This is a genomic window from Sulfolobus islandicus Y.N.15.51 (assembly GCF_000022485.1).
Lineage (GTDB): Archaea > Thermoproteota > Thermoprotei_A > Sulfolobales > Sulfolobaceae > Saccharolobus > Saccharolobus islandicus.
Map to the genome: position 1 here is coordinate 2,484,407 of NC_012623.1, position 115,343 is coordinate 2,599,749.

125 protein-coding genes and 6 pseudogenes (2 of these 131 running past the window's edge) are annotated in these 115,343 nt (G+C 35.7%); 63 read left to right on the top strand and 68 right to left on the bottom strand.

All coding sequences use genetic code 11. The features are described from left to right. A protein-coding gene (locus tag YN1551_RS13470) for a hypothetical protein (protein WP_012710380.1) crosses the window boundary here: on the bottom strand, positions 1-89 show its 5' portion. It extends 289 nt beyond the left edge of the window; 89 of the gene's 378 nt are visible here — the first part of the coding sequence; it begins with the start codon at positions 87-89; its stop codon lies off the left edge, out of view. A gap of 32 nt (positions 90-121) precedes the next feature. On the opposite strand from YN1551_RS13470, the gene YN1551_RS13475 reads away from it, so the two are divergent. Both YN1551_RS13475 and YN1551_RS13480 read left to right on the top strand, forming a co-directional pair. Continuing rightward, positions 122-625, top strand: a complete 504-nt coding sequence (locus tag YN1551_RS13475) for a hypothetical protein (RefSeq protein WP_012718104.1) — start codon at positions 122-124, stop codon at positions 623-625. Next, positions 615-1,031: a 6-pyruvoyl trahydropterin synthase family protein gene (locus tag YN1551_RS13480; RefSeq protein WP_012715468.1), complete on the top strand. Its 417-nt coding sequence runs from the start codon at positions 615-617 to the stop codon at positions 1,029-1,031. The genes YN1551_RS13475 and YN1551_RS13480 overlap by 11 nt, the downstream gene beginning before the upstream one ends. Before the next feature lie 19 nt (positions 1,032-1,050). Here the strand turns inward: YN1551_RS13480 and YN1551_RS13485 are convergent, their stop codons facing one another. Next, positions 1,051-1,494 carry a hypothetical protein gene (locus YN1551_RS13485; RefSeq protein ID WP_012712868.1) on the bottom strand — a complete coding sequence of 148 codons (444 nt, stop codon included), beginning with the start codon at positions 1,492-1,494 and terminating at the stop codon, positions 1,051-1,053. After that, a complete protein-coding gene (locus YN1551_RS13490; protein ID WP_012718105.1) occupies positions 1,451-2,950 on the bottom strand; it encodes a dihydropteroate synthase-like protein in 1,500 nt (499 codons plus the stop codon). Before YN1551_RS13490 ends, YN1551_RS13485 begins: the two co-directional genes overlap by 44 nt. 92 nt (positions 2,951-3,042) lie before the next feature. Here YN1551_RS13490 and trxB point away from each other — a divergent pair, with 92 nt between their 5' ends. Both trxB and YN1551_RS13500 read left to right on the top strand, forming a co-directional pair. Next, complete coding sequence (gene trxB, locus YN1551_RS13495) at positions 3,043-4,014, top strand: thioredoxin-disulfide reductase (protein WP_012712870.1); 972 nt, start codon at positions 3,043-3,045, stop codon at positions 4,012-4,014. After that, on the top strand, positions 4,011-4,805 hold the full coding sequence (locus YN1551_RS13500) for an inositol monophosphatase family protein (protein WP_012715470.1): 795 nt from the start codon (positions 4,011-4,013) through the stop codon (positions 4,803-4,805). Before trxB ends, YN1551_RS13500 begins: the two co-directional genes overlap by 4 nt. Here YN1551_RS13500 and YN1551_RS13505 read toward each other — a convergent pair. From YN1551_RS13505 to YN1551_RS17200, 3 genes are all read right to left on the bottom strand, one after another. After that, positions 4,753-6,573, bottom strand: coding sequence for an AAA family ATPase (locus tag YN1551_RS13505; RefSeq protein ID WP_012718106.1), 1,821 nt, complete (start codon positions 6,571-6,573; stop codon positions 4,753-4,755). The genes YN1551_RS13500 and YN1551_RS13505 overlap by 53 nt on opposite strands. A gap of 81 nt (positions 6,574-6,654) precedes the next feature. Continuing rightward, positions 6,655-8,211, bottom strand: coding sequence for a phytoene desaturase family protein (locus YN1551_RS13510; RefSeq protein WP_012718107.1), 1,557 nt, complete (start codon positions 8,209-8,211; stop codon positions 6,655-6,657). Next, on the bottom strand, positions 8,208-8,363 hold the full coding sequence (locus YN1551_RS17200; protein WP_012952247.1) for a hypothetical protein: 156 nt from the start codon (positions 8,361-8,363) through the stop codon (positions 8,208-8,210). The genes YN1551_RS13510 and YN1551_RS17200 overlap by 4 nt, the downstream gene beginning before the upstream one ends. On the opposite strand from YN1551_RS17200, the gene YN1551_RS13515 reads away from it, so the two are divergent. Next, the gene (locus YN1551_RS13515) at positions 8,353-9,507 is read left to right on the top strand and encodes an alkaline phosphatase family protein (protein ID WP_015580657.1); all 1,155 of its coding nucleotides are present in this window, start codon (positions 8,353-8,355) and stop codon (positions 9,505-9,507) included. The genes YN1551_RS17200 and YN1551_RS13515 overlap by 11 nt on opposite strands. Beyond that, positions 9,500-10,039, top strand: a complete 540-nt coding sequence (locus YN1551_RS13520; protein WP_012710390.1) for a phosphoribosyltransferase — start codon at positions 9,500-9,502, stop codon at positions 10,037-10,039. Before YN1551_RS13515 ends, YN1551_RS13520 begins: the two co-directional genes overlap by 8 nt. Here the strand turns inward: YN1551_RS13520 and YN1551_RS13525 are convergent. Continuing rightward, positions 10,029-11,690: a methylmalonyl-CoA mutase family protein gene (locus tag YN1551_RS13525; RefSeq protein ID WP_012715472.1), complete on the bottom strand. Its 1,662-nt coding sequence runs from the start codon at positions 11,688-11,690 to the stop codon at positions 10,029-10,031. The genes YN1551_RS13520 and YN1551_RS13525 overlap by 11 nt on opposite strands. Positions 11,691-11,769: 79 nt before the next feature. Here YN1551_RS13525 and mce point away from each other — a divergent pair, with 79 nt between their 5' ends. Together mce and hsp20 are read left to right on the top strand one after the other, a co-directional pair. Beyond that, positions 11,770-12,198, top strand: a complete 429-nt coding sequence (gene mce / locus YN1551_RS13530; protein WP_012715473.1) for a methylmalonyl-CoA epimerase — start codon at positions 11,770-11,772, stop codon at positions 12,196-12,198. A gap of 72 nt (positions 12,199-12,270) precedes the next feature. After that, a complete protein-coding gene (gene hsp20, locus YN1551_RS13535) occupies positions 12,271-12,801 on the top strand; it encodes an archaeal heat shock protein Hsp20 (protein ID WP_012715474.1) in 531 nt (176 codons plus the stop codon). A 15-nt stretch (positions 12,802-12,816) separates the two neighbouring features. Here hsp20 and YN1551_RS13540 read toward each other — a convergent pair whose 3' ends face one another. Then, positions 12,817-13,335 (bottom strand): ZPR1 zinc finger domain-containing protein, encoded by a 519-nt coding sequence (locus tag YN1551_RS13540; protein WP_012715475.1) that lies wholly within the window; start codon positions 13,333-13,335, stop codon positions 12,817-12,819. A 68-nt stretch (positions 13,336-13,403) separates the two neighbouring features. Between YN1551_RS13540 and YN1551_RS13545 the strand changes: the two genes are divergently transcribed. After that, positions 13,404-14,975, top strand: coding sequence for a GTPBP1 family GTP-binding protein (locus tag YN1551_RS13545; RefSeq protein ID WP_012718108.1), 1,572 nt, complete (start codon positions 13,404-13,406; stop codon positions 14,973-14,975). On the opposite strand, the gene YN1551_RS13550 is transcribed toward YN1551_RS13545, so the two are convergent. Both YN1551_RS13550 and YN1551_RS13555 read right to left on the bottom strand, forming a co-directional pair. Further along, a complete protein-coding gene (locus YN1551_RS13550; RefSeq protein ID WP_012718109.1) occupies positions 14,965-15,372 on the bottom strand; it encodes an SRPBCC domain-containing protein in 408 nt (135 codons plus the stop codon). The genes YN1551_RS13545 and YN1551_RS13550 overlap by 11 nt on opposite strands. Beyond that, positions 15,369-15,788 (bottom strand): CoxG family protein, encoded by a 420-nt coding sequence (locus YN1551_RS13555; protein WP_012710397.1) that lies wholly within the window; start codon positions 15,786-15,788, stop codon positions 15,369-15,371. Before YN1551_RS13555 ends, YN1551_RS13550 begins: the two co-directional genes overlap by 4 nt. 26 nt (positions 15,789-15,814) lie before the next feature. On the opposite strand from YN1551_RS13555, the gene YN1551_RS13560 reads away from it, so the two are divergent. Continuing rightward, the gene (locus tag YN1551_RS13560; protein ID WP_012718110.1) at positions 15,815-16,384 is read left to right on the top strand and encodes a nucleotidyltransferase family protein; all 570 of its coding nucleotides are present in this window, start codon (positions 15,815-15,817) and stop codon (positions 16,382-16,384) included. Here YN1551_RS13560 and cutC read toward each other — a convergent pair. The 7 genes from cutC to YN1551_RS13590 all read right to left on the bottom strand — a co-directional run bounded on the left by cutC (position 16,355) and on the right by YN1551_RS13590 (position 20,316). Beyond that, positions 16,355-16,861 (bottom strand): glyceraldehyde dehydrogenase subunit gamma, encoded by a 507-nt coding sequence (cutC, locus tag YN1551_RS13565; RefSeq protein ID WP_012710399.1) that lies wholly within the window; start codon positions 16,859-16,861, stop codon positions 16,355-16,357. The two genes, YN1551_RS13560 and cutC, sit on opposite strands and share 30 nt — an antisense overlap. A 5-nt stretch (positions 16,862-16,866) precedes the next feature. Further along, a complete protein-coding gene (gene cutB, locus YN1551_RS13570) occupies positions 16,867-17,703 on the bottom strand; it encodes a glyceraldehyde dehydrogenase subunit beta (RefSeq protein WP_012710400.1) in 837 nt (278 codons plus the stop codon). A gap of 89 nt (positions 17,704-17,792) precedes the next feature. After that, positions 17,793-17,936: a TRASH domain-containing protein gene (locus YN1551_RS16305; RefSeq protein WP_012718111.1), complete on the bottom strand. Its 144-nt coding sequence runs from the start codon at positions 17,934-17,936 to the stop codon at positions 17,793-17,795. Beyond that, positions 17,933-18,661: a uroporphyrinogen-III C-methyltransferase gene (gene cobA, locus YN1551_RS13575; protein WP_012715478.1), complete on the bottom strand. Its 729-nt coding sequence runs from the start codon at positions 18,659-18,661 to the stop codon at positions 17,933-17,935. Before cobA ends, YN1551_RS16305 begins: the two co-directional genes overlap by 4 nt. Next, positions 18,661-19,248 carry a DUF1404 family protein gene (locus tag YN1551_RS13580; RefSeq protein WP_012718112.1) on the bottom strand — a complete coding sequence of 196 codons (588 nt, stop codon included), beginning with the start codon at positions 19,246-19,248 and terminating at the stop codon, positions 18,661-18,663. Before YN1551_RS13580 ends, cobA begins: the two co-directional genes overlap by 1 nt. Beyond that, on the bottom strand, positions 19,248-19,487 hold the full coding sequence (locus tag YN1551_RS13585) for a hypothetical protein (RefSeq protein WP_012712884.1): 240 nt from the start codon (positions 19,485-19,487) through the stop codon (positions 19,248-19,250). Before YN1551_RS13585 ends, YN1551_RS13580 begins: the two co-directional genes overlap by 1 nt. Position 19,488: 1 nt before the next feature. Next, positions 19,489-20,316, bottom strand: coding sequence for an SIS domain-containing protein (locus YN1551_RS13590; RefSeq protein WP_012718113.1), 828 nt, complete (start codon positions 20,314-20,316; stop codon positions 19,489-19,491). 45 nt (positions 20,317-20,361) lie between these two features. Here YN1551_RS13590 and YN1551_RS13595 point away from each other — a divergent pair, with 45 nt between their 5' ends. The 4 genes from YN1551_RS13595 to YN1551_RS13610 all read left to right on the top strand — a co-directional run bounded on the left by YN1551_RS13595 (position 20,362) and on the right by YN1551_RS13610 (position 24,839). After that, positions 20,362-21,513, top strand: coding sequence for an amidohydrolase family protein (locus tag YN1551_RS13595; RefSeq protein ID WP_012718114.1), 1,152 nt, complete (start codon positions 20,362-20,364; stop codon positions 21,511-21,513). Then, a complete protein-coding gene (gene taw21, locus YN1551_RS13600; protein WP_012712886.1) occupies positions 21,467-22,246 on the top strand; it encodes a tRNA 4-demethylwyosine(37)-methyltransferase Taw21 in 780 nt (259 codons plus the stop codon). Before YN1551_RS13595 ends, taw21 begins: the two co-directional genes overlap by 47 nt. 328 nt (positions 22,247-22,574) lie before the next feature. Then, positions 22,575-23,852: a glutamine synthetase family protein gene (locus YN1551_RS13605; RefSeq protein ID WP_012710408.1), complete on the top strand. Its 1,278-nt coding sequence runs from the start codon at positions 22,575-22,577 to the stop codon at positions 23,850-23,852. Beyond that, positions 23,853-24,839, top strand: coding sequence for an alcohol dehydrogenase catalytic domain-containing protein (locus YN1551_RS13610; RefSeq protein WP_012718115.1), 987 nt, complete (start codon positions 23,853-23,855; stop codon positions 24,837-24,839). It begins immediately after the preceding gene. Here YN1551_RS13610 and YN1551_RS13615 read toward each other — a convergent pair. Together YN1551_RS13615 and rtcA are read right to left on the bottom strand one after the other, a co-directional pair. Beyond that, the gene (locus tag YN1551_RS13615; protein WP_012718116.1) at positions 24,836-25,075 is read right to left on the bottom strand and encodes a 50S ribosomal protein L13e; all 240 of its coding nucleotides are present in this window, start codon (positions 25,073-25,075) and stop codon (positions 24,836-24,838) included. The genes YN1551_RS13610 and YN1551_RS13615 overlap by 4 nt on opposite strands. A 32-nt stretch (positions 25,076-25,107) precedes the next feature. Further along, on the bottom strand, positions 25,108-26,121 hold the full coding sequence (gene rtcA / locus YN1551_RS13620) for an RNA 3'-terminal phosphate cyclase (protein WP_012718117.1): 1,014 nt from the start codon (positions 26,119-26,121) through the stop codon (positions 25,108-25,110). Between the two features lie 13 nt (positions 26,122-26,134). On the opposite strand from rtcA, the gene YN1551_RS13625 reads away from it, so the two are divergent. Further along, the gene (locus YN1551_RS13625; RefSeq protein ID WP_012710412.1) at positions 26,135-26,578 is read left to right on the top strand and encodes a hypothetical protein; all 444 of its coding nucleotides are present in this window, start codon (positions 26,135-26,137) and stop codon (positions 26,576-26,578) included. On the opposite strand, the gene YN1551_RS13630 is transcribed toward YN1551_RS13625, so the two are convergent. After that, a complete protein-coding gene (locus YN1551_RS13630) occupies positions 26,555-27,613 on the bottom strand; it encodes a DNA polymerase IV (RefSeq protein WP_012718118.1) in 1,059 nt (352 codons plus the stop codon). The two genes, YN1551_RS13625 and YN1551_RS13630, sit on opposite strands and share 24 nt — an antisense overlap. After that, entirely contained in the window at positions 27,610-28,461 is an 852-nt protein-coding gene (locus tag YN1551_RS13635; protein WP_012712891.1) for a carbohydrate kinase family protein, read from the bottom strand. The genes YN1551_RS13630 and YN1551_RS13635 overlap by 4 nt, the downstream gene beginning before the upstream one ends. Before the next feature lie 275 nt (positions 28,462-28,736). Here YN1551_RS13635 and YN1551_RS13640 point away from each other — a divergent pair. Beyond that, positions 28,737-30,093 (top strand): annotated as a pseudogene (locus tag YN1551_RS13640) (RuvB-like helicase). Positions 30,094-30,176: 83 nt separating this feature from the next. Next, on the top strand, positions 30,177-30,743 hold the full coding sequence (locus YN1551_RS13645; RefSeq protein WP_012718119.1) for a GMP synthase subunit A: 567 nt from the start codon (positions 30,177-30,179) through the stop codon (positions 30,741-30,743). Positions 30,744-30,745: 2 nt separating this feature from the next. On the opposite strand, the gene YN1551_RS13650 is transcribed toward YN1551_RS13645, so the two are convergent. Further along, positions 30,746-31,567: a KaiC domain-containing protein gene (locus YN1551_RS13650; RefSeq protein ID WP_225968793.1), complete on the bottom strand. Its 822-nt coding sequence runs from the start codon at positions 31,565-31,567 to the stop codon at positions 30,746-30,748. Between the two features lie 45 nt (positions 31,568-31,612). Between YN1551_RS13650 and YN1551_RS13655 the strand changes: the two genes are divergently transcribed. The 4 genes from YN1551_RS13655 to YN1551_RS13670 are packed head-to-tail and all read left to right on the top strand — an operon-like array spanning position 31,613 to position 34,284. Beyond that, the gene (locus YN1551_RS13655) at positions 31,613-32,098 is read left to right on the top strand and encodes a cyclin-dependent kinase inhibitor 3 family protein (protein WP_012718120.1); all 486 of its coding nucleotides are present in this window, start codon (positions 31,613-31,615) and stop codon (positions 32,096-32,098) included. Then, the gene (locus YN1551_RS13660) at positions 32,068-32,664 is read left to right on the top strand and encodes an endonuclease V (protein ID WP_012718121.1); all 597 of its coding nucleotides are present in this window, start codon (positions 32,068-32,070) and stop codon (positions 32,662-32,664) included. The genes YN1551_RS13655 and YN1551_RS13660 overlap by 31 nt, the downstream gene beginning before the upstream one ends. A gap of 4 nt (positions 32,665-32,668) precedes the next feature. Further along, complete coding sequence (locus YN1551_RS13665; RefSeq protein WP_012718122.1) at positions 32,669-33,286, top strand: cysteine hydrolase family protein; 618 nt, start codon at positions 32,669-32,671, stop codon at positions 33,284-33,286. A gap of 8 nt (positions 33,287-33,294) precedes the next feature. Next, entirely contained in the window at positions 33,295-34,284 is a 990-nt protein-coding gene (locus YN1551_RS13670; RefSeq protein WP_010923864.1) for a DHH family phosphoesterase, read from the top strand. Here the strand turns inward: YN1551_RS13670 and YN1551_RS13675 are convergent. After that, a complete protein-coding gene (locus tag YN1551_RS13675) occupies positions 34,281-34,967 on the bottom strand; it encodes a metallophosphoesterase family protein (RefSeq protein ID WP_012718123.1) in 687 nt (228 codons plus the stop codon). The two genes, YN1551_RS13670 and YN1551_RS13675, sit on opposite strands and share 4 nt — an antisense overlap. 31 nt (positions 34,968-34,998) lie before the next feature. Here YN1551_RS13675 and YN1551_RS13680 point away from each other — a divergent pair, with 31 nt between their 5' ends. Next, positions 34,999-36,138 (top strand): DUF763 domain-containing protein, encoded by a 1,140-nt coding sequence (locus YN1551_RS13680; protein WP_012718124.1) that lies wholly within the window; start codon positions 34,999-35,001, stop codon positions 36,136-36,138. Between the two features lie 109 nt (positions 36,139-36,247). Further along, on the top strand, positions 36,248-36,910 hold the full coding sequence (locus YN1551_RS13685) for a DUF47 domain-containing protein (RefSeq protein WP_010923867.1): 663 nt from the start codon (positions 36,248-36,250) through the stop codon (positions 36,908-36,910). Here the strand turns inward: YN1551_RS13685 and YN1551_RS13690 are convergent. Together YN1551_RS13690 and YN1551_RS13695 are read right to left on the bottom strand one after the other, a co-directional pair. Continuing rightward, complete coding sequence (locus YN1551_RS13690; protein ID WP_012718125.1) at positions 36,899-37,885, bottom strand: inorganic phosphate transporter; 987 nt, start codon at positions 37,883-37,885, stop codon at positions 36,899-36,901. The two genes, YN1551_RS13685 and YN1551_RS13690, sit on opposite strands and share 12 nt — an antisense overlap. Then, positions 37,845-38,114, bottom strand: coding sequence for a ribbon-helix-helix domain-containing protein (locus YN1551_RS13695; RefSeq protein ID WP_012718126.1), 270 nt, complete (start codon positions 38,112-38,114; stop codon positions 37,845-37,847). Before YN1551_RS13695 ends, YN1551_RS13690 begins: the two co-directional genes overlap by 41 nt. 128 nt (positions 38,115-38,242) lie before the next feature. On the opposite strand from YN1551_RS13695, the gene hel308 reads away from it, so the two are divergent. Further along, positions 38,243-40,390, top strand: coding sequence for an ATP-dependent DNA helicase Hel308 (hel308, locus tag YN1551_RS13700; protein WP_012718127.1), 2,148 nt, complete (start codon positions 38,243-38,245; stop codon positions 40,388-40,390). Then, positions 40,341-40,526, top strand: coding sequence for a hypothetical protein (locus YN1551_RS13705; RefSeq protein ID WP_012718128.1), 186 nt, complete (start codon positions 40,341-40,343; stop codon positions 40,524-40,526). Before hel308 ends, YN1551_RS13705 begins: the two co-directional genes overlap by 50 nt. On the opposite strand, the gene YN1551_RS13710 is transcribed toward YN1551_RS13705, so the two are convergent. From YN1551_RS13710 to YN1551_RS13750, 9 genes are all read right to left on the bottom strand, one after another. After that, positions 40,527-42,098: an acyl-CoA carboxylase subunit beta gene (locus YN1551_RS13710; protein ID WP_012718129.1), complete on the bottom strand. Its 1,572-nt coding sequence runs from the start codon at positions 42,096-42,098 to the stop codon at positions 40,527-40,529. Between the two features lie 24 nt (positions 42,099-42,122). Then, the gene (locus tag YN1551_RS13715; RefSeq protein WP_012718130.1) at positions 42,123-42,632 is read right to left on the bottom strand and encodes an acetyl-CoA carboxylase biotin carboxyl carrier protein subunit; all 510 of its coding nucleotides are present in this window, start codon (positions 42,630-42,632) and stop codon (positions 42,123-42,125) included. Continuing rightward, positions 42,632-44,164: an acetyl-CoA carboxylase biotin carboxylase subunit gene (locus YN1551_RS13720; RefSeq protein WP_012718131.1), complete on the bottom strand. Its 1,533-nt coding sequence runs from the start codon at positions 44,162-44,164 to the stop codon at positions 42,632-42,634. Before YN1551_RS13720 ends, YN1551_RS13715 begins: the two co-directional genes overlap by 1 nt. Positions 44,165-44,588: 424 nt before the next feature. After that, positions 44,589-46,196 (bottom strand): ABC transporter permease subunit, encoded by a 1,608-nt coding sequence (locus tag YN1551_RS13725; RefSeq protein WP_012718132.1) that lies wholly within the window; start codon positions 46,194-46,196, stop codon positions 44,589-44,591. Beyond that, a complete protein-coding gene (locus tag YN1551_RS13730) occupies positions 46,189-46,887 on the bottom strand; it encodes an ABC transporter ATP-binding protein (protein ID WP_048052390.1) in 699 nt (232 codons plus the stop codon). The genes YN1551_RS13725 and YN1551_RS13730 overlap by 8 nt, the downstream gene beginning before the upstream one ends. A 141-nt stretch (positions 46,888-47,028) precedes the next feature. Further along, positions 47,029-47,268 carry a hypothetical protein gene (locus tag YN1551_RS13735; RefSeq protein WP_012715490.1) on the bottom strand — a complete coding sequence of 80 codons (240 nt, stop codon included), beginning with the start codon at positions 47,266-47,268 and terminating at the stop codon, positions 47,029-47,031. Between the two features lie 33 nt (positions 47,269-47,301). Then, positions 47,302-47,799 carry a 3-isopropylmalate dehydratase small subunit gene (locus YN1551_RS13740; RefSeq protein WP_012718134.1) on the bottom strand — a complete coding sequence of 166 codons (498 nt, stop codon included), beginning with the start codon at positions 47,797-47,799 and terminating at the stop codon, positions 47,302-47,304. Continuing rightward, a complete protein-coding gene (locus YN1551_RS13745; RefSeq protein ID WP_012715491.1) occupies positions 47,800-49,047 on the bottom strand; it encodes a 3-isopropylmalate dehydratase large subunit in 1,248 nt (415 codons plus the stop codon). An 83-nt stretch (positions 49,048-49,130) separates the two neighbouring features. Beyond that, positions 49,131-50,432, bottom strand: coding sequence for a cryptochrome/photolyase family protein (locus YN1551_RS13750; RefSeq protein WP_012718135.1), 1,302 nt, complete (start codon positions 50,430-50,432; stop codon positions 49,131-49,133). Positions 50,433-50,512: 80 nt separating this feature from the next. Between YN1551_RS13750 and YN1551_RS13755 the strand changes: the two genes are divergently transcribed. Together YN1551_RS13755 and YN1551_RS13760 are read left to right on the top strand one after the other, a co-directional pair. Continuing rightward, positions 50,513-52,351 (top strand): glycoside hydrolase family 15 protein, encoded by a 1,839-nt coding sequence (locus YN1551_RS13755; RefSeq protein WP_012718136.1) that lies wholly within the window; start codon positions 50,513-50,515, stop codon positions 52,349-52,351. Between the two features lie 90 nt (positions 52,352-52,441). Continuing rightward, positions 52,442-52,837, top strand: a complete 396-nt coding sequence (locus YN1551_RS13760; RefSeq protein WP_010923879.1) for a helix-turn-helix domain-containing protein — start codon at positions 52,442-52,444, stop codon at positions 52,835-52,837. Positions 52,838-52,854: 17 nt separating this feature from the next. Here YN1551_RS13760 and YN1551_RS13765 read toward each other — a convergent pair whose 3' ends face one another. Beyond that, positions 52,855-53,142, bottom strand: a complete 288-nt coding sequence (locus tag YN1551_RS13765; protein ID WP_010923880.1) for a winged helix-turn-helix domain-containing protein — start codon at positions 53,140-53,142, stop codon at positions 52,855-52,857. A 147-nt stretch (positions 53,143-53,289) separates the two neighbouring features. Here YN1551_RS13765 and YN1551_RS13770 point away from each other — a divergent pair, with 147 nt between their 5' ends. From YN1551_RS13770 to YN1551_RS13790, 5 genes are all read left to right on the top strand, one after another. After that, positions 53,290-54,024 (top strand): ParA family protein, encoded by a 735-nt coding sequence (locus YN1551_RS13770; protein WP_012718137.1) that lies wholly within the window; start codon positions 53,290-53,292, stop codon positions 54,022-54,024. Between the two features lie 126 nt (positions 54,025-54,150). Further along, positions 54,151-54,345, top strand: coding sequence for a DUF3311 domain-containing protein (locus YN1551_RS13775; RefSeq protein ID WP_012715494.1), 195 nt, complete (start codon positions 54,151-54,153; stop codon positions 54,343-54,345). Positions 54,346-54,350: 5 nt separating this feature from the next. After that, positions 54,351-55,868: a sodium:solute symporter family protein gene (locus tag YN1551_RS13780; RefSeq protein WP_012712904.1), complete on the top strand. Its 1,518-nt coding sequence runs from the start codon at positions 54,351-54,353 to the stop codon at positions 55,866-55,868. A gap of 63 nt (positions 55,869-55,931) precedes the next feature. Next, entirely contained in the window at positions 55,932-56,675 is a 744-nt protein-coding gene (cobB, locus tag YN1551_RS13785) for an NAD-dependent protein deacetylase (RefSeq protein ID WP_012718138.1), read from the top strand. Between the two features lie 34 nt (positions 56,676-56,709). Then, positions 56,710-56,910, top strand: a complete 201-nt coding sequence (locus YN1551_RS13790) for a hypothetical protein (RefSeq protein WP_012710437.1) — start codon at positions 56,710-56,712, stop codon at positions 56,908-56,910. Between the two features lie 20 nt (positions 56,911-56,930). On the opposite strand, the gene YN1551_RS13795 is transcribed toward YN1551_RS13790, so the two are convergent. Continuing rightward, positions 56,931-57,644 (bottom strand): nucleotidyltransferase family protein, encoded by a 714-nt coding sequence (locus YN1551_RS13795; RefSeq protein ID WP_010923884.1) that lies wholly within the window; start codon positions 57,642-57,644, stop codon positions 56,931-56,933. A gap of 379 nt (positions 57,645-58,023) precedes the next feature. Continuing rightward, positions 58,024-59,085, bottom strand: coding sequence for an IS110 family RNA-guided transposase (locus YN1551_RS13805; protein WP_012718139.1), 1,062 nt, complete (start codon positions 59,083-59,085; stop codon positions 58,024-58,026). Between the two features lie 470 nt (positions 59,086-59,555). Here YN1551_RS13805 and YN1551_RS13810 point away from each other — a divergent pair, with 470 nt between their 5' ends. After that, positions 59,556-59,756 (top strand): hypothetical protein, encoded by a 201-nt coding sequence (locus YN1551_RS13810; RefSeq protein WP_012710445.1) that lies wholly within the window; start codon positions 59,556-59,558, stop codon positions 59,754-59,756. Here the strand turns inward: YN1551_RS13810 and YN1551_RS13815 are convergent. Further along, on the bottom strand, positions 59,740-60,102 hold the full coding sequence (locus YN1551_RS13815; RefSeq protein ID WP_012718140.1) for a hypothetical protein: 363 nt from the start codon (positions 60,100-60,102) through the stop codon (positions 59,740-59,742). The genes YN1551_RS13810 and YN1551_RS13815 overlap by 17 nt on opposite strands. A 231-nt stretch (positions 60,103-60,333) precedes the next feature. Between YN1551_RS13815 and YN1551_RS13820 the strand changes: the two genes are divergently transcribed. Continuing rightward, on the top strand, positions 60,334-61,383 hold the full coding sequence (locus tag YN1551_RS13820) for a hypothetical protein (protein WP_012718141.1): 1,050 nt from the start codon (positions 60,334-60,336) through the stop codon (positions 61,381-61,383). On the opposite strand, the gene sucD is transcribed toward YN1551_RS13820, so the two are convergent. The 4 genes from sucD to YN1551_RS13840 form a co-directional block, all read right to left on the bottom strand. Continuing rightward, positions 61,369-62,220 (bottom strand): succinate--CoA ligase subunit alpha, encoded by an 852-nt coding sequence (sucD, locus tag YN1551_RS13825; protein ID WP_080513463.1) that lies wholly within the window; start codon positions 62,218-62,220, stop codon positions 61,369-61,371. The genes YN1551_RS13820 and sucD overlap by 15 nt on opposite strands. Further along, complete coding sequence (locus YN1551_RS13830) at positions 62,217-63,230, bottom strand: succinate--CoA ligase subunit beta (RefSeq protein ID WP_010923887.1); 1,014 nt, start codon at positions 63,228-63,230, stop codon at positions 62,217-62,219. The genes sucD and YN1551_RS13830 overlap by 4 nt, the downstream gene beginning before the upstream one ends. A gap of 84 nt (positions 63,231-63,314) precedes the next feature. Then, a complete protein-coding gene (locus YN1551_RS13835; protein WP_012718142.1) occupies positions 63,315-63,998 on the bottom strand; it encodes an endonuclease III domain-containing protein in 684 nt (227 codons plus the stop codon). Next, positions 63,998-64,954 carry a UDP-N-acetylglucosamine--N-acetylmuramyl-(pentapeptide) pyrophosphoryl-undecaprenol N-acetylglucosamine transferase gene (locus YN1551_RS13840; RefSeq protein ID WP_010923889.1) on the bottom strand — a complete coding sequence of 319 codons (957 nt, stop codon included), beginning with the start codon at positions 64,952-64,954 and terminating at the stop codon, positions 63,998-64,000. The genes YN1551_RS13835 and YN1551_RS13840 overlap by 1 nt, the downstream gene beginning before the upstream one ends. A gap of 51 nt (positions 64,955-65,005) precedes the next feature. On the opposite strand from YN1551_RS13840, the gene thrS reads away from it, so the two are divergent. The 9 genes from thrS (at position 65,006) to YN1551_RS13885 (ending at position 73,400) form a co-directional block, all read left to right on the top strand. Then, a complete protein-coding gene (gene thrS, locus YN1551_RS13845; protein ID WP_010923890.1) occupies positions 65,006-66,643 on the top strand; it encodes a threonine--tRNA ligase in 1,638 nt (545 codons plus the stop codon). Between the two features lie 37 nt (positions 66,644-66,680). Beyond that, positions 66,681-67,136, top strand: a complete 456-nt coding sequence (locus YN1551_RS13850) for a methylated-DNA--[protein]-cysteine S-methyltransferase (protein WP_012718143.1) — start codon at positions 66,681-66,683, stop codon at positions 67,134-67,136. Between the two features lie 318 nt (positions 67,137-67,454). Further along, positions 67,455-68,246: a sulfocyanin gene (locus YN1551_RS13855; protein WP_012718144.1), complete on the top strand. Its 792-nt coding sequence runs from the start codon at positions 67,455-67,457 to the stop codon at positions 68,244-68,246. Positions 68,247-68,285: 39 nt separating this feature from the next. Further along, a complete protein-coding gene (locus tag YN1551_RS13860; RefSeq protein ID WP_012715500.1) occupies positions 68,286-69,050 on the top strand; it encodes a hypothetical protein in 765 nt (254 codons plus the stop codon). A gap of 43 nt (positions 69,051-69,093) precedes the next feature. Continuing rightward, the gene (locus YN1551_RS13865) at positions 69,094-70,077 is read left to right on the top strand and encodes an iron-containing alcohol dehydrogenase (protein WP_012712909.1); all 984 of its coding nucleotides are present in this window, start codon (positions 69,094-69,096) and stop codon (positions 70,075-70,077) included. 1 nt (position 70,078) lies between these two features. Further along, positions 70,079-70,525 (top strand): hypothetical protein, encoded by a 447-nt coding sequence (locus YN1551_RS13870; RefSeq protein WP_012718145.1) that lies wholly within the window; start codon positions 70,079-70,081, stop codon positions 70,523-70,525. Positions 70,526-70,658: 133 nt separating this feature from the next. After that, a complete protein-coding gene (locus YN1551_RS13875) occupies positions 70,659-71,264 on the top strand; it encodes a ParA family protein (protein ID WP_010923896.1) in 606 nt (201 codons plus the stop codon). Positions 71,265-71,394: 130 nt separating this feature from the next. Next, complete coding sequence (locus YN1551_RS13880) at positions 71,395-72,312, top strand: alpha/beta hydrolase (protein ID WP_010923897.1); 918 nt, start codon at positions 71,395-71,397, stop codon at positions 72,310-72,312. 77 nt (positions 72,313-72,389) lie between these two features. After that, the gene (locus YN1551_RS13885) at positions 72,390-73,400 is read left to right on the top strand and encodes an acryloyl-coenzyme A reductase (protein ID WP_010923898.1); all 1,011 of its coding nucleotides are present in this window, start codon (positions 72,390-72,392) and stop codon (positions 73,398-73,400) included. On the opposite strand, the gene YN1551_RS13890 is transcribed toward YN1551_RS13885, so the two are convergent. The 9 genes from YN1551_RS13890 to YN1551_RS13925 form a co-directional block, all read right to left on the bottom strand. Beyond that, entirely contained in the window at positions 73,386-74,573 is a 1,188-nt protein-coding gene (locus YN1551_RS13890) for an acetyl-CoA C-acetyltransferase (RefSeq protein ID WP_010923899.1), read from the bottom strand. The genes YN1551_RS13885 and YN1551_RS13890 overlap by 15 nt on opposite strands. Positions 74,574-74,611: 38 nt before the next feature. Further along, on the bottom strand, positions 74,612-75,511 hold the full coding sequence (locus YN1551_RS13895; protein ID WP_012712911.1) for an acyl-CoA dehydrogenase family protein: 900 nt from the start codon (positions 75,509-75,511) through the stop codon (positions 74,612-74,614). A gap of 4 nt (positions 75,512-75,515) precedes the next feature. Then, positions 75,516-76,442 carry a R2-like ligand-binding oxidase gene (locus YN1551_RS13900; RefSeq protein ID WP_010923901.1) on the bottom strand — a complete coding sequence of 309 codons (927 nt, stop codon included), beginning with the start codon at positions 76,440-76,442 and terminating at the stop codon, positions 75,516-75,518. Between the two features lie 89 nt (positions 76,443-76,531). Next, a complete protein-coding gene (locus tag YN1551_RS13905) occupies positions 76,532-77,290 on the bottom strand; it encodes an SDR family oxidoreductase (RefSeq protein WP_010923902.1) in 759 nt (252 codons plus the stop codon). Between the two features lie 34 nt (positions 77,291-77,324). Further along, positions 77,325-78,371 (bottom strand): alcohol dehydrogenase catalytic domain-containing protein, encoded by a 1,047-nt coding sequence (locus tag YN1551_RS13910; protein ID WP_012718146.1) that lies wholly within the window; start codon positions 78,369-78,371, stop codon positions 77,325-77,327. A gap of 281 nt (positions 78,372-78,652) precedes the next feature. Next, on the bottom strand, positions 78,653-79,057 hold the full coding sequence (locus YN1551_RS13915; RefSeq protein ID WP_012715504.1) for a DUF3211 domain-containing protein: 405 nt from the start codon (positions 79,055-79,057) through the stop codon (positions 78,653-78,655). A 62-nt stretch (positions 79,058-79,119) separates the two neighbouring features. Further along, positions 79,120-80,511: a 4-hydroxyphenylacetate 3-hydroxylase family protein gene (locus YN1551_RS13920; protein WP_010923905.1), complete on the bottom strand. Its 1,392-nt coding sequence runs from the start codon at positions 80,509-80,511 to the stop codon at positions 79,120-79,122. 409 nt (positions 80,512-80,920) lie between these two features. Beyond that, positions 80,921-81,058 carry a hypothetical protein gene (locus YN1551_RS17205; RefSeq protein WP_012718147.1) on the bottom strand — a complete coding sequence of 46 codons (138 nt, stop codon included), beginning with the start codon at positions 81,056-81,058 and terminating at the stop codon, positions 80,921-80,923. 248 nt (positions 81,059-81,306) lie between these two features. Continuing rightward, complete coding sequence (locus tag YN1551_RS13925; RefSeq protein WP_012710461.1) at positions 81,307-82,794, bottom strand: MFS transporter; 1,488 nt, start codon at positions 82,792-82,794, stop codon at positions 81,307-81,309. 239 nt (positions 82,795-83,033) lie between these two features. On the opposite strand from YN1551_RS13925, the gene YN1551_RS13930 reads away from it, so the two are divergent. Beyond that, positions 83,034-83,633 carry a TetR/AcrR family transcriptional regulator gene (locus YN1551_RS13930; protein ID WP_012712915.1) on the top strand — a complete coding sequence of 200 codons (600 nt, stop codon included), beginning with the start codon at positions 83,034-83,036 and terminating at the stop codon, positions 83,631-83,633. Between the two features lies 1 nt (position 83,634). Here YN1551_RS13930 and YN1551_RS13935 read toward each other — a convergent pair whose 3' ends face one another. Beyond that, positions 83,635-84,078, bottom strand: coding sequence for an SCP2 sterol-binding domain-containing protein (locus YN1551_RS13935; protein ID WP_012710463.1), 444 nt, complete (start codon positions 84,076-84,078; stop codon positions 83,635-83,637). 90 nt (positions 84,079-84,168) lie between these two features. Between YN1551_RS13935 and YN1551_RS13940 the strand changes: the two genes are divergently transcribed. From YN1551_RS13940 to YN1551_RS13955, 4 genes are all read left to right on the top strand, one after another. Further along, the gene (locus YN1551_RS13940; RefSeq protein WP_012718148.1) at positions 84,169-85,311 is read left to right on the top strand and encodes a thiolase family protein; all 1,143 of its coding nucleotides are present in this window, start codon (positions 84,169-84,171) and stop codon (positions 85,309-85,311) included. Beyond that, positions 85,308-85,664: a Zn-ribbon domain-containing OB-fold protein gene (locus YN1551_RS13945; RefSeq protein ID WP_012718149.1), complete on the top strand. Its 357-nt coding sequence runs from the start codon at positions 85,308-85,310 to the stop codon at positions 85,662-85,664. Before YN1551_RS13940 ends, YN1551_RS13945 begins: the two co-directional genes overlap by 4 nt. A 67-nt stretch (positions 85,665-85,731) precedes the next feature. Continuing rightward, the gene (locus YN1551_RS13950; RefSeq protein ID WP_012718150.1) at positions 85,732-87,402 is read left to right on the top strand and encodes a long-chain-fatty-acid--CoA ligase; all 1,671 of its coding nucleotides are present in this window, start codon (positions 85,732-85,734) and stop codon (positions 87,400-87,402) included. Positions 87,403-87,425: 23 nt separating this feature from the next. Then, positions 87,426-88,538 (top strand): acyl-CoA dehydrogenase family protein, encoded by a 1,113-nt coding sequence (locus YN1551_RS13955; RefSeq protein WP_012712920.1) that lies wholly within the window; start codon positions 87,426-87,428, stop codon positions 88,536-88,538. 26 nt (positions 88,539-88,564) lie between these two features. Here YN1551_RS13955 and YN1551_RS13960 read toward each other — a convergent pair whose 3' ends face one another. Together YN1551_RS13960 and YN1551_RS13965 are read right to left on the bottom strand one after the other, a co-directional pair. Next, positions 88,565-90,556: a 3-hydroxyacyl-CoA dehydrogenase/enoyl-CoA hydratase family protein gene (locus YN1551_RS13960; protein ID WP_012718151.1), complete on the bottom strand. Its 1,992-nt coding sequence runs from the start codon at positions 90,554-90,556 to the stop codon at positions 88,565-88,567. 81 nt (positions 90,557-90,637) lie between these two features. After that, the gene (locus tag YN1551_RS13965; protein ID WP_012715510.1) at positions 90,638-91,570 is read right to left on the bottom strand and encodes an MBL fold metallo-hydrolase; all 933 of its coding nucleotides are present in this window, start codon (positions 91,568-91,570) and stop codon (positions 90,638-90,640) included. A gap of 208 nt (positions 91,571-91,778) precedes the next feature. Between YN1551_RS13965 and YN1551_RS13970 the strand changes: the two genes are divergently transcribed. The 3 genes from YN1551_RS13970 to YN1551_RS13980 all read left to right on the top strand — a co-directional run bounded on the left by YN1551_RS13970 (position 91,779) and on the right by YN1551_RS13980 (position 94,053). After that, positions 91,779-93,245, top strand: a complete 1,467-nt coding sequence (locus YN1551_RS13970) for an MFS transporter (RefSeq protein WP_012712923.1) — start codon at positions 91,779-91,781, stop codon at positions 93,243-93,245. A gap of 150 nt (positions 93,246-93,395) precedes the next feature. Beyond that, entirely contained in the window at positions 93,396-93,635 is a 240-nt protein-coding gene (locus YN1551_RS13975) for an esterase (protein WP_238527856.1), read from the top strand. A 232-nt stretch (positions 93,636-93,867) separates the two neighbouring features. After that, positions 93,868-94,053: a hypothetical protein gene (locus tag YN1551_RS13980; protein WP_048052514.1), complete on the top strand. Its 186-nt coding sequence runs from the start codon at positions 93,868-93,870 to the stop codon at positions 94,051-94,053. A gap of 70 nt (positions 94,054-94,123) precedes the next feature. Here the strand turns inward: YN1551_RS13980 and YN1551_RS13985 are convergent, their stop codons facing one another. Then, on the bottom strand, positions 94,124-95,044 hold the full coding sequence (locus YN1551_RS13985; RefSeq protein ID WP_012718152.1) for an MBL fold metallo-hydrolase: 921 nt from the start codon (positions 95,042-95,044) through the stop codon (positions 94,124-94,126). 41 nt (positions 95,045-95,085) lie between these two features. On the opposite strand from YN1551_RS13985, the gene YN1551_RS13990 reads away from it, so the two are divergent. Continuing rightward, positions 95,086-96,039 (top strand): fumarylacetoacetate hydrolase family protein, encoded by a 954-nt coding sequence (locus YN1551_RS13990; protein WP_012718153.1) that lies wholly within the window; start codon positions 95,086-95,088, stop codon positions 96,037-96,039. Here the strand turns inward: YN1551_RS13990 and YN1551_RS13995 are convergent. Together YN1551_RS13995 and YN1551_RS14000 are read right to left on the bottom strand one after the other, a co-directional pair. Continuing rightward, on the bottom strand, positions 96,033-96,962 hold the full coding sequence (locus YN1551_RS13995; protein WP_012718154.1) for an alpha/beta hydrolase: 930 nt from the start codon (positions 96,960-96,962) through the stop codon (positions 96,033-96,035). The genes YN1551_RS13990 and YN1551_RS13995 overlap by 7 nt on opposite strands. Before the next feature lie 33 nt (positions 96,963-96,995). Beyond that, positions 96,996-97,940: a phosphotriesterase family protein gene (locus tag YN1551_RS14000; protein ID WP_012718155.1), complete on the bottom strand. Its 945-nt coding sequence runs from the start codon at positions 97,938-97,940 to the stop codon at positions 96,996-96,998. A 79-nt stretch (positions 97,941-98,019) separates the two neighbouring features. On the opposite strand from YN1551_RS14000, the gene YN1551_RS14005 reads away from it, so the two are divergent. After that, complete coding sequence (locus YN1551_RS14005) at positions 98,020-99,702, top strand: long-chain fatty acid--CoA ligase (protein ID WP_012718156.1); 1,683 nt, start codon at positions 98,020-98,022, stop codon at positions 99,700-99,702. Between the two features lie 56 nt (positions 99,703-99,758). Here the strand turns inward: YN1551_RS14005 and YN1551_RS14010 are convergent, their stop codons facing one another. Continuing rightward, complete coding sequence (locus tag YN1551_RS14010) at positions 99,759-100,202, bottom strand: CoxG family protein (protein WP_012712929.1); 444 nt, start codon at positions 100,200-100,202, stop codon at positions 99,759-99,761. Positions 100,203-100,205: 3 nt separating this feature from the next. After that, positions 100,206-101,504: an FAD-dependent oxidoreductase gene (locus tag YN1551_RS14015; protein WP_012718157.1), complete on the bottom strand. Its 1,299-nt coding sequence runs from the start codon at positions 101,502-101,504 to the stop codon at positions 100,206-100,208. A 182-nt stretch (positions 101,505-101,686) separates the two neighbouring features. On the opposite strand from YN1551_RS14015, the pseudogene YN1551_RS14020 reads away from it, so the two are divergent. Further along, positions 101,687-102,262 (top strand): annotated as a pseudogene (locus YN1551_RS14020) (FGGY family carbohydrate kinase); the annotation flags it as partial. Here the strand turns inward: YN1551_RS14020 and YN1551_RS14025 are convergent. The 5 genes from YN1551_RS14025 to YN1551_RS14040 all read right to left on the bottom strand — a co-directional run bounded on the left by YN1551_RS14025 (position 102,254) and on the right by YN1551_RS14040 (position 105,608). Further along, the gene (locus YN1551_RS14025) at positions 102,254-102,529 is read right to left on the bottom strand and encodes an MFS transporter (RefSeq protein ID WP_148206574.1); all 276 of its coding nucleotides are present in this window, start codon (positions 102,527-102,529) and stop codon (positions 102,254-102,256) included. The pseudogene YN1551_RS14020 and the gene YN1551_RS14025 overlap by 9 nt on opposite strands. 434 nt (positions 102,530-102,963) lie before the next feature. Next, on the bottom strand, positions 102,964-103,194 hold the full coding sequence (locus YN1551_RS16870) for a hypothetical protein (protein WP_338107042.1): 231 nt from the start codon (positions 103,192-103,194) through the stop codon (positions 102,964-102,966). Positions 103,195-103,340: 146 nt separating this feature from the next. Beyond that, a complete protein-coding gene (locus YN1551_RS14030; RefSeq protein WP_012718159.1) occupies positions 103,341-104,213 on the bottom strand; it encodes an ABC transporter permease in 873 nt (290 codons plus the stop codon). After that, positions 104,210-105,208 (bottom strand): ATP-binding cassette domain-containing protein, encoded by a 999-nt coding sequence (locus tag YN1551_RS14035; protein WP_012718160.1) that lies wholly within the window; start codon positions 105,206-105,208, stop codon positions 104,210-104,212. The genes YN1551_RS14030 and YN1551_RS14035 overlap by 4 nt, the downstream gene beginning before the upstream one ends. After that, positions 105,201-105,608 carry a PadR family transcriptional regulator gene (locus YN1551_RS14040; protein ID WP_012718161.1) on the bottom strand — a complete coding sequence of 136 codons (408 nt, stop codon included), beginning with the start codon at positions 105,606-105,608 and terminating at the stop codon, positions 105,201-105,203. Before YN1551_RS14040 ends, YN1551_RS14035 begins: the two co-directional genes overlap by 8 nt. Before the next feature lie 404 nt (positions 105,609-106,012). Here YN1551_RS14040 and YN1551_RS16315 point away from each other — a divergent pair, with 404 nt between their 5' ends. After that, positions 106,013-106,231, top strand: a complete 219-nt coding sequence (locus YN1551_RS16315) for an ATP-binding protein (RefSeq protein WP_080513594.1) — start codon at positions 106,013-106,015, stop codon at positions 106,229-106,231. A 63-nt stretch (positions 106,232-106,294) separates the two neighbouring features. Here the strand turns inward: YN1551_RS16315 and YN1551_RS16875 are convergent. Both YN1551_RS16875 and YN1551_RS14050 read right to left on the bottom strand, forming a co-directional pair. Next, positions 106,295-106,402: pseudogene (locus YN1551_RS16875) on the bottom strand (IS5/IS1182 family transposase); the annotation flags it as partial. 343 nt (positions 106,403-106,745) lie between these two features. Then, positions 106,746-107,696, bottom strand: a complete 951-nt coding sequence (locus tag YN1551_RS14050; RefSeq protein WP_012718163.1) for an IS1 family transposase — start codon at positions 107,694-107,696, stop codon at positions 106,746-106,748. Positions 107,697-107,830: 134 nt separating this feature from the next. Here YN1551_RS14050 and YN1551_RS14055 point away from each other — a divergent pair. After that, a pseudogene (locus YN1551_RS14055) lies at positions 107,831-108,990 on the top strand (IS110 family RNA-guided transposase). Here YN1551_RS14055 and YN1551_RS14060 read toward each other — a convergent pair. Next, a pseudogene (locus YN1551_RS14060) lies at positions 108,979-109,805 on the bottom strand (IS5 family transposase). The pseudogenes YN1551_RS14055 and YN1551_RS14060 sit on opposite strands and share 12 nt — an antisense overlap. A gap of 63 nt (positions 109,806-109,868) precedes the next feature. Then, positions 109,869-110,219, bottom strand: a pseudogene (locus YN1551_RS17800) (hypothetical protein); the annotation flags it as partial. 137 nt (positions 110,220-110,356) lie between these two features. Here YN1551_RS17800 and YN1551_RS14070 point away from each other — a divergent pair. From YN1551_RS14070 to YN1551_RS14100, 7 genes are all read left to right on the top strand, one after another. Continuing rightward, positions 110,357-111,262, top strand: a complete 906-nt coding sequence (locus YN1551_RS14070; RefSeq protein WP_274379014.1) for an archaellin/type IV pilin N-terminal domain-containing protein — start codon at positions 110,357-110,359, stop codon at positions 111,260-111,262. Positions 111,263-111,338: 76 nt separating this feature from the next. After that, the gene (locus YN1551_RS14075) at positions 111,339-112,100 is read left to right on the top strand and encodes a hypothetical protein (RefSeq protein ID WP_012718166.1); all 762 of its coding nucleotides are present in this window, start codon (positions 111,339-111,341) and stop codon (positions 112,098-112,100) included. Continuing rightward, positions 112,093-112,560, top strand: a complete 468-nt coding sequence (locus YN1551_RS14080; protein WP_012710299.1) for a flagellar protein FlaG — start codon at positions 112,093-112,095, stop codon at positions 112,558-112,560. Before YN1551_RS14075 ends, YN1551_RS14080 begins: the two co-directional genes overlap by 8 nt. A gap of 2 nt (positions 112,561-112,562) precedes the next feature. After that, on the top strand, positions 112,563-113,051 hold the full coding sequence (locus YN1551_RS14085) for a hypothetical protein (protein ID WP_012715436.1): 489 nt from the start codon (positions 112,563-112,565) through the stop codon (positions 113,049-113,051). Then, positions 113,033-113,737, top strand: coding sequence for an ATPase domain-containing protein (locus YN1551_RS14090; protein ID WP_012712780.1), 705 nt, complete (start codon positions 113,033-113,035; stop codon positions 113,735-113,737). The genes YN1551_RS14085 and YN1551_RS14090 overlap by 19 nt, the downstream gene beginning before the upstream one ends. Positions 113,738-113,739: 2 nt before the next feature. Next, positions 113,740-115,281, top strand: coding sequence for a type II/IV secretion system ATPase subunit (locus tag YN1551_RS14095; protein WP_012718167.1), 1,542 nt, complete (start codon positions 113,740-113,742; stop codon positions 115,279-115,281). Beyond that, positions 115,265-115,343, top strand: partial view of a type II secretion system F family protein gene (locus YN1551_RS14100; protein ID WP_012718168.1) — the start only. 1,343 nt of this gene lie beyond the right edge of the window; the window shows 79 of its 1,422 coding nt (coding positions 1-79); it begins with the start codon at positions 115,265-115,267; its stop codon lies beyond the right edge, outside the window. Before YN1551_RS14095 ends, YN1551_RS14100 begins: the two co-directional genes overlap by 17 nt.

The window sequence follows — 115,343 nt, forward strand, 5'->3', positions numbered from 1 at the left end:
CCACCAACTATAATCTTTTTCACGTAATCCCCGTACCATTCTATAAAAAGAGAGGATAAGTCCTCAATTACACTTAGAAGTAACTTCATGTTTAATAGTTAGTTACTCAATATAAAAAATTATGAATGAGAATGCCGAAAGTTACTTGAAGGAGCGAATTAGTATCACTTTACCAATTCTAAACATATCTGTACCTTGTAATACTACTTGTATTATGACGAGTAAGTATAAACATCTTCTCTCAATAGAGAATTTCAAGGCACAATTAGAAATATTAGATAGTCTTATTAATTTAATTGAAGATAAAATATACACGCTAAGATATGAGATCGAGGATAAGTTCTCTCACTATAAGGCTAACATTAATATAGATAATTTAGTATATGCGATTTACAAGATGATTGAGGAGGGTGGAAATATGGTCCTAGGCGAAAAGATATATTTCGGAAATAAGGAAGTAGCTTACGGTGATTATACTGTTTTAATAGGCTTCCACAGTCTTGTTGAAAAGATTGTAAAGACTGATTCTAACATTAGATCATTATGTGATGAGATAAGATATTTAAGCGAGTCCACATGGGAACATTTTGACAAGAATATAAGGGGGTCTTTAAATGAAAGTTAGAGTTGGTATTGAAGGAATCACAATGGATTCGGCTCATTATACCTTATCGTCATATGCTGATAGCCAAATTCATGGTCATACGTACATTATTAATGTGGAAGTTGAGGGTGAAGTCAATGAGAAATCTGGATTTGTAGTAGACTTTAACTTACTTAAAAAGATGGTTAGAGAGGTAATACAAGAGTGGGATCATAAACTTATCATACCTAAGGTTGACTTAGATAAGTCGAGGTTTGAAGGTCCGTTCAGGGTGGATTACAAGGTAATAGATGCTCCATTTCCTACTGCTGAGTATATAGGTATTGAAATAGCAAAGGACATATATCTAAAACTGAATAAAAAGTACAGAATACTTTTAAAGATATATGAGGGAAAGGACTCTTATGCAATTATAGAGTATCCATAGTCAATAGATCTTTTGTCAATTAGGAGGAGAAAATTAGAAAGCGTAAGCCTATGTTGTCAATCCACCTACATTCTTTAGATTCCTTTCTTTTCTTGAAACAGAGAATGGAATTATCGTCAAATCTAAAACACCATTCTTTACCCTGCTCAAGTTGCTTAAATAGCTGATTTATATTTTTCACACTCTCTTCTTCTCCATTGCACAAATATCCGTAGATCTCATATCTTTTTATGATCAGGTCATTATCAAATACAAATACCCCACCAAATATTGCGGGATAGCATAACTTCTTGTCCCTATTCCCGCATGCAATATCTATCCTAAAAGATTTAGATAGTTTTAAGAGAAAGTCCTTTACATCTTCATCTGCATTCTTGAGCGTAATTATTGGGGGAATTACACTGAAGACAAACGTAATATTATCGATCTCTTTTCTTATCATGCTCGGTATGGAAATTATCATTAATTATCTTTTTGAATAATGGTTTGTCCTGGATATAATTTTTATCGAGTTGGTACGCAATTTCAGCCTTTGCTAGTTCATATCCTATATATACTGCATGCTCTTTGCTAATATCCTTAACTCTTCTAATTAATTCTCTACCGATACTAAGTCCATTTTTCCCTTTTATTGTTACCTTGTTTTTACCTATCCATTTTACTCCAAATCCGTCTTCGCTCACGAAAATTTTAGCGAATCCACTTTTGTCCATTTCTGGCTCTATATACTCATTAACAATTACGTCAGCGCCAAAATTCTCCCTAAATATTCTCTTATCCTTAAGTACGAGCAAATCTATGCCTATATCTTTAGGAAGCCTATTTTCCTTCAAAGCTATACTTATCATTTTCGTAGCTTGTGATAATTCCCAACTGCTCCACTTCGTTTTACCCTTTTCCATAATTAGCAAGTTAGAAACTCCCAACTCTCCAGCAATAGCAGAGAGAAGTGCGTTAACTCCCAAACTATCCGCATCAATGAGTTCAGTTACGTTAAGAATTCCCATTAAAATCGGTATATCTTGTAACTTTTCCCTCACGTACTTATACTCAATTATACTATTTACTAACCCTCTTAGAGGTGGTGACAACACTGGATCTGCTATTAACTTATCGAATCCCTTCTGTTTAGCTTTTCTAACTAGATCAACAGTTATCTCTCCTCTATTTTCAGTATTGAATGGGGCTACAACAAATGCTGCTTCTCTCCTAATTTCCTCAAGTTCCTCCAAGTTAGTTTCATTTAAGTTAAATACGAATGAAGCTCCAGCTCTTACACCCTCTTTTAATTCCCTAGGCGATTCAGCATCTATTCCAACAACATGTCCGTAATCCACCAATTGTTTAACCTTGTTTTTGACTTCATCCAAATCGTAGTGGCCTACCGGAAGACCTAATACTACTACATTAATGTTTCTCCTTAGTCTCTCTAATTTCTCGAATTCTTGCTTATTATCTATTTCCAAAAATATTCTGAAAGGAGGCGGATAATTTGTAATCTTCACCCCATTTATTTCGAAAGAAATCTTAGCCTCTTCTTCTATTTTTCTTAGCTTCTCCTCTATGTTGTCCATTTTACCTATAATCTTATCAGCGGGTTCTGTTGTAGAGAGTTGTACTCCATTTTTTAAGGCCTCAATTACCCTAGGTAGATCCCAAGCTTCCTCTGTTCCTTTGAACGTTTTCACTCCCGTAACTTCTTCAACAATTTTAGCGTCGCCATATACCATACCAGGTAAAAGTATGTAATCTACATCATATTTCGTCTGCTTCAAGTTCTCTGCTATAAACTTTGTACTCATTAGTGAGGCAACGGGATAGTTAAGTACTTTAATCTCGACCTTGGTATCTTTAATGTTCTTAGCAACTTCAGAAAGTATTGGTGCAGCTAGAGTTCCAGTTACTACTAATACTTTCACACATTTATTCTAGTTTTTACGGTATTTAATTTCACGTTTTTAGAATCGTTGAACAAAACTCTTAAAATTCGCTTACCAAATATAGTATAGCTATGAGTCTTCTACCAAGAACTGCAAGTGTAAAACCGGGAGAGAGGTTCGATGTTATAATTGTTGGACTAGGTCCTGCCGCTTATGGCGCTGCATTATATACTGCTAGATATATGCTAAAGACTCTAGTTATAGGAGAAACTCCAGGTGGGCAGTTAACTGAAGCGAGTATAGTTGATGATTATCTTGGCTTAATAGAAATTCAAGCGAGCGATATGATAAAGGTATTTAATAAACACATAGAGAAGTATGAGGTACCCGTCTTGTTGGATATTGTGGAGAAAATTGAAAATAGTGGGGACGGATTTGTAGTGAAAACCAAGAGAAAAGGTGAGTTTAAGGCTGATAGCGTTATCTTAGGGATAGGAGTAAAGAGAAGAAAGTTAGGTGTACTTGGAGAACAAGAGTTTGTAGGAAAGGGTATATCGTACTGCTCAGTCTGCGATGCCCCATTATTTAAGAACAGAGTCGTTGCAGTTGTTGGAGGAGGAGATTCCGCGTTAGAAGGAGCTGAGATATTATCTAGTTATTCTACTAAAGTCTATTTAATACATAGAAGAGATAGTTTTAAGGCACAACCAATTTATGTTGAAACAGTTAAGAAAAAACCAAATGTTGAATTTGTACTTAATTCAGTAGTGAAGGAAATTAAGGGAGATAAGGTTGTTAGACAATTAGTTGTGGAGAATTTGAAAACTGGTGAGATTAAGGAGTTGAATGTAAACGGTGTGTTTGTAGAAATAGGATTTGACCCTCCAACAGATTTCGCCAAGAGCAATGGGATAGAGACTGATACAAACGGGTATATTAAAGTGGATGAATGGATGAGGACTAGTGTACCAGGAATATTTGCAGCAGGAGACTGTACGTCAATGTGGTTGGGGTTTAGACAAGTTATTACTTCAGTAGCTCAAGGTGCTGTGGCTGCGACTTCAGCTTATAGATATGTGACAGAAAAGAAGGGTAAGAAATGATCGATTTATTAAATAAAATCGCTATCAGCGCAACAAAATATTTAAATGAAATAAAGGATGAAAAAGATCTAGATAAGGTAGTTGGATTTCACTCGGGAGACACTACACGAGTAATTGATAAGAAGTCTGAGGAGTATATTTTTCAGTTATTAAATGATACTGGACTAAAATTTAAGTTCGTTTCTGAGGAATCCGGTGTTATAATACCATCAAATGGTTATGATTATGTTGCGTTAATTGACCCATTGGATGGCAGTAACAATTTTGTACTTGGTGTACCGTGGTATTCTATATCAGTATCTATTTATGGCAAAAGTGCAAAAGGTTTGTTAGATTCGCTAGGGGGATTTGTTTCACATATTTCAATTGATAAGATATATTCGTACGATATTTCTACTGCATATGTAAATGGATCTCCCTTAAAGATTGAAATGATTGGTAATTCTCCCTCAAATGTGGTAATTACATATTTTGATGAGAGAGGCATAGATAAGACATTAAAGATTCTCTCAGTTCTAAAGGGATATAAGGTTAGAAGCTTTGGTAGCGCATCATTAGATATGATTCTAACTTGCATGGGTAAAGCGGGATTATATTTTGACATTAGAGGAAAGTTAAGAAACGTAGATATCGCTGCATCAGCCAACTTTTGTAAAAGATTGAACTCTATTCCATCCACATTAAATGGTAAAGAAATAAGTAGTGGAATAGATGATATATATAAAATAGATGAAATTATCATGTCTCGCGATCAGAGTTTGATAAAGAATGTTTACTCAATCTTTTCTTAACTGAGGGATGTATTTTATTAAGTGCATCTATTAAGTCTTCTTTAGTTAGCGTTCTATTGCTTTCTCCTCTCAAGATACTCTTTAACACTTTCATCTTAGCCTCTCTCGCTAATGCAGATAAGTCAGCCCCTGAATAACCTTCCGTCTGCTCTGCTAAAATTCCGCAATCTACTTTTTCGCATTCCTCTTTTCCAATATATTTCATTAGTATATCTAGCCTCTCTTCCCTATTTGGAAGTGGCATATGAATAATTTTATCAAATCTGCCTGGTCTCAATAGAGCTGGATCTATGGCTTTTAATCTATTTGTAGTCCCTATTACAACTACTTCCTTCAAACTTCTTATTCCATCCATCTCTGTTAACAGTTGATTAACAATTCTCGAAGAATCTGTATAACTCTTATAGTTTCTTTTAGATGCAATTGCATCTAGCTCGTCTAATAAAACTATTGCGGGCTTGTTTTCCCTCGCTCTGTTAAATACTTCCTTAATTGCTGCTATTGCACCCTCGTACCCTTTATACATAATCTCAGCTCCACTTAACGCAATTAACTTGACGTTAAGTGTTTTAGCCAATGCCTTAGCCATCATGGTCTTACCTACACCCGGGGGTCCGTAAAGCAATATTCCCCTAATTGGAGGAACTTTCAATTGTTCCAATAATTTATAGTGATATAATTGTAACTCTAACAATTCTTTTAATTCAGTCTTTATCTCGTTATAGCCTCCTATATCATTTAAAGTTAATTTCTCTCCTAGCTCATTTTCCTCTTCTCCTTTACGTACCCTTCTTTCAAAATCAAGTCTGAATTTCTCATAATCTTCTATCATTTGTAGCGTTATACTAGGCTTATATTTTTTGATCAACTCAATGAAATCTGCCATAGTTATTTTCCTATATGCACCTTTTTCTATTGCTTCAGATGCAACTTTCCTCGCTGCCTCTTGACATAAATTAGCCAAGTCCGCTCCACTATACCTCTCAGTAATTTCAGCTAATTTATCAAAGTCTACATCTTCAGCCAACGGTTTCCCTTTACAATGTATTTGTAAAATTTGTTTCCTAGCCTCTTTGTTTGGTGGGCCAATGTAAATTAATTTATCAAATCTACCAGCTCTGAGTAATGCCTTATCTAACATTTGGGGAACATTCGTAGACCCTACTACTATTACACCGTCCTCACTATGTAATCCATCAATTTCCGATAACATTAGGGATAATAATCTAGGTGTTACAGAGTCACCAGTGTGAGACTCTCTTTTAACACCTATTGTGTCTATCTCATCAAAGAATAGAATACATGGGGAGTTTTTTCTAGCATTATTAAATAACTCTCTCAGTCTAGCTTCACTCTCTCCATACCACTTGCTCATAATATCACTTATGTTAACGTAGAGAAAGTTTAATTTAGATTCGTTAGCTAATGCTCTCATCATCATAGTTTTTCCGCAACCTGGAGGGCCAAACAATAACATCCCCTTAGGCGGTTTTAAGCCATATTTCATTGCGATATCCCTATTTTTTAAGGGCAATTCTATGTACTCTTTTATCTCTTTTTTTGCATCCTCATATCCCCCTATATCATTCCAAGTTATCTTTTTATCCTCTACCTCGATTTTTTTCTTCTGTGATTTATTCTGTAATTGCAAAGCTTTATCGGAATAGGCAAATTTGGCAGTGGATTTTCCAAAAATCTTCATGAGTATGATTATTAGTACTGCTAAGCTAATAAATATAATTGCTAAGTTAAGTACGGGCTCTATCAATTTAAATCAAGAGTAATATCTGCCTTTATGATTATAAGCTTATTTCAAAACTTTTTATCTAGAAAAGGACTTAATTAGTATCTACTTATAAATATCTTTTCTCAAATCTTCTAGAATTTTGATGTGGGCATTATATCCAGGAGCGCCGGTAACACCACCACCTGGATGAGTTCCAGATCCACAAAGGTAAAGTCCCTTTATTGGTGTGGTATAATCACTATAACCTATTAATGGCCGGAAGAAGTATAATTGATCTGGAGTCATATCTAGATGAAAAATATTCCCTCCACTAATTCCGAACCTCCTCTCAATGTCCAATGGTGTTAAAACTTCATACCTAATAGGTCTGAAATTTGGTGCGAATTCCCTAATTTTCTCAAACGTTATTTCGGCAATTCTATCTTTCATTTCATCATTTTTCTTACTGTCGTAAACCAAGTATTGCCCAAATATGGAGAAGGAGAACTTCCCTTGTGGAGCTACTGTAGGGTCTACGGAGGATTGAATGTTAATGGAAAGCCAAGGTTCCTTAGAGTATCCTAATGTTCTAGCGTCGTCATAAGCTTTCTCTATATATTTCATGTTTGGCATTATCAATTCAGAAGCCACATGTTCGGGTGATAGGCTCTTACCATTGCCAAAATCTGGTAATTCCTCCAAGTATCCAACGATCTTAAATGACACACCAACGTTTTTCAAAGCTTTTACTCTTCTAATGAAATCTTCCTCTAGATTTGCATTTCTTAAAAGTTTAAAGAACGTTGTTTTAGGATCAGCATTTGAAACGACAATTTTAGCGTTTATTATTTTTCCATTTTTAAGTTTGATACCTTCTACCTTTCCATTCTTTACTAATATCTCATCAACTTCCGCATTAGTGTAAATCTCAGCCCCAAGGTATTCAGCTGATCTTTTAAGAGCTTGAGTAACCCCTCCCATTCCTCCTTCTACGTAACCCCAAGCTCCTTTCACACCATTTACTTCACCTATAACATGATGAGCAAGTACATATGCCGTTCCCGGAGTCGAAGGTGAGGCAAAGGTTCCTACGACAGAGTCTTCTGCCAATGCTGATTTAACTTCATCTGTTTCAAAATACTCATCAAGTAATGATTTTGCATCTTGCATGAAGGTTCTTAAGAAACTTAGCGCTAATTCTTCATTCACGTTTCCCTTAAACATCTCAAGTAAGTTCTTAGCCTCATCTATATGTGGAGGAGGGTTTAACATCAAGAAATCTGCTATCTCAGCGAATACGTCCCAGAATTTAACCCATTTTTCATAATTCTTTGCATCTTTTTTTGAGAATTTTTCTATTTCTTTCTTAGTTTTTTCTAGACTTAACCAGACGTATAATTTTTTACCATTTTCAAATGGCAAAAATAATCCCGGATCTTTTAAATAAACCTTTAATCCAAACTCTCTTAGTTTTAATTCCTCTATTATCTTAGGTCTCAATAGGCTAAGCACATAAGCACCAGTGGAAACTTTAATACCTGGCCATAACTCCTCAGTAATCGACGCACCACCCACTATTTCCCTTCTCTCAAATACAGCAACTTTTAGTCCAGCCTTGGCTAGATATGCTGCTGTAACTAGTCCATTATGCCCTCCACCAATAATTGCTACATCTATCATTTAGCTCGCCTTATAGTTAGCCATACTAGAAATCCTATTCCAACTCCTAAAGCCCCAAATCCTATGGAGATATATGTAAATGTTTCAATCGTTTGAACAATTGGTGGTGTTATAGTTTGTGTGGCCGTAGCCAATACTGTTATGGGTAACATTGACATAAACTTAAAAATAAATACTTATAACCTTATTGCAAATATGGATCTGATATTACCAGACTATTATGGAGAGAATATTTACACATTATCTTGTTTTATAGCTGAATACCTTGGAGTTCAGAGGCAATGTTTGAATAAGATGAATTTAAACGTTAATAGTAAATTGGTTTTAGCATTATTTGATGGTCTAGGGTGGAACATATTTAATCGAACTGGGATAAATTTACAAGCAACAAAGATAACAAGTGTTTTCCCATCCACAACATCCACTGTATTGACAACATTATTCACCGCATCAACGCCTGGTGAGCATGGTGTTTTAGGTTATAATACCTTCTCAAAGAGGTTAGGAGGAATCGTAAATACTCTACGTTACACTTATCCTACGGTAAGTGATAGAGATTCCATAAGAGATTCCGTACCTTTTTCTTCATCGTTTCCTTATGTTAAAGGCTATTTGAAAGAAGTTCAAGGTAAGAAGGCTATATCTTTAGTGCCTAAGGGAATTGAAAATACCGAGTTTAGCAATGCTACGCATGGAGCTTCTGGTGAGTCGAAAACTTATGTTAACTTTTGGGATGCATTTTATCAACTCTCACAGATTTTACAACAAGACGCATATGACTTTATCTACTTTTACGTTCCAGATGTAGATACTTTGTCTCATAAATATGGACCGTATACAGATCCTACCATTAAATCTGCAAGAGATATTTTGATCAGCATCTTAGAGATTTCAGAAAAACATAAGAAATATAGTTTTATAATAACAGCAGATCATGGCCACGTTCCCGTTTCTGAAACTATACTCTTCAACAATGACCAAGACTTACTTAATATGCTTGATGTTCCTCCATATGGAGACTCTAGGGCAATATTTTTAAGAACTAGATATGACGTTTCAATTTATCTCAGCAGAAAGTATGGAAGTCTTAAAATATTCGGAAAAAGCGATCTTGAAAGGTTACTAGGAAAGATTAAGGACATTTCTGCCTTTCCGGACTATATTGCAGTTCCTACTGATTATCGAGCATTCATATTTAATTTTAAGGAAAAAGACGACTATGATAAACTTAAAGGGCATCATGGAGGACTATTGCAAGAGGAATTTGAGATACCTTTGGTGATCTTGAATGGTTGAATATCATATTCCATCATGGGATGAAATAGAAGACGCAGTTTTTTCAATAGGCGAGGCGTTAGTTAAGAATAATTATATTCCAGATGTTTTGGTCGCGGTATTAACGGGTGGCATTGTACCGGCTAAACTTCTTTCTGACTTACTAGATTTGAAAGTAATTAGGTATATAGATATAAAATTCTATCGTAGCGTTGGAAAAACTGAAAGTAGGCCAGTAATCAGATCCGTATATACTGATTCTTTAGAGGGGAAGAAAGTTCTAGTAATTGATGATGTTGCTGATACTGGCGAAACTCTGGAGGCGGTTAGTAATGTTATAACCATGTTTAATCCAGCTAAAGTAATGACTGCAACTTTATACTTAAAACCTTGGTCCAAGAGGGTTCCAGATTTCTATTACAAACAAATTGATAAGTGGATAATTTTCCCATGGGATAAATGGGATGTTGTTAGGGAAAATAATGATGTTCCCGTTAACAAAAAGGAGAGATTCTTCGACTTATATAATCAATTATTAAAAATCAGAAAATAGAAGGTTCTTTATATTCTCCCCAAATATCTCGTAAAACACTGCTGGTCTCCCCTACTGTTGCCCCTACTCTTAGGGCATCAATCATGTATGGGAACAAATTCTCATTCTCTTTTTCAGCAGCTTTTCGTAGATTATTGAGACTATCCCTAACTTTCATTCCATCTCTCTCTTGTTTATACTTCTTTAACCTTGAAATAACCCTCTCCCTAACCTCTGGATTTACTCTAAATATTTCAGTTGTTCCAATCCACTCTGGTTCATAATACATATTAACACCAACTTTTCCGAGGTCACTCTCTTCTATTCTCTTCTGTATTCTATACGCGCTTTCAGCTATCTGTGCTTGCGGATACCCATTTTCTATGGCTTTTATCATACCACCCATTTTTTCTACTTGATCTATAATCTTCCACGCTCTCTCCTCTATTTCATCGGTCAGCCACTCTATGTAATATGAGCCTCCCAATGGATCCACTATATCGGCAGCTCCACTCTCATTCGCTATTATCTGCTGAACTCTTATTGCAATCTTAGCGGCTTTCTCAGTGGGTAACGCCAATGCTTCGTCATATGAATTAACGTGCAAACTTTGGGTTCCACCCAATACAGCGGCTAATGCTTGCAATGTAGTCCTTATTATGTTTATTTCCGGCTGTTGTGCAGTTAATTCAGCTCCTCCTGTTTGCGTATGGAACCTTAACATCATTGACTCAAGTTTCTTAGCGTTAAACATTTCTTTCATTATTTTCGCCCACATTCTTCGGGCAGCTCTAAATTTAGCAACTTCCTCGAATATATCTGAGTAAGCTGCGAAGAAGAAGGATAAATGTGGTGCAAATTCGTCCACACTAATCCCCCTCTCCATTGTTTTTCTGACATACTCCATACCATCCGCCAATGTAAACGCCACTTCCAATACCGCATCCGCCCCAGCTTCTCTTATGTGATATCCACTTATGCTTATTGGATGCCATTTTGGTAAGTATTTAGCGGAGTATTCGATAATGTCGATGGCGTATCTCATTGAGGGCGAAGGTGGGTATATGAAGTTCTTTCTAGCTATATACTCTTTTAAAATATCATTTTGAACTGTTCCATCTAAAACGTTCTTGTTAATATTTCTACTTTCGGTAGTAGCAATCAGCATTGAGAGTAATTCCATGGCGGTGGCGTTTATAGTCATTGAAGTAGAAACCTTGTCGAGGGGTATTCCGGACATTACCATATCCATTTCCTTCCAATGGAACATGGAGACTCCAACAACTCCAACCTCTGTGTAAGCTAATTCATGATCCGGGTCTAATCCCAATTGGGTAGGTAAATCAAAGGCCATACTTAAACCAGTTTGTCCTGCTTCCAATAATTTCCTAAACCTCGAATTCGTTTCCTCTGCAGATCCAAAGCCCGCATATTGTCTAATTGTCCAAATCCTTCCTCTATACATGTTAGGATAAATTCCTCTTGTGAATGGATACTCACCTGGTAATCCCAACTTTTCCATGTAATTGCCTTTGACATCCAATGGAGTATAAACTGGTTTAATATGTATTCCGGAAAACGTTTTGAATTCCTTTTTCCTCTCTCCCCTCTTCTTCACCCAACTTAAATAGACCGTTTCTTCCCATTCCTTAATTCTATCTTCAATATCCATATTATGTTTAAATCCTATAAACAGTATATAACTTTTTCTTTAGGACAAAACTTTTAAGATTAAACAATATGAATACGTTATGCTGGTTGAAAATCTAGACCATATTGGAATAGTAGTTGAGGATATAGACCAAGCAATTAAATTCTATCAAAATACTTTTGGAATGAAATTGATACATCAAGAACTCATTCCAGAGAGAGGGATAAAAGTGGCGTTTTTAGTTGGGGAAGAAGAAAACGAAACTTCAATAGAGTTATTGGAACCAATCGATCATAACGACATGAATAACACTGTGGCTAAGTTTCTGAAAAATAGGGGTCAAGGTTTACATCATTTGGCTGTAAAAGTTAGTGATATTAATAAGGCATTAGAGGAATTGACAGCTAAAGGACTTCAATTAGTAGATTCCGCCCCGAGAAAGGGGGCAAGAGGGCACCTAGTAGCTTTTGTACATCCAAAGAGCGTTATGGGAGTACTACTTGAATTGGTACAACCAAAGGAATTATAAATATCGAGATACACTTGTTGAGGAACATAAGAAACTTTAAAACTATATTTTCATAATATATAACGATAATCTATGCCCAAGAGGGAAGAAAAGGATATTTTTGACTTAATGGATGAATGGATAAGGGAGATGGAAGAAGAGTTCGAGAAAATTGAGAGGGAATTTATGAGAGGTTTCAGAGGCAAAGGAGAGGAAGTTAAGCAATTTGGGCCATACGTTTACGGATTTAGAATAACCGTAGGACCAGACGGCGTGCCGAAAATAGAGGAATTCGGTAACGTTAGGAAAATCAGAGGTAAGCCAATGATATCTGAAGAACGTGAGCCATTAGCTGACGTTATTGAGAAAGGTGATGAAATTAAGGTAGTAGCTGAAGTGCCTGGCGTTAACAAGGAGGATATTAAAGTTAAGGTGACAAATGGTGGAAAGAAATTAGTGATTACAGCCAAATCAGAGGAGAGGCAATACTATAAGGAGATTGATTTACCAGCAGAAGTAGACGAGAAGTCGGCTAAGGCTAATTTTAAGAATGGAGTTTTAGAGATAACTTTAAAGAAGAAAAGCACTTCGTCAGATTCTGGTGTTGAAATAAAAGTTGAGTAATTATTTTTCCCTAACTTAATCAGAATTAGTTAAAATAAGTGGTTTTACTGTTGCCTTTTCTGATTTTATGAAACTTAATCCTAATTCGTCCTCAAGTACTAATGTAAATTTAATTTTACCTTCCATTGCTAATCTTATTTTATTTTCACATTCCTTATCACAGAAGTCTCCTACTTTATCTAATATTATCTCTAGAACTCCCTCAATTGTAGAGATATAACCTTGAGACATACCAGCTGGTTCTATTTCTATTCCTAATTCCGGTATTGTTATTTTAGCAAAAGCAGATCTATATATGATTGTTCTCAGATCGTTCTCGTTTTCTATCCTCATCTCAATTACCTTGGGTTCTCTACTTTCATACGGTTTAACATCTCTAAATCTATATCCACAATTTTCACAGTACCAATTTGATAAAATTAGCTTTCCAGCATGCGGAGTATCATATAGATAGTCTATTGCCTTAAAGGTCTTTGATTTACAAACTGGGCATAAAAGTGTCTCTTCAAATATTACCTTAGGTCCCTCAGACATTAACAATCCCCTATTAAAATTTATTTAGTTGTTCACAAATTTAATACTTGTTAAAGTGATGTGATGTAATGAAATTACCCCGAGAAAATGAAATAGGAAAAGTAGAATATAAGCTTATTCTTTCTGGTGTGACGCCAGAGCGTCTTCAAGAATTAGCTTCTCAAATGAAGTACAGATTAGAGGAAGGTGATGGGGAAGCATTTTACGTTATAGGTGTAAGTAATGAGGGGGAAATAATAGGGTTATCCAAGAGTGAATTAGAGGAAAGTATATCTACTCTAGATATGATTGCTAAGCTAGTAAACGCTAAAATTGTGTATAGAAGAGACGTTGAAGTAAGAAAGGATAAATACGTGGCTGAACTTCTAGTTAGGAGATATAAGGAGAATTTACCAGTAGAGGTCAACGTTGCAGTAATGGGTCATGTAAATGCAGGGAAAAGTACTGTAACTGGTGCGTTGGTTCTAGGAAGATTGGATGATGGAAATGGAGGTTTAAGAACAGCAATTGCAAGGCATCTCCATGAAGTTCTATCTGGTAGAACATCTTCCATTACATTGAGATTGATCGGATTTGATGATAGCGGTAAGATAGTGAATTGGCAATTAAAGGATCCACTTGACGAGGCGGAAACAACGATTAAGAGTACTAAGATAGTTAGACTTATTGATCTTGGAGGGCATGAGAGATACCTTAGAACCACTCTAAAAGGATTATTAGGTTATGAGGTAAATTACGTTATGCTAGTAGTTGGAGCTGATGATGGTTTAAGTATAATGGGCAAAGAACATTTAGCCTTAGCTTCAATATTAAAATTTCCTATATTTGTAGTTATTACTAAGGTAGATAAATATCCAGAAGATAGGATAAAAGGCATAGTTAATGATATTAAAAACGTTTTAAAAATTCCCGGAATTAATAGATTGGCTCTAGAAGTTGAGGATGAGGATGATGTTGTAAATTCAATTTTGGCTATAAAGACTAAGCGTGTAGTTCCTATTTTTAGAATATCGAATGTAAGTGGAAAAGGTTTAGATTTGCTTATAAAATTCCTAAACCTATTACCTCCGGAGGCTAAGAACTTAGATGAGAAAGAGACACCACTAGTTTATATCGATGAAGCATATAACGTAACTGGAGTGGGTACTGTTGTACTTGGTTCCGTTGTGAGAGGTAAACTTAGGAGTAATGAGTCTGTGTTAATTGGGCCTAATAAGTTAGGAGAGTTTAAGGAGGTTAAGATAAAGAGTATACAAGTAAATAAGGTATTTGTGGATTCCGTTTTGGCTGGGAATATAGCCACATTTGCTATTCAAGGTATTGAAAAGGAGAGTCTTAGAAAAGGAATGGTAATGGTGAAGGGAATACCTAAGGTAGTTAGAAGATTTAAGGCGAGAGTGTTTATACTTCACCATCCAACTACCATTAGAGAAGGTTATGTTGCTACCCTTCACTCTTATACAATAAGGCAAGCGATAAAGTTTGAGAGAATTCAGAGTGGGTTTCTAAGAACTGGCGATACGAGTGAAATAGTATTGCATTTTCTGTATAGGCCAGAATACTTAGAGAGGGGACAAATTTTCGTATTCAGAGAAGGTAGAACTAGAGGTGTAGGTATTGTATTGGAACCTATTGGTTAATTTTCCCTACACTACACTCTATAATCTGCTTTGATATTTCCTCTGCTTGTGAACCTATATGCTTCTTTAAACTATTTGCTAATGGTCCGCCCACTTCATAATCACTACTCCATTTGATTTTATTTCCAAGAATTGTAAGTAATGTGTTTATGTTTGCTATTATACCAGGTCCCTCAATGGTAATTAACGTATCTATGTTATCTCCATTAATTTCGTGCTTTTTTACTGTCCCATTAATTTCAATAGTTAAAAATGAGAATTTAACATAAGCCTTAAAGCTATTCCCATTTATTTCTTTTACCCCGGGAATACAAGTTAATAGATTCTTATAATCTGAAAAAAACTGTTTGGCCTTATTTGAGTCCTTTATAACAATTTCTCCTTCAGTTTTTGTCATTTTATCACCCTTTCCTTTATACAATTGAACAAGTCATTGATGATCTTCTCTAATGCACTACCCATTAATCTTGCGCCTACAGACGCTAAAACTCCTGCTACTTTCACATCTGCTGAATAGTTTATCTTACCATCTAGAGCCTCGGCTATTGCATCTATATCCACGTTACTATTCATTCCAGTACCTTTAGCAATAATTTTTCTCTTATTTTCATCTATCTTCTCAAATCTCACATTAGCCTTATATTCTCCTTTTATGAACCCGATCCCGGTTACTCCCACTACCTTGTACTCTTCACCCTCCTTGGTAAAACTCTTTATCCCTGGAAAACACTGTGCCACTTGATCTGGATTATCCAGTAGTTTGAGTATTTGATCCTTAGTAGCGTTTAAGCTGATTGAACCCTCATATTTCATAAGTAACTTTTGGAATAGCAGTATATATGAATATAGGAGTCATTATTTTGGCAGCAGGGGAGGGAAAGAGGTTCGGAGGAGATAAGTTATTTGCAAAAATAGATAATATCCCTATAATTATGCGAACTATTGGAATTTATGAAGATTTAGAGAAAGTCATTATTGTAGGTAAATATGTTAATGAATTACTTCCCTTACTCATGGATCAAATAGTAATATATAATCCGTTCTGGAAGGAAGGGATAAGTACGTCAATAAAGCTTGGATTGAGATTCTTCAAGGATTACGACGCTGTATTGGTAGCATTAGGGGATATGCCATTTGTGACTAAAGATGATGTTGACAAGATAATTAACGCATTTAAGCCAAGTTGTAAAGCTGTAATTCCAACTCATAAAGGAGAAAAGGGAAACCCGGTATTAATTTCCAAAAGTTTATTCGGTGAGATTGAAAAATTAAGAGGAGATTTAGGGGCAAAAGTTATACTAAATAAAATGGGAATGGAAGAATTGTGTTTTGTAGAATGTAGTGAAGGTGTTTTAATAGATATAGACAAAAAAGAAGACTTAATGCGCCTTAGGAATTTCCATCCTTAATTTTTGAGATGCCAATTTCACTGCTTCCACAATATTTTGATATCCAGTACATCTACACAAATTACCAGAGATTCCCTCCCTAATCTCTTCCTCTGTTGGATTTGGATTTTCCTTAAGTAGCCAATAGGCTTCCATTATCATGCCAGGAGTGCAATATCCACATTGTAAGCCATGTTTCTCCCAAAACGCTTCTTGGATTGGGTGTAGTTTACCATCTTTTGCTAACCCCTCAATTGTTAAAATCTCTGACCCATCTGCCTCTACAGCTAATATTGTACATGATTTAACGCTCTTTCCATCCATAATTACAGTACATGCTCCACAATTGCTTGTATCACAACCAACATGAACACCAGTAAATCCTAGTTCTCTAAGTACGTGAACTAATAGTCTTCTAGGCTCTGTTTCAACTTCATAATTTTGTCCATTTACCTTTAGGTGAACTTTTACTTTTTGATCCTTCTCAAAAACTTTCATGCTTATCACCTATTAAGTGCGGCTAAAATTGCTCTCTTAGTCATAACTTTTACCATTTTCTTTTTATATTCTGCTGATCCCCTTATATCGGAAGTCGGATTAGCGTAATCCATGGCTTTTGTTGCAGCTTCCTCTATTAATTTTTCCGATATCTTTCCAGATAATAATATTTTCTCGGCCTCACTAGCTCTTACTGCAGTTTTGTTTACAGCAGTTAATCCTATCCTCGCATCTTGAATTACGTCGCCATTTACCTTTAGTGCAACAGCAACTCCTACAATTGCAAAATCCCCTGCTCTTCTCTCTAGTTTCTGATAAGAGAACTTATAATCCTTAAGTAGGGGAACTTCTATTTCTGCAACTAATTCACCTGGATTCAAATCTGGTGTAAACATATCCTTGGCAAATGAAGAAAAGCTTTCTACTCTTTCTCCTTTTGTGCTCTTAATCCTTACCTTTGCATCCATGGCAATCAACGCGGCTGGATAATCTGCAGAAGGATCTAAATGTGATATGCTACCGCCTATAGTTCCCATGTTTCTAACTTGCGGATCAGCTATCTTTGACGCAGTTTCACTTAATAACGGAATATTAGCCTTCATAATATCGTAATGAGTAACTACAGGTCCTATTTTCACTACGTTTCCTTCCGTCTTAATGTATTTTAGTTCTGGTAATCTTCTTATTTCTACTAAATACGATGGTCTAAATATCCTTAACTTTAGCATTGGTATTAAACTATGGCCTCCGGCTAGTGGTTTGGCATCATCATGTGACTCTAGGAACTCTAAAGCCTCTTTCACATTATCTGGAATTACGTAACTAAACTTTGGTGGATACACATCCTTAATATTTGGTAGACCTTTATATACTTAGCTCTTATACTTTTAACATCTAAACAAAAACTTATATTAAATCTTATAGATTTGTATTATTTAACATATTTTTCTGATCTCTTCTTGAATTCTGCCATACACATCGGACTACAGAAATAGTACATATTCCCTTTATAATTGAATGAGTAAGGTTTACCTCTTATCTCATCCCCACATAAATTGCATTTCATCTTTGTCACTTAAATTTCCATAAGTATTCCCTAAATTTAACAACTTCGCCAATTACAATAACCACTGGAGACGTCACATTATTATTCTTGATAATGCCAACTAAGTCTTTTAACTCCCCAGTAAAAACCCTCTGGTTTTCCGTTGTTCCGTTTTCAATAACGGCAACAGGTTCTCTTTCATTTCTTAATTTTATTATAATATTGACTATATTCTCTATTTTCCTAAGACCCATGAGAATTACCAGTGTGCCTTTTCTTGGGATATAATCTTCGTCAATTACTTTATCTTCTGCTTTCGTTCCAGATATTACAGTAAATCCACTGGCTGAGTAGATCCTACTAGTAACTGGAATCCCCGCATAGGCAGGTACGGCAGTTGCACTGGTTATCCCAGGTATTACCTCACACTCTATACCTTTGGATATAACGAATAGGCATTCCTCTTCTCCCCTACCCAAAACGTATGGATCTCCTCCTTTTAATCGAACAACAATTTTACTTTCCATCGCCTTTTTTACTAATAACTCATTTATCTCATCTTGTATTACATAATCCCCTATATTTTTCCCGACGTATATTTTTTCAGCCTCGACTTTACAAAAATTTAGAAGCTCTTTAGGGATTAGCCTATCGTAAACCACAACATCAGCCTTTTGCAAGATCTTTAAGCCTTTAACAGTTATTAATTCGGGGTCACCCGGGCCTGCCCCTACTAAATAAACCTTCCCACTCATTAAATTCCCCCTATCTTTTTCATAATGTAGACTGCAAATACTACGCCCTCAGGAAACTTTATACCATAAACTAGTACTATTACTGAATTTAACAGTAACTGCGATGGGACGTGGAATATGCCAGATGCTAAGTATAGTAATAACAAGTATATCGTATCTCCCGCAAATCCTAGACTAAATAAGAGAAGCTTTTCCGTAAATTTTAGTGATGGTACTATATAACCTATCATAAAACCCCCTAGAAATTCGCTGAGGAAAGACAGTACGAATAGCCACTGTATCTCCAATACCATTGGGTATATCTGAGGCATTAACCAAGGTATTATTAACAGTGAACCTATGGCCATGAATAAGGGCGCTCTTTTCCTTATCAATATTGAAACAATAGGTATTTTTTCTCCTTCAGTTTCAATAAATTTGTCTCTTGGTGTGTTAGAAATTAATACGTACCACCCCAGTAGTGCACTGGAGAGTATTGGCCCTTGATACGAGAGTAACCTATCCACTGGATCTACAAAAACGTAAAGTATAATTGAAACTATAAGTAAAGAAAAACCTATATACTTGGCAATTTGAACTAAGTCCATTATGGTAAAAATATTGTATATACTATTTTATCTTTTTCATCCTTTTTGTCCACTAGTTTAACTCCTTTCTCACTCATAAGGCCTATCCACATATTTACTTGCTCTTCTTGTGATCCCTTTTGTGCAATAACTTTTATCTCTCTATTTCCTCCCACTTCTAGCCAGAACTTCAATAACCTTACACTTGCAGAATTTGCACCACATCCACTTTCAGCTTTTGTTAAATCTAATTCCTCCATCTCAATATATCATCTTGGAGCTAACGTTTAATATTTTTTTGTTCTCTAGAAAGTAAATCTTATCCCACTTTTCCTTCCTCATTTTATTTACTATTGATTTTATTAGTATAATCGCATTGCAGAAAGCTCCATTACAATTAGTAAATTGAATGTCAGTATAATCAACGCTATTAATTAATTCAATCTCCCTCTCATTACCGATTCTAAATAGTATTATCTGTCTGTTTTCCGTCATGAAAATTGGAGAATGACAAAATTGCTCAAATCTTTCACTATTTGTGGTATAACCAAAAATTTCAGCGAACTTAAGCATTGCGTAATATGCAATACCATAACCTTCCTTATATCCTATGAAAAATGGGTTATTTGTCAAATTAAGTGACCTATCAGATTCCTTAATATCGTCTCCCTTTTCCCAGGCAAGTGAGTATATCGCGCTTAAACTCATTAAGAACGATAATGTGCCCGGTAGGGGTTGACTTGATTTGTAGGGAATAAGAATAAGATAATCAGCAAATTTTGCCAATTGCGATTCCTCATTTGCTGTTATTACGTAGAGTTTTGTTTTTCCTTTGAATTTCCTAGCAAGTAGTATATTTGATTTTGGTCTTCCGGAAACTGATACTATGACTAAAGGGCGATCTAGATTTTCATAAAACAATCCCTCGAATGGATCTAACGCCTTAAACCTACCATTGGTTTTACTCTCTATCGTGAGAGCTACTGCATAAGAGTCTCCGGCTCCTACAATGTAGGCATTATCTAACTTTAAGTCTACATTTACTTTGTAATCTTGTGTTATCTCACGTTCAATTAAATCTGCGTACATTAAATAACTTTAATTAACATTCTGCCTAATAGTGTTTTAAGAAAAATGAAGGTTTTAATAAAAAGCGATTTAGTATTAGGTGCACCTAAGCCTCTCAGAGATGTATATATAGGAATTGATGAAGGGCAAATAAAGGTTATATCGAAAGAACAGCCAGAAGACTATGATTATGCAGAATACGTGATCGGTGGGAAAAACAGGGTGGTGGCACCAGGGTTTGTAACTACGCATTCCTTTCTTTACCTATATCCATTTAGGTATAGGATATTTTCGGGTAAGGCAAACGCCTTTCAACTAATGTCAACACTTACACCTAATGACATTTACTACTTCTCTTTAATGGGTGCGTATCACTTATTGAAAACTGGAGTTACCACAGTAGTCACTTCAGGTCCTAATTTAGATATAACAGCTAGAGCGATTTCGGAAGTTGGACTAAGACCAGTACTAGCTGTGGGCGTGGATTGTCCAGATTCTAAAGAGGATTGGGAGAGACAGTTCACAACGTTATATAATAGATGGTCTAATAAGAACGAGAATAGGGTAATTTTACGTCTTTGTAGCAATGAGTATTCTAAAGAGGTGTTTGAACTCTCACAACAATATAACTTCCCCGTTCTCTTAGAGAGATTCGTAAGCTTGGAAAATATTAATGGTAAACCAGTTAACGTAATAGGCTTAGGTGGAGGGGCTAGGAAGGATCTAGATATTATAAATCAGAAGGGATTTCACTTAGCGTCAACTCCATCCTATGAGGTTTCACAATTTCCATTAAGCCAATATAAACCATCAATATCCTTAGATCTATCTCCTACTTTTGATATTAGACATGAAATCTCTACAACTATTACCAAGTTAATCTTAACGCCAGAAGAAGCGCTTAACGCCATGACAGTTTGGGGGCAATTACAACTAAAATATAATGATAGGGGTGCTTTAGAGAACGGAAAAGTGGCCGATTTAGTTGTGTTTGAAGTTAAGGAGCCCCCAACTTTCCCCTTGGATTATGAAAGCCCCTACGAGTCCATAGTCTTTAATCTTTCTACCCCAGAGACAGTACTAGTGGGTGGAGAGGCAGTATTAGATGGTGGTGTTCCTTTAAATATTGGAATAAAACATATTGAGAAAGCCATAGAGAGGCTTGAAGGCATTGATAAAAAGGTTGCAAAACCAGCAAGATATATGGAAAAGGATTGAAATAGTAGGAGATATAGTAATTATTGGAATCCCTTTTAACAAAAGATCAGAAGATCTTATAGAGATAGCAAATGAGATACTTTTAACTTTTCCCTATATTAAATCAGTGTGGGGAAGATACAGGGACATCTCTGGCACATATAGGTTATCAACGTATGTATATTTAGCCGGAGAGAAAAGAAGTGAAACTATTTATAAAGAGCATAAATGCAAATATTTTCTTGATTTTACTAAGGTATTCTTTTCTGAGAAGCTATCCTATGAACATCTGAGAGTAGCAAGACAAGTTAAGAGAGGTGAGATTATCATAAACATGTTCTCTGGTTTTGGCCCATTTTCAATCCTCTCCGCAGTTCTTGGCAAACCAAAAGTAATTTACTCAATAGATGCAAATCCCTATGCGTATTATTATATGATGGTAAACGTAGAATTAAATAGGGCTTACGAAGTGCTTCCAATGTATGGAGATGCTTTCAAAAGAGTATACGATCTAGAAGACGCAGATAGAATAATTGCACCTCTGCCAGAACTAGCGGATAAGGCATATGAGGTAGCGTTGCAAAAGGTAAAAAAAGGTGGTACAATTCACCTTTATACTGAGGTGGAGACGAATAGGGGTGAGGACCCCGTAGGAATTGCTATGAATAAGTATAAGGGATCTTATTTTGGTAGGATAGTGAGGAGTGTTAATCCACATAAGTATCATGTGGTAGTTGATATTAAGGTTACTTAGTGGGAATAATTTACTAACGAGTCCCTAAATCTGTTAACCAGTGCTATTTGGGTTATCCGGCTAATGGGTGGAGGAAAATGGACAATCCAATTCTACGTGACTTTGATGAATTCCAAGGACTGAGAGTTCGATATAAATTCATGAAAATTCAATTAAGCCCAACCCTATTCAATTTTCTCCTAACATTCAAAACCAATCGTAATTCCTCTAGGATAGTAAGGAGGAGGCAGTAATTTGACTATATTAAAATTATGACTCATAAAATAAATGCTGAAGCATTCGTGTTAACATTTATTAAATAATTCTACAAATAGTTGATGAGATAAAAGTGTCTAAAGAGAATATATTTGATGCTTTAAAATCTGGAAAAATAGATTATGTGAGAGTAGAATTTGTAGATATATTAGGGAATACCAAAGGTAGGTCTCTAAGGAGAGCGGAATTTGAAAACGTGATAAATAACAACAAAGGAGTTGACTATCCAGAATCATTAGCATTGATGGACTACAAGGATAGGCCGATAAAGTCGAAGTATGAGGATATTATTGCTATCCCCGATCTTAACACCTTCGTTGCAATACCGTATTTAGAAAGAACTGCTAGAGTACTCTCATTTCTAGTCCAACCAGAGGGTTTATCATATCCATATTGTAGTAGATCTATACTCAATAAGGCAATAGAGAAGTTAAAGGAAGCAGGGTATACCCTACAAGTTTCGTTTGAACCAACATTTTATCTCTTAAATTCTTCCCTAAATCCAGCAGATTATTCCAAAGCTTTCTCGTTGGAGGGACTATTAGAACAACAAAACTTTCTAAAATTACTTATAAAATATTTGGAAGAGATCGACATCCAAGTTGAAACTATTAATAAACACTATGGTCCAGGTCAATACGAGGTTAAGCTTTCTCAAAAATCTGTTTTAGAAGCTGCAGACTCCTTGATTTCCAGTAGGGAAGTGATAAGGGATACTGCAAAAATGAATAATGTAATTGCTACTTTTATGCCGAAACCATTTAAAGACTACCCTAGTAGTAGTATGGACATTACATTAAGCTTGCAAACAACGGATGGAAAAGACATTATGTACGATCCCAATGACGCCAAGGGAATTGGTCTTAGCAAGATTGCATACAATTTCATTTCTGGAATATTGGAGCATCTCCCTTCAATACTATCTATCGCTGCACCGACTGTCAATTCATATAAGAGATTTAAGGAAGTAGTGACTCCAAATATGCCGGGGATAGGCACTGAAAGACATTACATAGTCAGAATTCCAAGTTATTATAAGGATACTCGTCAAGTAGAATTCAGATTAGCAGATCCATTAGCGAACCCGTATATTCTATTAGCCAGCATAATATATGCAGGCTTAGATGGTATTGAAAGAAATCTTATGGTTAATATAAATGAATATTACGGTAACTTACCACAAACCCTAAAGGAATCGTTAAGTAGATTAGAGAATGATATATACATGAAGTATAATTTGGGCCAAGATTTAATCACTACTTATATTAATATCAAAAATATAGAGATAGAAGAATACGAATCAGAAATAACTGAATGGGAAAAAGAGTACTATTTAAAGGCAGGATGGTAAATGCTAGCTGCGATTCTAAGAAGTTTCGGTGAGGAATTAAGTCTCGAAGATGTAAGAGAGCCTTCCAATGGAATTATTCTAAAAGTTCTAGCTACTGGGCTTTGTCATGGGGACTTGCATGTAATGAATGGCGATTGGAAATACGAAATCAAGATTGAATTACCGAAAATATTAGGACATGAAATTGTCGGAGAAGTTGTTAAAGGCAATCACAATTTTAAGGAAGGGGATAAGGTACTAGTTTATAATAATGTTGGTTGTGGAAAATGTAAGTATTGTGTCTCCAGAAAGTATCAATACTGCGAAAAAGTGAAAATTGTTGGGCTTAATATTGATGGTGGTTTCGCGGAATATGTGAGTGTTCCTACTGATAATATTCTCTTAAGAGTAGATGGTAATCCCGTTGAGTTAGCACCACTAGCAGATGCCGGAATAACAGCTTATAGCTCAACCAAGGGCATAGGTGAGGTGGATAATGTATTAATTATTGGAACTGGGGCTGTCGCACTATTGGCATTACAAATTTTAAAACTAAAAGGAGCTAGAATTACCGTTATTGGGCATAATAAAAATAAGCTAGGTAAGGCTAAGGAAATAGGAGCTGATGAGGTAATTGATATACAAGATGGCAGTACGATAGCTAGTGAGATTAAGGAGTCTAAGTTTGATTACATTATAGATTACGTGGGCAGTGATTACACACTTTCTGATTCCATGTGGTTGCTAAATAGGGAAGGAGAGCTAAGAATTGTCGGAGAATTTGGTGGTACTCTAACTGTTCCGGAGCAGTTACTAGTATTAAAGGGGTTAAAAGTAAGGGGTATATTATACGGCAGCTTTGATGATTTGATAAGTGTTTATAAGCTATATAATGAGGGAAAAATTAGACCTATAGTAAATACGTACAGATTAAGGGATATCAACAAGTCGATTAAGGGTTTAAGAGAGGGCAAAGTGATAGGCCGTGCAGTCATAGTGCCTCCTTAAGATTTTTGATTTGAAAGTTGCTCTAAAAACTTCTTTAGTACTTCTACATTTTCTTCATGAACCGATTTTCTTCTTATATCTACTATTATCCCCAGTTTTCTAGCGTTATTTATATTTAAGCCGGCTTTTTCAAGTTCTCCTATACTAAATCCTCTACCTATTCTTTTATCCTTTCTTTTATGTGGGTGTTCGAAATGATAATTTGGTCTTTTTATTAAAGCTTTAGGGAACTCCATAAGAGTCCCCAAAATTAAATAACGTAGTTCCTTTAAAAGATTTTAGCTTTAAACCTAAATGGTCTCTTACCGCTAACGTCGATTTTAATATCTAGAAACTTCTTTATAATCTCCATATTCGTATAGGCGTGAGATGTCAATTCCGCACCAATGTATTCCCCACCGTAAAGTGATGCAAATATCATGAGCATATCGCTCATGTGTATATCCACAGAGGCCTTAGTGTTAAGATTATTAATAAGTATCCTCGCAGCCTCTTCTCCAACTATTTCAGCTCTTTTACCTCTCTCTCCCAGCGAATCAGCTCCAATAATACTCTTCTCCCCTATGGCAGCCAATGCAATACCACTGCCTTTACTTACTTCACCTTGTCTTACGTCAGTTTCTATTTCAATTGGAACTCCAAGTTTAGATAGGATTTCCCTAGCTGAATTCATCTGTCTCTCTGCGATATGGGCTGGTAAAGATGAAACATGTGAAATTCCCTTTATTATTGTTAATTTACCTAGCTCTAGTAAACTAAAGGCGGATGGGTTTCCATTGACATTTTCAATTATCACTTCTCCTCCACCTTCTGGATAGTGGCCTCTTTTTATCAGGTTCAGCTTTGCTTCAATTCCTATTTTTCTTAAAATTTCCAAATATACAAGTCTAATATAGTCAATGGTAGGAGATTTCGGTACATCAGTACCACCTTTAATTCTAATTCTCACGTTCTTGTTAATTATGGCCGGTAGGACAGTTTGTATTATTAGGGTTACGCTTCCAGCTGTACCAACGTCCATATCTATATTGGTATTTCCCTTGATTTCATGAGGCACAAATATCAGTTCTTTGGATCCTACTTCATCCCCCTTTGTTTCAGCATTTGATATCATCTTCATAGCTTTTACTGCCCATAGATGTTGTCTTTGTAATCCGGGATTAGGTCTATTAGCTCTTATATTAAATATTCTAAATGGTTTACCAGTTATGATAGATAGCGTTAAAGACGTTCTCAGAATTTGTCCTCCTCCTTCACCAAAGGATCCATCTATTTCAATCATTAGGTGAATTATCTTGAAGATCAAATTAAAGTCTCTTGCAAAGGTTGTTGGAGAAGAGGAATTAGCAGTAATACCTTTAGCTGAAAATGAATATTTTATAGAATGTCTAAATTTTTATGAAGATGTAGAAGGAGGAAGACAAGCTAGATTGGTTGTTATAGTAGATAAATATGGAATAATAAGACAAGATCAAGTTAATTTTATAAAAGGTAAAAAGACATTTGTTGACGCTATAGGAATAGAGGATGATTTCAGAAAAATACAAAGTGTGTTGAAGCTGGATAGAATAGCTAGAATGTTTAAAGTTCCATTATATTTTGATGTCGAAATAATTGAGAAACCAGATGTTTCTAAGAGGGGAATAAAGGGATTTTATAACTATTTGTCAGTTCATAAGGAAATAGATATGAGTAAGTTGAAGGGTTTAGTAAGTTTAAGTATCGAAGAACTTGTCTAACCCTATCGCCTCGATGAATTTGCTAAACCTTACTCCAATTCTCCTTATTTTTCTCTCATCCTCTTCCAATATTTTTTGCAGTAACCTTACTGCCTCTCTATACGCTGTTTCCTTACTTATTCCATGAGTGAAAGTTCTTCCTCTACTTACAATATCTAAATCTTCAGTTACTGCAACTACGTGAATAGCTTTAGGAATCTTCTTATCTAACTTATAATATGCCTCTTCTATTGCTCTAAATAAATACGGCTTTATTTCCTCTAAATCCCTGCTATTTCTCTTCATTGTTACGATCCTCCCAATACTCTTCCGTACTCTAGCTCTTATAGGTTCGTTATACTCATCTCTGGCTAAAGAGAACAGATATTTGGCTTTAGCCTCACCAATTATTCCTTTTAGTTCGTCAAATTCAATTCTTAATGTGTCAACTAGTTTGTTGACACCTAACTTTTTTAGTTTCTCCGCAGTAATATCGCCAATTCCGGGTATATCAGCTATATCTAGCTCTACTATTAACCTTTTAACTTCTTCATCATCAATAACCTTTATCCCATTTGGCTTTGCCATATCAGCCGCAATTTTTGCGAATACTTTATTCTTAGAAATTCCCACAGTAACTGTAATTTTCTCTTTTTCAAGTATTTTGTTCTTAATCTCCAACCCTAGGTTATATGCATCTTGATAGTTCTTAACCTTGTCTGAGATATCGAGATAAGCTTCATCTATACTTGCAATCTCGATTTTCTCAGAGTATTCCCTTAGCAGTTTCATTATTCTATTGGAAACTTGCTGATATACTTCCTTTCTCATGGGTAAGTAAACTGCACTAGGTAAAATTTTCTTTGCTTCAACTATTGATATTCCAGCCTTTATTCCAAATTTTCTAGCTTCATAGTTTGCAGTAGCAACAGCTCCACTATCCTCAAATCTTCCCGAAAATACACAAACAACAACGGGCTTTCCTTTCAATGATGGGTTTAAAACTTCCTCAACTTGAGCGTAAAAGTAGTCAAAATCAACGAAAAGAATAATCATTTACATATAACATTTGGTTTCTTCTTCCTTAAATACTCTCTTACCTCTTCTAATGTTGGTGAAGAAATTCCTCCTATCTTCGTAACCTTAAGACCAGATGCAACGCTGGCAACCTGTAGACTCTTTATAATATCCTTTTCCTCAGAATATGTTACATTAAATGCTGCATCAAAAGTATCTCCAGCTCCGGTAGTATCAACTACCTTTTCTACTTGTACTGGTTCAACTGAACACTCTTCAGTCTCAGTAATTATCTTTGCCCCTTTCTTGCCCATCTTAATGACGATAAATCTGGCCTTTATGTTCTTACCTTCTATCATTTCATACTCTTTTTCATTAATATATAAGATGTCTACGTCAATCGACTCTATATTTTTAGCTTGTGGGCCAGGATCATAGCTTACTAATTTTGCATAAGGATCTCTCACAACAACGTTTGGTGATACTGAGGCGAAGTGAATAACGTCAAACAGTCCAAAACGCCTTTTTACATCTTCTCTTGTTAGCAATATTGATGCGCCAAGTCTTCTTACCATAGATAGTGTTCCATCACTTCTCAAGAAGATTAGTGTTGCACTAGGTTTCTCGTTTAATTCCTCTACGTATTCTAATCCTACCCCTAATTCTACTACTTTTTCCATTAGACTTCTAACTACTTCGCTTTTCCCAACCTTTGCTAATAGTTTAGCAGAGTGACCCAGTTTAGTCACTGCCACTGCATAGTTTGTTGCAGCTCCTCCGGGCATGATTTCAAGAACATCCGTCATATGACTGGAATCTATAGGTGGAATAGAATCCAATTTTACTATAATATCAATGTTAAATCTCCCCACTGCTAGGTGTATCAACTAAAATCACCTATGTCAGACAGCCGCCACTCAATCACTTTGTCAGTCCCAAAGGTCTTCATCACATGTTATCTTTACATAATGTTATATTAATAAAGCTTTCATAATTCACGTGATTCGGCTTCCAACCCCTTTCACCTTAAAAGGCTAAGCTTTTAACTATTGCAACGGAAACCCTTTGACCGTAATATTTTATATGCAAGCTTTCTCGCTATACAAGGCCTCATAGATTTAGAGTTAATCTCAAAAACTTTATTATATATTATTATTGTGAGATGTCAGAGATACGCGAGTTAAAGAAACCCATACGTGAAAAAGCAAGTATTCATAGTCATATTAAAGGTTTAGGTTTAGATGATAATGGTAAAGCTAAGTTTATTGCAGATGGGCTAGTTGGCCAAGCTGAGGCCCGAGAGGCTGCAGGAGTAGTTGTACAATTGATAAATCAAGGAAAAATGTCGGGAAAAGGGACTATTTGTTGGTCCTCCGGGTACTGGAAAAACTGTATTAGCAGTAGCGATTGCCAGAGAGTTGGGTGAAGATACTCCATTTACTGCAATTAACGCTTCTGAAATATATTCTACAGAACTTAAGAAGACTTAGATACTAACCCAATTGATAAGAAAATCAATAGGTGTCAGAATTAGGGAAAAGAGACTGGTGTATGAAGGCGTTGTAAAGGATAGGAAGATTAAGGTTGCTAGAAGTAGATTAAATCCCTATTCCCAAGCTCCAGTTGAGGCTCAAATAACTTTAACCACTAAAGACGATGAAAGGACGTTGTCAGTAGGTGAGGAAATAGCACAACAACTCGTATCCTTAGGCGTTAAGAAAGGCGACGTTATCATGATTGATGCTCAAACTGGACAAGTTATAGTTGAGGGTAAGGCTAAGGGTTTTGAAGGTGCTAAAACTTATGATATAGAGACTACGAAAGTACTAGAGATACCTACTGGTCCGGTGAGAAAAGAAAAGGAAATAACAACTACACTCACCTTAAACGATTTAGACCTGAATTTAGCTGCTAGAAATCTAGCCGTTACAGCTATCTTCTCGTTCTTTACGGAAAGAGAAATAAATGAGGACGTTAGAAAAGAGGTAGATAGACTAGTTAAGGATTGGATTAACCAAGGTAGGGCGGAATTGGTAGTTGGAGTGCTATTCATTGATGATGCTCATACGCTTGATTTAGAAGCATTTTCTTTCCTAACTAGAGCCTTAGAGTCCGAATTAGCACCAATACTGATCTTAGCAACCAACAGGGGGCTAACTAAAATTAGAGGAACTGATATAGAATCTCCTCACGGGATTCCTCTTGACCTATTGGATAGACTGCTGATAATACCAACTAGACCTTACAATGCTGATGAAATTAAAGAAATAATCAAGATTAGAGCTGATGAATTAGAAATTGAATTAGATCCTCAAGCTTTAGAGGAATTAACTAAAATAGGTGTTGAAAATAGTTTGAGATACTCTGTTCAACTGTTAGAACCATCTCTTATAATTGCTCAAAGAAATAATAGGAGTATTATAAAGGTTGAAGATGTAGTGATAGCTTCAAAGCTATTCTCAGATGTTAAGAGAAGTGTAAAGTTTGTAAAGGAGTATGAGAATCTATTATTGAAATGATGTCTGGTGACGGCTCTGAGTCAGTGATGTCGCCAAAAAGTCTGATCAATATTTTTTAAATATCCAAAAACTTAGATTCTAGTGTGAAAGTAGGTTTAGTATATTATGGCGGACAATATAATCACCTAATACTTAAGAACGTAAAGTATTTGGGAGCGGACATTGAGGTAATTCCCCCACATAAGCCAGTGGAGGAACTTAAGAAATTCGATTGCGTTATATTTAGTGGTGGCCCCTACTCAGTGTCAGAGGAAATTCAAAAAATGGGAAATTCTCCCCTTTATATAAAAGAACTGAAAGTCCCAATGTTAGGCATATGCCTAGGTCATCAGCTAATTGCCTATGTATTGGGTGGGGTTGTAAGAAGAGCCCTAAATCCAGAATACGGACTCACTAGGATAAATATATTTGACGAAGATACTATTCTGAAAGGTTTCTCACAGCAACTTAACGTTTGGGAAAGTCACAATGATGAGGTAGTTGAACCGCCTAGCGGATTCAGAGTGTTAGCTAGTAGCGCAAATGCAAGAGCCCAAGCAATGGCGAACTCAAGTAATTCAATATTTAGTGTGCAGTTTCATCCTGAAGTTAAACATACAGAAAGAGGAATAGAGATATTTAAGAACTTCTTAGGAGTATGTAGAAAATAGATTCACTTCAATTCCTCCTCAGTCTTTTTGCCACTCTCAATGATCTTTCTCTTTACCTTTTCTGGCAATGTATAATCTTCCCTTCTTTCCTCTAATCTTCCCTTCAAGACTATTCCTTTACCATTAACTATATCTATTTCCCATACATGCTTATCGTGATCGGTTTGTCTCATTTTCTCAATTAATATGTACCTATGTAGTTCTCCATTCCTTATCATCCTTCTGAATCTGATTATCCCATCTGCCACATGCTCTACTCCAAATCCAAATGCTTGTGATGTGGTTATTGCGTATTGTGAAGTAGCATATATTGTGAAATTCCATTTATTTAGGACTCTCTTAAGATAGTAGCTTATTTTTCTTGCCATTGCGGGTTTATCCAAAAATAATGCACTTACTGAATCAATTACCAATCTAGCTTTACCATAACCTAATTTTTGTTTAGCCTCAATTACCTTATTCACTAATTCCTCAGGGGTTAAGTTCACTAAAGACCATTGGTCCTCTTTTTCCTTCATTAGTGCATCTATTATTATCAACTTCTTCTCTATATATTCCTCAAAATCCCAATTAAACTGCTTAGCTTGTCTTATTATTGAATCCCTACTTTCCTCAGTTGTAACGTATATACAAGGATCTCCGTCCCTTAATCCCTTAGCAATGAAGTGAAGTGAAAATATCGTCTTTCCAGTTCCAGGCTCTCCAGTCAACGCTATGAAAAATCCTTGAGGAATCCCACCTTGTATTAGTTTATCAAAATCCAATATTCCAGTAGATAATCTACTTACCATAATCTTAAATATCGATTTTGAGAATTTTAAAATGATCTGTGACGCTCAGCGGATCTTCTGATATGGAAGTGATGAATAATGTATTGGGTTAGAAGGAAAACCATAGGAGGTTCTGGATTACCATATACCGAAAACGAGATTTTAGAATGGAGGAAAGAAGGAGTGAAAAGAGTATTAGTTTTACCAGAGGATTGGGAAATCGAAGAGAGTTGGGGAGATAAGGATTATTATCTGTCTATTCTCAAGAAAAATGGACTTCAGCCCTTACATATTCCAATTCCAGATGGGGGAGTTCCATCGGATTCTCAATTTCTTACAATTATGAAATGGCTATTAAGTGAAAAAGAAGGTAATCTAGTTCATTGTGTAGGTGGAATAGGAAGGACTGGTACAATTTTAGCTAGTTATCTAATTTTAACTGAAGAATTGGAAGTAGAATCTGCTATTGACGAAGTTAGATTGGTAAGACCTGGTGCAGTACAAACATATGAGCAAGAGATGTTCTTATTACGCGTGGAAGGGATGAGAAAGAGTTGGTTGAAAAACATCTACTCGAATTCTTAGAGAAATTACAATTCCTTATCTCAAAAAACGTTAAAATAAGTCATTACGGAATTGAGAACGTTAAGAAAATCTGTGGGGTTGATATTGCATATAAGGGTAATCTAGGATTCTCAGTAGGTGTAAGTATGGATATTAATAGTGGAGATTATAATTACAAATCTTATGTTGGTGAAGTGAATTTCCCATATATTCCAGGTTTCCTTTTCATGAGGGAAGCTCCATTAATGATAAAAGCAATAGAGGGTTTGGATTGTCACCTTCTTTTGGTTGATGGTCATGGGATAGCTCATCCTAGGAAAAGCGGAATTGCTACAGTTATAGGCGTTCTCCTAGACTTCCCAACAATTGGGGTAGCGAAATCTAGGCTTACGGGTGATTTGGTTAATGAAAGTGAAATTACCTATGTATATCTAAATGGAGAGAAAGTAGGGGTTAAATTCGGTAGATATTTTTATAGTCCAGGAAATAAAGTCGACTTACAAGATTGCATTGAACTAGGTAAGAGGGGTTATCCTAAAGTTCTAAAAATAGCTGATATGCTCACTAAGAAGATAAAAAAGGAATAAAACTGTGCGTGCAGTAAATTTAATTATGAAAATTGAAGTACCATCTATTCCCGAGCATAAAGAGGTAATATTAGATCCTACTAATACAGCATTAATAATTGTAGACATGCAAAACGACTTTGTGAGGAAAAACGGTAAATTATCAGTTTCTACTGCAGAGGCTACTATACCATTTATAAAGAGATTAGTCGATAAGGCAAGAAGTTCCAATGCGTTGGTAATATATACACAAGATTGGCACATGAAAGATGACCCAGAATTTAAAATATGGGGAGAGCACGCATTGGCTGGAACTTGGGGTGCAGAAATAATTGACGAATTAACTCCAGAAAAGAGCGATTTCATAGTTAAGAAGTATAGATATGATGCCTTCTTTGAATCCTCATTAGACTATATTCTTAGAGTTAAGAATATCAAAAATACCATAATTACTGGGACTGTTGCAAATATTTGCGTATTACACACTGCTGGTAGTGCTGCTTTAAGATGGTATAATATAATTATGCCAAAGGATTCAATATCTGCAATAACGGAGTTTGATTATTATGCTACTTTAAGGCAAGTAGACTTTTTATACAAGGGTATAATAACTACTGCAGATGGCATTAAATTTGAGAGGTAGGTAAAAAGTTGGAATATTATGCAATAGTACATAACGATTTTGATGGAACAGCATCTGCAGCCGTTTACGCTAGGGCAATTAAATCATTACCTAAAAATGTATTTTTTACAGAGCCAAACAAATTGCATTCACTTCTAGCTTCATTAGAGTTAAGAGGAGTATATAACGTTATGATAGCAGATTTGGGAATAAATGCCAGTACTTTTAATGAAATTATAAGGAATTTGAAAAAACTCATTGACCAAGGTGCTAACGTGGAGTGGTTTGATCATCACGTTTGGAAGGATGAATGGAAAGAGGAATTGAAAAAAATCGGCGTTTCAGTATATCACGATACTTCGACATGTGGTGCAGGAGTTATATATAAATATAAGAATCCTAATGATGAGTTTTCTAGGAGATTGTCTTCAGCAGACTGTTCAGTTGATATATGGCTTCATGATGATCCAATGGGAGAAAAATTAAGAAGAATAGTTGAGAATAACAAGGATTACTCATGGAAAAATGAGCTAATAAAAATGTTTTATAACGGAATATTGTGGGATGATACATTTGATAAGATGTTAGAGGAAGTAGTTTCCAGAGAGTTAGAGGGTTATAAAAAAGTAATGAAGAGTTATAAGTTAATACAAATTAACGGTCATAAAGTTGTTGTAGCAGTAAGGTGGAAAGGTCCTCCAGATATAAGCTATGCTTCACAGTTTTTGATGACTAGAACTGATGCTTCAGTTTTTGTATCAGCAAATGGAAAAAGTATTTCTTTTAGAAGTAAGGAGATTGATGTTAGACAGTTTGCTGTTAAGTTAGGAGGAGGAGGGCATCCCTTAGCAGCTGGTGCACAACTAAAAGTTCCCATAATATATAGGTTTTTAAATAGGATTGGAATTAAGGGTCCCATGCTAAATTGGGTTACTAAAATCGTTCAGAATACCATAGCAGACGTTGGTTTCATAACATATCAAGAGAGTAAAAAGAGTAGCGCTTCTTCGCCGTATTAAAGAGTGTGGATAGTTATAATTCTCTTATTAGCAGGTAACGCTACATTGTATACTCTAACGCTTTTCACTACTGAGAGTATTCTTTTTGCGTAATGTGCGTGGCCATGGATTGCTATATTTGGTAAACAATCTTTTCCCTTAGTTGATAACTCCTCTAAAACTCTATATCCCAAGTGTGGATATACACTTTTTCTTTCACCGAATACTGTTTCAAAGGTACTGGCGTAATGAGTTAAAAGAATTTTGATATCTGCCTTAGAGTTACAACTCATTTCAGTGATTTTTTCTAACCTTTTCATATAAAGGTCTTCAGTTATCCCGTTGCTTGTTTGCCATAATGTTGGCTTTTCCAGAACTCCTTCACTACCAATTATTATAAGTTTTCTATTCTCTATCTTGATTTCTACTTTTTCATCCTCTAGCCAAATTATATCGCTATAATTTTCTCTATAAAATTTTCTATTTTCTATAAAATCTTCATTACCAAAAATTGAAACTATTTGCTTTACTCTATTTTTTAGAGCGTTATATACGGGAGTAAAATGTAGATACTCACCTCTCTCAACTAGATCTCCAGCTAATAATGCTAAATCAGCCTTGATATTCCCGAGTTCTCGTAAGGCTAAGAAGAATTCGGTTAAATACCTAGGTGAGTGTATGTCAGAGGTTGATATGATAAGCATATATATACCTTATCTTCAGAACTTATAAAGTATGGAAGTAGAGGGAATAGCTGACTTACCGCTTCATACTGGTCATGTTCCCCCGTGGTTAGTTCCCATTATGAAAAGGTTAGCTAAGGCCATAGTTGAAATAATGATTCTTGAATTAGGTCCTCAAAAGGTTGTAGAGAGGTTTTCGAATCCCTTGTGGTTTCAAGGTTTCAATAACATTATTGGAATGGATTGGGATTCCTCTGGCTCTACAACCGTAACATTAGGTATTTTGAAGGACATTACAAACCCTAAAGTTCATGGTTTTGCTGTGCTGGGAGGTAAAGGCAAAAATGCTCTAAAGGTTCCAGATGAGGTAGATATGTTAATTTTTGATGTAGATAAGAATAAAATTAAAAATATAAGTAAAATAGTAGCAAAAGTTGATTCAACCTTGGTTCAAGATGGACATCAACTCTATCATCACACCATGCTTGTAACCGAGGACGGAAAATGGAGCGTAATCCAGCAAGGCATGAATTTAGAAATAAAGTTCGCTAGGAGATATCATTGGAAAGAGACTGATAATTTTGTGGTAGAACCTCATTCTGCAATATCTGGTATTAAGACTAATGTTGTAGTTAACGCAATAGATAGAGATAAGGATAGGACAAGGAAGTTAATATTAGATTTGCTGAGGGAGAATCCCAATAAGATAGTCTCCTTATATACTCAAGCGATGGCTATGCTTAAAGGTCAATCAACTTTAGACATGTGGATAAAAGGAGGATCAATAGCGTTCGTATCCAAAGAGGCTAGATTAATTTACATGAAGCCCGTGGATGTTAATAGAATCAAACAAGTACTAAGAGAAATGTATGAATCTAACCCACTTACATTTGAGGAAGCACTAATTAATGGTTTAGGTCCCTCCACAGCTAGGGCGTTGTACTTAATAGCAGATCTAATATATAACGAGCCGCCATCTTACAAAGACCCGATGAATTATCCTTATGACCCATTTAAGTACGCATTTGCTATTGGAGGTAAAGATGGTATTCCATATCCAGTTAATAGGAAAGCTGCTTGGGAGGTGATATATACCTTAGAAGATTTTATAACTAGAGCTAAGCTTGAAGAAGGCGATAAACGATTAGCCTTAAGGAAGTTAAAAGAACTTTCTAAAGGTATTGAGAAATAACCAACGAAAGGAAATATAAATCCAGAACGAGAATAGTCGTTAAGTCAAGTGATCTGAGCTACAAGTAGAGAAGTACTTAAATATAATTGCCTACAATAATGTTTTTAGAATGTTCAAATTAAGGCTAAATAATAAGGAAGAAGAGGTATTTGAGAGAATTAGCTTTACTGCAGAACTAATAGGTGAAGCAGTTAAGATTTTGCAAAACGAAGTAAATCACGTAAGAAAGGGTGAAAATGATCAAATTCCGGCAGATTTAATTAAAATTAAATCTATTCACGAAAGGGCTGGAATGCTACGTGAGGAAATACTTTCAACTCTTTATGGAGAAGCATTTTTACCAGACTTTAAGGAATCAATGGTAATGTTGACTCAGGCTCTTTTTAATACTTTGAGTTCTGTAAAAGATGCGGCTAGAGCTTTGGGGTCTAGGAAAGTTGATCTGAAATGCGTGACAATTCTATCAGACATGTTAATTACGTATCTAGCATTGGTCAATGAGGCATCACTTAAGATTCACGAACTAACGAGGCACCTGGGATCAGATGTTGAAGTTTCATTAAAACTAAGTAGGGAAATACAAGCAATGGAAAGAGAAGGGGATGATATCAAGGACACTCTTTTGCAGAGGCTTTATGAGATAGAGAAGGAAATTGATATTATAAGTATACTACAAATGAAAGATGTGATTATATTTATAGACGATATATTGGACTCGTTAGAAGATGCGACACTAAGTGTGGAAGTATTTTATGCTACACTAAAGTCCTAATATACTCTTTATTACTCCAAAGATTGCCAATGAGAGTATTATAGCGAAAATTGGGGATGTAGCCCAACTCCTAAATATTTGTATTACTTGTTTTCTAACATCTGATGTAAAGCTTCTAAAACTAAGCCCTACTATGCCACCAATTATTGTTTGGGTTATCGATAGCGGTATTCCTAGAATTGTGAAAATTTCATTTATAACATTACTTCCTATTAATGCTGATGATGCACCTAAATATCCTAATTTAGTTATACGAAATCCCACCCTTATTGCTATTCTTTGACTAGTCAAAACTCCTAATGCAGCAGATATACCGTAAAGAGGTATCACAAGGTATGCTGGAGCAGAGAGTAATGCAGAAGATACTATTATGCCTATCGCATTAGCCCCAACTATAAATGAGGTAAAGGCTGACGAGAATAGTATAAGGTTTTTATATATTGTAATCTGTTTAATAATACGAGTCTCTGCACTTACAACCTTATTCAACGTTAAATATAATAGAAGGGAAAATCCAATTGCGACTATTGGCGAGATAACCCACGAGCTTACTATTACCCAGAATTTTACCCAGTCTAACTCTATAAATCCATGCGACATTAAGGTTAATATCGCAATTGACGGATAAAACGTTTGACTTAAAGAGGAAGGGATACCTGATTTGTTTAAATAATAAAAGGTGATTATTGATGAGGATAATGAGGTAAAAATACCTATAGCCACGTATAAACTATTTCCATACACTACCCCATAAACACTGTGTAACATAGTCAAACTACCTAATACTACACCAACTAAAATAGAGACCATATTTAATATGTAAGCATATCTTCTTTTTATGGCATTAGTTGCGAACAATATACCTAATGATGTTGCATTATTATTAGCTCCTATCACGTAACTGGATATTAGCCCTACAATAAATAATAGGTATTCAATAATGTTCTGCATTGAGATTATTATTGTGATTGCCATTTCTTTTCAGATACCCTAAATAGTAGATTATAGCATCTCTTATAAAATCGCTTCTGTTAGTATATCCTAAATTCCTTGCAACATTATCAACTTCTTTTATAAATTCGTTCTCCAATTTAAAAGATATCGTCACAGTCCCAGTAATTTCTAACTCAAATGTTTGATCATCCACCTTTTTCAAAGTCGTCATGTGAATCATAAATAGTATATGATATAAGTACATAAACATTTTGTCTTGTTTTCCAACACTATACTTATATAACTCTATCTACTACAATGAAAAATTTTCAACGTATTTCTTTACGGAAAATAGGGTGATAGTGCTTAAAAACCTTCTGCGAGAATTAAAATAAGTTTATGAGTTTAGAATTAGAGTGGATGTCAATAGACGACCTAAAATTACCTAGTAACGTTATTGATATAATAAAAAATAGGGGTATAAAAAAACTTAACCCACCTCAAACTGAAGCGGTAAAAAAAGGTCTATTAGATGGAAATAGACTACTATTGACTTCGCCTACTGGTTCTGGGAAGACATTAATAGCAGAGATGGGAATAATTTCATTTCTTCTAAAAAACGGAGGAAAAGCAATATATGTGACCCCACTTAGGGCTCTTACGAATGAAAAGTATTTAACTTTTAAGGATTGGGAATCGATAGGTTTTAAAGTGGCTATGACTTCAGGTGATTATGATACAGATGATGCTTGGTTGAAGAATTATGATATTATAATCACCACTTATGAAAAGTTAGATTCCCTATGGCGTCATAGACCAGATTGGCTTAATGAGGCTAATTATTTCGTACTGGATGAACTACATTACCTTAACGATCCTGAAAGAGGGCCAGTAGTTGAGAGCGTCACAATAAGGGCTAAAAGGAGAAATCTATTAGCATTGAGTGCTACAATAAGTAACTATAAGCAAATAGCTAAATGGTTAGGAGCAGAATCAGTGGCAACGAATTGGAGACCAGTTCCCCTCATGGAGGGTGTTATGTATCCAGAGAGGAAAAAGAAGGAATATACTATACTTTTCAGAGATAATACTGCCAGGAAGGTTCATGGAGATGACGCCATAATAGCTTATACTCTAGATAGTCTAAGCAAAAATGGACAAGTTTTAGTTTTTAGGAATTCCAGGAAAATGGCAGAAAGCACAGCATTAAAGATTGCAAATTACATGAATTTTGTAAGTTTAGATGAGAAAGCCATATCTGAGATTTTAAAACAATTGGATGATATCGAGGAAGGTGGAAGTGATGAAAAAGAGTTACTAAAATCTCTTATAAGTAAGGGAGTCGCATATCATCACGCTGGACTATCAAAGGCGTTAAGGGATATAATAGAGGAGAGTTTCCGTAAAAGAAAAATAAAGGTGATCGTAGCAACTCCAACCTTGGCAGCTGGCATAAATTTACCTGCTAGAACAGTAATAATAGGAGATATTTATCGATTCAATAGGAAGATAGTTGGATATTACGATGAAATTCCAGTTATGGAATATAAGCAAATGAGCGGAAGAGCTGGTAGACCTGGTTTTGATCAGATTGGCGAGTCAATAATTGTGGTAAGGGATAAGGAAGACGTAGATCGAGTATTTAAGAAATATATACTATCTGATGTTGAACCCATTGAATCTAAACTGGGTAGTGAAAGGGCATTTTACACGTTCTTACTTGGCATACTTTCTGCTGAAGGTAGTCTGAGTGAAAAACAGCTGGAAGCCTTTGCATATGAATCTCTGCTTGCAAAGTCAGTAGTTGACGTTTATTTTGATAGGGCCATAAGGTGGCTATCAGAGCATTCTTTTATCAGAGAGGAAAATAATACGTTTACTTTAACTAATTTTGGAAAGAGGGTTGCTGATCTATATATAAATCCATTTACTGCTGACATCATAAGAAAGGGGCTTGAGGGATATAAGGCTTCGTGTGAAATAGCTTACCTCCATTTACTAGCGTTTACTCCAGATGGACCATTAGTATCAGTTGGAAGGAATGAGGAAGAAGAGCTAATTGAATTGCTGGAAGACCTAGAGTGTGAGCTGTTAGTAGAGGAACCTTATGAGGAAGACGAATATTCCCTTTACTTAAATGCGTTAAAAGTGGCGTTGATAATGAAGGATTGGATAGATGAAGTTGATGAAGATACCATATTGGGTAAATATAACATAGGTTCTGGAGATTTGAGAAATATCGTTGAAACTATGGACTGGTTAACCTATAGTGCTTACCATTTATCTAAAGAGTTAAGGTTAGATGATCACAGCGATAAACTTAGGATCTTGAACTTAAGAGTGACTGATGGTGTAAAGGAAGAGCTATTAGAATTAGTTCAAATAGGTGGTGTAGGTAGGAAGAGAGCTAGATTATTGTACAATAACGGAATTAAAGGACTAGGTGATGTTGTAATGAATCCAGATAGAGTTAGGAACTTGTTAGGCCAAAAGCTAGGTGAGAGAGTTGTCCAAGAGGCTGCAAGATTACTTAATAGATTTCATTAATTTGCCAAACGGAGAAATATTCATTGTAAGGGATGAGTGTAATACATTAAAAAGGCTTAGGCTAATCCTTTTAGCCTTGGGTCAAGAGGTACAACTTAACAATTGTGAAGAGTTGATTTGTAGAAAAAAGATTTGATCAGAGAGGTATGTTGCCATGTTTCTTGGGGTATCTGAATTCCCTCTTATTTCTTAACATTTCTAATCCTCTAGCTATTACCTTTCTGGTGTCCTTAGGCTCAATGACGTCATCTATTAAACCTTTCTCAGCTGCCCAATAAGGATTAGCGAACAATTTCTTGTATTCTGTAATTTTTTGTTTCAAGAGTTCCTCTGGATTTTGAGCACTTTGTATTTCCCTTCTATATAATATTCTAACTGCACCTTCTGGACCAGTTACAGCTATCTCCGCAGAAGGCCAAGCATAAACTAAATCAGCACCTAAACTTTTAATGCTCATTGCAATATGAGCACCACCATAAGACCTTCTTACAATAACCGTAATTTTTGGTACTGTGGCCTCAGCGAATGCGTATAACATTTTAGCACCATGCCTTATTATCCCTTTATACTCTTGGTCCGTCCCTGGAACATATCCTGGAGTGTCAACTAAGCTTATTACCGGTATATTGAACGCATCGCAGAATCTGATAAATCTAGCAGCCTTATCCGCAGCGTCAATATCTATTGCTCCTCCATAATATGCTGAATTATTTGCGACAATTCCCACAACGTTCCCATTTATCCTTCCAAATCCCACAGTAATATTTTGTGCCCACAATTTGTGAACTTCCAGGAATTCGCTATTGTCAACTATATTGTATATTAAGTCCCTTATATCAAATGGTTTTACTGAGTCTGTAGGTACAATCGATTCAGCACTCTGCACTGCCCTATCAGCAGGATCACCGGTATCAACATATGGAGGTTCTTCCATATTGTTTGAAGGCAAGTAAGACAATAACCTCTTAGTTATGTTTATTGCATCTTGTTCATTTACAGCCACAAAGTGAACTACTCCAGATTTTGTTGCGTGTATTATTGCACCACCTAGGTCTTGATAACTCACTTCTTCGCCTATTGACACTTTAGTAATCTCTGGTCCGGTTACAAACATGTAATATGCGTCTCCTTTTATCATTATTAAGAAGTCAGTAAGAGCAGGAGAGTAGACTGCACCTCCAGCTGCCGGTCCTGCCATAATGGTAATTTGTGGAATTACTCCAGAAGCCATTACGTTCATCTTAAACACTGCACCATATCCTTCTAGCGATAGTGCACCCTCTTGTATTCTTGCTCCACCAGAATCGTTTATTCCTATTACTGGAGCACCAACTTTTAGGGCTAGCTCATAAGCTCTAACTATCTTATTTGCGTGTGTTTCTCCTAGGCTTCCTCCGAGTATCGTAAAGTCTTGAGCATAGGCGAAAACTTGTCTACCATCAATTTTTCCCCATCCAGCTATTACTCCATCTCCGTAAAACCTATTCTTATCCAACCCAAATTCAGTTGCTCTAGTAGTGGCAAAAGTCAATATTTCATTGAACTTTCCTTCATCGAACAGCTGATTTAATCTCTCCCTTGCCGTTAGTTTACCTTTACCATGCTGGAAGTTTATCTTCTCTTCTCCTCCACCCTTATATACCTTTTCCTTTAATATTTTCAAATCTTCAATTAATTTATCCATTGAAGGTTTTTCATATAGAGCCATTTATCTCACCTCATAACTGTAAAACTATTTTATAACAACTAAAATATCTCCCTTCTTTACACCTTGTCCTTCCTTGATCAGAATTTTTTGCACGATCCCACCTATTGGCGATGAGATTACCGTTTCTGCCTTCATTGCCTCAATGGATAACAAAGGTTTACCCTTATTTACTGCATCCCCTTCCTTTACTCTAATCTTAACTACCCTTCCAAATAATGGAGATACAATTTCTCCTTCCTTTCCTCTAATTATTTCCTCAACTCTTTCTTCTCCTTTTATGGGAATTTCAGTTACCTTATCTAACCTTAAGAAATCCTGATGGTTAAATATCAAAGTACCATCAGACTCTATGAAAACATAATATTTTTTCCCATTAATCTCAAATAAATACTCATTTTCCCTATTGCCTGATCCTAGATATTTTACCTCATAATTTTTATCTCCTATTTTTATTTTATCAAGACTGTTGTTGCTCTGTTCATAAGATACTAAATACATATCTCCCAATTCGCTATAAAGTCTAAATAATCTCATTACCACAACACCCTTGGAGAGGATTGGAATATGATACCATAAGTTTTCCAATTACTTTTACCATTACTAGTTGAGATGGGTACTTTCTGTTCAGTTTTTTTCTTCTTCATCAATCCCCTATTATAAATCGAAATGGCTATTGCAATTTGTATCTCTTGTTCTTCTTTTAATTTGGTCGTAAAGTACTCTGCTTTCTCAGATATATATGCAGTAGTGAAATTACCTTCCCAGAAGTCTGGATCTTGCAAGATCAACTTATATAATGGAATTGTAGTTTTAACTCCTCCTATTTTATAATCGTTTAGAGCCCTTAGTCCGACTTGAATCGCGTAGTCTCTACTTTGTCCATAAACAATTAACTTGGAAACAAGGGGATCATAATATGGTGGAACCCATGAACCAAGTTCTATACCGCTATCCACTCTCACACCGGGACCAGTTGGTTCCTTATAATAGGTTATGTATCCGGATTGAGGCGTGAAGTTATTTAATGGGTCCTCAGCGTTAATTCTAAACTGTATTGCATGTCCTCTTATTTTCAAGTCTTCTTGAGAAAAAGGTAAATATTCACCAGCAGCTAGTCTTATCTGTAATTTGACTAAGTCTATTCCAGTTATGAACTCAGTGACTGTGTGCTCTACTTGAACTCTTTTATTAATTTCTAAGAAGTAAAATTCACGAGTAACTGGTGAGAACACGAACTCCATGGTACCTAAGGTAAAGTAGTTAATTTCTTTCCCAAATCTTATTGACGCCTCAATAATCTCCTTTCTTTCCTCTTCTTTAATGGATGGAGAGGGGGCTTCTTCGATTAACTTTTGGTTCCTTCTTTGAATTGTGCATTCTCTTTCAAAGGAGACTACGTAATTTCCATACTTATCTCCTATCAATTGCGTTTCAATGTGTTTTGGTTTTATAGCAGCCTTTTCTATGTAAATTTCTGCCCTGCCAAAGGCAGAGTACGCTAATCTTTTGCTTCTTTCAAAAGCCTCAGCTAGTTCACTAGGATTATCAACCTTTATAATACCCACTCCTGCTCCACCTCCCGCAGCCTTCAACATTATGGGATATCCTATTTCTCCAGCTATCTTTAACGCCTCATCTACATTTTCAATTGGTGTTAAAGGTCCAGGGGACGTGGGGACACCAGCCTTTCTAGCTATCATCTTTCCTTCCAATTTGTCCTTGATTCTATTCATTACAGAAGCAGAAGGTCCTATGAAAACCATTCCAGCTTTTTCAACAGCTTCTACAAAAGACGCGTTTTCGGAAAGGAACCCATAACCGGGATGTACAGCATCTGCATGAGCCTTTTCTGCCGCATCGATAATTCTTTCAATATTCAAGTAACTTTCTAAAGCTGGAGGTGGCCCTATCCAATAAGCTTCATCTGCATATTTAACGTGGGGGGAATATTTATCAGCATCAGAATATACAGCAACTGCCTTCATTCCCATTTCTTTTACGGCTTTCATAACCCTTATGGCAATTTCTCCTCTGTTGGCTACGAGAACTTTATTAAAGGGTGGCATACTATATTAATATAGTTAGACTGGTTTAAAAGTTTTTAACATTAGGAATTTGGGCTTAGTCGATTTTTTAAAAAATTTTCATTATAAAATCCTTTATACATGCAAGATTTTGTTTTTTAAACCATTTGTATATGGTGTTGGCGATTCACGGATCCATTGCGAATTGTAATTTGTGAATAATATAAATATAAAAGTGTTAACACGATTAAGCATGTATTTCCTTTATAAAACGTTTTCACCCGATTAAATTCATCATTGTTTTTGAAATATAGTGAATTCACAATGGAAATCTGAATAGCCCATGGTGTGCAAAGTATGATCTTGTGAGATATAGTTCAGCAAAATTTTTAATGTAATCCTTTTTATAGTAAGTGAGGATGACGAATCCGGGAACTGATCAGTGAGGACATGCGCGAACGCTGATTCATGGTAAATAAATTCCTTCCTCTGCCACATATTTCTCTCTTGCCAAATCCATCATCTTCCTCGTGAAAAATATTGAGTAAATCATTACTACTATTCCAAATATTAACGAGTCCCATGCTGCAAGAGGGATATTTCCATTTGCAGTAGCTACTGCAATACTCTTCATAATACCATGGCTGACTTGCAATGTGTAACTGTTTGAAATTTCCCAATATTCTCCTATTGCCAAACCTCCCCATGCACTATTTATCGTGCTGGAAAGTCCTGAAATTATATATGGAAATGTTGAAGGTATAATTACATATCTTAACTTATGCCAGAAGGAGAAGTTATAGTTTTTCATTATCTCCCAGTATTGATTAGGCACGTTCTTTATCCCAAGCCAATAACTATAGAAAACGTAATAGAAAGTTGATATGAAACCTAAAAGTATTACGTAAAATTCATCAGTCCAACTTCCAAATACAGTATGAATAAAACTAATGGTAGCTGTAAAAAGTAATGGAAAGTAGGCCGGAGCTGGAAAAGACGCATATGTTTGTATTGCCGGGATTAATACTTTTTCTACTCTTTCACGAGTTGCGATGAAATATCCTAGAAATATTGAGAATACTAGACTAACAATTGCAATGAAAAGAACTCTTATGTAGTCTATCAAAAGGTTGAAAAGAACGTTGGGAGTGGTTGAGATTAAGTAAAGCCATACCGATTTAGGTACTGAGGAAATTGTAGAGAAAGCCCCATAAACTAATAATCCCAATAAAAGTACCGAGATTCCAATGCCCAAATATCTCCAAGGTAAGTTCCTTCTAGTCTCCTCTTCGCTACTTGCGCTTCTGCTTCCAATTCTCGTTACATATTTAGATAACTTGACAAAAGGAGCTATTGTGTTTGACATTCTCGTGGCATATCTTATTCTCATTCTACCTCTTTTGGTTACTTTTATTTCAGTGTCTAACCCATATTTGGACACTGTATAGTTGGCAAATCTTCTTAATAAATATGTAAATATAATTATAGGAATTGCAAGAATTCCTAATCCATCTAAGGCTAGAGTATACTCTTGCGATGCAGTAAACTCCCCAATTAATGTACCTATACCAAATACGTGGTAACTAGAACTGCCTATGGAGAAAACCTCACTAACGGTAATATAGAAGATCGCGTCAGCGAAACTGGGTATAAGGTTAGCTGCTATTCTAGGCCATGAATAAGGGATATATAGTTTTGCCATTTTACCTAGAAAGCCTAATCTATAGTTTTCACTAACTTCTAAAAGGTCGCTCGGAACAGTCTTGAAAGCCTGATATATCCCTATCCATATATTCCATACTACAGCAGTGAAAACTAGAAAATCCACGGCTAATTCTATACCGATATATCCACCTATCCTATATACAAAGAATATTAGAACAACTGGAAAGAATGAAATAACTGGAACTGATTCGAAAATTTCTACAACTGAAATATAGATATTTTCAAACGCCTTACTTTTTATTGCTATATACCCTAGAAACCACCCGGTAATTATTGACAATCCTATTGTAAGAAAAACCCTACCTAATGATGCTAGAGAGGCCAAAAATATCAGCAAAATCTCATTCATTATTATTCCCTCCCTTCTTTACTGGGGTTAAGAGCGCATAAAGTATATCTAAATACTCTTGAAAACTTTCATCCTTTGGATTTCTTGGTCTTTCCAGTTTTATTTCTACTTCTCCAATTACTGTAGCTGGTCTTCCGTTCAAAACATAAACTCTATCAGCTAATTCCACTACTTCGCTCAAACTATGAGATACTAAAACTACGCTATGGAGTGTAGTAGATTCATAAAATAGCATTGAATGTACTTCTTGCCTTAAACCCTCTGCAGTTAATTCGTCTAAGTGTGAAAACGGTTCATCCATTAAAAGCACTAATGGATTAGCAGCTAAAGCCCTAGCTATTGCTATTCTTTGTCTCATTCCTCCACTCATTTGTTTTGGATAAAAGTCCTCAAAACCTTGAAGCCCTACTACTTCTAGCATATGCTTAGCTAATCTGTCTTCTTCTTCTTTGGGTAATTTCCTATATTTTAAGCCTAGTTTAACATTTTCCAACGCAGTTAACCAAGGAAAAGTGGCTATTGACTGGTGTATTAGTGCAATTTTTGGCGTTGGGCTAGTTACCTTTTTTCCTAATAATCTAATTTCCCCCTTAAGTGGTTTTACGAATCCCCCTAATACTCTTAGGAGTGTTGATTTACCAATCCCAGACGGACCTACTATAGCTATAAGCTCCCTATCCTTAGTATACATGTTGATATTTTCGAACACTAAATATCCGTTTGGGTAAGCGTAAGCTATATCTACGGTCTCTAGGATTCTTCCAACAGCTTCACCGTTTTCTCTCTTCTTATAAATTCTTAAAAGCTTTTCGACTGTTTTTCCTATTGTAAACTACATTGGGGATTTATCTTTATGACGAAAAATATTGAGAATTCTTCTTAATTTCAAAAACGAATTTATTATTAATAATTCTATTAGGAAAATCAAACAAAGATATACAACATTAAATGGCATTGTAGTTAAAAGCTGGTATACTGCATACCCATAAATGACTTTAACACTCTCTATTCCAATCCCATAATCAACGATTGTAAGCATTAGGGAGACCAAACCGATAATAATCCACTTCACAATATTAGTATTAAAAACTAAAAAATAAACTTTTTAGTTTCGGTTTACTGTCTGCATCTTCTTTAGATATTCCATTATTCCTCCAGCTTGTAGAATCTCTAGTGCCATCTCTGTTATGCCCTTTCCCTTAAGCACCTTATTACCAACCAAGATTTCACCAGTCTCCACGTCAATTTTGACGTAACTGTTTTCATCTATCTCCTTCGTGGAATTAGGTAACGTTATGACTGGTAAACCATTATTTATCGCATTCCTATAGAATATTCTAGCGAATGACTCAGCAACTACTGCCTTAACTCCAGCAGCCTTTAGGGCTATGGCAGCTTGTTCTCTTGAGGATCCCATTCCAAATACTTTACCCGCAACTATTATAACACCCTTTGATGCCTTCTTGTAAAACTCTGGGTCTAATGGTTCCATAACGTGCTGTGCTAAATACTGTGGGTCAGTATATTTTAAGTACCTAGCTGGAATTATTATATCAGTATCTATTTTATCACCAAACTTAATTACTGGACCTTCTATTATCATTCAGATCACCCTGGGATCTGTAATCTTACCTTCTAATGCGCTAATTGCAGCAACAGCGGGACCAGATAAGTAAACTTTAGCCTCATTACTTCCCATTCTCCCTTTAAAGTTTCTGGAACTTGTTGATACAATATTCTCACCTGGACCAGCTATACCGAAATGACCACCTAGGCATGGTCCACAAGTTCCATACGTTACAATACAACCAGCATCAACTAATGTTTGTATATAACCTCTTTCTAAAGCCTCCTTAAACATTCTGTAAGACGCAGGGATGGCGATGCACCTACTCTTGACCTTCTTTCCTTTCATTATTTTAGCAGCTATTTCGAAATCGCTCAACCTACCATTTGTACAAGAGCCTATGTAAACTTGATCTACTGGAGTACCTTCTAACTCATTTACGACCTTAACATTATCTACACTATGCGGAGCAGCAACTAGTGGTTCCATTTCGTCTAGTTGAATAGTGTATTCATCAACGTATTTAGCGCCGTTATCTGGTGTAACAAGTTCTGGTTCGTATCCTCTCATCTCTTTGATGTATCTCTTAGTCTCTTGATCTGGTATGAACATTAATGCATCAGCATTCATTTCAATTCCCATATTTGATACTGTTGCCCTATAATCCATTGGAAAACTTAACGGATCCTTGACGAAGATTTCTAACGTCATTCCATTAAAGTAATCTGCCTTAAAGTCTCCTAGCAATTTTAGTGCAACGTCCTTTCCAGTTATCCATTTAGCAGGTTTTCCTTCTAAAACTACTTTAAATGGTTGTGGCACTACTAGCCAAGTTTTACCAGTTATTAAAGCGGCTGCAATATCACTAGCTCCCATACCTTGAGCAAATGCTCCTACAGCACCGGATGTGGTTGTGTGACTATCAGCTGCTAAAATAACTTGTCCAGGGTTGGCGTATTGCTCTATCATGACTTCATGTAAAATTCCGTAATTTATATCATAAAAATTAGGAATACCTTCCGATTTCACGAACTTTCTTATATAGCCTTGAATTTCTGCACTCCTTACATCTGGAGGTGGAGCTAAATGATCAAAAGCTATTACTAATTTACTTTTATCGAAAACTTTAATCATGTTAGCCTTTTCCATTACCTCAATCACGTGATAACCAGTTAAGTCATGAAATGCTACTAAGTCTACTTTAGCCTCTATAACGTCTCCAGGCGAGACATCCTTTCCCGATGCTCTGCTTAAAATTTTCTCAGTTAACGTTTTTGCCGACATCAATAAGGAGTTAAAATTATTAATAAATAAGCATTTCTTACGAAGAAATTACATTTACATCGTACTAAATCCGAAAAAGAAACCTATTTTATTTTAGATTTCCTACATACCTCGTAAAGTCTCTTTGAGAGATTTACCCTTATTCTCCAATCTACTATAGGTTTAGGGTAGCTCTTCAGAGTATATTTGTATGCATTATGTATGATCTCTGCGTCATAGCTTTCCAATTCATCTACCCACCTTTTTATATACTTTGCCTCCGGATCATATGTAACCTGTTGTTTCCAAGGGTCAAATACTCTAAATATATAATCAGTACCTACAGAGGCTATCCATTGCCAGTTTCCATTGTTAACCGAAGGATCATAATCAATTAATTTACTTGCAAAGTATTTCTCACCTATCCTCCAATCAATTATAAGAACCTTAACTAGGAAAAATGCGGTTAACATTCTAACTCTGTTCGGCATATCACCAGTCCGGTTCAATTGTCTCATTCCAGCATCTATTATTGGATATCCAGTTTTTCCCTCAAGCCAAGCTTGAAATAACCTTTCATTGTTCTCCCACTCAATGCAATTATATTCCCTTTTTAACGGTTCATGAAATACTCTCTCATTATAGTAAGCCAATAAAGTATAGAAATCCCTCCAGTATAACTGCCTAATTATAGCTTGACTGTCTAATAGAGAATAATAAACCTCTCTAATTGACAAGGTTCCAAATTTCAGATGGGGTGAAAGAAAAGTTCTATTATCCTCTGCTACGAAATCTTTCCTATCGTAATTAATTTGCCTTGCTCTCTCTATTAATTTAATGCCCTCTTTTCTTCCTCCTCGTTCTCCTTGTCTAGGTGGTAATTCATGCTCGTCACCTAAAGAATTTTTATAGTAATTTGTATAATTATTTTGAACTGGTTTCCTTATTTGTTTATTTTTTACTACATTATAAAATGTTGTGAAGTTCCTATAGTTTTTAAAATCGTTCTTTGATGTGAGTAAGTAATCCTCAAAAGATTTCATAATTTTTCCGGTATCTTCACAGTACTTGCGAATTCTTTCGTCCCTCATTTTACTAAATGGAGTATAATCCTCATTTAGATAAACTGCATCAACATCTTTAAGTAAGTTCTTTATTACCTCCTCAGCTAGTCCGAAGTAGACATAAAGTCTGGATCCTCTTTTTCTTAACTCGTCATTTAGCTCATTCAATGAATTAATCATGAAGTTTATGGCAAACTCTGATTTGTATTCGTTTTCATTACCGACTTGTCTAGGATCTAATATAAACGCTGGAATAACTTTCTCGCAATCCTCTAAAGCTTTAATTAATCCAGTATTGTCGTCTAGTCTCAGATCTCTTCTAAATATAAATAGGCAGAGCACATTTCTTTTCAGTTCTCGAGTTATTAGATTTATATTAAAAAGAGTTAGAATAAAAGGAAGCTTTTAACATTATATGTTATATGACTAGATATTTGATCTTGGGAAACGGTTCATTGACAGTTCTATACGATAGTAATTTTACAATAAGGGAAATATACTGGCCATTAACTACTACAAATAATTTACATAGGGGCAGGTTTGGTGTTTTTGTTAATGGTAAGTTCTCATGGTTAGATAATTTAAATCCAAAGATTGGATATTTAGATGATACTTTAGCGGCATATTCATCTTTTTCCTTTGAGGGAGTGAATTTTTATTTAGAAGATGTAATAGATATGGCTTATGATATTTGGATAAGGAAAGTTTCAGTAAAAGACGTAAAGGATAGGGACGTTAGAGTTTTTACCGCTTTTGATTTTCATGTTGGGGGAACACCAGATGGTAATACTGCACTTTTTGACCCTTATTCTGAGTCTATGATACAATATAAAGGTTCTAGATGGTTTTTACTTTCATCTCCGATTCCCTTCTATCAGTACGCTACGGGAATTAAGGAATATAAGGGACTTTTAGGGACATGGAAAGATTGCGAAGATGGTGAACTTTCCGGTAATCCAATTGCTCAAGGTTCAGTTGATTTTGCTAGTAGTTTCAAATTGTATGGAGAAGATTTATATATATGGTTAGTAGCCGGTAAAAATTATAATGAAGCTAAGGGTTTAAGCGATTACGTGAGGAAGAGAACACCCGCGATTTTATTCAAGAGGGTTAAGGACTATTGGAGAGCGTGGTTAAGTAAAGTAAACGATTACGGTGAATACGATTCGATTTTAAGGAGAAGTTTACTGATTTTGCAATCCCATGTACAGAACAACGGTGCCATAGTAGCGTCACTAGATACTGATATTATGAAGTTTAATAGGGACACATATAACTACGTGTGGCATAGAGATGCTGTATTCTGTATTTTAGCTCTTGAACTAATGGGGTATTTTGATAGATCTAGACAGTTCTTTGAATTCACTAGGAGGCTCTTCACAATAAACGGTGCGCTATTTCATAAATATACTGTTGATGGACATTTCGGTTCCACATGGCATCCCTGGACTTTGGACTATTTGCCTATTCAAGAAGATGAGACTGCATTAGTACTTTACGCCTTATGGTTTCATTTTTCAAAGTGGAAAGATGTTGATTTTATAAAGACTTACTATAGGTCCATGGTTAAGGGTATAGCTGATTTTCTAGTAAATTATAGAGAAAAGGCTACCGATCTTCCACTTCCCTCATTCGATCTATGGGAAGAGAGGATTGGTACTCACTTTTATACTACAATAACTGTAATCGCAGGATTAAGGGCTGCAGCGGATTTTGCAAGATATTTTGGAGAAGACGAGCTAGCACAAAAATATGAAACTGTCGCAGATCAAATGCGTAATTCATTAGATTTATTCTGGGTTGGTGATCATTACGCTAGAACGATATATATGAAGGAAGGTCAAGTTCATAAGATCGATGAAACTGTTGACTCAAGTATATTGTTGGCACCAATATTTAATGTAATTCCGATGAGCGACTCCCGTTTTGTAAAGAATTTAGAGACTGTTATAGAGAAGTTAAGTGTTAAAAGGGGATTAGTTAGGTATGAGGGTGATCAATATTTAAGAGGAGGTAATAATTCCAATATCTGGTTTATATCTACATTATGGTTATCTCAAGTTTATTCGTTAATGGGTGAGAAAGATAAGGCTAAGGAAAAGATAGATTGGGTCTTGTCGAAATCTTTACCAACTGGAGTTATACCAGAACAAATTGACGATAATGACAAATATCCATCAGTTTCTCCCTTAGCGTGGAGCCACGCAGAGTTAATAAGGGCAATATATGCATTAAGAAATGGCACATTAGATCCTAAATAAATCGTAATTTTAACTATTATCTTTTATCATTATAAATTAAGTTTACAAGTTACCAAAAGATTTTTAAGAGTTTTATGAAATCCTCTAACTATGCAAGGTAAAACTGAAATAAACATGCCAGATGGTAGAGTAGCTGATATATTTAATGTAATAAAGTTCCTTTATGGACTCAGTGATAGGGATATAGAAATTTTAAAATTGTTACTTAAATCTCAAAACCCTCTCACCATGGAAGAAATTTCAAGTAAATTGAATATTACAAAATCTGTTGTGAATAAATCTATACTGAATCTTGAGAAGAAGAATATAATAATTAAAGAAAAAATAGAAACTTCTAAAAAAGGGAGAAGGGCATATACGTATAAGGTGGATTCAAATTATTTAAACAAGAAATTACTTGTTGATCTAGACCAATTAATGAAAGATTTAAAGGTAAAGATAGCAAATGTTATAGGCGTAGAGATAGAAAAAACTGCTAATATTTAAAGAAAAAAATCCTTTTATTATTTAATGGATAGCACGCTATTAATTTTCTCCTTTAATTGATCCATATTCTTTCTCATATCATTAAATCTCCTTATATCTTCAAGTAGTTCCTCTCCCTTCTTAGTTAACATGTACTGTTTTCCTTCTTGTTTTATGATTTCTAAATCCATTAACATCTTTATATATCTCCCAGTTAGAGCATAGCTTAGATTGGCACCATACATTATTCTGGTCTTAGGAGATCCAGATTTACATGCCTCAAGTATTGCTTGTATAATTTCTAGCTTGCTTCTTTTCTTAGCCATGATAGACTTTCTATATATTGCAGTTTATAAACTTTTGCTTTACATCCAATGTATTACTAGTCTTTTTAGCTTTGAGTTGTCTCTACTTTGTCATATTGTTGAAAAGTATTAATTTATTTAAGCTCTAATGATTAAGTTACTCTTATAATGGAAAGAATTGACATAGTAAGCGTTAAAGGTGGTGTAGGGAAATCATTTATAGCTTATTTTCTGAGTAAAACACTTGCTGCAAGTCATAAAATATTACTGATAGATAAAGATTTAACATCTACACTTAGTAGGGTCTACAATATAAAAGGCAACTTACTATCTTATTTGACAGTGGGTCAATCCTCTTTAGCTTATTTCAAAGAAGTTGACAGTGGACTTACAGTAGTTAATGTAGGCTGCAGTAGAAAGATAAAAAATGTAGAACCTAAAAAAATTGCAGATATCTATAGTGGCTTTTCGGATCACGATTTGATGATAGTTGATAACCCATCAATACCCTCAGATGTTTGTTTAGATACTGAGCTTCAAGCTTATTATACTTATTTGAATGAAAAGAGATTAGATTACAATTTGATCTTAATATTACCCCCAAATCAGCTTTTGTTAGATGAAAGTCTGGCATTCATGCAACTATTTAAGGATTATATTAAGAATGAATTAAGTATATCTCTGGGAAATGATTTAGTAAATTTTGATGTAATATCCTCAGTAATAAACATGTATAATCCTAGGGAAAGAATAGATATTAGTAAGATTAAAGATTTAACTAGTAAAATAGTTAAAATTCCATTCAAGAAAGAAGCAATTTATACACCCTTTAATCAACTAAACACGCCAATGGAAATTAGTGAATTGGCAAAATATGTGCTAGAGTATCTAGAAAGTAGGTGAGATATAACTATTCTTACTATTAGTTTATAAAGTTAATACCATTCTATAAATACTTTAATGTTTCAAACGATATAATGAAAGAAAGAATTATATACAAGAATTTCTGATCATAAAAATTGTGGTTAAATGGTAAGTGCGAAAAGTATTTTAGCGGGAATCCTACTTCTAATACCATTTATCGTATATTTTGCAATACCAACATATAATAAAGTAGAGCCAGACTTAGGGAGTTTGCCGTTCTTCTATTGGTATCAAACAGTGTGGTTGGCAATATCAACAATACTTTTCTCAATAGCTGCGCTCCTTCTTGCCAGAAGGTGATATAAATGTTAGGGCTAGCTGGAATAATCGTCTTTATAGCACTTTTCATAGTATTCATATTCCTTGGATTTTATGGGGCTTTTTGGAGAAAAGGAAATTTGGATTTGCTTCATGAATGGGGATTAGCAGGGAGAAGGTTAGGTACTGTTCTAGTATGGTTCTTAATGGGTGCAGATTTATACACAGCATATACATTTATTGCAGTACCATCAAGCCTTTACGCAAAAGGTGCAATATATTTCTTCGCAGTACCATATGTTTCTTTAACCTTTGCCATAGCGATGTTAACAATGCCTAAACTATGGATTGTTTCGAGAAATAGAGGTTATGTGACGGCAGCTGATTTCGTGAAAGATAGATTCAACAGTAGCATTTTAGCTGCTTTAATAGCGTTAACTGGTGTAGTCGCTGAATTACCTTATATAGCATTACAAATAGTAGGTATGAAGTCGGTCCTACAGATGATGTTATTAGGAATAGGTAACGCGGCCTTAGTGTCTGAAATTTCCCTAATAGTTTCCTTCATAATTTTAGCGGCATTTACGTACACTTCCGGCCTTAGGGGTGCTGCGTTAACTGGAGTTTTTAAAGATATTTTGATCTGGATCACGGTTATATCGGTAATCGTAATCGTACCACTACAATATGGGGGTTTCACTCACGCCTTTAGTGTTATAAACTCAGCAAACCTTTCAGCAAGATATACTACACTACCAAGTAACTTACAAATAGCATATTGGAGTTTATTCTTAGGTAGTGCACTAGCCCTATACCTTTATCCACATTCAATAAACGGTTCATTAAGCGCTGATGATAAGAATAGATTAATGTATAGTACAGCATTGTTGCCAATTTATGGTATTGGTCTAGCAATAATAGCATTATTTGGTATTTTAGTTTATGCGGTACCAAACGCATTGAGTGTTGTATCTAAATATGGGGGTGCCCTTGTAGTTCCTGCATTAATAACATCAACCATGCCAGATTGGGCTGCTGGTATAATGCTACTAGGTATATTTGTTGGTGGCCTAGTCCCAGCTGCAATTATGGCAATAGCGGCATCCAATTTACTAGTTAGAAATGTAATAAAAGAGGTAAATCCAAGCATTACACCCAAAGGGGAGACAACACTAGCTAAGTGGATATCAGCTGTTATAAAGTTCTTAGCTTTAGCCTTCGTCTTCCTAGTCCCATCTACATATGCCATCAACCTCCAATTGCTAGGAGGAATACTTATAACACAGACATTACCGGCAGTGTTCTTAGGTTTATACACTAAATGGTTTAATCCATGGGCATTAACTGCGGGATGGGCTACTGGAATTATAAGCGGGACCTATATGTTCTTCACATTTGGACTACCTCGTGCCACGTCTCTATATCCTACGCTTTTCGGTTTAATGTATGCTGCAGTAATAGCGTTAGTACTGAACCTGGTAGTTTCAGTCATAGGTACGCTTGTAGCTAATGCCCTAGGGTTCAAGACTAAAAGCAATATATCTGCAGAGGATCTAAAAGGATGAAAGTTAAACTCAAACCTTTTTTATTTTAAAATCTTATTTACCTACTAGTAGTATATTCTAATTATGATATACGAGAAAGTAGCTGAAGAACTTATTTCCTCTTCTTACACCATAGCCTTTACCGGAGCCGGTATTAGTACAGCTTCTGGTATTCCCGATTTCAGAGGTCCTCAAGGATTATGGAAGAAGTATTCACCAGAGTTAGCTAGTATAGAATATTTTGAAAAAGATCCTAAAAATTTTTGGGGATTCTACTCATTAAGAATGAGGGGATTATTCGAAGCCCAACCTAATAAGGCACACTACTCTTTGGCTGAGTTAGAAAAGATGGGCATAATAAAGGTAATAATAACACAAAATATTGACGGTCTACATCAGAAGGCTGGTTCTAAGAACGTTATTGAGCTTCACGGAACTATGAGGAGGTCATATTGCGTTTTATGCTTAAGGACTTATGATTCGCTAAACGTCCTAAGTATGATAGAAAAGGGTAATCTTCCACCTAGGTGTGATTGTGGTGGGATAATAAGGCCAGATGTTGTGCTTTTTGGGGAACCAGTTAAGAACATTTATGAGGCACTAAGTATTGCCTATGAATCTGATCTCGTAATTTCAATTGGTTCTTCATTAACTGTATATCCAGCCAATTTAATTCCACAGACCGTAAAAGAAAGAGGTGGTAAGCTAATAATTTTAAATATGGAAGAGACCCCGTTGGATAGTATTGCGGATTACGTTGTAAGGGAACCAGTGGAAATTTCATTGCCCAAGATAGTTGAGAACGTGAGACAGAAAATACTTTCGTGAATCTCGGTAGTGTTTTTTAAGTAAAATTTCTGATATGATTGAAGAGGAAGAGGAATTAAAATTAATAAAACAAATATTTTTAATAATTAATGAGAATGTGCCAGATGACTGTAGAGATTTGGTAATTAACAGATTAATGAATAGACTAATGGATGATATTAAGGAACTAGGTGTTAAGGAGACAATAAAAAAATGGTTAGGTGAGGAAGATGAGGAACTTATCATAGTTGATTAAATCAGTCGCGGATTTGATCTTCACCTTTCAGAGCTTAGCCCGTTCTTCATCTTTATTAAATCTTCAGAGACCTCCTCTATATCTTTTATTGTATCTATTGATCTCCAGTAGACATCATAATACTTTATGCCAATCAATAACGATTCCTTTGCAAGTTTAGGAAAAGTGAGTTTTTCCATGTCTCCCTTTTCTGGTAAGTATTTGAATATTTCCTTTCTCATTAGATAAACTCCCGCATTTATCCAGTAGTTTTCTAAGATTGGCTTCTCCTTAAAATCTATAATCTTGTCATCCTTAGTTTCGACTATTCCGTATGGGCTCTTCAAGGGAACTAGTGACATTGTCATTACGTTTTCATTAGATATTTTTAACTTACTTATATCTAGGTTAGTTATTATATCACCGTTGAGAACTATAAACGTGTTTTCCGTACTTAATAATCTCTCGACCTTCCTGAGTGCTCCTCCAGTACCTAAAGGTTCCTCTTCTATAGAAAAATACGTTGAAATTCCCAATCTCTTTTCGTTTTCACTTAACCACTTTATGAGAACCTCCCATTTATAGCCTGTTAATATTACAAAGGATGTAATACCGAATTGTTTAAGCCAAGAGATCTGCCATTCAATAATTGGTCTCCCAGCCACTTCAATCAAAGGCTTAGGCCTATCATCTGTAAGTGGTCTTAATCTCTTACCATACCCACCCGCTAAAATAACCGCGTGCATAACATACATATTATTTCCAATTTAATAAACATTTTCCAATACTAGCCTAAAAGTCTCATAGCGTAGAGGACTATTTTGAAAGTTCTTTCCTTCGAATTCTTCAGCTCTAGACTCCAACTCTTTTACGTAACCACTGGTTATTTTTAATTACTTCTAAATATCGTTTTGATTAAATAATGTTTATATAGTATTACAATGTATTTTCTATTGGTGATCTCCCAACTGATGACGGGTACTACTCACGAGGTTTGGGGAGTGATAAAATTGAGGTCTAAGAACTTTCCGGCGTTCAGTAATAAATCTTTCGCTCAAACTTCAAGCATAGTATTAGCTAACATTGCCACGTGGGTCCTTTCAACCCACGTGGCGATTCGGGGGAGGGATTCACCTATTTAGGCTCATAAGGCTTATTATTATACCAAACACTCCAAACAACCCTTGCCAACTTCCTAGCCAAAGCGACATACAACTTCTTACCCTTCAACCTATCCTTGTGTGTTTCATAAAACTTCAGCAAGGTTGGATTCCTAGAGTAATTCCTCATTGCTAAAAAGTAGAACAAGCTACGCAAGTACTTATTACCCCTCTTGGAAATCCCCCTACTTATTACAGCCTTCCCGCTCCTCTCCACTACGGGATCTAAACCGCAATAAGCAACAAAGGACTCAGGCTTAGGAAAACGCTTAACATCACCAACAATACCAGCTGCAAGCCTCCCAACACTTGGTATCGTTAATAGGACGTGGTCTTGAGGGACTTGCCCCTCAATCATCCTCCTAACCTCCTTCAACCTCTCTTGCGTTTCTAGGATGTTTTTAGCCAGGATTTTGATTTCCTCAAGTACTATTGGCGTATATTCAAGTTGGTATAGTTCTTCCTGTGTGAAATCTCCTTTCGCAAGTTTTTCCAACCTGTCCTTGCTTACCTTATCGTTATCGCTTACTAGGAATAGTGCTCTCTTTAGCCTGTTCTTGTATTTCGTCTCTATGTCCTTTAGGAAGAGGTAGAGTGTTACTAATTCCTTTAAGGGGTTGTAATCGTACTCCTTAGCCTTGTCGACCATGTTTTCTAATTTTTCTGCGTCGTAAAAATCTGTTTTCTTTCCCCTAAACTCCTTTTCCCTTGATAACACGTTTGGGCTGACTTGTAGTACTCTTACCCCTCTCTCCTTGAAGTATTGTGAAGGCCTTATTGCGTATACTCCGGTAGGCTCTAGGACTATTACGCAAGGTTTCATCTTGAGGATTTCCTCATAACCCTTCTTACTGTTCTCGTATCTTCTCACCCTCCCCCTGCTAGTTATTAAATGTTCTTTTGATATATCTATTCCTATTATCCCTACCTCTTTGTCACACCTATATGCGTGAATTTTATCACAATGTTCAGTCCGACGGTAGGGGTTAGTCACGCCCGTAGCCGAAGACTTTGCTTCAGAACTCACGTCGACCATGTTTCCCCAGTCGAGGAGAGTATTACTCTCCTCGACTAATAAACCTATATAGGCGTTTCCCTCGACCAGCCCCAATGATTTAAGGGTGACTGCGTATGATCCCTTAAGAGGGGTGCCCGTGGCAGAATTAGAAGTAATTAAAAGTAAGGAAAAGTTACGCCACGGGTAAACACTCTTATATAGTAAAGAGGACCAATATACATTTCAAACAATTATAGGTATTATTTGTTTTTACGTAGCCTAAAACTACCCAACCCTCATGGAAAACATTATCAAAATCCACCCTCATAAAGTTAAAAAGTTAAAGCCTTTGAATAATTCTTTCCAGATAAAATTTAGTAAATAGTAACTTATATTTAAGAACTTATTTAACAAGATTAAATAGGTACAAGAAAAGCTAATATCTTAATAAAATGTGTTAAAGTACATTATGGAAAAGTTTTAAAAAGAGAGAGTACGGACATTATCTTATGAAAGAAAGAGAAGTAGAAGCTAAAAGATTAGTTGGAAAGAAGAATGTGAGAGGAAAAATATACGAGTATGAATACTTCACGTTACCGTTGAACCTATACTTGCCTAAGTCAATGGTAGAGAAATTCGGAACAAAATATATGCTTCAAGTTGATGAGGATAGTGGAACAATAACAATAAAGCCTAAATCTGGTCAGTGAAACCAAGGATTTTTCCCCTATGTATTATAAACGTTTTGTTAGAAGTGTGAATCTTAATGATTTTATCCTTTATCTCAACCCTAGTTATTTTTTCATAAATTTCAGGTTTATAGAGATGTAATGAGATCGCAATAGTGAATAGATAGACTAAAATGGGTATTATAAAAAGTGTTAGGACTAAAATATATCTAAAAATCACATATAAAATGGAAACCAATAAGACAATAATGAATGAGATATAATACATCTCGTTAATTTGAGTCTTTTTATACCCTATCTCACTCTCCGATATGAAAAATATTACATAGTAACCGTCATCACTTAGCCCAATTGCTTTCTTTTTCACAGTATTAATTTGACATCAGGGATATTTAATCAATAGTCGTTTAAGGATACGGTACTTTGTGGATGACTTCAATTTTTATCAAAGCTAACGTCAAGCTTACTTTTAAATCAACGCTTGATTTTGAATTTAAGAAAGATTGATGAGCTTAACATCTTAGAAAATTGAATTAGTCCATAAAGCAAGGATGCGGATAAATAATAAATATTAATAAAAAATACAGTACTACTCGAGATGAAAAGATACCTCATATTATTTTTAGTTTTAACAAGTATAATATTTATACCAATAACTTACTCTTCTAACCAATTTAGTTTTCTAAATATTGGAAATACAATTAGCTATAACATTTATGAAACATCATCTAGACTTGGAACTTACTTAACCTTTAATATAAGTATGAACCTAGTTTGGAATGGAACTGTCTTTGTGATAAATGGTAAATCAGTAAATAAAGTGTTTCCCGCAATAAATACAAACAATTTAACAATAGAGAACATAAGTGGTTCGTATCCATATCCTCTGAGTGTATGGATTAACACTGCAGCTGCTGGCACTCCTAGCGGATTTCTAGAAACCGGCAAAGAATTCACTACTTATAATGGCATTCCTGCTGTGGAATTCCTAGACTATAATAACTATACCTACATTTCCCTACAATATATGATACCTCTAAAGTCATACTACAGTATAAATATAGACCCTGCTTCAAATTTAACATATAGCGCTACCGCCACGTTGACAAAAGGTGACTTAAACTTCTACACTGGACCGTATAACTTGTATAACGTTTCATTCAATTATTTATACCAAAACTACACCGTAAATCTGTTCTTACTGGTAGCGTCATCAAATGCAGAGATTAATCTCTTGAATTACTCTAATCATGTAGCGTTGAATATAACTGGTTTAAAGTTTATAAGTCTGTTAGTACCCATAACTACATTCCATGACTTACTTGGAGTATCTAAGTTTATCTATAATGGAAGCCCTTACATCATTATATTAACATCAACGGGATCAACGGGAAGTGCGTATTATTACAATACATCTGTGCCAATAATCGGAAGCTATATACCTGGAACAAATTACTACATGATATCTATACCGTATTCTGGAAATATAGTAATTATATTTGGTAATTACTACTCAAATTATGTTAATGGAAGTATTAACATAAAAAATAATGATGTTGGTCATGGGTTCTCCCTACTCTACGCATTATCTGCAGTTATAGTAGTTGCAGTTGTAATTACAGCTACTTATATGTTAAGAAAGAAGTAACTTGGGGATATCGTAGGGGGTATTAGCTATTGGAATTCCAGCTTCTTTAAATGCCCTTATTTTACTCTCGAATGTACCCATACCCATATAAACTACTGCTCCTGCATGTCCCATCCTTTTCTCCCTAGGTGCAGTCATTCCTGCTATGTAAGCTATAATTGGTTTCTTAATTTCTCCCCTCTTATACGCCTCTGCTAATCTCTCCTCCATGGTACCACCTATTTCTCCTATTACAACAATTTTTTCCGTCTCTGGATCTTGATCAAACATCTTTGCAACTTCTAAAGTACTCGTACCTATTATTGGATCCCCTCCTATACCTATAACAGTAGATTGGCCCATACCAGAGTTCTTAAGTAATTCTGAAACCTCATATGTTAGTGTACCAGATCTAGACACTATTCCTATTTTACCCTTCTTAAATGCTCTGGCTGGAAGTATTCCAACTAGACTTTCCTCTGGAGCTATTATTCCGGGACAATTGGGTCCTATTATTCTAGCTCCCCTAGCTCTGGCATACTTTATAGCTCTAGCCATGTCCAAAACCGGTATGTGCTCGGTTATAGTTACAATTAATTTTATTCCTGCATCAACTGCCTCATATATGGCATCCACTGCGTATCTGGCTGGAACGAAAATTATTGAAGCATCTGCCTCATGTTCTTTCATTGCATCCTTTACCGTGTCGTAAACTGGAACACTGTTAACTTGAGTTCCTCCCTTACCCGGAGTAACACCAGCAACTATTTTTGTACCGTATTTTAGCATTTGCTGTGTATGGAAGCTCCCTTCTCTTCCGGTTATTCCTTGGACAATTACCCTAGTATTCTTATTTATGAGCGTACTGCATCACCTATCATTTTTAATACATCATCATATACGTTTACACCGTTCTCTCTTAATATTTTCTTCCCTAATTCCTCGTTAGTTCCTAATAATCTAACAAATATTGGCTTCTTCACCTCCTTTAGCGCATCAATTATACCTAACGCTACCTCATCACATCTAGTAATTCCACCGTAAATATTTATAACAATCTTTTTGACTCTAGGATTGCTACCCACTTTGAGAACACTTTCTTTAACATGTTCCCTATTAGCTCCTCCACCAACATCCAAGAAATTTGCTGGATTTCCGCCATTTAATTTAACTAGATCCATTGAAGCCATGGTTAATCCTGCACCATTGCCTATTATTCCTATATCTCCCTCTAGTTCCACATAACTATCACGAACTTCTTGCCTCCCTAACTCCTTTAACAAATCCTCATGTCTATATAACGCGTTATCCTCTAAAATCACTTTAGAGTCTAAAGCTAATATTCTACCATCATTAGTCAATGCTAATGGGTTTATCTCAACTAGTTCAGCGTCGTAATCTACAAATAATTTATATAAACCTTGTATTATTTGTCCTAATCCCTTAACTCCTAGATACTTCTCAGCCTCAACAATATCATAACTCCTAACTCCCCTCTCTAGTGGTATTATCATCTTCTTAACGTCCTTAGCTTGTTCAACATCAATGCCTCCTTCTCTTGATAAAACTAACATTGGTTCCGCAGTTTCCCTATCTAACAATACTGAAGCGTAAATCTCCTTCTCGTGAGGAACAAATTCCTCTACTAAGAATTTCTCGACTCCTAGTTTTTTCAGTTCTAAAATAGTATTATAAATGTCTTCAGTTACTCTTACTAATCCTCTTTTACCTCTAGCGCCTTCCAATAGTTGAGATTTCACTACAGCTTTTCCTTGCCATCTTATTGGTTCAGAAGTTACAACACCATTAGGCACTGGTATCCCTACACGCTTAAAAAGACTCTTTCCCTCATATTCATATAATTTCATACCACATACTTATCACATAAAAATTTAAACATTACTATGCATTACTTAAATTTAGTAAAAGTATTTAAAGAGGCCTATTTTGTATCACGAGGAATTTTCTCTATAATATTTACATACTTTCTTCAAAATACAGTCTTTACATTTGGGATTTTCAATGAAACAAAATGCTCTACCTACAGTGACTATTCCAGCGTGTAGTAATTTGTATTCGTAGACGTTTCGCTCTAAATTCTCCTCTACTAGTCTTTTAACCTCATTCTTTTTCTTTATACTAATTCCTAATACTCTAGATAATACTCTCTTACCGTACTCTGATGGTGGAAAGTTTGGTTTGTGACCTGCGAAAAGCAAGATTGAGTCAGCTGTTTCTTCGCCTATACCATCAATGCTTAAAAGTAAATTTCTATTATAAAATTTCTCAACACTACCTAGATTTATTATGATTTTAGATAAATTAATTAACCTCTTAACCTTAGTCTTATAGAAGTTAATTCCTTTCAATACATCATATAATTCTTGTTCAGTAGTATTGCATAATTTATAAAAATCAGTCAAACCTTTACTCCTCATCTCCTCTACTTTGCTCTTTACAATTTCCCATCTTGACATTTGAACCAATATTGCTGAAATAATTATTTCTTCTGCACTTTTTAGTCCGTCCCACCATTCATAAGAAGTTTCGGACGAAACTATCCAACCTTTTTCCTTCAATATGCTTTTATTATTTTCAAATATTTTCAGCAATGTGTCAAGTATTTTACGAACCATTATAGTTCACTTAATACATGTTTAACCAGATTTGGAGTACCTGTATCAAAAACGTTAGGCTCATTAGCGTTTTCTATAGCTTCTAATAAAACGTTATAATCGCTCCACGTTATTGGATCACTTAAAAACGTAGCTCCCAATATCTCAGCATACTTCTTGGCATCACTTAACGTAGTTGCACTCTTCCAATCGTTGTTGTAAACCATTATTACCGGCTTCCTATACATTACTACTGCCTCCATGGCAGTTTTACCTTGATGCGTTATTACCAAAGATGCATTAGCAATCCACTTTTCTAAATCTGGATCAAAACTAAACGTAGTAACATTTTGATTACGATAAATTGTGGGATCTATTTTCCCCGTCTGTATGACAATCCTCTTCCCTATAACGGATTTCACTATTGCGTCAAATAACCTCTTAAAACCCATGCTACCAGTTGTAACTAATATGTAGCCTTCATCCTTACTCTCATACTTAGGCTTTTCAACAATGGGTCCCACGACAATACCCTTCTTTTCATAAAGTTTCCTTTGCTCTTGCCAATGAAGAAATACACCCTTTGCGTAATTTGATATTATGCCTATCGCCTTTCCCTTGGTGATAAGTCTATCTTGACTTTCGATACCGTAAACCTTCCCACCTTTTAAGAATTGAAAAAAGGAAGGAAATATGGAGTGATTGCTCCCGGTGGCTATGATTAAATCGTATTTCTTAATACTGGCGCTCTTTACTATTATAGAGAATAATCTCTTAAATAATACTAGACTACTTTCGTCTGGTTCTCTTCCTTTAGGTATCTCGTAGATTTTATTTGCATATTGCGATATCATTTGTCTACTATAAGGGTCATTTGTTGGTATCACGAAATCTACTTTTTCGGGTAAATATTGGGCAATAGCCCTGGCGAAGCCTGTATGACCACCACCACTGGCTATTATTAAGATTCTTGTCACAATACTCTTTGTAACAGCTAAAGATTTAAGTTAAATGACATAGCGATATTTATGGAAAGTTATAAGCCAGTGTGGCTAAAGGGTGCGGTAATTTTAGCCATAAACCTAATAGATAAGGGATATAAGCCAGTTGCTGTTGGCCTAGGTGAAAGGGATTTCTACATTGATGTGAAATCAGACACTAGCATTACCTTAGATGAGGTAAAGAAGGCAATCAATGAGAACGTTCTAGCTAATGTATCCATTGAGAATAATCAGATAGTGTATAAAGGAAACAAGGTTTCAATAATAGAGGATAAGGTTTCAATTTCGACCAATTTAAATCCTAAGTATTTTGAAATTTTAAATATCTCAACTCATCATCCAAATCCCAATGAACAATACGTCAGAATTAGGGGTGTGGCTTTCGAGACTGAAGAACAGTTAAAGGATTACCTTTCTTGGCTAGAAAAGGCTGAAGAGACTGACCATAGGCTGATTGGAGAAAAGTTAGACTTATTTAGCTTTCATGAGGAAGCTGGATCAGGATTAGTACTATTTCATCCTAAGGGACAAACGATAAGAAATGAACTCATTGCGTTTATGAGAGAGATAAATGATAGCATGGGGTATCAAGAAGTTTATACTAGCCACGTTTTCAAGACTGATATATGGAAAATATCCGGTCATTATACCTTGTATAGGGATAAACTAATTGTCTTTAACATGGAAGGTGATGAATATGGAGTAAAACCTATGAATTGTCCTGCTCACATTCTAATTTACAAATCTAAACCTAGAACCTATCGTGATCTTCCAATCAGATTTTCAGAGTTTGGCCATGTATATAGGTGGGAAAAGAAAGGAGAATTATATGGGTTACTGAGAGTTAGAGGTTTCGTCCAAGACGATGGTCACATTTTCCTTAGGGAAGATCAACTAAGGGAAGAAATTAAGATGCTTATTTCTAAGACAGTGGAAGTTTGGCACAAGTTCGGCTTCAAAGATGACGATATTAAGCCTTATTTGAGTACAAGGCCGGATGAGAGTATAGGTTCTGATGAACTGTGGGAAAAAGCTACTAACGCGCTGATTTCCGCGTTGCAAGAATCGGGCTTAAAATTCGGTATTAAGGAAAAAGAAGGTGCGTTTTATGGGCCTAAAATCGACTTCGAGATAAGGGATAGTCTAGGTAGATGGTGGCAATTATCCACAATACAAGTTGACTTCAACTTACCTGAGAGGTTTAAGTTGGAGTACATTGATAAGGATGGGATAAAGAAGAGGCCAGTAATGGTACATAGAGCAATATATGGATCAATAGATAGATTTGTTGCAATACTACTTGAGCACTTTAAGGGTAAGCTACCAACGTGGTTAAGTTCAGTCCAGGTTAGGGTTTTACCGATAACTGATGAAGTAAATGAATACGCTGAAAAAGTGCTAAACGATATGAGAAAGAGGAGAATAAGAGCAGAGATTGATTATGCAGGTGAGACCTTAAGTAAGAGGATTAAGAACGCATACGATCAAGGAGTTCCATACATATTGATAGTAGGTAAGAAAGAAGCTAGTGAGGGTACAGTAACTGTTAGAGCTAGGGGTAACATTGAAGTGAGGAACGTTAAGTTTGAAAAGTTCCTAGAGTTATTGATTACCGAGATTGCGCAAAGGGATGTAGAACAAACTACAGTAAAAGCGTTAAAATAGTGAATTTTTTATAACAATATATACTATATTAATACTTGTGCTAGTGTATGGGTTGTATAAAAGTCCTCTTGGCTATATAACTGTTGCTAAGGACGATAAGGGATTTATTATGTTGGATTTCTGTGACTGTGTGGAAGGAAATTCAAGAGACGATAGTAGTTTTACTGAATTCTTCCATAAGCTAGATCTCTACTTTGAGGGTAAGCCAATAAACTTAAGGGAGCCTATTAACCTAAAGACCTATCCTTTTAGATTATCAGTATTTAAGGAAGTAATGAAGATCCCCTGGGGAAAAGTTATGCCGTATAAACAGATAGCAGATTCACTGGGAACTTCTCCAAGAGCTGTTGGTATGGCTTTATCTAAAAATCCCATTCTTTTAATCATACCATGCCACCGAGTAATAGCTGAAAATGGTATTGGAGGATACTCCAGAGGAGTAAAGTTGAAGAGAGCCTTATTGGAACTAGAGGGAGTCAAAATACCAGAATGATGTGGAAAAATTTAACAATATTAACCAATTAATTTTTAACAAAAAGAGCTTTTATATCGTATTCGAGTTACTTGAGCATTCTCCAAAGTCCGAATAGATAAATCTCTCGTTATCTAAATTATTATATTTTTAGGCTACTTCAATTGTAGATTACATGCATAAAAGTTAACTATCGGCGTTTGATAATATTATTTCGTCAAATGAATATATAAAATCTAATAAAAAGTAATTATTAAATTTAGTCAAAGCTATTAGTCACCTAAACTTAAATAGATTTGCTATTCCATATTATTTTGATAATAGAGTTAATTACTATATTTGGGAAAACATTTAAATACGGTCCCATGGGACTTGGTAGTCGTGAATACATCAATAATTATAGCTGTTATAGTTATATTAATAATAGTAGTAGGAATAGTTGCTTATCTAACGCTAGTACATCATCCTGCCACGATATCTTCTACAACAAGTTCAGTTGAGACAACCTCAACAAGCTTCACTTTAACCTCAACATCTACCACAATCTCAACAAGTTCGACTTCAACATCTTCCACAACTACAACAAGTTCATCTACCACATCTTCCACTACCATTACCACGACACAGTCGGTAACTTTACCTCCTGGGGCTAATATGTTGCCTTATAACCCTAACAATAAGACTGTATTTATCTATCTAGCTGTTACAGCTACTGGTCCAGCATTTAATTATAATGGTACTTCAAATGGGCAGATGAAAATTTACGTTCCTGCAGGATGGAATGTGATGATAATTTTAACGAATGAACAATCCATTCCCCATAATGCGAATATAGTATTAAATGATACTCAAATCCCTAACAATCCCAATATCTCCGCAGATGGTAAAATCTTACTATATGTAGGTGACTCACCATCAAATTTTGCAAATAATGGAATTCTATCTGGTCAGACTGCAGTTGGAATATTAGATAACATTTCAGCTGGTTACTATTGGATTGCGTGTGGAATAACTGGCCACGCTGAAAATGGAATGTGGGCTGATTTAATAGTATCAAACTCTGTCTCAGTCCCATACTTCATAATTTCTTCCTCATCCTCTTCAACCTCAACAACTCATAGCTGGGGCTAAGGGAAAATTTTTTATTTAATATTTTTCTTAAATATCAATATGATTAAAAGGCTAACAATATCCCCTTTATTTTTGATACTCTCCTTGATAGCTTATTATCTCAGTAGAAATGACATACTTCTCTACTCAACATTATCCACAATATTGTTTTGGACATTCATAATTTTAATCTTACCGACTTCTTTCTATAATTACATCAAAGATGGTATTGTAAAATATTGCAAAAAGAAAATATTTTGGTTCACAATAGGATTATATATATCATATCACGTGATTCTCTATTCGTTCTTCTTCTATTTATTGCTTCCTGGCTCTATAAAGAACATAAGTTTTTGGTTCTCGTTTAATGCGGGAATAGGATATTCCATACCGCCCCCAATCACTTACTTTCTTGAATGGGTATCAAATAGTCCTGCAATATGGTTTTTCATAGGTCCTTATGAGGGGGATGTTATACCTTTCTCAACTTTCTTAGGAGTAGTTCTAGCATTATTAATAGGCTTAAATGTTATGAAAATATTGGAATTATGGGGAATTTCAAATAAACTTAGCAAATCAATAGTTTTGATCCCCTCTTTGGGAGTCGTATCTGGCTCATCTTGTTGTGTATTCCTACCAAGTATAGTAATGTACTCTATTGCTCTCTCAATAAGCTCAATTACTGCGACAATACTTTCCATTTTGTCCTCATTCGCGTATTTCATATTAGCCTATTACGCCCTACCAATAGTTTCAGCTATTGTTCTATTTCACAATCTTACCATGCTTAATAGACTAATCAAGAAACTATCATTTACCATGTAGAGTTTTGTAAGTTTATTAATTTATTTGTCATACATTAATACATATGTTCAAAGTAGAGTACCCTATTACACAAGTAATTTATGGACTTAACGCACTAGATTGGTTAGCAAGTGTGAAGGGGAAAAGGATAGCTTTAGTCACTACTAGGAGCTTGCTTAAAAGTAAAATTCTTGAACAAATATTAAGTCTTATAAACGCTGAGGTAATTGAGGGACCAAGACAACACACTCCAGTAGGTGATGTAAATAATTTAACGGAGAGACTTAAGGGATATGATGTTGTAATAGGCTTAGGCGGAGGAAGTGTAATAGATGGTATTAAGCTTTCATTTAATGGTTACTATATAGCAATACCTACTACTTTTTCTGGAGCGGAGCATACTAGATCTGGAGGAGCAACAATTGATGGAATAAAGAAAAGTAGAATAGGAAAAGAGGCAGATGCAATAATCTTAGATCCTAGAGCCACACTTGAAACACCAAAATGGTTGCTTATAGCGAGTGGAGTAAGGGCAATAGACCACGCGGTCGAGGCATTATACTCTAAAGACTCTACACCCTTTACTGATTCCTTAGCTATAGAGGGTTATAAAAAGCTAGTTAAATGCATAAGAGATCTAGATTCAATTGAAAATAGGGCATTATGCCAAATAGGCACGTGGTTATCGTCATTAACGATGAGATATGCTAAAATGGGGATAAGTCATAATTTCGGTTACGTTTATGGTCCTAGATTTAATATACCTCACGGAGTAACCTCTTGTATCTCATTGCCATCAGCAATTAAGTTAAACTATAGTGTTGCCAGAAATAAATTGAGGGAGATAGAGAATGAAGGTGAGCCATTATACGAGTTCATGGATAAATTCCTAAAGGATATCGGAGCTAAGCGGAGACTATCTGAATTTACTACCTTGGATGAGGCATTAAAATATGTGCAAACTTTCATTCAAATTGTGAACAATAGTGGAAATCCGGTTAAAATTGACATAGAAACAGCTAAGAGGTTTATAGAAGAGGTCTTTTAAAATGATAGAGTGGAAGGGCTTTGGAAAAAGATGGGGTAAGTGTGAAGAGTGTTGGTTAGCTTATGAAAGGCGAATTCAACATGAAAATTCTTTGAACTGTTATAAACTGGGAATTCCAATAGATGCGCTAAAAATTCCCCTGGATCAATTTTTAAATATAGTTAAGGATGTCCCTGGAAAATATGCGATTTTTGGATTTCCCCTAAACCTATTAAGTAAGGGAGTCATAATTTTTTATTTTGATACTAAAGAAGAGATGGAAAACTTTATAGAAAATATAATGAATTATATTAAGAGTGAAATATCCTTTAGAGAAAAGAAGTTTTATGATATTTTTGTTAATACAGAGTGGATTGGAAGTATAAATTGGAGAAGAGGGTGTCCAGAATACGATAAGAAGTTTGGCGATTGGAGAGGATGGAGGAATCACAGTAATGAAGATTACTAATGTTTAAACGAGAAATAATGTCGTGAATACTTCTATAGATATTCTTCTTTATTATATATTTTATATTAGGATGAAAGTAGTTAGAATCTTCCTAACTAATCTTTATTAAGGGAAATGCTTACCTAAAATAGATATGTCTATTTCAATTTTTGTCCTAAGCCTAAAAGGTGGAATAGGGAAGAGTAGGCTATCTTATGAGTTATCCAGATATATCTCTAAAAGGAAATTTAAGAAGGTACTGCTTATCGATAATGATTCTCTATCTACTTTATCGAATTTACTAGGTCATTATGGTGATGGATTACTAGATGGTTTCGATTTAAGGTCTTCATTAAAAGAAATAGACGATATTTTCATACTTAAATTACGTAATAAAGTATATTTTTTAGATAATTTTTATGACAATGAAAGATTGAGGCAACTTAAATTCGTTTTATCCAGAAATTGGGATTATATTATAATAGATAATTATGTTGGAATATCAGAGACAAATCCAATAATTAAAATCATCTATGAGTTTTCTCAGCTCAAAATAGGTATTTTTCTTAGTGATGACTTCTCGCTAAATTCTACAACCGAATATTCCAATAGTTGGAACTATCTAGATTCTAAGTATGTATTATTAACAAATAAGCCTTTTGATGTTCATTATATTATAAACAGAACTATTATTGACGCTATATTAAACCAGTGCGAAGAGAACTATGATGAAAAATTTAACATAGAGAAAACTAATTAGGATAAATACATCTTAGAATTCATGACAAAATTCTAACATGAGGTACTAAAATCAAACTATATAATACTAGTTTAGAAATCATAAATGTGATATGTAAAAAGATTTTATATTTCCAATTTCAATATAACATATGCCCCTAGACCCTCGAATCAAAGAGCTCCTAGAATCAGGTTTTATCGTACCAATTGGTAAAGCCTCGGTAGATGAGGTAAGAAAAATATTTAGGCAATTAGCATCAGCCGCGCCTAAAGTTGAAGTTGGAAAAGTAGAAGATATAAAAATACCAGGTAGTGAAGCCAATATAAACGCTCGAGTATATTTGCCAAAGGCTAACGGTCCATATGGAGTTTTAATATATCTTCATGGAGGAGGCTTTGTTATAGGAGATGTGGAATCTTATGACCCATTGTGTAGAGCTATCACCAATGCATGCAACTGTGTCGTAGTATCAGTTGATTATAGGTTAGCTCCAGAATATAAGTTTCCTTCTGCTGTCATCGATTCATTTGATGCTACTAATTGGGTTTATAATAATTTGGACAAGTTTGATGGAAAAATGGGCGTCGCTATTGCAGGGGATAGCGCTGGGGGAAATTTGGCAGCAGTTGTAGCTCTTCTTTCAAAGGGTAAACTTAATTTAAAGTATCAAATTCTAATTTACCCTGCTGTAGGTTTCGATAGCGTTTCAAGATCCATGATAGAATACTCTGATGGTTTCTTCCTAACTAGAGAACATATAGAGTGGTTCGGTTCTCAATACTTACGAAGTCCTGCAGACTTACTAGACTTTAGGTTTTCTCCAATTCTAGTACAAGATTTAAGCGGATTACCTCCAGCCTTAATAATAACAGCAGAATATGACCCATTAAGGGATCAAGGAGAAGCTTATGCGAATAGATTACTACAAGCTGGAGTACCGGTTACCAGTGTTAGGTTCAATAACGTTATACATGGATTCCTTTCATTTTTCCCGTTAATAGAGCAAGGAAGAGATGCTATAGGTTTAATAGGCTCTGTTTTAAGGCGCGCATTTTATGATAAAAGTTAATAATCTTTTTTATTTTAATTTTTGTTTTAAGGCATTTATTAAAAACATTTAAAAAGAGTCAATAACAAATTAAGACTATGAAAGCTGTTATTCTTCCAGCTCATAAACAAGGTTATAGAATTGAGGAAGTACCAGATCCTAAACCGGGTAAGGATGAAGCCATTATTAAGGTTAACAAGGCTGCACTGTGTTATAGGGACTTATTGCAAATAAAAGGATTCTACCCCAGATCTAAATACCCGTTAATTTTAGGTCATGAAGTTGTGGGAACTGTAGAGGAAGTTGGAGAAGACGTTAAGGATTTTAAGAAAGGGGATAGAGTTACGTCAATGCTTTTTGTCCCTGACTGGTCATGTGAATATTGTAAAAGTGGAGAAGAAGTTTACTGTAAGAATAGGGTTGTATACGCTCAAGAATTAGATGGATTTTTCGCAGAAAAAGCTAAAGTTAAGGCAAGCAGTCTAGTTAAAGTACCTGAGAGTGTTTCCGATGAGGGAGCTGTTATAGTACCATGTGTTGCTGCAATGGTTTATAGGGGTTTGAAAAAAGCTGGAATAAAAAAAGGAGAAATTGTATTGGTTACTGGAGCAAGTGGTGGTGTAGGTATTCATGCTATTCAAGTAGCTAAGGCTTTAGGGGCTAAGGTAATAGGAGTTACTAGTGGGGAAAGCAAGGCTAAGATAGTTTCTAAATATGCTGACTACGTAATTGTAGGTGAGAAGTTCTCAGAAGAGGCTAAAAAGATAGGTGACGTTTCCATTGTAATTGAAAATGTGGGTCCCTATACGCTAGAAGAAAGTATGAAGAGTCTGAGGAGTGGCGGTAAGATTATACAGATCGGTAATTTAGATCCTTCTGTAACATTTAATTTAAGGCTGGGCTATATTATTCTTAAAGACATAAGTTTAATGGGGCATATAGGCGCAAATAAAAATGATATAATAAAAACTCTAAACCTTGTTAAGGAGGGTAAAATAAAACCTGTTATTGGAAGTGAGGTTAGCTTAGAGAATTTTGGAAAAGCTCTTGACTTGCTTAATGACAGTAAAAATAGGTACGGAAAAATATTGATCTCAAACTCTTTCTAGAACTATTGCCCCACCTTGACCTCCACCAACACACAGCGTTGCAACACCATAATCCTTTCCTTCTATTATTAATTGCCTAGCCAAGGTACCCACTAGTCTAGCCCCAGTGGCTCCTAGTGGATGCCCTATAGCAATAGCACCTCCCTTCTTATTTACTGTGCTCTCATCCAATTCTAATTGTTTTATAGCATATAATACTACAACTGCAAATGCCTCATTTATTTCCCATAAGTCTATTTTTCTTGTACTTAAATTTGCCTTTTCTAAGGCCTTCTTGGAAGCCGGTACTGGTCCCTTCCCCATTACTGCTGGAGGTACTCCAGCAAACCCAAAACTCCTTATTTTTGCCATTGGAGTTAATCCATATTTCTTCAATGCATTTTTTGACATTAGAAGTACATAAGAAGCTCCAGAATTCAAAGGTGCTGAATTTCCAGCAGTTATTGTACCATTAGGTTTAAAGGCTGGAGGCAATTGGCCTAATTTTTCTATGCTAGTGTCTGGTCTAACCGATTGATCTACATTCACTACAGTTTTCTTCCCTTCAACTTCTACCTCAATAGGTAGGATCTCGTCTTTGAAATACCCCTCTTGTATAGCTTTCCATGCTAATTGATGACTCCTTAAAGACCACCTATCCATTTCCTCCCTTTTTATTCTAGCTTCTTCAGCTAATTTCTCAGCAGTTAATCCCATAACATATCCTGTAGTTAAATCGTATTCAATATATTTACTATCAGTTAGAAACTTAGTGTTAACTTCAATATGTGGATTATCAAACATTGGCGTTCTAGATAATTTTTCAACTCCACCCGCTAATACTATATCAGCCATACCAGTTGATATTTCCATGGCTCCTATAGAAACTGTAGTTAATGATGAAGCGCATTGCCTATCCACAGCCATAGTTGGTATGTTATATGGTAATCTCGCTGCGAAAATTTCATGCCTACCTCCGAAAGCCCATTGTTCGCCTACTTGGAGCGCACATCCAGTGATTATTTCGTCTATTTCTTCTGCCTTAATTCCGTTTTTCTCTATTAACCTATTTATTACCATTCCAGCTAATTCCTCTGGTCTTATATTGTAAAATGGATCTTTTTGATAGTCCTTGCGTGAAAACCTCGTAAATGCCGTTCTCGCATAATCTACCAGATATACATCCTCTAACATCTTATCATCTAACCCACTATATTATTTTATTTGATAGATTATATAGGTTGCAGGAACTCAGAGATATTCACTTTACTATTGTATAACTTACTTAATGTAAGCGCTCTCCTTAAATGGAGGTGAATATCAAGATCATCTGTAAATCCTATCCCGCCATGGACTTGGATACCACTTAATATAGCCTTAGGTATCTTCTTATTAGCTAAATCCTTAGCTATCCATGCGTACTTTATATTTTCTGCTGCTTCCAATATTAAAGATCTAGCTAATTCCACATCAATTGCGTCATTAACCACTCTATGCTTTATTGCCTGATACGAACCTATAGGTTTTCCAAAAGCGACTCTCTCTTTACTATACTTAATTGACATACTAACTACTTCTTCACCACTTCCCACCATCTGAGAGGCTAATGAAAGTGCGATTTCAGCGTTATTAACTTCTATATCTTCATGGTTTCCAATGTTGTCTACTTTACTAATTTTCATGGAGTTATCAAGAGAATTGAAAGTGCGAATTGTACAGTTGCTTCTCTTAATCAGTCTATTTCCTATTATTATATAATCAGCCTCATCAGCCGAGGGCACTAAGTTTGAATCAGATATTGCTATTCTAATTTCACCGGCGTATACTCTATTCAAAATGTCCTTGTTCTTAATACCCCTAGATGCTACTATACTACTTACCACAATTCCAGGCAGTAATTTTCTACCAATAACTTCATTTATTATCACGTTATCTCTTAATGATAGTGTGGAAAGGTAAGGTAAGATATCAAGCTTAATTATTTCCTTCCATATTTCCTCAATATAATCCTTGTTTCCCTCCATTACTGCCCTTAACTTTTTTGTGGACCACCTTGATTCCAGTAATTCATTTAGACTGCTTAAAATCAGTTTAAGATCCTCGCTAATTTCGAAGTTAAGATCTAGGAGCATTTAATCACCATGATTCAATTACATCCAAATCCTTTGGTAATAACATTTCCAATTTCATCCGCCTGGCTCTATTTATTGCATCAATCCTAGTATTCAAGAGCTTTTTAGCGTAGTCTACTAGCTCTATATTAGTTAGATTAAAAGGTAGACTTTCAACTTGGGGCATTGTAGGTTCAGAGAATATTCCTATAGCATAAGGTGCAAGATAATTTATGTGATCCATGGCAGCCTTATATACTCCCTCTCCATATTCCTTTACTAATCTTGTAATTAAATATATTCCAAATGCTATATGTCTAGACTCATCAGTAGCTATGAGGTTTACCATTTTAGCCAAGCCGGGTAGGATCTTTCTTGTATTTGTTATCTGCCTAAAAATATTGTAACCTCCTTCAGCTGCTACTCCTTCAACTATTAAATTGTAAGTTACCACGGCTCTAACTTGATTTTCAGGAGAAGGATCTCTAGATAAATTCCACATAGCCTTTGGTAATTCTTCATAGAATATCTTCTTATAATTAGGCGAAAGATCCTTTGTATATGCGCTCAGATCTTCCATAACATTGACTATATCAAAAAATCTTCTAAATGCCTCAACGTGTTTAGATTCCTCATAAACGAATTGTTCTAAATACATTACCTCTTCTACCCTTCCCTCCTTAACTAGTGTCACGATTAATGGATGGAGGTCTAATGCTACGGCTTCTTCTCCCGCAGCGAACTTTGAACCAACATTTATTATAAACATTTTCTCTAAATCATTTAATTTTTTCCAGTCTTCTGCATCTTTACTTAGATCTATATTGGCTGGATCCCAGAAAAGCTTCTTTCCAAGCTGATATAATTTCATTGGGAAAAGTGACCAATTTAAGCCTCCAGATCTTATAGACTTAAAGTATTCATGCTTATATTCTTCAAAACTCATACCCATAATTAACTATAAATGATTTGTTTATATTTAAATTTTGCCTTAGATACGATAAAATAAAGTTTTAGTTAAGCCAGAGAACGAAAAGACCCTTATTTTATTCCACCTTTTAAACTCTCTCCAGAGTCTAACACGAAAACTTGCCCTGTGAGAGACTCTATCTTAAGAATTGCTGCAGTGAACTCGGCTACCTCTTCTGGGTCAAGAATTTTACCCATTAAAGTGAATTTTTCACCAAATTCCTTTTCACTCATTCCTAACACTTGAAACATACTTTCACCTAGTTTAGTCTTCACGAATCCTGGAGCTATAGCATTAACCCTTATTTTAGGGGCTAGTTCTAAAGCTAGGTACTTGGTTAGTGCAATTACTGCAGCTTTCATAGCGCCATATATTGATAAGCCATAGGCTGGTGATACTCCAGCAACTGATGCTATGTTAACAATTGCTCCTCCATCTCTCATTTCCTTTGCTAAACTTTGAGAGCAGTAAACTACAGATTTAAAGTCAGTCGAGATATGCTTATCTAGAAGTTTATCATCTACATTTAAAAAGGGAGAGAATAGTCCTAAACCAGCATTATTTATCAATATGTCAGCTACTCTATACCTGTCGATGGTCGCTTTAGCTAAAGTTTCACACCCCTCTCTCGTAGAGACATCAGCTAAGATTCCAATAGCTTCTCCTCCGTTCTCCTTTATGATTTTTATTGTTTCATTCATTTCATCAGCTCGCTTTTTAGCGTTTACTACAACTAAACTACCTTCTTTAGCTAATCTCACAGCTATTGCCCTACCAATACCCCTACCAGAACCCGTTACTACAACGACCTTATCCTTTAGGGAGTACATGAATAATATAAAATTTTTAGCAATAAAAAACTTTCTAATTCCATCTTATTATAGCCCTTATGTGTAACCCTTTCTTTAAATTCTCATAAGCCTCATTTATCCTGTCTGGAGTGTAAATATGCGAAACTAACTTCTTAATGTCGATTTTCCCGGAAGAGGCCAAACTTACTAGATCGGGTAAATCAATTCTAGGTCTGTAGCCTAAACTTCCTATTAAGGTTATACCTCTGGAGACGAATAGTGTTACGGGAATTTGTGCTAATGTAGAGAATCCTCCCAATCCCGTAACAACTATAGTCCCACCGCTTTTAACTACTTCTAACGATAATTTGAAATCTGGATAAGGTTTTGTCTCATATACTATATCAGCACCATCTTCTAAAGCTTCCAGAACTTTCGCCCTCGCATCATTTTCGTTAGCGTTAATAATATGGGTTGCGCCCAGTAATTTAGCACTCTTTAACTTATTCTCATCTATGTCGACTGCAACAATAGGATTTAATCCAATTGAGTTAGCCAATTGTATTGCAGCAGAACCTACACCACCAGCTCCCACTATAACAACACTCTTTCCTGAAGTAGCGTTCGCACTCTTTAATGCATTATAAGCAGTACCATATGCACATGCAATTGGAGAAGAATAGTATGGATCAAGATTTTTGTCCAGAGGAATTACTGCTATCTCTGGAACAGTTAAATACTCAGCATGACCTCCATTAATACCAATTAGACCTACTAGTCTCTTTGCATTATCTTTACAATAATTCTCCTTACCATTTGCGCAATATCTACATATACCACATGGAACTATCCAAGATACTAGAACTGGATCTCCCTCCTTTAGTCCATATGGATTCTTAACGTTCTCACCTATCTTCTCTACCCACCCAGCTATTTCGTGACCAATTATAAACCCGTTAGGAAGTGGCCCTACCAATTCACCACTTAATAGATGTAAATCGCTATGGCATATTCCGGTCGATGCTACTTTCACTAAGACTTCTCCTTCTTTTGGAGCTGGATTGGGAACTTCTTCTATTTCTAATGGTAATCCATACCCTTTATATACGGCTGCTTTCATTGTTTCTTTCTATATCTTTAATAGAATTAATTTCTTCCTTTATAATAGTCGACTTTTTATTTAATACCTCTCTATTTATATATAAACTCCCCTAGAGATATAGGATATAATTTTAATGTGAAATCATATATTGTATAAATTGTATATAATATAAGATACAAACATAACAGTCAACTTTTAATGGTAGTAGCCTACTATTTTCAAACAATTTATCTAAATTGATAATAGAGTCAGAATTCAATTTTCCTTATTAAGAGAAATAGCTTTTTAACAAAATTGGCTCAGATCTTTCTCTTAATTCTTTCTAACCTTACTTCCTCGTCAAATCTTTTGATATTTTTCTCAATTTTTCTTCTTAGTGAGAATTTAATAAAAGAAGCAAATCTACCTTCAAATTCTACTATTAGTCTAATCTCACCCTCTTTAAATAAGTCAAATTCTAAAACTCCACCTTCTCCCTTTTGTGTTCCCACACTATAAAACTTATAAGACACCTTATTATTCCCTACATAGACCGTACCGTGTAGAATTAATGATGTAACTCCTAACGATATCAAGGCATCAAATTCATTACCCTTTACAGATACTGTTTCAGCTCCTAATATCTTGTATAACGTAAAAATAGGATCTGACAGAATTTTTGCTAAAGCTTGTATATCATGCTGTGTAGGGAACGTGATTTCCATAGATTTATTTTCCTATTTATTCTTTTTATGTTTTTCTATTATTAAATCAAAAGGAAAAAAGACTAGCTTAATACCCTTTTAACTAAGTTCTCGGCCTCCTTAAAATTATAACTTCTGAATAGCTCTATTTTGCTAGCTTCCATAGAACCTTCCGCATGTATCATACCAGTTAGCAAATAGCCAGTAAACGTACTAGCCCCTAATTCCTTAGCTAGTTTTAACACTTTTGCTCTTTCCTCTCCATCAACTGAGCCCCTTAAATATTTAACAATATTCTTTCCTTCATCACTTTCCAAATCTTCTTGAGAGGGCATAGTAGCTATTATCCCCCCAGCAATGTCAATTAAATCTCTTACAACATCATGGAAATGCATATTGGAGTATAATTTACCAACATTAGTAAAAAGCGGGTTGGGCACAGCTATACCCTCCATGTTTACTGGATACACAGCCGCAGCTATCGCGCTACTCCTCATAATTTCCTTGTAGAGAATTATATCAACTATATCATCTCTCACATGCTTTTCATTCTCAATGCCATTTACTTGAGATGCCACTTTAGATGCTCCCAAATATAGATTCATGGTCGCTGACCTATACGATAATGCAGTAAACCTATGGAAGGTTGCAAATAGCATAGCCAATGTTCCAGCGTAGTCGTATTCCTTAAATAAAAATACCCTATCCCAAGGAACGAAAACGTCGTTGAAGACGGTTAATGTTTCTAGCTCATAATCTTTTCTACTGAGTACTGAGGAGGAATTGCCCTCAATTTCATCAATTGGTCTAATATACATCTTCAAACCTTTAGTATTAGCTGGAACCGCAAAGGCTACTGCGTAATCTTTATCGCTATCCCTCATTACTCTGGTTGGTATGACAATAATCTCATCAGATACCGCAGATTGAGTTGTATGAGCCTTTGCTCCTCTAACAACTATTCCATCGCTTTTCACATCAACTACTCTAACATACATATCTGGATCAACTTGTTCAGAAGGCCTCTTACTTCGATCTCCCTTAACGTCAGTCTGGGCAGTGGCTAACGTTAAATCTTCTTTAGCAACTCTCTCAAAATATTTTTCAACACGTTTTGAGTAATCAGTTCCGTATTTTCTATCAACTTGTTTTGCCGTGATCATAAGGGCAAAGATCGCATCACTTCCTATTGCTTGTGAAATGTTAAATACCCCATTACAATACATCGTTAAATCGTAAATTAGTTTATGTCTATCTAGCAAATCTTGAGATGTCCAAGGTACCTTAAAGAACTTGCTCATTTTTCCCATTTTATTATCCTCATAGACTCTATCAGCGTATTCATATAACTTAGCTGCGTGCAATGCGGCTGTCTTTAAGATCTGATGTGTTGTTATATCTTCTACTAACTTCCCCCTATAATACAAATTTCTTCCATCTTTTAAGGACTTTAGGAAATCTTCTTTTGATCTCATAAATAATATAACTCATGTTAGTCTATTAACTTTTTCTTTACCTTAAAGAAATAACTCTATGATATGGGTTGGGAACATACCGCAAATTGATTGACCTAAAATCAACCCTTTAAAATAAATCTGTATTATTAAAAAGCACTTCTTTTACTTTAACTAAATACCACACTATGTCAAAGAGATTATTAATAAATGGGAGAATAGATAATAATCTGAAATCCTCTTTTTCAGTTTGAATACGTTGAAGAGTGAATAGATAAGCGTTGCAATCAAGAAGGCTAAAATGCAAAACAAGAACTTAGTTGAACTAGTAGATAGGAAACGTTCCTATAAGACGTCTCTATGGGATTTCTCATCTCATCATATACTCTCAAGGCTTGTTGGGTAGATCAAGGTTAGTAGCTCTAACTATTTATTCAACTCTCATTCCCTTCTTCCTCCTCATCTTCTCCTTACGATTAGCGATAAACTTAGACTTGCTCATCTTTCTCGTGCCTCTTACTATTCGTAATTTATTCCCAATCACGTTCCTCGTAGATTTTAACGTCATCAACTGGTACTGAGATAATGTATTTGAATTGTGAGATGAAGTCTACTACGTTAACCGAGTGGAATCCTTCGTCAAGTTTTATTAAGTTATTGAATTCTCAGCATTATTATAATAAGTTCCAGTCTTTTCTATAAATCTGATCTTGCATAACTAGGAATTATTTTTGTAAAAAGATCTTGAATATGCTAGTGAAAGTAAGGTAACTCCAAAAAAAAGTTTTCTTCAAAAATTATCTTTATTCTTGGTACTTACTTCTCGCTTTTTATAATTCCTCCTTGAGGTTGTTGTGGAGTTAGATGGATTTCGTTTATCTCCTCTAATCTTACTCCAACAGTCCTAGGAACGGTAAACCATAAGATCACTGCAGCTATAACTACCGGGAATGCCTCAATAGCCCAGGCATTTATTGGTCCAGTGGCTACTACTAATGGGAAGAGCAATAATGGTCCTATAGCTCCTCCAAGATGTCCTAATCCATCAGTTATAGCAAATCCAGTAGATCTAGCTGCTGTAGGGAAGGACTCACTACTCATTAAATATCCAGCTAAATATGACATACCACCCCCAATAGCGTTCGTAATGAGTCCTAAAGTCAATGCCATACCTAATAAGTTAAAGTGTACAGCAAAATACGATGCAACTATCATACCTACTAACCAACCTATGGAGCCTATTTGGGTAATCAATCTCCTATCTGTTCTCTCTATAATAATTAATAGAAGAAATGCCATAAGAGTATCTCCCAATGCTGAAAATCCTGTAAGGAGAACAAACTGGTTAAGCATAGTGCCAGAATAACCTATGAATTTTCCATAGTAATCCCATAATGTTGAAAATGTATACTGTACGAAGTATATGAAAAACCAGAACAATAGAAGTCCTACTAAACGTTTTGTAAATACTCTCTTGGCTAATATTGAAAATGGATTTGTAGTTTGATACGAATAATTTATTATTTTAGGTTCTGGTAATGACTGGACTCTTGCTCTCTTCATGGCAGTCTCTTCCATTATTCTTACAATACTCTCAGCTTCGTTTATCCTGCCCTTTTTGACTAAGAATCTTACAGTTTCTGGAGCCCTTATTCTAATTACTAGTGCCGCAACCGCCATTATAGCTGCTATTCCAAAGGCTAATCTCCATCCTATTGAAGGTAGACCAGTAACCAATAATGCGGCAATTGTTGAACCGATACCAACTGCTATCCATCCAGCTGCGTAGATCCAGTTTGCGTACTTACCTCTTTTTGCACTTGGAGCAAATTCAGATATATAAACCATTGCTAGATTTAAGTCGCCGCCTATTCCTGCTCCTTCAATGAATCTAAATACTGCTAGCATGGGAAAGTTGACAGATAATGCCATCCCCAAACTGCCTATTGCAGTCAATAAGACAGTGATTATTAGTACAGTCCTTCTGCCTATTCTATCTGCTAAGTAACCTAATCCTAGAGAACCTGGAATATAACCAAAGAGACCTAGAGATGCTATCAAAGAAGCTTGAGATGCGTTGATAAAGGGTATATACGGTAGTGCAGCTCCTATATTTCCCACGGCATCATAGAGTGTTATGAAGTAGCTAAATCCTATAGCCCATAGTAGTGCATATGATAGTCCCCATGTAGGTAGTCTATCTATTCTAGCCAGATATTCATCTAATTTACTACTCATGTGGTTACTTACGTCAATTACTTCATAAAAATATCTTATGAAAGTCAATTTTGTAGATTTATACATTTATTCTATAATAAGGAATTCTCAAGATTCTATTTTGAAGCATACTATATAGCTTTATACTCATTTGTTAATTTAGCTTACGTTTAGAAAAAAGAGGTTATCGCTATACTGACTGGGACTTACCTATATTTTTAAATAATACTTATTTATAAATTAGGAAAGTATTATTATAATATCATTCCTCTTAGAAAGGTTTATATACGATGACAATAAATTATAAATTGACTCAGTAATCAAAAATGGTGATCCAAATGTATAGGTACCCAAAAACTGAAAAGGGAAAGGAGTCATTAAATAAAATAATAACTGCATCACTCGACTTAATTTCAGAGAAAGGCTTTTTGAATACTAGTATAAGTGATATAACTAACAAGGCTGGCGTTGCTTACGGCTTATTCTATTTCTATTTTAAGAGTAAACATGATATATTAGATGAGTTAATTAGAAAATTCAATACCGATATGAGGTATTATTTAAAGGTAAATACAATGGGTATTCAAAATAGGATAGAGATGGAAAAAGAAGGTTTAGCTAAATTCCTAGAATGGATGAGTCAAAATAAAAAATACTACAAGGTATTCGTAGAGGCTCAAGTGCATAGGCCAGAAATGTACATATGGCATTTCACTAAATTGGCAGAGAGATACAAGATTGGCCTAAAAGAGGCTATGGATAGGGGAGAGATTGTTAAAGTAGATCCAGAATTATTAGCCTATGTATTAATAGGAATAGGCGAGATGATAGGTAGAAGATATATTCTGTGGACAAATCAAGGGTTAAATAAAAAACAATATAATGACTTGGCCATTCTTATAGAAAATATGCTAAGACCCAAGTAGTCTAAACAAGGAATTTTGTATTTATTTTATTTGAGATATTAGCCATAACCACTGAAGCAGTAGTGTATCTAGCCAGATCGAAGAGGCTACCCTTCTTAAGCTTTATTGTGCCAGACAACAAGGCTGAGACAACTTGTAGTTTTCCGCTAATTATATCCTTCCAAGAATTATAACTTGCCTCAAGTACGTATGGGGCATCAGCCTTGGTAATATCGCTGAAAAACTCCGTACCTTGACACTTTCCATTATTTAGATAAAGCTTCATTGCTATAGCGTTAGTACCCTTTACACCTAAATAGTCCAATACTTGGATAGGGATATCGGTTGCCACGAATAAAATTGGCGAAACCCACCCTTTCCCTGCGTCATTATATTCCTTGCTTTCATTTAGTAGTTTACACCATTCTTCTGCCCATTCCTTACTAGGATACACAAACTCAGCCATAATAAAAGTTAATCTGAACTTCTTAATAAGTATTATTAGAAGGATAAATTTGAACAAGATTTTTTAATAAGTAGTAAATCATGATTAACAATGATTGTAGGATTTGCTGGAAAACTGTCTAAAAATTATGAGAAAGATGGAATAGAGCTATTAAAAGAAGCCATTGATGAGGCCCTAGAGATGGCAGGATTAAATTATGCTGATATTGATGGAATAATGGCGAATATAGGTAGAGGTTCATTTCACGGTAATAAGACATATCTTAATCCTCCTGCCCAGATAAGCGAATATTTTGGAATTAAGCCAAAAATTATAGACCATGTGCAATACGGTGGACCCTCAGTATTATCAATGATATATAGGGCATATAAGGCAATTAAGACGGGGGATGCAGAGACGATACTTTGCATACAAGGAGGGAAGATATCACATTTAAAAGATAATCATTTCCAAAAAACAGATATAATAGATAGCCCCTTTGATGATTACATAAAGATTTACGACCAGATGTCTCCAATATCTGATTATGCAATGGTTGCTTATAGACACTCCAAACTCTTCGGTACAACTGATGAACAAAGGGCAGAAATTGCAGTAATGCAGAGATATAATGCAAGTTTCAATCCTAAAGCTCTATTCAGAAATCCTATTACAGTAGAAGACGTTTTGCAATCTAGGATAGTTTCTTATCCTTTGCATCTTCTTGAAATAGTTTACCCTATAGACGGCTTTCACGTTTTTGTAGTAAGTAAAAGAAGTAGCAAATCAGCCCTTAGGAATATTGATATTTTAGCATATGGAGAGGCTCATTGGCCAAATCCACCAGCTGAATGGGATGATATAATTTATACTCCAGCAATTGAAAGCGCGAAAAGGGCTTCATTTGACCTTAATCGTGTAGACACCTTTCAACTTTACGACTCATTCACCATAACCGTGATGCTACAAATGGAGGACATAGGGTTAGTTGAGAAGGGTAAGGTTGGGCAATTCGTTGAATCCCATGACTTAACTTTCAAGGGTGATGTTCCCATTAATACTGGGGGTGGTAGTTTGAATACTGGTCAACCCGCTTACATGAGTGGTGGTGTTATTTTAGAAGAAGCTTTACTTCAATTAAACGATATGGCAGATGGCCATCAGGTTAAGGGTACTGACGTTGTATTCCTAAATGGAATTGGGTGGTGGAGTAGAAAGCATAGTGTAACTTTAGTATTGGGTGAGCGGAAATGAGAGATGACGAGATAAGAGAATCATACTTTAAATATTTCAATGAGGAGAAGTTACCGTTTATTCAATGTAAAAATTGTGGTCATAGGTTTTACTATCCAAGAGCATTTTGTCCTAAATGTGGCTCTTCAGATCTTGAAGTTAGATTTAGTGAAGGGCGAGGTAAAATATTTGCGATGACTAAAATCTATAGGAAAGACGGTAGCTATGTTATTTATGGGATAGTAGAGCTAGAGGAGGGGTTTAGAATGTATTCCAATATAGTCGAGGGGAATCAAGCTGACATTGCTAAAAGAGTTGAAGTAATATTTAAGGAGATTAACGGCAAGAAATACCCCCTATTTAAGGTTATCTAGCTCTTAGTTTCATTTTTTATCTATAAAGGTAAAAAAGCTTAAATATAGAAAAGATTACATATTACATGTGGAGATAATAAAAGGTTTTCCTTCAACTATGATGGATGACTATCAACTTAACGTCAAGCAAATATTAGAACATGCAGGGAAGTGGTATGGGGAACAAGAAATTGTCTCTAGGAAAAAGGATAATACGATCTTTAGATACAATTATAGGGAAGCATTTAGAAGGGTTAAGAAACTTGCAAGTTCGCTTAAGTCTTTAGGGGTTAAGGTGGGTGATAGAGTAGGTGTACTAGAATGGAACACGCATAGGTTTTACGAATTATACTTCGCAATCCCTGCTACTGGTGCTGTAATGTTAGAGCTAAATCCTAGACTTCACCCACTTCAATTGGCAAAGATTATTAACCACTCTAAAGTATCATTTCTTTTCTTAAACGAGGACTTCATTCCTATAGTTGAGAGTATATCAAACAATATACCGTCCGTTAAGAAGCTCATATTGATTTCCGACACTGAGAAGATGCATCGAAATAGTTACTACGATTACGAGACATTGGTAGAGGAAGGTGATGAGGAATATGAGATACCAATGTTCGATGAGAGGACGTCGTGTTATGCAGCATATACTACTGGTACTACTGGAGACCCTAAAGGGATATATTATTCACATAGATCAATTGTATTAAATACATTAGTAATATCACGTAATATCACAATAGATGATACTTTTATGCAATTAGTACCTATGTTTCACGTAAATGGTTGGTTAGGATTTATGGCTACTACACTAGTTGGAGCGAAGTTAGTGTTACCAGGGAGATATACTGCAGATAACCCAAGACCGTTAGTTGACTTAATGATTAACGAGAAAGTTACAGTTACTGCTGGTGTTCCAGAAGTGCTTAGTTCAATTTTAAACTATTTAAGGAACATGGAAAACAAACCATTATTTGTGAATTCTAGAATACTTATAGGAGGAAGTGAGCCTCCTCTAAGCTTAGTAATAGGTCTAATGGAGTTTGGATTTCAAGTTGGACAAGGATATGGTGCTACTGAGACTACACCTTCAGTTGCAGGCAGTGTTGTTAAACCCAAGATAAAGGAAAGATATTCTGAAAAGGATATGTTGGATTTGTTGAGAAAACAAGGTATACCAGCTTTTGGAATTGATATAAAGGTAGTTGATCCTTCAACTGGTAAAGAGGTTCCTCATGATGGTAAAACTATAGGTGAGTTATGGATCAGAGGGCCTTGGATTGCTTCTGCCTACTATAATGATCCCAGAACTGTAGAGTCTTTTGTAGGTGATGGTGTAGATAGATGGTGGAGAAGTGGAGATTTAGCTGTAGTAGATGAGCTAGGTTATATTAAAATAGTAGATAGGATAAAGGACGTTATAAAGAGTGGGGGAGAATGGATAAGTACAGTAGATTTGGAGAACCACTTAATGACCCATCCAGCTGTAGCTGAGGCTACAGTTATAGGTATTCCTCATCCTAAGTGGGGGGAGAGACCATTAGCTTTCGTTGTTTTAAGGCAAGGGTTTGAAAATCAAGTAAGTAAGCAGGAACTATTAGGGTATTTAAGCCAGAGATTTGCTAAATGGCAGCTACCTGATGATATAATATTCGTTAAGGAGATTCCTAAGACTAGTGTAGGGAAATTTGATAAGAAGGTTTTAAGGGAAAAATATAGAGATTTCTTTACTAGTGATAGAAAAGAAAGTATTTAAAGTGAAGAGGAGGTATTAAAATTATGAGTAAAAATGAGGATGAATTGGAAGAGTACAGAAGTAAGATAAGGGAGTGGATAAGGAATAATGTACCGGAGGAGATAAGCTCTAAAGGAGATATGGCTCCTCCTGAGATCTTAAGGGAGTGGCAAAGGAGAATATATGAGGCAGGATATTTAGGGGTTTCTTGGCCAAAGGAATATGGTGGATGGGGAGAAAATCCGATTAAGGAGATAATAGTTAGAGAGGAGTTCGCCAAAGCAGGAGTACCTTATGCAACAGTTGGATTAGGAGTATCCGTAGTTGGTCCAGCAATAATTCTCAACGGTACTGAAGAACAGAAGAAGAAATACATAAGGAGAATATTAACGGCTGAGGATATATGGTGTCAAGGTTTTTCTGAACCACAGGCTGGTTCAGATTTAGCTGGAATAAAGACTAAAGCTGAGGATAAGGGGGATCATTTTCTAGTTAATGGACAGAAGATATGGAGTAGTTATGCACATTTGGCTAACTATTGTCTTCTTCTAACTAGAACTGGTGATGTATCGGAGAGACATAAGGGGCTTACTATGCTTGTAGTTGATATGAAAAGTGAGGGAATAAGAATAAGCCCAATAAAGCAAATTACTGGGAGGTCAGAATTTAACACATTGTATTTTAGTAACGTAAAGGTTCCTAAGGAGAACGTTGTTGGTAACGTCGGTGAAGGATGGAAAGTGGCAATGTCCACGCTAAATTATGAGAGGCTTAACATAGGAACAATATTATTTACAGTAGAAAGGCTTGTAAGGGAATTATCTATTAACAATGAGCAATTGTTCAATACCGCTGAGGATATAGTAGCACTAAAGTCATTTTATAAGAGGGTATTGGAGCGGCTTAAGAAGGGATATGTTGCAGGTCCAGAGGCTGCAGTGATAAAGTTGGTAGCTTCAGAGGCCATACAGAGAGTTTATGAAAATGCAGTAGCTAATGCTGGAATAGAAGGACTAGTAATGGAAAATGGAGCCGGATTTAGACCAGAGATAATATATGGCTTATTAGCCTCTAGAGCTATAACAATAGCTGGAGGGACTTCAGAGATATTAAGGAATTTATTAGGGGAGGTTGTTCTAGGATTACCAAAAGGTTAAAGAAAGAAAATAAAGTGAATAAAAAATTATTCTCCTTTAAATTGTGGTTTTCTTTTCTCCAAGAAAGCTTTTACTCCTTCTTCCACATCTTTAGTTGTAAATAAAAGCCCAAATAATGTGGACTCAAGGGTCTGTCCAATCCAGATATTGGATTCATATCCTAATTCTATCGCTAGTTTAGCTGCCAACAAGGATATTGGAGATTTTTCAGCTATTTTCAATGCTACCCTTCTTACCTCTTCCTCGAACCTATTGGCTGGAGCTACTAGATCCACTAGTCCCATCTTATACGCATCTTCAGCGGAAACCATATCACCGGTATATATCATTAACTTAGCCTTTCCCTTCCCTACTAGCTTGGGTAATCTCTGTGTTCCCCCAGCTCCAGGTATTATACCTATGTTTATTTCAGGCTGTCCTAATTGCGCAACTTCAGAAGCTATCCTTATATCGCAAGCCATTGCCAACTCAAGTCCACCCCCTAATGCAAACCCATTTATCCCTGCAATTATTGGCTTAGTATAAAGAGCAATTTTGTTTACTACATTCCTTAGAGTCCTCAATCTTATTACGTCTATAGGTCTTAGCGTAATAAACGAACTAACATCGGCTCCAGCTGAGAAAGCCCTACCGTTCCCTGTGATGATAACAACTCTTACGTCATTTCTGCCCTCTAATTCATCTAGACTCTTGTCAAGTTCACTTACCAACTCTGGATTTAATGCGTTTAAACGCTCTGGTCTATTTAATATAATCCACGCTAGGGGTGGTTCAATACGTATAATAAGTGTGTTTAGTTTCTTCTCCTCAACCTTTCCATATGTATAGAACCCACTACCAGTCTTTATTCCTAATTTATTCTCTCCTACCATTTGAGTTAGTAAGGGATCCGGTGAGAAAACACTATAACCAGATAATGCCTTTAGGTCTTCTAAAGCCTTAACCACGCTATCAATTCCTAGTTCATCTGCATATTGGAATATTCCCTTTGGAAGTCCTAAGCCTAATCTCACACCTAAATCTATGTCATCCCTACTTGCTATTCCTTCTCTCAATAGTCTAGCAGCCTCATTTACAGCTCCAGCTAAAATTAATACGGGGTTTAATTTATCAGCTAATTCTTTTGGCAATTCTGGTTTAACATACTTGCCTGGTCCTGGATATGTATAGAAACCTTTTCCAGTTTTTACACCTAGTTCATTGTTCTTAAACTTCTGCTCTATTAGACTGCATATTGGTATATCATCTCTTATCCCTAATTCCTCTCTAGACTTTGAAACGTAATATGCAACATCTACTCCAGTATAGTCTATTAACTCATACACCCCCATTGGAAATCCTAATTTATATCTAGCTACTGAGTCAACTTCTCTGTAGTCCGCAACTTTCTTCTCCACTAATATACATGAGGCGACATTTATCTGGCCCAATATCCTATTAACAACATAACCTGGTACGTCTTTGTTTATCATTATTGGTTGTTTGCCAAACCTCTTTGCTAAATCGTAAGTTATTTTGGCGGTTTCGTCGCTAGTTTTATCTCCTTTCATCACTTCCACAAGTTGCATTAATACTGGTGGGTTAAAGAAGTGCATCCCCACAACTTTATCTGGTCTCTTAGTAGCTTCAGCTATTTTAGTAATTGGTAGACTGCTCGTATTTGTGGCTAATATTGCATGAGATGGTAATAATTCGTCAAGTTTAGAAAATACTTGTCTTTTTATATCTATCCTCTCTGTTGAAGCTTCTATTGAGAAGTCTGCGTCACTTACTGTCTTATCTAATCCCAATATAGTAGTTATCCTGGACATTATGGTATCGATACTCTCTTTTATCTGTCCTCTCTCTCGTAACTTACTTAAACTCCATCTTATCCTTTCTAATGCACTGTTTAATATGTCTTGAGATATATCGCTTAAGTACACCTTATATCCTGAAATTGCAGCAATTTCAGCTATACCATGTCCCATTGTTCCTGCTCCGACTACAAGTACTTTTTTAATATCTTCTACTTTCATCGGATAAAGATAAGCAAAATAAGGTTAAAAAGTAATCTCAATTCAATCTTCATACAATTTTTAATATTTACCCATTTTATATCAACTACTCATAGTATAATAAATACTATTAGTGTTGTTTATCTCCCTTATAACGCCCTCTTCGACCAAGTATTTAATATGTGCTAATGTTTCCCCCATTGCCAATTGCTTATCAAAAGTAGAGAGTTCATCCCACTTCTTATACCAAGAAATTCTAGACGCAATATCAAATCCATTAGCCCTTCTCAAAACACTTATAATATTCTTTATTTCCTCTAGTCTTTTTTTATGGTGTTCCTTTATTTCCTCTACCCTTTTACTTACATCTTTGAATGGCTCTCCATGTGCTGGATATAATTGCTCAACACTTAATCTTTCTATCCTATCGAGACTTTCTAAATATGCCTTCAATGGGTTATCTTCCAATCTCAATAACGATACATTTGGCGTTATGTCTTGCAATATGTGATCCCCGCAGAAGACTACTTTGTCGTAGGCTAGGCAAATATGTCCCATGGTATGACCAGGCGTTAATAATACTCTCATCTGTCCTTGCCCAAATTTTACCACATCCCCATCCTTAACGGTATTGAAATTTACGCTGTCAATTATTTCGTTAAATCGACTTCTATTTTTAAACATTTTCTGAATGAACTCTTCTGGAAATCCGTTCGCGAGAAGATATTGTCTCATTTCCTTTTCATATTCTTCACTTACCAGATAGGCTATATATTCGAACTCCCTATCCGATATCAATATGTCACTCTTATCCTTAAACAATCTAACTAGCCCCATGTGATCTGGATGGTAGTGGGTAATTACAACTAAGTTTGGATAACCATGAGCCTTCAAATAATTTGTTAAAGTGATTACATCTTCTTGAGTAGGTAGTCCAGTATCGATTAGTATGCCCTCTTCATTATCTTTTACTAAATATGTGTTTATGTACTTTAAGGGACCTTGCATTGGTAACTTTAAAGTAAATATCGTCACAAACTCACTATCTCTTGACTAACTTTAAAATTTATCTCTTTAGTCCAATAAACTTATTGTACTTTCATTGACCTTAAAAATTGAATAAATAGATAAATAATAAGAAGGTTTGCCCTTTGCTCTAATTAGGAGTTAAACTCATTCGAATTTTGTATCAAATTTCTCTATGATATATATTATTGATAGCTAATATCTAATTATACAATTTATGTATAAGTCTAAAAAATTGACTTTCATAAGATATTTTTATGAATTTATTGATCTAAGTAACCTCATGAGTAGTAAGTTAGATGAATATCTAGCTAGGATAGATAGATTACCAACCTGGGGACTATCATATGCGCTACTATGGGCATTAGGGATAGGGTATTTTGCCACCCTATATGATGCAGTATCGAATTTAGGTTACGCTTTACCATTTATCCCTTTCATAAACGCAACTCAAGCTTCAATTATTGTATCTGTGGGATTAGCAGGTTACATAGTAGGTTCGATGGGATTTGGTATCGCTTCAGATAGGATAGGTAGAAGACCAATACTGATTGTCACGTTTGCGCTTCTAGGAATTGGCAGTTTAGGTATGGGTTTAGCTACTAACTATTTTACGCTTTTTATTTTTAGAGTACTAGAGGGCATAGGTATAGGAGCAGCTCTCAATTTAGCTATGGTCTATGTTGCAGAGTTTTCTCCTAGTACGAAAAGGGGAAAATATGCAAATTGGATTTTCATTTCAGGGTGGACAGCAGTGGGGGCAGGTACGGTAGTCGCAGCGTTTATCGTCACTATTAGCCCTACAATAGGTTGGAGAATAATTTTCCTTTTGCCTGGAGTCTTAGCTCTTATAACTACTGTCATTTTAGCTATTTCATCACCAGAAAGTGTTAGAATATTGGTGAAGAAAGGAAAGATACAAGATGTGGAAAGGATTGTAAATAGAATGGAAGAGATAAGTATGAGGAGAGCTAAAATGGAATCGCTTCCACAGCCTAAGATAGTTCATTACGAAGAGATTCCATCCTATAGCCAACTGAAAATACTAAGAGAGCCGAAATATCTTAAGCGTCTAATTTCGCTTACAGTTTTCTGGTTCTTCATTTACTTTATACAATACACATCCACTGGACTCGGTCCTACATTCGTAAAAGTAGTGGTAGGATTTTCTCCGGCCCAATATGCAGAGTATATTAGATTATCAGGGTTTGCAGCGATAGGAGCCACCATAATCTCATTTTTATTGCTAGGCATTGTGGAAAGGACTGATAGAAGGTTATTAACCCAGATTGGAGGAATAGGGTTCCTAGTTAGCTCTTTCGTTTCAACTTACTTATTGCTTAACAAGGAACTTATAACTTGGTTTATAACATATTTTCTCCTTGAATTCATTCTTAACCCGCCATACCTAGCTGGATATTTAATGAGTAGCGAAGCCTTCCCAACGGCAGTTAGATCAACAAGCTTCGCCATAACTGATGGTATAGGGCATTTGGGTGGAGTTGTTGGGCCTTTGCTCTTATTTCCCTTAATAGGGATAATAGGTCCATTACCAGCATGGATAGTTCTAGGTTTTCCAGTTCCTTTTGCTGCTGCATTGTTATGGTTTACAATTCCAAAGACAGTAGGGGTTAGACTTGAGGAGGTCAATGAAGCTTACAGAGAGGGCGCTACACAAAGATAAGTCATAGCTAAATAATCATTAGCGAAACTTTAGAGAATTAATAGTGAAAGTTTCTTAAAATTAAATAGTAAACTATATATGGAGTCAAAAATATAAGATTGATTAGGTGGAAGGATTCCTCTAGATCCGGAAGTAAGTAGCATTGAAGAAATGGAAGCTAAAGGTATTTACGCTATACCCAGTAGAGGAGGGCCAAATAACCCTATCTGGGCTTACGCGTTAGCAAATCCACATATGCCAGGTCCAGATCCCAAATATAAGACTATAAGTGATTTCTTAATGGATAGTTTGTATATAAGTGGATCAGCGAATCCTTACGATTATCCATGTTCTAAAAAAGAAGATGTTCCCAATTTTAGCTTCTTTCGACTCTTACTGGCCATAGGTTAAGTCTAGAAAGGGGGTTAAAATTTGACTATAAGGAAATACTTGTACCCACTATAGCATTTGTCAGCAAAAGGTTCGGTCTTCAAGTCTTTGACAGCTAGAGATTACCTCCAAATAGTGAAGTCATCTCGTTGAAGGGATATGGCCATTTGGATGTGTACACTGGACTGAATCCTTTTTCATGTTAATAGAAATCTTTTTATATTTAAGTATGTTAAGATTTCATTGATAAATGATGATCTCTCATGCCGATGTGGGCTATGCCCAAAAGGGTGAGGGGGATTACGGAGATGTGAGCCCAGTGCCGTTGGGGTCGAAGGAGCCCCATGACCCACATACCGTTAAGTTTGGTAGGTGGTTGAGGGCTAAGTCTCTACACTCGATCATGAATGAATATAAAATGATTGAAATGAAAGTGTAGGGGACAAACGGAAAACAGTGAAAAAGACGTCAACTCCATAGTGTTAAAGTGGTTGTCGCAACAACATTAATTACTTTATTTCACCTTTCTTTTCCCTATATTTAACCATCTCTACTAATATTTTATCAATGTTCTCCAATTTTGAGGCTGGAGGATTTCCCTTCAACTCGCTATAAGCTCTAGCCAAATTTCCAATTATCCTCTCCTTACTTATCCATTCCTCATATTTGCCTAAATTTACTTCATAGGCAGCTCTAATAGGATCATCAATATTCTTCATCAGTTTTCTAGCCTCATCCCTCACAAAGATTAAGTAATCCCTTGATTCATATAAGGTTTTTCTATCATAACTTACCTCACCGTGACCAGGTACATAAACCTCTGCGTTAAGATTAGCTAGGTTCTCTAACGTATTTATATATCCTTGAATGTAGCCCATTAACGCAAATGGAGTACAAGGTGGAGAAAAGAGGAGGTCACCAGTAAATACAACCTTTTTATTAGGAACATAGACGTAGATGTCACTAATCGTATGTGCGTAGCCAACATAAGCTATTCTAACTTCATCATCATCAATAAATATTCTCATCTCATCATCAATTACTACTTCTTGGGGAGTGTATTTATAGCCCGAAAAATCTATTGTACTAAATAACTTCTCGTAGGGATTACTCCCTCTCTTCATTCCCTCTACTACCTTCTCCCTACAATTCTTATGGCAAATGGTTATTGCGTTAGGGAATAAGTGATTAGTCCACAAATGGTCTTCATGTTCATGAGTATTTATCAAATACTTTATTGGCTTATCCGTTACTTTCCTTATTTCAGAAATGAATTGTTTAGTCATTTTCTCATTCGTTAATGAATCCACTACTATAGCGTAATTTTTACCAATTATTACCCCAGTATTGCTTAAGAACCAATCACCATTAGGTTGAATGAAAGCGTATACGTTATCACTTATCCTTTCGAACTTATATTGAACTTCCATGATAATATATTACCTTTTTCGATTAAATATTTTTAGAGAGCATGAAACTACTAAGTTTCGTTAAGGATAATAGGGTAAGAAGTGGTGTTTTGGTTAACGATGAGCATGTGGCAGATCTGAATACCTCCTGTTATCTAATGCTAATGGAGAAAGGGGAAGATGAACAGTTTGTGGAGAGGTATTGCCAAGCTATTGTCCCTCCAGATATGCTAAGTGTTCTTCAAGCTGGAGATAGGGGATTGGAAATGGTCAAGGAAATTTTGGAGTGGGCAAAGAAGAGAAATGAGGTTCTTTATAATATTAATCATGTTAAGTTAAAGGCCCCATTATTAAGGGCGAATATGTTAAGGGATTTCTTAGCATTTAAAGGTCACGTTGAGGCTACTTATAGGAGAAGAGGGCAGCCTATTCCTGAAGAATGGTTCAAGATACCTATTTATTACAAGGGAGATCCAGCAATATTTTATGGTCATTTAGAGGAAGTACCTTGGCCGAAGTACTCTAATCACGTTGATATAGAGTTAGAAATAGCAGCCATAATATATAAGAAAGGTAAGGATATTGATAAAAGAAAAGCAAAGGATTACATATTAGGTTTTACAATTTTCAATGATTTTAGTGCGAGAGATATACAAATGGCTGAAATGAAAGGTTTGTTAGGTCCAGCTAAGGGTAAGGACTTCGCCAATGGATTGGGGCCTTGGATAGTTACTAAGGACGAGTTATCAGACATTAAGGGGTTAGGAGTTTACGCTAAAATCAATAATGAAATCTGGTGTGATACTAGGGCAGAGGACATGCAATGGACTTTTGAAGAAATGATAGAATATGTCTCACAAGACGAACACATTAGGCCCGGCGATGTTTTCGGTAGTGGCACTGTAAGTGGATGTACTGGATTAGATATAGGTAAATCGTTAAAGCCAAATAGTAGTATAGAACTTTATGTGGAAAAAATAGGTATTCTGAAAAATGTTATAGTAAAAAATCAATAGTTAAATATTTTTTTAATTGATGATGCAATATGATGTATTGCCTCCCTTCCCACATCTAAATATTCGTAAAAGCTCACGAAACCGTGAATCATGCCGTTATATCTTAAGCTTATTGCCTTTACTCCACTCATCTTCAATTTATGAGCGTAAATTTCCCCTTGATCTCTTAAGGGATCATACTCAGCAGTTATTACCAACGCTGGAGGAAGGTTATGTGGATTAGCGAACACAGGTGAGGCTAAAGGATTATAATAGTCATTATCATCCTTAACATACTGCTTATTGTACCATAAAATTCTCTCATAGGTTAGGAAATATCCATCACCGTAATTATATATTGAGGGGGAGGAATCTAACATGTTAACTACAGGGTATATTAAAACTTGATACTTCACAATATTATCCTTATTATCTCTATTAAGAATACTAACTACTGCAGACAAATTGCCTCCTGCACTATCACCGGCAACTGCAATTTTTGACGTGTCTATTGATAACTTTCCTCCATTATTAGCCAACCACTTAACAACGTCATAAGCTTCATAAACTTGTGTAGGGAATTTGTGTTCTGGAGCTAATCTATAATCCACTGAAACTACTATCGTATTTGATAATTTCGAAATTAGCCTACATACACTATCATGAGTATCTAAGTTCCCATAAACGAAACCTCCTCCATGATAATACACTACAGCGGGTAGGTTTTCCTTTAGGCTTGGAAAATAGAGTCTAATTTTTATATCCCCATTACTCCCTGAAATAGTCATATTACGGATATCATTCAGTTCAACTTTCTCTTTATTAAATAAATTGACAAAAAGTTCATTTCTGACTTTTCTGAACTCTTGTGGTGTTAGAGGAGTTGTAGGTAATAACGAATTTATTTTAGTTAGGAGATCTTTAACTTGAGGATCAAGTGGCATGTTATAATAAATATGTTGAATTAAAATAAATATTTAGCTGAAGAATTTTTTCGGATTCTCCTTGAATATTATATCTATAACCTCCTCACTCACTCCATTTTTCTTTAAGAACGGTATGGTATCCTCAAATATTAGTGCCATACTCCATCTTGGAGCGAGTTTAGGTTTAAGCTCTGGTCTAGCAGTCCCCCAGTCAATTGTGCAACAATAGTCATGTGAAATCATTATCCTATCAGAGTAACCATCCTTGATTAGTTTCAATGTTGTTTCATTTCTCTTATCAACTGGTAAGAACAAATCTAAACCATATCTATCTAATCCGATAAAGGATCCCTTATCTGCTATCTTCTTTATATAATCCGTATTATCAGTGTCCCCCAAATGTCCTATTAATATCTTTCCTGGATCAACACCTTCTTCCATTAATATTCTCTGTTCTTCTAATCCAGTGTTATTGTGAGCATTAGAATGCGTAATTATAGGTACTTTAGCTTCCTTATGGGTTATAGCTGCTGCTCTTATTACCTTCTCTACATCTTTAGTAATGCCTGGCTCGTCTGCAGCTATCTTTACGAAGCCAGCCTTATTGGAAGTAGCCTGTATTCCCTCTTTTATATCGTGAATAAATAGGTCAGCTATCTCATCAATTGACCTATTTAAGAAATAGAAAGGTAAGTCAACGTATATGTAAATCCCCGTCCCTGCTACCAAATTTATCCCAGTGTCCTTAACTACCTTTTCCATAAATCTAATGTCCCTTCCCAATCCCATTACTGTAGGATCCACTATAGTCTTTACTCCAAATTGTATAGCCCTTTTAACCTCATTTACAGCGTTTCTTAACTCCTCATCTTCATTGTACAAATGAGGCCATTGATATCTGACTGCTTCACTAAAAACTCTTAAATGTTCATGAATCAGCGTAAATCCCATATCCTCAGCTTCTATTGGCTCTTTCCCAACTAATGGTATTCTCATATAATAGTTTATTTTTATCCATAATAGATAAGCTTTTCTGTGAATAAAGGTTTATTAGTGTATATATCTAAATTTTTCTGTGAACCAAAGTATATTATCTGATAGACCATGGTTTAAATATTGGCCACCTAAATTACCTAAGTCATTAGACTACCCAGAAGTTCCCCTATTCAATATTGTTGAGGTCTCCTCACAGAGGTATCCTAATAAGACTGCTATAATATATTATGGTAATAGGATAACGTATAGGGAATTATGGGAAATTATACTTAGATTTTCAGCATTTCTACATAATGAACTTAAAGTGAGAAAAGGGGATCGAATAGCAGTATTTATGCCAAACTCAATACAATGGGTTATAGCGTATTTTGGAATTCTAAGAGCTAACGCGATATTGATTCCAATAAACCCATTATTGGCAGAAGATGAGCTTAACTACATACTTAGGGACTCTGGTTCAGTTGGAGTAATAACTTTGTCCTCATATCTTAACAAGGTACTTAAAGCTAAAGAGAATACTCAAGTTAAATGGGTTATAGCAGGTAAGTTTAAGGACTATCTTCCAGAGAAACCAGAAATAAAGGTCCATCCATTGATGCAGAAAGAGCCAGAGTTAAGCGATGACGTGATTCCTTGGAAGGAAACTTTAAGAAACAATTATACTCCACCATCAGTTGAGGTAAGGGCTGAAGATATTGCCGTAATTCCCTATACTTCGGGCACAACTGGAGTTCCAAAGGGTTGTATTCATACGCATTCAACCATATGGCCTACGATCTTGGGTTCAGTTATCTGGAATACGTTAGCGCCTTCTGCAGTAACCTTATCGTCGTTACCAGTATTTCACGTGACTGGTTTCGTTCATAGCTTAAACGCTCCATTATATATTGGGAGTACGATAGTTTTACTGACTATTTGGGATAGGGAGGCAGCCCTAGATGCGATAGAGAAGTATAAGGTCACCCATTGGACTAACATATCCACCATGGTTGTAGATTTGTTAGCTACACCAGGCGTAGAAAAGAGGAATTTGAGCTCGCTAATGCTGGTAGGTGGAGGAGGTGCTCCCATGCCTGAGGCTGTTGCTAGAAAGTTAAAGGAGTTAACTGGGTTAGATTATATTGAGGGTTACGGATTAACTGAAACCATGTCTCAAACCCATGTTAATCCTCCACAGAGACCTAAGTTACAGTGTTTAGGGATTCCACATTTTGGAGTTGACGCTTTAATAATCGATCCATCCACTGGTGAAGTGCTTCCACCTAATAGGGAAGGGGAAATAATAGTTAGGTGCCCTAGTTTATTTAAGGGTTATTGGAATAATGAGGAAGAAACTAGGAAGTCATTCATAACTGTTAATGGTTTAGAATATTTCAGAACTGGAGATCTTGGATATATGGATGAGGAAGGATATTTCTTTATCCTCGATAGAATAAAGAGAATGATAAATAGAGCGGGATATAAGGTATGGCCAACTAAGGTAGAAAACAAACTATATCAGCATCCGGCAGTTTTAGAAGCGTGTGTAGTTGCTACACCAGATCCGAGAACTAATGAGGAAGTTAAGGCGTATATAGTATTAAAACCAGAATATAAGGGGAAGATAAGTGCAGAAGAAATAAGGGAATGGTGTAAACAACACATGAGCGCTTATGAATATCCCAGGGTTATAGAATTTGTAGATTCATTACCAAAGAGTGGATCAGGTAAAATATTGTGGAGGATACTTCAAGAGAAAGAGAAAGGAATCAGTAACAAATAAGCTAATGAGAAGTTAGAGATTTTTTTACTAATACGAAGAATATTAATTACAATAGATCATGATAATTTTGAAGAAATACAGTTTATTATATGGCTTATATTGGGCTCGGCTATTCTTCTAATGTTGTCCTCCCCTAAAAGTTTAGATAACATTCCAAGATCTACCCTGGCAAACCAACTCACTCTAGTAATTTCCTCACCTTCCTCTAATCCCATGACGATATTAAACTTTATTCCAACCCCAGCAGATCTACCGTTACCGTTTATCTCTACACTAGTCTCTTTTTCAAGGATATTTGCAGTTATTAAGGCAGTTAATGTGCTCATATGGGGTATTTTCATTTGCGACACATCTAGCTTGAAATTCGCTTTAAATGCATTATTCATTACCTCATAGCTCTGTAATCCAGGGAGGCATTCTGCAAACTGCTTAGGATTAGTTAAGAATTCCTTAGCTGCGTTTATCTTTTTCTTTACCTCAAAAATTCCCTTAAAATCCATTTCCTATATCCTCCCCCTAGAAATTAGTGATAAAAAAATATATAGTGAACTTAAATACCTTTCCTCATCTAAGGATCCTTTCCTATCTAAAATACTCTTCACCACCGCTTTAGGTATCCCAATCCTTTCAGCGTAATCCAACAGATTAATATCTAGAGGGCTAATCAGCTTAGTCATTGCAGTTTTACTCACACTCTTTATGCCTAGCTTAGAAGAGACTAAATCAGCTACTCTTTCTCCAACTAGTCTACCAGTTGTAAACTTACCACCAATTACGGATACTAATCCTCTTAACCCATTTTCTTTTTCGTGATCAATTAATCTAAAATCCCTAGTAGCCTCTCTTGCAGAGACATCAATTCTAATTAAAGGTCTTATGGAGGCATAAGATCTAACTACCTTCATTTCCTTTAATTTTGGTATTAGGTAAGCTCCCTCACTTACTAACATATTAATATCTTCATCTGACATGGTGAAGTTGTCTGGATCCTCAATAATTGTAGCTGTAGTTCCTAGAATTGACGAATCAGCGTATGGTACAATTATGTCTCCATCAGAGGGCGGTCTCAATCTATTAATAACCATGTTGTTAACCCTTTGGGCAAAGACTGTCATAATTCCCGCAGTTGGCATTATTGGTATTTCCTCTAAACCAGCCATCCTTATAATTTTGAAGGACCAGGGTCCTGCTGTATTAACTATAAAGTCAGATTTTATCACGTTAGTAGTATTGTTTATTTTGTCGAAAACCTTAACTCCCTTAACACTATCTTTATCCCTTATAAACTCTACTACCTCATTATACGTTAAAATCTTAGCTCCGTTTAACGATGCTGTAACTGCGACGCTAGCCATTAGGTCGTAACCATAAACTACTTTGTCGGGAACCCAAATCGCCAGCTTTGTATCCCTATTAATAAAGGGTTCACTCTGTAACAACTCATTAACGTCCACGACTTTATGTTCGATTCCAACTTCTTTTAACGCTTTCATGAAAGTTTCAGAGAATTGTAGGTCATCGTTAGTAATGCCAAGAAATACTCCACCAGTATCTTTCACTGCATGAGGAGCAATTTTCGATATTATCTTATTCTCTTGAATACACTCCTTAGCGGATTCTGGATCAGATACCGCATATCTAGCCCCACTATGAAGAAGCCCGTGAAATTTTCCGGAAGTTCCAGAACCTATATCGCTTCTTTCTACCAGTATTATGTCAATTCCTCTTAACGCTAAATCTAAGGCAGTAAATAAACCGCTGATTCCTCCTCCAATTACTGTTACTGTAGATTTAATCTCCATAGTAATGTGTTACGAACCTAGCATTAAAAATGTTGATATTGGTAACTCGCTTATAGATATATCACTTGTAAATTTTGTTTTTTAAAATGTATCTAGTAATCAATATTACTTAGATATAAATCCAAATATCTTCCTAAAATGATCTAAAAGAGTTAAATATTAGTTAAACAAATAATTTTATTGTGCCTAATAGCTTCATCTTTGCAATAGATGAGGGAACAACAAGTGCTAGGGCAATAATCTACAATCAAGATTTAGAAATAGTAGGAATAGGTCAACACGAGTTCCCTCAGCATTATCCACAACCAGGGTATGTTGAACATAACCCCCATGAGATATGGAATTCACAAATGCTGGCCATAAAGGAGGCGATGGAAAAGGCAAAGATTGAGGGCAAGCAGATTACCGGAATTGGAGTGACCAATCAGAGGGAGACTATAATACTGTGGGATGTAAAAAGTGGAAAGCCAATTTACAATGCAATAGTTTGGCAAGATAGAAGAACTTCACATACAACAGATTGGCTAAAGTCAAATTACTTTAGGATGATTAAGGATAAAACGGGGCTAGTTCCAGACCCTTATTTTAGCGCATCCAAGATAAAGTGGATATTGGATAACGTTCCTAATGCAAGGGAAAAGGCTGAAAGAGGAGAAATAAAGTTTGGAACTGTAGATACGTATCTAATATGGAAATTAACTAATGGGAAAGTTCACATAACTGATTATTCAAACGCCTCAAGAACCGTGTTATTTAATGAATCCTATCTGTTTCGTTAATATTGGAAAGTAAAATACGCCAAGTACTGATGCAACTCTACTAATTTCAGTAGCAAATCCTTGTCCAACCGCCCTAACTGGAGTTGGATATAGTTCAGTTGGATAAAATAATGTTACTGCTCCTGACCATTGTTCAAAGGCTACGAACAACATGAAATATGGTACTAATATTCCTCCAGTGACCTTATAAACTCCTCCTAGATAAAGTAATAGCGTCATGAAACCTAATCCAACTAGAAGTACCATTCTTCTTCATAAAGAGTCAACAAGGAGATCAGCAATAATATATCCTAAAATGGAAGCTCCAGCGATAGCCTGAGTCCCCAGTACTGCCTCATATTTAGATGGAAATGCAAATTCTTCAGGTAAAGCTGGATAATACAGACCATCCCATAAGCGGCAACATCAAATAGGAATCAAACACTAGTTACAAAAAGTGTAATCTTTAGTAGTTTTCCCTTAAATAAATCGGCTACACCTCTATTATCTGCAATTTCCCAGAACTTTGTTGAACTTTTCATCTCGAGATTGTTATTGGGAGTTGGAATAGGTGGAGATTTCCCATAAGTAGCATATTAATGTCTGAACTTTCACCTTCAAGATCTAGGGGAAGATATTTGACTGGGTCCGTAGCAATGTATTGGGTTGGTGTTGCAATTTCCGGAATCGTAACGTTATTTTTATTGCCTATCGGAAATTACTTCTGGAGATGTATTTTTAATTGGGTTTATGCCAAAAACTAAGAAGAAAAGATCGAGATCAATTATCTTATTTCTACCCATCTTATCTGATAACCATCCAAATAATATGGAGCCTGGTATCATACCAATCAACGATGCAGCTAACAATAAACTATACTGGGCAGTTGTTAAGGAGATCTGTTTATATATTACCGTAACCGCAAATGATATTGCGTTTAAATCGTAACCGTCTAGTAAAAACCTGCTGAAGCTACTATGAACGTTTTAATCCTTGTTGAAAGTTGAATATTATCGAAGTAGCTCATTGCAATTATCTCATTATTTTATAAATAAAAGTGTTTCTACGTGAAAAAGGTTCACTTGGAGAGATATTTCCAAGATAGTACTATACCGATTGTAGATAATATTAATGCGAATAATCCTAGATAAAGGAAGTCTAGGCCAAGATTAGTGCTTATTCCTAGCAATAATCCTCTTGCAACACCATTGGAATACGTTAATGGATTAATGTATGCTACTGGCTTTAACCAGTACGGCATTGATTTCACTGGATAGAATGCGTTGCTGGTAAAGAGTAATGGTAGGTTTAATAAATTCATTATTGCCATTTGGGACTCCCAACTTATGACTCTCAGTGCCAGCATTAGGAATAGTGAAGATAATCCGAAAGCCATGAGAAACAATGCAGCGTAAACTCCTAGGAAGTCAAGAGGGTTAATTCCAGGATAGAAGGTCATTCCTAACAATATAGCTACTGCAAGGACAATCGTAGCTTGCACTAGTGACCTTATTACAGCAGATAACACTTTACCTATTATTATATTCCCTCTGGCTACAGGAGTAGTTAGAATTCTATCTAGTACTCCCAATCTTCTGTCCCAAACTATAGACATACCGCTCTGCATCGATGTGAATAGCACTATGAAGGATAGCATTCCAGCCGCTAGGAAGGAGAAGTAATCACTAGTCCCGAAGGTCTGTTTAAGTATTTCTAAACCTATTTGATCTAACACTTGCTTTGGTATTGTTAGGCCAGGGATGTTATAGGAGGTCCCAGTAAAGATGCTACCTAGATTCATCGCTTTACCGAATATTCCTATCCAGAATATTGGCTGTATTAATGAAAGGAGAAGTATCACTGGAGCCTTATACCACTTCTTCAATTCTCTAGATGCTAAAGTCCACAAACCGTGAAAAACGGAATAGTTATTTTTTTCCTCCTCTATCATGTTCTCGCCCTCCTCATAGTTCTTCTAAATGCGAACATTTCTTGTGCGCTAGCATCTTCATCTCTCAGCCTCTTTCCAGTGAACTCCATATATACCTCATCCATTGTTGGTTCAGTAATTGACATTCTACTAACCTTAATACCATTTTTAACTAAAGACTCTAGGATCTCTGGAGCTTTCTCCTCACCATTCCTAACCTTAATTCTAATACCATCATTTGCTTTCTTTACATTTAATATTCCATCTATTGAGGAAACTACCTTAATTGCCAATTCGTCATTATTGGTCTGGAGTGAAACTAAATCCCCACCAATCTTCTCTTTTAACTCCTTGGGGCTTCCTATTGCTAAAATCTTTCCCTTATCAATAATTGCAATTCTATCCCCGTACATGTCAGCCTCCTCTAAATAGTGCGTGGTAACAAATATTGTCATCTTATATTCCTCCTTTAGCTTCATTATGTATTGCCATATTGCAGCCCTAGTTTGCGCGTCTAAACCTAACGTTGGCTCATCTAAGAACAGTATTCTAGGTCTACTTATTAGTGACATAGCAATTTCCAATCTCCTCCTCATACCTCCAGAATACGTTTCAACTTTTCTCTTAGCAGCATAAGTTAACTCAACCATTTCAAGTAACTCCTTAGATCTCTCCTCTGCTACTTTCTTTGGTATTCCGTAAAGTCCTGCCATCATCATCATGTTTTCCCAACCAGTCAAATCCTCATCCGCAGTGTATTCTTGTGGTACTACGCCTATTGATTGTCTAACATGTGCGGGCTGTTTTATTACATCATATCCATTAACAGTTGCAGTTCCTTCAGACGGTGTTAATACAGTAGTTAACATTTTTATTGTGGTTGACTTCCCAGCCCCATTAGGACCTAGAAAGCCAAATATTTCACCCTCATATACTTCAAAATTAATGTGATCAACCGCAACGGACTTTCCAAATCTCTTAGTCAGATTTATAGCTTTTATCGCGAGATTACGCACCTTTAACGACCTCCTCTATTTCCTTTACCGCGTTCAAGATCCTCTCTTTATATTCAAAGAGTTTATTCTTTTCGACTTCCTTAAAGAATTGCGCTAGTCCTTCTAGTTCTTGTATAGAATCTTCAATGCTATTTATCTGCTTAATGGGTAAGATCTCCTTAATCTCCTCTATTCCTTTAACAGTGATCTTGTATTTGCCATCAGAAGTTCTCTCTATTGTTCCTTCTTCTACCATTTTATTAAGAAGTGGATATATTGAACCAGGAGAAGGTTTCCAAAAGCCCCAGCTCATTTTGTTAATATCATCGATAATGTCAATGCCTCTTTTTGGAGATTGCCATAGTAGCCAAAGGGTCATTAATCTTAATCTTCCTTTTTGTCTTACTATTAACTCACTCATACTATCAGAATCGATAGTAATAAATTTAAAGTTACCCAATTATCGGTATCGATAGTAATCATTGCAACCCTCTAGGGTTGTCTTAATAATCTTTAATTAGTAAATTCTAAATTTACTATTTTGTATCATTTTCTGTTTTTCTTTTGTTTATAACTTTTATCAGAATATGGTAAATTCTATATACGCTGTTTGTAGAGAATCAAGATTATATGATAAACTATTTTGCTAAAAGCGAATTAGATTTGGAGACTAAAAAATCAAATTCCTTATTAGTTTACGTTGTGTATTCTTAAAGAAAGATTCTGTAATATTAATCTTCATAAGGTTGGTTTTGAAATTGGATTCTTCTTAACCTAAAAAGTATTCTAGATAAACTTTAATAGCATGGGTACCCAGGAGTACCCATAAAATTCATCTTCGGTAAACCAGTTGATGAACCTTTTGATAGGGAAAACGAGATAAGGCAACTAGTTGAAATGGCAAATAGAAGGCAACCAACTACAATAATCGGTGTGAGAAGGATAGGAAAGACTTCGGTAATATTGAAAGGTTTAAAAATGGTTGAGACTCCAAAAGTCTATCTCTCTGCAGTGCTTTGTGGGCTATTTCAATTTATTTCATAAGCATGATATGATACATTAAGAATTTTTTAGTGATTACTATTTATTTCAACGTTATTCGCAAGCTCACACCCTAATACCCGGAGCTCTACCAACTAAAGAATTAGCCAAGTGGACCATCCACGCGTAAGCCCAGAACTTGAGCTTAGCCTCAACCACTTGCCCTAAAAAACTCCTACGGGGCAATCCACGCAAAACAAGAGAACGAATAAAACCAAGTATTACAAGAGAAAAGGAAATAAACAAGTAAGGAGAAAAACAACATAAGCTCATAGAAAACATGGGGATAAAACCCCATCTACAAGGCTAGCTGTGAAGCCCCTAGAACGATCTAACAAGAGGGGATAAAAACCCCCGAGTAGGAGGTTGTAACAAAATACTCTAGGGGCTGAAACACTTAACACTATGCAAAGAAAACAAGGTATTATGAGAACAAAAAATATCTCGAGAAACGCGTAATACACAAGCATGGGGAGTGTTCTTATGCAGTCATCTTATTCGAGAACTTATAGTAAAATTATATCAGAGTTTCTCTAATATTCTGTACTCCCCTCAAGTAAGCCTCGTTCAAGGGAGTCTTCTCCCTTGAATAAATTACTGGATACATGACATTAAGTAAGGCAAGACTATAATCAACCATTCTCTCACTCCTATTGACAGCCCTAGTGTCCCTAGCCAACCTAGCCAAATGAGCCCTACAGTAAGAGTTATAACTCTCAACCGTATAAGTGTACTTCTTACTTGCAACGTGATTGTCAAGGACTTGATAAACAGAGTAATCATCAGTGTAATTAACCTCACTCTTAGGCAGAGAATTCAAGAGAAAACTAAAAGTCTTATAATCCCTATCACCCGTAGTAAAGAAGGGTAAACCATCAGCTAAGGCATTCCAAATCCACAAGTTCTCCCTCTTGGAACCATGCCTAACCCTAAGGTAAGTCCAACTCTCGTCAAATACCGTGACTTTTGCGGTAAAGCTTTTTAGTTGCTCTTGTAGGACTAATAAATTAACGTATGCCACTATTCCTTTTCTCTTTATCAGACTGTAAACTGTAGTTAAAGGTTTTCCCTCAACTTTAGCTATTCCCCTCATGCTCATCCTATTCAAGTACTCCTTCAAGATCCTCTCCTTTTGCTCCCTACTCATCCTACGACTATTAGCATCGTAGAAAGTCCTTCTGCAGACATTACACTTGTACTTTGTCTTACCTCTTGATGAACCATTCTTGATCACCTTGTCCGACTTACAAGATGGACAGTTTGGCCTAATCTCCCTCCTCTTCCTTACACCCAATTTCCTAGTGTAGTAATAAATTGTTGATGGCGGTATTCCAAGCTTAGTTATTGGCACTCCCAACAAGTATGCAGCTATTGCCATTGAGATCCTTTCTAGATCGTGTTTTCTAGGCTTAACCTTTAAATTCTCTAAAATCAATACTATTAATTGTGTGAGGGTGACGAGGTCCATTCTCGTCTCCCCTATACAATCTCGTCACCCTCACACAAGAAGTTTTCTCACGAAGACTTATAATCTTAACATATATTTAATATTTTTACTATTCAATATCGAATAAGATGACTGCATGAGAACACCCCCCAAGCATGGAATTAAAAGTTACAAACAAGGCCTTCGCAATTGATATTTCACAAAGCAAACTAACAGCAGCAAAGGGAGAACTAGTAGTAGAACAAGAAAAATCAGCAGTATACGTCAAGGAGGTAAAGGAATTCAACCACGACAACGAGGGAATAGAGGAACTAATTAAATTCCTAGGAGAATATAAGGAAGGAATAATAGAGGCAACTGGAATATATTACTTCTACCTACACGAAAAACTAACGGAAAAAGGATACAAGGTAACAGTAATAAACCCACTACACCTAACAGAAATACTAGGGAAAAAGACAGACAAACTCGACGCACAAAGGTTACTAGTAGCACACATGACCGGAGTAATCAAGGGATCATACATACCAACAGGAGAAATAATGGAGCTAAGAGAACTAACGAGATATAGGGAAAGCTTAGTAGAGAAGACAACACAAGTAAAGAACGAGATAAGGAAAATATTAGAATTCGCGGGATATAAAATACAACCATTCGACAAGAAGGGAAGAAAACTACTTGAAAAGCTAGTAAAGGGGGAGGGACTAAGCAAGGAAGAGAAGGAGGAACTAAAAGAAAAACTAGGGAGAAACTTAAACGACGCGGAAAACTAGCGTTAAAACAATTAGTTGAACTGTTAAAAAACTTGGAGAAAATGATTAAGGAGGTTGAGGATATGATAATTTCCAAGATTCCAAAACCAGTAATTGAGTTGAGTAAGATCCCCGGGATTGGTTTGATTAGTGCTGCAACTATTTACGCTGAGTTCGGTGATGTTTCCCGTTTTTCCAGTTCTAAGGCTGCTAGGGCTTATGCAAGCTTTGCACCCAAAACTAAGCAGAGTGGTGATAGCGAGTCTCACTCCGGTATGATTAGGGGTAATAAGTATTTGCGTAGAGCTCTCTACTTGGTTGCCAAGGTTGCTAGGGGTCTTGAGCCTTTTAAAGGGTATTATGAGAGGCTTATTGCTAGGGGGAAGAGTGTTACTCAAGCTACTTGTGCTCTTGCCGGAAAGCTTGCAAGCATTTGTTATCATGTTATAAAGGACGGTGTTTACAAGGGAGTTGTCAAGAAGAGTTTTAGGATTCCTAGGGGTAAGGAAGTTAATGTCAAGGACTTCGACGTGGGAGACGCGCTAGACTCGTTATCCCCATAGGTTTGTTAGAGGCGTCAGCATGTAGTGCCTTGTAGCCCTAACAGATTCCCCAAAAGTACGCTTCACAGCAGAGAATAAGGACTCAATCCTCCACCTAACACCGTAACCCCTCTCCTCCCTCCAACGATTATAACCCAACCTCTTGAACTCCCTTACAGCCTTTCTCCTAGCAGGATGACCGCGTCTAGTGGAGGCGTTCTCCCTAGGTGGAACAACAACCTCAACCCCAGTCTTGTAAACCTCATTAGCATCATAAGCTTTATCTCCATAAAACTTCTTGACCTTCTTTCCCTTATCTTGTAAATCCTTAACCGTCTTAACTGCAGTCTGAACCTCGTTGCTGGTTACTTCAGCGTTTATTACGTTGAATTGGTCCTTATCCATTACTATTTCGATCTTGAGGAATTTTGAGTCCTTGGTTTTTCCCCATTTTGCAATTGTCCTCCCTTGTTTGTGCTTATTCCCGTTGCGTCTGCTATTACTTCAAGTTGGTCATTTGCCTCTGGGAATTTTATGTTCATGTTTCTTACTCTTTCCCATATTGTTGAGTAGTCTAGGCTTGTTGGGATGATTTTCAGTCTTTCTAATGCTCTCAATACTCCTTCTATGGCCCTATAAGGTAGGAACAAGTGCAGGAACGCTAGGAAGTCGTTGAACTCCTTTGGCGCCTTGTAGGTTTTCTTGGCATTCCTATTCTCTTCTGCTAGTAATTCCCACCAGTGTTGGAAGACGTAGAAGGGGAACATTAGCTCGTATCTAGTTATAACGTTCTCGTCGTACTTGCTCCAATCCCTCTTGTACTTACTCTTTCCCATGAGTAATACTCGGTATAATTATTTATAAATTTTTGTATAATTCTGAAGTAACCCACAAAGCAGGAATTTACTGTTATCAATTCCCGGATAGTTAGCAGCTATTAGATAACGAACAGAGTTATTGCTAACCTTTTTCAGAATTAACCCATTATATGCTACGATTATACTTCCATTATTATTTTCATAAGCAAGAATCTTTTTCCCATCCAAGCTATAATATGTAGATATTCCAGTAATGTTTGAAAAAATTTGTTGAGGCTCCAGAGATACATTATAACTAAGAATTGTATGAGAATTTGGATTTATTGTATACATTGTTACTAACTTTAGTGATAAGTTATAAATAAAAATGTAAATAATATAATATGTAATATTATCATGTATAACCTTGTATTCTAGAAAGACCGGAGTCATCAAACATTACTCGGTAACAGTTACTTAAAAAATAGCCTAAAGTCATGTAGACTGGTAGTCGAAAATCAGAGAGAGGTTTTTAAAAGTGTTCTAAGAAAGGGATTTCAGCAAGTGACCTAAAAATGAACACCAAAAAAATGTTAAAAGAATACAATAAAAAAGTGAAAAGAAAAGGATTAGCTGGATTAGACACAGCAATAATATTGATAGCATTCATAATAACTGCATCAGTGTTAGCTTACGTAGCCATAAATATGGGATTATTTGTGACACAAAAAGCCAAATCCACTATAGATAAAGGAGAAGAGACAGCGTCAACAGCATTAACGTTATCGGGCTCTGTGCTATACGCTGTTAACTATCCATCAAATACGCGAAGTTATTGGATATACTTCACAGTATCTCCCAGTTCTGGAGTATCCAGCGTGGAATTGTCACCTAGTACTACAGCTATTTCATTTACCGCCTCTGTTGAAGGGATATCATATTCAAATATATATAAATACACCTTATTAACAGTATCACCATCTGAACTAGCAAATCAAGTATACGCGAATGGACAATATCTAGATCTGGTTAACCAGCAGACAAATGCAGGTCAAACATACGTATATTACCCAAATCCCTACTATGCCTTACTAGCGCTTAACTATACTTTGTCGAAAATAGATAAAGTATCTCCATCCCCCTTATACATTACTACTACAACTCCCTCTTCAGCAACTCAAACATATCCATTCCTAGCGCATGATAACATGTTTACTTTCACTCTAAATATTAGCGGCACATTAGTAACTTACTATGCGTTTGTTAATCAAACATTTGCATTTACTTATCCAGTCGCTGGAGATCCGTTAATAGGTAGTGCAATTGCCCCCGCTGGATCAGTAATCGGAGTAATGATCTTGTTTGGGCCAGATTTAGGAAGTCATGTATTTCAATATCAGACAATAACAATACAAATCACACCTAACATAGGGTCCCCTCTCACAATATCTGAATACGTGTATCAACCAGAAGGCAGTGTATCGGTAATAGGGTGAGATCAGAGTGCAAAAAATAGGTAATAAAAAGGTATCATTCTTTTTTTCCCACTTTATAACATTCATGAGGTGAAGAATGATAAATTTAAACTTACTTGAATTGGAACAACTAATGGAATCTCCCCTATTTATTTTACTGATTAGCATAAGCATACCCTTGGCAGCATTCTTTATATCCTTTTTTAAGATAGTATTTCCACGAATAACTAGGCCTAAGAATACACAACCACCACAAACTGCTTCTACTACACAACAAAATCAGCAACAACAGCAAATTACGACCAATTCTAGCAAGGAGATTGAAGAGCTTCTTAAGAACCTAATAAATAGAATGGATAAATATCAAAGTGATCTGGTAAATGTTCTAAATGGGTCTATGGAAGATTTAAAGCAAACCTTACAGAAATTAAATTCTTCAATTGAAGATGCAGTGTTATCTCTAAAATCCGCTCAGGCTGATTCATCATCACCTTTCAATATCATATCAGAACGGTCTAAAGGCGAACAGAGGCCAGAGGGTAATAAAGAATTAAAGGCTGTAGCTGAAATTGTTGGAACATCCAACATAGATTTGAGTACCTTCATCAGAAATTGTGTATTATTGGAGATTTTGGATTATGATGATTCTAAGTTGACAGCTTTATATGAATTAGGCTACATCTCTGCAGATGATATGTTTATTGTGAACAAGGTGCAATCTTATATTAGGACTAATAATGGAAAGATAAGAGCAAAAGATTTAGCCGATATTGCTATGAATGTAGCTGAAAGTTACTCCTCAGTAACTGCAGAAATGAAAAAGTATCTATTGGTATTGGAGGTAGGGAAGAATGGCTAGCGAAGTGATTAGCGAGACAATAATGTTAATCGTAGCAGTCACATTAGTAGGAGTAGTTGCGGGATCGGTTTTTTCTGTAGTGTCATCCATATCTACTAACATGGTATCATATAGTATATTACAATCGCAAAAATTGGTTACTGATCTTCAAATAGATTATGCTACAAATGCCAGTTCTACAACTGTAATAGTATACTTACATAATATAGGAGAGTCAACAATTTTTAACTTGAAAAATAGTGTATTGTACTTCGGCCCGCAAGGAAATCTACAACAGATAGGATATAACTCTTCTAGTACATTACCCTATTGGGTTGTTAATACTAATACATTATACCCTGGTTCTGTAGCTAAAATTATCATCTATTTATCCTCACCCTTATCTACTACGCAGTATTATACTGTTCAGTTAGTTACCCCTAATGGATACTCAGTAAGCTATACATTTGAGGCGAGTTAGGTATGGGAGTTTCACAAGTAATAGCATATGTGCTATTATTTTTCATTACAATCTCGCTAGGATTAATTGCTTTAGGGGCATATATAAAAAGTCAGCAATTCTTATTACATGCGGAATATATGAGGCAAAATATGGATCTAAATCAACTCAACACTAGAATATTTATAAAGAGTGTAGCGATAAATAGTTATCTATTATATATAACAATAACTAATAATGGATCTACAGTATTATATGATTTTAAGGATTTCGCAATAATTATCAAATATTATGCAAACGTAAGTAACGTATCTACTCTTATAATTTCTAATTACAACTACTCTACTAGCTTAGGCACATATAAGTGGGTCTCAAATACCGTTCTAATTAATCCAAACATGGTAGGCACCTTTATAGCTGATTTACCATATCCTCCATACCCTAATACTGAGGCGACTGTAGTTGTTGTATCTAATTATGGACCGGAAGCAATATGGAGGGGTGTACTGTGATAATAAAGACTGGAAATGAAGATTTAGATAGAAGATTATCTGGTATACCATTCCCTGCACTGATTATGATTGAGGGAGATCATGGAACTGGTAAAAGCGTTCTATCTGCACAATTTTGTTATGGACTACTAATAGGTGGGAAAAAGGGTTATGTAATAACTACAGAACAAACTAGCAAAGATTATTTGAAAAAGATGAAAGATGTAAAGATAAATCTGATACCATTTTTCTTAAAAGGTGTCTTGGGAATTGCCCCTTTAAATACGAATAGATTTAATTGGAATTCGACATTAGCGAATAAAATACTTGAAGTTATCATAGACTTTATAAAAAAGAGGAAGAACATGGACTTCGTTATTATTGATAGTTTGTCAATAGTAGCAACGTTCGCAGAAATAAAACAAATCTTACAATTTATGAAAGATGCTAGAGTGTTAGTTGATCTAGGAAAGCTTATATTATTTACCGTCCACCCAGATGTGTTTAATGAGGAACTAAAGAGTAGAATCACAAGTATAGTTGACGTTTATTTTAAACTTTCTGCAACAAGCATAGGGGGAAGAAGAATAAAGGTCCTAGAGAGAATTAAAACAATAGGTGGTATACAAGGAGCTGATGCTATTTCATTTGATATAGATCCTGCTCTAGGAGTTAAAGTCGTACCACTCTCCCTATCGAGGGCTTAACCATGAGCTTCATAGAAGATTACTTATCTAGATTCACGGAAAAACCAGTAATTATCGATGACCCAAATAAACTGAAAGGTAGTAAGAATTATAATGCAATTTATAAGGTCGATAAATATATTTACATCCATGTTCAGAGTACAAAGGCAGAAGATGGTTATAACCAATATACAGTGATTGAACCACCAAGACCAAAACCTAAAGAAATAGAAGAAATAGAAGAGAAATTCGCAAAAGCCATTAGTAATGTGGAACCACCAATTGCTGTTGAAGAAAAGGAGATACTTATGCGGAAAGCTTTAGATAAAATACTAAGCAAGATAAGAATATCCGTACCAAAGGAATACGCAATATATCATTTTATAAGAGATAAATTGTATTTAAGCATATTAGAACCGTTAATTAGGGATCCATTTATCGAGGATATATCGATTCCAGGCTTAGGTCACATTTACATTATGCATAAGGTATTTGGTCCTATGAGAACCTCATTGTTAATCGAGAACGAAGAGGAACTTGATAATCTAATTATTTCTTTAAGTGAGAAAACATATAGACCAGTATCTCATAACAGACCAATAATTGATGCAAGCTTACCAGATGGATCAAGAGTAAACTTCGTTTATGGAATTGATATAAGTAGAAGAGGTTCTAATTTGACTGTAAGAAAATTCAGTAAAATACCAATTAGTGTAACTCAATTGATCTCATTCGGTACCTTGTCCCCACTTCTAGCAGCGTATATATGGATGATGTTAGACGAGGGTATGAACTTGTTCGTATGTGGAGAGACTGCATCCGGAAAAACAACTACACTTAATGCAATTACCGCTTTCATTCCTCCTAATTTAAAAATAGTAACAATAGAAGATACACCGGAACTTACGGTACCTCATTCAAATTGGGTAGCAGAAGTGACTAGAGAAACAGGCGGTGAGGGAAGTGTAAAGTTATTCGACTTACTTAAAGCCGCTTTAAGGCAAAGACCTAATTATATTCTAGTCGGAGAAATTAGAGATAGAGAAGGTAATGTAGCATTCCAAGCAATGCAAACTGGACATTCAGTTATGGCTACCTTTCATGCAGCAAATATAAGAACACTTGTTCAAAGGCTTACTGGTTATCCTATAGAAGTACCTAAAAGTTATATTAATAACCTTAACATAGCACTATTTCAGACTGCATTATATGATAAAAAGGGCAATTTGATAAGAAGAGTAGTGGAAGTTGATGAAATAATAGATATAGATCCTGTTACTAATGACGTAGTCTATATACCAGCATTTACATATGATCCTGCAGAAGATAAGATAATTTTTGCTGGAAGAGGAGCTTCTTATCTTGTAGAAAATAAGGTTGCAATTAAAAGAGGAATCGAACGTAAAAATATAGGAATTCTTTATGACGAATTAAACTTAAGAGCTGAGTTTCTAAAAATACTTATAAGTAAAAAAATTTTTAATTATTTTGACGTATGGAATCAAATATTAAGGACTAGACAATTTGGTATAGAAGAGGAGATAAGATATGCCAAGAATATTTAGTATAAAAAATGAAGTAGACTCTAAATATATTTTTATGTTAGCTTTTATGCTTGCGTTATTTT

Excerpts from the sequence above, each read along its gene's own strand:
- YN1551_RS13475 (WP_012718104.1), top strand. The coding sequence starts at position 122 with ATGAATGAGAATGCCGAAAGTTACTTGAAGGAGCGAATTAGTATCACT.
- YN1551_RS13480 (WP_012715468.1), top strand. The coding sequence starts at position 615 with ATGAAAGTTAGAGTTGGTATTGAAGGAATCACAATGGATTCGGCTCAT.
- YN1551_RS13485 (WP_012712868.1), bottom strand. The coding sequence starts at position 1,494 with ATGATAATTTCCATACCGAGCATGATAAGAAAAGAGATCGATAATATT.
- trxB (WP_012712870.1), top strand. The coding sequence starts at position 3,043 with ATGAGTCTTCTACCAAGAACTGCAAGTGTAAAACCGGGAGAGAGGTTC.
- YN1551_RS13500 (WP_012715470.1), top strand. The coding sequence starts at position 4,011 with ATGATCGATTTATTAAATAAAATCGCTATCAGCGCAACAAAATATTTA.
- YN1551_RS13510 (WP_012718107.1), bottom strand. The coding sequence starts at position 8,211 with ATGATAGATGTAGCAATTATTGGTGGAGGGCATAATGGACTAGTTACA.
- YN1551_RS13515 (WP_015580657.1), top strand. The coding sequence starts at position 8,353 with ATGGGTAACATTGACATAAACTTAAAAATAAATACTTATAACCTTATT.
- YN1551_RS17200 (WP_012952247.1), bottom strand. The coding sequence starts at position 8,363 with ATGTTACCCATAACAGTATTGGCTACGGCCACACAAACTATAACACCA.
- YN1551_RS13520 (WP_012710390.1), top strand. The coding sequence starts at position 9,500 with ATGGTTGAATATCATATTCCATCATGGGATGAAATAGAAGACGCAGTT.
- YN1551_RS13525 (WP_012715472.1), bottom strand. The coding sequence starts at position 11,690 with ATGGATATTGAAGATAGAATTAAGGAATGGGAAGAAACGGTCTATTTA.
- mce (WP_012715473.1), top strand. The coding sequence starts at position 11,770 with ATGCTGGTTGAAAATCTAGACCATATTGGAATAGTAGTTGAGGATATA.
- hsp20 (WP_012715474.1), top strand. The coding sequence starts at position 12,271 with ATGCCCAAGAGGGAAGAAAAGGATATTTTTGACTTAATGGATGAATGG.
- YN1551_RS13540 (WP_012715475.1), bottom strand. The coding sequence starts at position 13,335 with ATGTCTGAGGGACCTAAGGTAATATTTGAAGAGACACTTTTATGCCCA.
- YN1551_RS13545 (WP_012718108.1), top strand. The coding sequence starts at position 13,404 with ATGAAATTACCCCGAGAAAATGAAATAGGAAAAGTAGAATATAAGCTT.
- YN1551_RS13550 (WP_012718109.1), bottom strand. The coding sequence starts at position 15,372 with ATGACAAAAACTGAAGGAGAAATTGTTATAAAGGACTCAAATAAGGCC.
- YN1551_RS13555 (WP_012710397.1), bottom strand. The coding sequence starts at position 15,788 with ATGAAATATGAGGGTTCAATCAGCTTAAACGCTACTAAGGATCAAATA.
- YN1551_RS13560 (WP_012718110.1), top strand. The coding sequence starts at position 15,815 with ATGAATATAGGAGTCATTATTTTGGCAGCAGGGGAGGGAAAGAGGTTC.
- cutC (WP_012710399.1), bottom strand. The coding sequence starts at position 16,861 with ATGAAAGTTTTTGAGAAGGATCAAAAAGTAAAAGTTCACCTAAAGGTA.
- cobA (WP_012715478.1), bottom strand. The coding sequence starts at position 18,661 with ATGAGTGGGAAGGTTTATTTAGTAGGGGCAGGCCCGGGTGACCCCGAA.
- YN1551_RS13580 (WP_012718112.1), bottom strand. The coding sequence starts at position 19,248 with ATGGACTTAGTTCAAATTGCCAAGTATATAGGTTTTTCTTTACTTATA.
- YN1551_RS13585 (WP_012712884.1), bottom strand. The coding sequence starts at position 19,487 with ATGGAGGAATTAGATTTAACAAAAGCTGAAAGTGGATGTGGTGCAAAT.
- YN1551_RS13590 (WP_012718113.1), bottom strand. The coding sequence starts at position 20,316 with ATGTACGCAGATTTAATTGAACGTGAGATAACACAAGATTACAAAGTA.
- YN1551_RS13595 (WP_012718114.1), top strand. The coding sequence starts at position 20,362 with ATGAAGGTTTTAATAAAAAGCGATTTAGTATTAGGTGCACCTAAGCCT.
- YN1551_RS13610 (WP_012718115.1), top strand. The coding sequence starts at position 23,853 with ATGCTAGCTGCGATTCTAAGAAGTTTCGGTGAGGAATTAAGTCTCGAA.
- YN1551_RS13615 (WP_012718116.1), bottom strand. The coding sequence starts at position 25,075 with ATGGAGTTCCCTAAAGCTTTAATAAAAAGACCAAATTATCATTTCGAA.
- rtcA (WP_012718117.1), bottom strand. The coding sequence starts at position 26,121 with ATGATTGAAATAGATGGATCCTTTGGTGAAGGAGGAGGACAAATTCTG.
- YN1551_RS13630 (WP_012718118.1), bottom strand. The coding sequence starts at position 27,613 with ATGATTATTCTTTTCGTTGATTTTGACTACTTTTACGCTCAAGTTGAG.
- YN1551_RS13655 (WP_012718120.1), top strand. The coding sequence starts at position 31,613 with ATGTATTGGGTTAGAAGGAAAACCATAGGAGGTTCTGGATTACCATAT.
- YN1551_RS13675 (WP_012718123.1), bottom strand. The coding sequence starts at position 34,967 with ATGCTTATCATATCAACCTCTGACATACACTCACCTAGGTATTTAACC.
- YN1551_RS13680 (WP_012718124.1), top strand. The coding sequence starts at position 34,999 with ATGGAAGTAGAGGGAATAGCTGACTTACCGCTTCATACTGGTCATGTT.
- YN1551_RS13685 (WP_010923867.1), top strand. The coding sequence starts at position 36,248 with ATGTTCAAATTAAGGCTAAATAATAAGGAAGAAGAGGTATTTGAGAGA.
- YN1551_RS13690 (WP_012718125.1), bottom strand. The coding sequence starts at position 37,885 with ATGGCAATCACAATAATAATCTCAATGCAGAACATTATTGAATACCTA.
- YN1551_RS13695 (WP_012718126.1), bottom strand. The coding sequence starts at position 38,114 with ATGTTTATGTACTTATATCATATACTATTTATGATTCACATGACGACT.
- hel308 (WP_012718127.1), top strand. The coding sequence starts at position 38,243 with ATGAGTTTAGAATTAGAGTGGATGTCAATAGACGACCTAAAATTACCT.
- YN1551_RS13710 (WP_012718129.1), bottom strand. The coding sequence starts at position 42,098 with ATGGCTCTATATGAAAAACCTTCAATGGATAAATTAATTGAAGATTTG.
- YN1551_RS13715 (WP_012718130.1), bottom strand. The coding sequence starts at position 42,632 with ATGAGATTATTTAGACTTTATAGCGAATTGGGAGATATGTATTTAGTA.
- YN1551_RS13720 (WP_012718131.1), bottom strand. The coding sequence starts at position 44,164 with ATGCCACCCTTTAATAAAGTTCTCGTAGCCAACAGAGGAGAAATTGCC.
- YN1551_RS13725 (WP_012718132.1), bottom strand. The coding sequence starts at position 46,196 with ATGAATGAGATTTTGCTGATATTTTTGGCCTCTCTAGCATCATTAGGT.
- YN1551_RS13730 (WP_048052390.1), bottom strand. The coding sequence starts at position 46,887 with ATGTATACTAAGGATAGGGAGCTTATAGCTATAGTAGGTCCGTCTGGG.
- YN1551_RS13740 (WP_012718134.1), bottom strand. The coding sequence starts at position 47,799 with ATGATAATAGAAGGTCCAGTAATTAAGTTTGGTGATAAAATAGATACT.
- YN1551_RS13745 (WP_012715491.1), bottom strand. The coding sequence starts at position 49,047 with ATGTCGGCAAAAACGTTAACTGAGAAAATTTTAAGCAGAGCATCGGGA.
- YN1551_RS13755 (WP_012718136.1), top strand. The coding sequence starts at position 50,513 with ATGACTAGATATTTGATCTTGGGAAACGGTTCATTGACAGTTCTATAC.
- YN1551_RS13760 (WP_010923879.1), top strand. The coding sequence starts at position 52,442 with ATGCAAGGTAAAACTGAAATAAACATGCCAGATGGTAGAGTAGCTGAT.
- YN1551_RS13765 (WP_010923880.1), bottom strand. The coding sequence starts at position 53,142 with ATGGCTAAGAAAAGAAGCAAGCTAGAAATTATACAAGCAATACTTGAG.
- YN1551_RS13770 (WP_012718137.1), top strand. The coding sequence starts at position 53,290 with ATGGAAAGAATTGACATAGTAAGCGTTAAAGGTGGTGTAGGGAAATCA.
- YN1551_RS13775 (WP_012715494.1), top strand. The coding sequence starts at position 54,151 with ATGGTAAGTGCGAAAAGTATTTTAGCGGGAATCCTACTTCTAATACCA.
- YN1551_RS13780 (WP_012712904.1), top strand. The coding sequence starts at position 54,351 with ATGTTAGGGCTAGCTGGAATAATCGTCTTTATAGCACTTTTCATAGTA.
- cobB (WP_012718138.1), top strand. The coding sequence starts at position 55,932 with ATGATATACGAGAAAGTAGCTGAAGAACTTATTTCCTCTTCTTACACC.
- YN1551_RS13790 (WP_012710437.1), top strand. The coding sequence starts at position 56,710 with ATGATTGAAGAGGAAGAGGAATTAAAATTAATAAAACAAATATTTTTA.
- YN1551_RS13795 (WP_010923884.1), bottom strand. The coding sequence starts at position 57,644 with ATGTATGTTATGCACGCGGTTATTTTAGCGGGTGGGTATGGTAAGAGA.
- YN1551_RS13805 (WP_012718139.1), bottom strand. The coding sequence starts at position 59,085 with ATGGTCGACGTGAGTTCTGAAGCAAAGTCTTCGGCTACGGGCGTGACT.
- YN1551_RS13810 (WP_012710445.1), top strand. The coding sequence starts at position 59,556 with ATGAAAGAAAGAGAAGTAGAAGCTAAAAGATTAGTTGGAAAGAAGAAT.
- YN1551_RS13820 (WP_012718141.1), top strand. The coding sequence starts at position 60,334 with ATGAAAAGATACCTCATATTATTTTTAGTTTTAACAAGTATAATATTT.
- YN1551_RS13830 (WP_010923887.1), bottom strand. The coding sequence starts at position 63,230 with ATGAAATTATATGAATATGAGGGAAAGAGTCTTTTTAAGCGTGTAGGG.
- YN1551_RS13835 (WP_012718142.1), bottom strand. The coding sequence starts at position 63,998 with ATGGTTCGTAAAATACTTGACACATTGCTGAAAATATTTGAAAATAAT.
- thrS (WP_010923890.1), top strand. The coding sequence starts at position 65,006 with ATGGAAAGTTATAAGCCAGTGTGGCTAAAGGGTGCGGTAATTTTAGCC.
- YN1551_RS13860 (WP_012715500.1), top strand. The coding sequence starts at position 68,286 with ATGATTAAAAGGCTAACAATATCCCCTTTATTTTTGATACTCTCCTTG.
- YN1551_RS13865 (WP_012712909.1), top strand. The coding sequence starts at position 69,094 with ATGTTCAAAGTAGAGTACCCTATTACACAAGTAATTTATGGACTTAAC.
- YN1551_RS13870 (WP_012718145.1), top strand. The coding sequence starts at position 70,079 with ATGATAGAGTGGAAGGGCTTTGGAAAAAGATGGGGTAAGTGTGAAGAG.
- YN1551_RS13875 (WP_010923896.1), top strand. The coding sequence starts at position 70,659 with ATGTCTATTTCAATTTTTGTCCTAAGCCTAAAAGGTGGAATAGGGAAG.
- YN1551_RS13880 (WP_010923897.1), top strand. The coding sequence starts at position 71,395 with ATGCCCCTAGACCCTCGAATCAAAGAGCTCCTAGAATCAGGTTTTATC.
- YN1551_RS13885 (WP_010923898.1), top strand. The coding sequence starts at position 72,390 with ATGAAAGCTGTTATTCTTCCAGCTCATAAACAAGGTTATAGAATTGAG.
- YN1551_RS13890 (WP_010923899.1), bottom strand. The coding sequence starts at position 74,573 with ATGTTAGAGGATGTATATCTGGTAGATTATGCGAGAACGGCATTTACG.
- YN1551_RS13895 (WP_012712911.1), bottom strand. The coding sequence starts at position 75,511 with ATGCTCCTAGATCTTAACTTCGAAATTAGCGAGGATCTTAAACTGATT.
- YN1551_RS13900 (WP_010923901.1), bottom strand. The coding sequence starts at position 76,442 with ATGGGTATGAGTTTTGAAGAATATAAGCATGAATACTTTAAGTCTATA.
- YN1551_RS13905 (WP_010923902.1), bottom strand. The coding sequence starts at position 77,290 with ATGTACTCCCTAAAGGATAAGGTCGTTGTAGTAACGGGTTCTGGTAGG.
- YN1551_RS13910 (WP_012718146.1), bottom strand. The coding sequence starts at position 78,371 with ATGAAAGCAGCCGTATATAAAGGGTATGGATTACCATTAGAAATAGAA.
- YN1551_RS13915 (WP_012715504.1), bottom strand. The coding sequence starts at position 79,057 with ATGGAAATCACGTTCCCTACACAGCATGATATACAAGCTTTAGCAAAA.
- YN1551_RS13920 (WP_010923905.1), bottom strand. The coding sequence starts at position 80,511 with ATGAGATCAAAAGAAGATTTCCTAAAGTCCTTAAAAGATGGAAGAAAT.
- YN1551_RS17205 (WP_012718147.1), bottom strand. The coding sequence starts at position 81,058 with ATGACGTTAAAATCTACGAGGAACGTGATTGGGAATAAATTACGAATA.
- YN1551_RS13925 (WP_012710461.1), bottom strand. The coding sequence starts at position 82,794 with ATGTATAAATCTACAAAATTGACTTTCATAAGATATTTTTATGAAGTA.
- YN1551_RS13930 (WP_012712915.1), top strand. The coding sequence starts at position 83,034 with ATGGTGATCCAAATGTATAGGTACCCAAAAACTGAAAAGGGAAAGGAG.
- YN1551_RS13935 (WP_012710463.1), bottom strand. The coding sequence starts at position 84,078 with ATGGCTGAGTTTGTGTATCCTAGTAAGGAATGGGCAGAAGAATGGTGT.
- YN1551_RS13940 (WP_012718148.1), top strand. The coding sequence starts at position 84,169 with ATGATTGTAGGATTTGCTGGAAAACTGTCTAAAAATTATGAGAAAGAT.
- YN1551_RS13945 (WP_012718149.1), top strand. The coding sequence starts at position 85,308 with ATGAGAGATGACGAGATAAGAGAATCATACTTTAAATATTTCAATGAG.
- YN1551_RS13955 (WP_012712920.1), top strand. The coding sequence starts at position 87,426 with ATGAGTAAAAATGAGGATGAATTGGAAGAGTACAGAAGTAAGATAAGG.
- YN1551_RS13960 (WP_012718151.1), bottom strand. The coding sequence starts at position 90,556 with ATGAAAGTAGAAGATATTAAAAAAGTACTTGTAGTCGGAGCAGGAACA.
- YN1551_RS13970 (WP_012712923.1), top strand. The coding sequence starts at position 91,779 with ATGTATAAGTCTAAAAAATTGACTTTCATAAGATATTTTTATGAATTT.
- YN1551_RS13975 (WP_238527856.1), top strand. The coding sequence starts at position 93,396 with ATGGAAGCTAAAGGTATTTACGCTATACCCAGTAGAGGAGGGCCAAAT.
- YN1551_RS13980 (WP_048052514.1), top strand. The coding sequence starts at position 93,868 with ATGATCTCTCATGCCGATGTGGGCTATGCCCAAAAGGGTGAGGGGGAT.
- YN1551_RS13985 (WP_012718152.1), bottom strand. The coding sequence starts at position 95,044 with ATGGAAGTTCAATATAAGTTCGAAAGGATAAGTGATAACGTATACGCT.
- YN1551_RS13990 (WP_012718153.1), top strand. The coding sequence starts at position 95,086 with ATGAAACTACTAAGTTTCGTTAAGGATAATAGGGTAAGAAGTGGTGTT.
- YN1551_RS13995 (WP_012718154.1), bottom strand. The coding sequence starts at position 96,962 with ATGCCACTTGATCCTCAAGTTAAAGATCTCCTAACTAAAATAAATTCG.
- YN1551_RS14000 (WP_012718155.1), bottom strand. The coding sequence starts at position 97,940 with ATGAGAATACCATTAGTTGGGAAAGAGCCAATAGAAGCTGAGGATATG.
- YN1551_RS14010 (WP_012712929.1), bottom strand. The coding sequence starts at position 100,202 with ATGGATTTTAAGGGAATTTTTGAGGTAAAGAAAAAGATAAACGCAGCT.
- YN1551_RS14015 (WP_012718157.1), bottom strand. The coding sequence starts at position 101,504 with ATGGAGATTAAATCTACAGTAACAGTAATTGGAGGAGGAATCAGCGGT.
- YN1551_RS14025 (WP_148206574.1), bottom strand. The coding sequence starts at position 102,529 with ATGGTACTTCTAGTTGGATTAGGTTTCATGACGCTATTACTTTATCTA.
- YN1551_RS14030 (WP_012718159.1), bottom strand. The coding sequence starts at position 104,213 with ATGATAGAGGAGGAAAAAAATAACTATTCCGTTTTTCACGGTTTGTGG.
- YN1551_RS14040 (WP_012718161.1), bottom strand. The coding sequence starts at position 105,608 with ATGAGTGAGTTAATAGTAAGACAAAAAGGAAGATTAAGATTAATGACC.
- YN1551_RS14050 (WP_012718163.1), bottom strand. The coding sequence starts at position 107,696 with ATGGACCTCGTCACCCTCACACAATTAATAGTATTGATTTTAGAGAAT.
- YN1551_RS14070 (WP_274379014.1), top strand. The coding sequence starts at position 110,357 with ATGTTAAAAGAATACAATAAAAAAGTGAAAAGAAAAGGATTAGCTGGA.
- YN1551_RS14075 (WP_012718166.1), top strand. The coding sequence starts at position 111,339 with ATGATAAATTTAAACTTACTTGAATTGGAACAACTAATGGAATCTCCC.
- YN1551_RS14080 (WP_012710299.1), top strand. The coding sequence starts at position 112,093 with ATGGCTAGCGAAGTGATTAGCGAGACAATAATGTTAATCGTAGCAGTC.
- YN1551_RS14085 (WP_012715436.1), top strand. The coding sequence starts at position 112,563 with ATGGGAGTTTCACAAGTAATAGCATATGTGCTATTATTTTTCATTACA.
- YN1551_RS14090 (WP_012712780.1), top strand. The coding sequence starts at position 113,033 with ATGGAGGGGTGTACTGTGATAATAAAGACTGGAAATGAAGATTTAGAT.
- YN1551_RS14095 (WP_012718167.1), top strand. The coding sequence starts at position 113,740 with ATGAGCTTCATAGAAGATTACTTATCTAGATTCACGGAAAAACCAGTA.